Source organism: Streptomyces sp. NPDC046303, from assembly GCF_055588085.1.
In genome coordinates, this window is record NZ_JBVJFA010000007.1 from 173,014 (window position 1) to 263,050 (window position 90,037).

The 90,037-nt window shown below is 71.5% G+C and carries 72 protein-coding genes; 45 read left to right on the plus strand and 27 right to left on the minus strand.

Going from position 1 to position 90,037, the window contains the following annotated elements; all coding sequences use genetic code 11:
• Positions 1-57: 57 nt before the first annotated feature.
• Positions 58-4,038: a Pls/PosA family non-ribosomal peptide synthetase gene (locus tag ACZ6I1_RS09965; RefSeq protein WP_469285166.1), complete on the plus strand. Its 3,981-nt coding sequence runs from the start codon at positions 58-60 to the stop codon at positions 4,036-4,038.
• 22 nt (positions 4,039-4,060) lie between these two features.
• Positions 4,061-5,413, plus strand: coding sequence for a M1 family metallopeptidase (locus ACZ6I1_RS09970; protein ID WP_469285168.1), 1,353 nt, complete (start codon positions 4,061-4,063; stop codon positions 5,411-5,413).
• A 97-nt stretch (positions 5,414-5,510) separates the two neighbouring features.
• Here the strand turns inward: ACZ6I1_RS09970 and ACZ6I1_RS09975 are convergent, their stop codons facing one another.
• Together ACZ6I1_RS09975 and ACZ6I1_RS09980 are read right to left on the minus strand one after the other, a co-directional pair.
• Positions 5,511-6,323: a CbtA family protein gene (locus ACZ6I1_RS09975; protein ID WP_469285170.1), complete on the minus strand. Its 813-nt coding sequence runs from the start codon at positions 6,321-6,323 to the stop codon at positions 5,511-5,513.
• A 12-nt stretch (positions 6,324-6,335) separates the two neighbouring features.
• Positions 6,336-6,563: a CbtB domain-containing protein gene (locus ACZ6I1_RS09980; protein ID WP_469285172.1), complete on the minus strand. Its 228-nt coding sequence runs from the start codon at positions 6,561-6,563 to the stop codon at positions 6,336-6,338.
• 294 nt (positions 6,564-6,857) lie between these two features.
• On the opposite strand from ACZ6I1_RS09980, the gene ACZ6I1_RS09985 reads away from it, so the two are divergent.
• The 3 genes from ACZ6I1_RS09985 to ACZ6I1_RS09995 all read left to right on the plus strand — a co-directional run bounded on the left by ACZ6I1_RS09985 (position 6,858) and on the right by ACZ6I1_RS09995 (position 8,757).
• Positions 6,858-7,460: a histidine phosphatase family protein gene (locus tag ACZ6I1_RS09985; RefSeq protein WP_469285175.1), complete on the plus strand. Its 603-nt coding sequence runs from the start codon at positions 6,858-6,860 to the stop codon at positions 7,458-7,460.
• 88 nt (positions 7,461-7,548) lie between these two features.
• Positions 7,549-8,160, plus strand: a complete 612-nt coding sequence (locus ACZ6I1_RS09990) for a hypothetical protein (RefSeq protein WP_469285177.1) — start codon at positions 7,549-7,551, stop codon at positions 8,158-8,160.
• A 75-nt stretch (positions 8,161-8,235) separates the two neighbouring features.
• The gene (locus ACZ6I1_RS09995) at positions 8,236-8,757 is read left to right on the plus strand and encodes a hypothetical protein (RefSeq protein ID WP_469285179.1); all 522 of its coding nucleotides are present in this window, start codon (positions 8,236-8,238) and stop codon (positions 8,755-8,757) included.
• A gap of 71 nt (positions 8,758-8,828) precedes the next feature.
• Here ACZ6I1_RS09995 and ACZ6I1_RS10000 read toward each other — a convergent pair whose 3' ends face one another.
• Complete coding sequence (locus tag ACZ6I1_RS10000) at positions 8,829-10,268, minus strand: aminotransferase-like domain-containing protein (RefSeq protein ID WP_469285181.1); 1,440 nt, start codon at positions 10,266-10,268, stop codon at positions 8,829-8,831.
• Here ACZ6I1_RS10000 and ACZ6I1_RS10005 point away from each other — a divergent pair.
• Both ACZ6I1_RS10005 and ACZ6I1_RS10010 read left to right on the plus strand, forming a co-directional pair.
• Positions 10,267-11,505 (plus strand): aminotransferase class V-fold PLP-dependent enzyme, encoded by a 1,239-nt coding sequence (locus ACZ6I1_RS10005; protein WP_469285183.1) that lies wholly within the window; start codon positions 10,267-10,269, stop codon positions 11,503-11,505. The genes ACZ6I1_RS10000 and ACZ6I1_RS10005 overlap by 2 nt on opposite strands.
• A complete protein-coding gene (locus tag ACZ6I1_RS10010) occupies positions 11,502-12,818 on the plus strand; it encodes an MFS transporter (protein ID WP_469285185.1) in 1,317 nt (438 codons plus the stop codon). The genes ACZ6I1_RS10005 and ACZ6I1_RS10010 overlap by 4 nt, the downstream gene beginning before the upstream one ends.
• A gap of 100 nt (positions 12,819-12,918) precedes the next feature.
• Here the strand turns inward: ACZ6I1_RS10010 and ACZ6I1_RS10015 are convergent, their stop codons facing one another.
• Together ACZ6I1_RS10015 and ACZ6I1_RS10020 are read right to left on the minus strand one after the other, a co-directional pair.
• A complete protein-coding gene (locus ACZ6I1_RS10015; RefSeq protein ID WP_469285186.1) occupies positions 12,919-15,327 on the minus strand; it encodes a protein kinase domain-containing protein in 2,409 nt (802 codons plus the stop codon).
• A 228-nt stretch (positions 15,328-15,555) separates the two neighbouring features.
• Positions 15,556-16,029 (minus strand): hypothetical protein, encoded by a 474-nt coding sequence (locus ACZ6I1_RS10020; RefSeq protein ID WP_469285188.1) that lies wholly within the window; start codon positions 16,027-16,029, stop codon positions 15,556-15,558.
• Positions 16,030-16,356: 327 nt separating this feature from the next.
• Between ACZ6I1_RS10020 and ACZ6I1_RS10025 the strand changes: the two genes are divergently transcribed.
• Positions 16,357-24,888: a golvesin C-terminal-like domain-containing protein gene (locus ACZ6I1_RS10025; protein WP_469285311.1), complete on the plus strand. Its 8,532-nt coding sequence runs from the start codon at positions 16,357-16,359 to the stop codon at positions 24,886-24,888.
• Between the two features lie 181 nt (positions 24,889-25,069).
• Positions 25,070-25,567, plus strand: coding sequence for an RDD family protein (locus ACZ6I1_RS10030; protein WP_469285190.1), 498 nt, complete (start codon positions 25,070-25,072; stop codon positions 25,565-25,567).
• Positions 25,568-25,676: 109 nt separating this feature from the next.
• On the opposite strand, the gene ACZ6I1_RS10035 is transcribed toward ACZ6I1_RS10030, so the two are convergent.
• From ACZ6I1_RS10035 to ACZ6I1_RS10045, 3 genes are all read right to left on the minus strand, one after another.
• Positions 25,677-26,477, minus strand: a complete 801-nt coding sequence (locus ACZ6I1_RS10035) for a hypothetical protein (RefSeq protein ID WP_469285192.1) — start codon at positions 26,475-26,477, stop codon at positions 25,677-25,679.
• Positions 26,474-27,046 (minus strand): RNA polymerase sigma factor, encoded by a 573-nt coding sequence (locus tag ACZ6I1_RS10040; protein WP_469285194.1) that lies wholly within the window; start codon positions 27,044-27,046, stop codon positions 26,474-26,476. Before ACZ6I1_RS10040 ends, ACZ6I1_RS10035 begins: the two co-directional genes overlap by 4 nt.
• 75 nt (positions 27,047-27,121) lie before the next feature.
• Positions 27,122-27,613 (minus strand): hypothetical protein, encoded by a 492-nt coding sequence (locus ACZ6I1_RS10045; RefSeq protein ID WP_469285196.1) that lies wholly within the window; start codon positions 27,611-27,613, stop codon positions 27,122-27,124.
• A 199-nt stretch (positions 27,614-27,812) separates the two neighbouring features.
• On the opposite strand from ACZ6I1_RS10045, the gene ACZ6I1_RS10050 reads away from it, so the two are divergent.
• Entirely contained in the window at positions 27,813-28,664 is an 852-nt protein-coding gene (locus tag ACZ6I1_RS10050) for a hypothetical protein (RefSeq protein ID WP_469285198.1), read from the plus strand.
• Between the two features lie 208 nt (positions 28,665-28,872).
• On the opposite strand, the gene ACZ6I1_RS10055 is transcribed toward ACZ6I1_RS10050, so the two are convergent.
• The 3 genes from ACZ6I1_RS10055 to ACZ6I1_RS10065 all read right to left on the minus strand — a co-directional run bounded on the left by ACZ6I1_RS10055 (position 28,873) and on the right by ACZ6I1_RS10065 (position 33,618).
• Positions 28,873-30,156: an MDR family MFS transporter gene (locus ACZ6I1_RS10055; protein WP_469285201.1), complete on the minus strand. Its 1,284-nt coding sequence runs from the start codon at positions 30,154-30,156 to the stop codon at positions 28,873-28,875.
• Between the two features lie 10 nt (positions 30,157-30,166).
• Positions 30,167-31,999, minus strand: coding sequence for an ABC transporter permease subunit (locus tag ACZ6I1_RS10060; protein WP_469285313.1), 1,833 nt, complete (start codon positions 31,997-31,999; stop codon positions 30,167-30,169).
• A gap of 104 nt (positions 32,000-32,103) precedes the next feature.
• A complete protein-coding gene (locus ACZ6I1_RS10065; RefSeq protein ID WP_469285203.1) occupies positions 32,104-33,618 on the minus strand; it encodes an ABC transporter substrate-binding protein in 1,515 nt (504 codons plus the stop codon).
• A gap of 327 nt (positions 33,619-33,945) precedes the next feature.
• Here ACZ6I1_RS10065 and ACZ6I1_RS10070 point away from each other — a divergent pair, with 327 nt between their 5' ends.
• Positions 33,946-34,140 carry a DUF2795 domain-containing protein gene (locus ACZ6I1_RS10070; RefSeq protein WP_469285205.1) on the plus strand — a complete coding sequence of 65 codons (195 nt, stop codon included), beginning with the start codon at positions 33,946-33,948 and terminating at the stop codon, positions 34,138-34,140.
• Between the two features lie 105 nt (positions 34,141-34,245).
• On the plus strand, positions 34,246-35,103 hold the full coding sequence (locus ACZ6I1_RS10075) for a glycosyltransferase (protein WP_469285207.1): 858 nt from the start codon (positions 34,246-34,248) through the stop codon (positions 35,101-35,103).
• Positions 35,104-35,115: 12 nt separating this feature from the next.
• On the opposite strand, the gene ACZ6I1_RS10080 is transcribed toward ACZ6I1_RS10075, so the two are convergent.
• From ACZ6I1_RS10080 to ACZ6I1_RS10095, 4 genes are all read right to left on the minus strand, one after another.
• A complete protein-coding gene (locus ACZ6I1_RS10080) occupies positions 35,116-35,457 on the minus strand; it encodes a HopJ type III effector protein (RefSeq protein WP_469285209.1) in 342 nt (113 codons plus the stop codon).
• Positions 35,458-35,652: 195 nt separating this feature from the next.
• Complete coding sequence (locus ACZ6I1_RS10085) at positions 35,653-35,850, minus strand: DUF6243 family protein (protein ID WP_469285212.1); 198 nt, start codon at positions 35,848-35,850, stop codon at positions 35,653-35,655.
• Positions 35,851-36,052: 202 nt separating this feature from the next.
• Positions 36,053-36,535, minus strand: a complete 483-nt coding sequence (locus tag ACZ6I1_RS10090; RefSeq protein WP_469285315.1) for an SMI1/KNR4 family protein — start codon at positions 36,533-36,535, stop codon at positions 36,053-36,055.
• A gap of 171 nt (positions 36,536-36,706) precedes the next feature.
• Positions 36,707-37,876 (minus strand): magnesium and cobalt transport protein CorA, encoded by a 1,170-nt coding sequence (locus ACZ6I1_RS10095; protein ID WP_469285214.1) that lies wholly within the window; start codon positions 37,874-37,876, stop codon positions 36,707-36,709.
• 244 nt (positions 37,877-38,120) lie between these two features.
• On the opposite strand from ACZ6I1_RS10095, the gene ACZ6I1_RS10100 reads away from it, so the two are divergent.
• Both ACZ6I1_RS10100 and ACZ6I1_RS10105 read left to right on the plus strand, forming a co-directional pair.
• Entirely contained in the window at positions 38,121-39,296 is a 1,176-nt protein-coding gene (locus ACZ6I1_RS10100) for a winged helix DNA-binding domain-containing protein (protein WP_469285215.1), read from the plus strand.
• A gap of 202 nt (positions 39,297-39,498) precedes the next feature.
• A complete protein-coding gene (locus ACZ6I1_RS10105; RefSeq protein ID WP_469285217.1) occupies positions 39,499-41,040 on the plus strand; it encodes an AMP-binding protein in 1,542 nt (513 codons plus the stop codon).
• A 112-nt stretch (positions 41,041-41,152) separates the two neighbouring features.
• On the opposite strand, the gene ACZ6I1_RS10110 is transcribed toward ACZ6I1_RS10105, so the two are convergent.
• From ACZ6I1_RS10110 to ACZ6I1_RS10130, 5 genes are read right to left on the minus strand one after another with little or no spacing between them, the layout of a single operon-like run.
• Positions 41,153-42,361: an aminotransferase class I/II-fold pyridoxal phosphate-dependent enzyme gene (locus ACZ6I1_RS10110; protein WP_469285219.1), complete on the minus strand. Its 1,209-nt coding sequence runs from the start codon at positions 42,359-42,361 to the stop codon at positions 41,153-41,155.
• Entirely contained in the window at positions 42,351-43,088 is a 738-nt protein-coding gene (locus ACZ6I1_RS10115; RefSeq protein ID WP_469285220.1) for an alanine--tRNA ligase-related protein, read from the minus strand. Before ACZ6I1_RS10115 ends, ACZ6I1_RS10110 begins: the two co-directional genes overlap by 11 nt.
• 7 nt (positions 43,089-43,095) lie before the next feature.
• Positions 43,096-44,070: a pyridoxal-phosphate dependent enzyme gene (locus ACZ6I1_RS10120; protein ID WP_469285222.1), complete on the minus strand. Its 975-nt coding sequence runs from the start codon at positions 44,068-44,070 to the stop codon at positions 43,096-43,098.
• Complete coding sequence (locus tag ACZ6I1_RS10125) at positions 44,067-45,155, minus strand: DMT family transporter (protein ID WP_469285225.1); 1,089 nt, start codon at positions 45,153-45,155, stop codon at positions 44,067-44,069. Before ACZ6I1_RS10125 ends, ACZ6I1_RS10120 begins: the two co-directional genes overlap by 4 nt.
• A complete protein-coding gene (locus ACZ6I1_RS10130; RefSeq protein ID WP_469285227.1) occupies positions 45,152-46,054 on the minus strand; it encodes a GHMP family kinase ATP-binding protein in 903 nt (300 codons plus the stop codon). Before ACZ6I1_RS10130 ends, ACZ6I1_RS10125 begins: the two co-directional genes overlap by 4 nt.
• 331 nt (positions 46,055-46,385) lie before the next feature.
• Here ACZ6I1_RS10130 and ACZ6I1_RS10135 point away from each other — a divergent pair, with 331 nt between their 5' ends.
• Positions 46,386-47,333, plus strand: a complete 948-nt coding sequence (locus ACZ6I1_RS10135) for a LysR family transcriptional regulator (RefSeq protein WP_469285228.1) — start codon at positions 46,386-46,388, stop codon at positions 47,331-47,333.
• Positions 47,334-47,342: 9 nt separating this feature from the next.
• Entirely contained in the window at positions 47,343-48,287 is a 945-nt protein-coding gene (locus tag ACZ6I1_RS10140) for a DMT family transporter (protein ID WP_469285229.1), read from the plus strand.
• A 129-nt stretch (positions 48,288-48,416) separates the two neighbouring features.
• Here the strand turns inward: ACZ6I1_RS10140 and ACZ6I1_RS10145 are convergent, their stop codons facing one another.
• Positions 48,417-49,190, minus strand: coding sequence for a LuxR C-terminal-related transcriptional regulator (locus ACZ6I1_RS10145; RefSeq protein ID WP_469285231.1), 774 nt, complete (start codon positions 49,188-49,190; stop codon positions 48,417-48,419).
• A 292-nt stretch (positions 49,191-49,482) separates the two neighbouring features.
• Between ACZ6I1_RS10145 and ACZ6I1_RS10150 the strand changes: the two genes are divergently transcribed.
• The 21 genes from ACZ6I1_RS10150 (at position 49,483) to ACZ6I1_RS10250 (ending at position 75,565) form a co-directional block, all read left to right on the plus strand.
• Positions 49,483-49,689: a hypothetical protein gene (locus tag ACZ6I1_RS10150; RefSeq protein WP_469285232.1), complete on the plus strand. Its 207-nt coding sequence runs from the start codon at positions 49,483-49,485 to the stop codon at positions 49,687-49,689.
• A complete protein-coding gene (locus ACZ6I1_RS10155; RefSeq protein WP_469285233.1) occupies positions 49,686-50,495 on the plus strand; it encodes a thioesterase II family protein in 810 nt (269 codons plus the stop codon). The genes ACZ6I1_RS10150 and ACZ6I1_RS10155 overlap by 4 nt, the downstream gene beginning before the upstream one ends.
• Positions 50,496-50,541: 46 nt before the next feature.
• Positions 50,542-51,471, plus strand: coding sequence for an isocitrate lyase/PEP mutase family protein (locus ACZ6I1_RS10160; RefSeq protein ID WP_469285234.1), 930 nt, complete (start codon positions 50,542-50,544; stop codon positions 51,469-51,471).
• Positions 51,468-52,430, plus strand: a complete 963-nt coding sequence (locus tag ACZ6I1_RS10165) for a beta-ketoacyl-[acyl-carrier-protein] synthase family protein (protein WP_469285236.1) — start codon at positions 51,468-51,470, stop codon at positions 52,428-52,430. Before ACZ6I1_RS10160 ends, ACZ6I1_RS10165 begins: the two co-directional genes overlap by 4 nt.
• Complete coding sequence (locus ACZ6I1_RS10170; protein WP_469285238.1) at positions 52,430-54,652, plus strand: iron-containing redox enzyme family protein; 2,223 nt, start codon at positions 52,430-52,432, stop codon at positions 54,650-54,652. The genes ACZ6I1_RS10165 and ACZ6I1_RS10170 overlap by 1 nt, the downstream gene beginning before the upstream one ends.
• 80 nt (positions 54,653-54,732) lie before the next feature.
• The gene (locus ACZ6I1_RS10175; protein WP_469285240.1) at positions 54,733-55,938 is read left to right on the plus strand and encodes an acyl-CoA dehydrogenase family protein; all 1,206 of its coding nucleotides are present in this window, start codon (positions 54,733-54,735) and stop codon (positions 55,936-55,938) included.
• A 75-nt stretch (positions 55,939-56,013) separates the two neighbouring features.
• A complete protein-coding gene (locus ACZ6I1_RS10180) occupies positions 56,014-57,192 on the plus strand; it encodes a cytochrome P450 (protein WP_469285242.1) in 1,179 nt (392 codons plus the stop codon).
• 111 nt (positions 57,193-57,303) lie between these two features.
• Entirely contained in the window at positions 57,304-58,401 is a 1,098-nt protein-coding gene (locus tag ACZ6I1_RS10185) for a saccharopine dehydrogenase (protein ID WP_469285244.1), read from the plus strand.
• Positions 58,391-59,611, plus strand: coding sequence for a saccharopine dehydrogenase family protein (locus tag ACZ6I1_RS10190; RefSeq protein ID WP_469285246.1), 1,221 nt, complete (start codon positions 58,391-58,393; stop codon positions 59,609-59,611). The genes ACZ6I1_RS10185 and ACZ6I1_RS10190 overlap by 11 nt, the downstream gene beginning before the upstream one ends.
• Positions 59,608-60,987 (plus strand): ATP-grasp domain-containing protein, encoded by a 1,380-nt coding sequence (locus ACZ6I1_RS10195; RefSeq protein WP_469285248.1) that lies wholly within the window; start codon positions 59,608-59,610, stop codon positions 60,985-60,987. The genes ACZ6I1_RS10190 and ACZ6I1_RS10195 overlap by 4 nt, the downstream gene beginning before the upstream one ends.
• The gene (locus ACZ6I1_RS10200) at positions 60,977-62,341 is read left to right on the plus strand and encodes an MFS transporter (RefSeq protein WP_469285249.1); all 1,365 of its coding nucleotides are present in this window, start codon (positions 60,977-60,979) and stop codon (positions 62,339-62,341) included. The genes ACZ6I1_RS10195 and ACZ6I1_RS10200 overlap by 11 nt, the downstream gene beginning before the upstream one ends.
• Positions 62,342-62,432: 91 nt before the next feature.
• Positions 62,433-63,752, plus strand: a complete 1,320-nt coding sequence (locus ACZ6I1_RS10205; RefSeq protein ID WP_469285251.1) for a lysine N(6)-hydroxylase/L-ornithine N(5)-oxygenase family protein — start codon at positions 62,433-62,435, stop codon at positions 63,750-63,752.
• Positions 63,740-64,840: an NAD(P)/FAD-dependent oxidoreductase gene (locus tag ACZ6I1_RS10210; protein WP_469285254.1), complete on the plus strand. Its 1,101-nt coding sequence runs from the start codon at positions 63,740-63,742 to the stop codon at positions 64,838-64,840. Before ACZ6I1_RS10205 ends, ACZ6I1_RS10210 begins: the two co-directional genes overlap by 13 nt.
• Positions 64,837-67,158, plus strand: a complete 2,322-nt coding sequence (locus ACZ6I1_RS10215) for a class I tRNA ligase family protein (protein WP_469285256.1) — start codon at positions 64,837-64,839, stop codon at positions 67,156-67,158. The genes ACZ6I1_RS10210 and ACZ6I1_RS10215 overlap by 4 nt, the downstream gene beginning before the upstream one ends.
• Complete coding sequence (locus ACZ6I1_RS10220; RefSeq protein WP_469285258.1) at positions 67,155-70,502, plus strand: non-ribosomal peptide synthetase; 3,348 nt, start codon at positions 67,155-67,157, stop codon at positions 70,500-70,502. Before ACZ6I1_RS10215 ends, ACZ6I1_RS10220 begins: the two co-directional genes overlap by 4 nt.
• Positions 70,499-72,046 (plus strand): AMP-binding protein, encoded by a 1,548-nt coding sequence (locus tag ACZ6I1_RS10225; RefSeq protein ID WP_469285260.1) that lies wholly within the window; start codon positions 70,499-70,501, stop codon positions 72,044-72,046. The genes ACZ6I1_RS10220 and ACZ6I1_RS10225 overlap by 4 nt, the downstream gene beginning before the upstream one ends.
• Positions 72,036-72,332, plus strand: a complete 297-nt coding sequence (locus tag ACZ6I1_RS10230; protein WP_469285262.1) for an acyl carrier protein — start codon at positions 72,036-72,038, stop codon at positions 72,330-72,332. Before ACZ6I1_RS10225 ends, ACZ6I1_RS10230 begins: the two co-directional genes overlap by 11 nt.
• 3 nt (positions 72,333-72,335) lie before the next feature.
• Complete coding sequence (locus ACZ6I1_RS10235; RefSeq protein WP_469285265.1) at positions 72,336-72,974, plus strand: GNAT family N-acetyltransferase; 639 nt, start codon at positions 72,336-72,338, stop codon at positions 72,972-72,974.
• The gene (locus ACZ6I1_RS10240) at positions 72,971-74,020 is read left to right on the plus strand and encodes a C45 family autoproteolytic acyltransferase/hydolase (protein ID WP_469285266.1); all 1,050 of its coding nucleotides are present in this window, start codon (positions 72,971-72,973) and stop codon (positions 74,018-74,020) included. Before ACZ6I1_RS10235 ends, ACZ6I1_RS10240 begins: the two co-directional genes overlap by 4 nt.
• 40 nt (positions 74,021-74,060) lie before the next feature.
• On the plus strand, positions 74,061-74,819 hold the full coding sequence (locus ACZ6I1_RS10245; RefSeq protein ID WP_469285268.1) for a 4'-phosphopantetheinyl transferase family protein: 759 nt from the start codon (positions 74,061-74,063) through the stop codon (positions 74,817-74,819).
• Positions 74,820-74,845: 26 nt separating this feature from the next.
• The gene (locus ACZ6I1_RS10250) at positions 74,846-75,565 is read left to right on the plus strand and encodes a hypothetical protein (RefSeq protein WP_469285270.1); all 720 of its coding nucleotides are present in this window, start codon (positions 74,846-74,848) and stop codon (positions 75,563-75,565) included.
• 78 nt (positions 75,566-75,643) lie between these two features.
• Here the strand turns inward: ACZ6I1_RS10250 and ACZ6I1_RS10255 are convergent, their stop codons facing one another.
• Positions 75,644-76,132: a glutathione peroxidase gene (locus tag ACZ6I1_RS10255; protein WP_469285273.1), complete on the minus strand. Its 489-nt coding sequence runs from the start codon at positions 76,130-76,132 to the stop codon at positions 75,644-75,646.
• Between the two features lie 79 nt (positions 76,133-76,211).
• Entirely contained in the window at positions 76,212-77,093 is an 882-nt protein-coding gene (locus ACZ6I1_RS10260; RefSeq protein WP_469285276.1) for a hypothetical protein, read from the minus strand.
• Between the two features lie 235 nt (positions 77,094-77,328).
• Between ACZ6I1_RS10260 and gcl the strand changes: the two genes are divergently transcribed.
• The gene (gene gcl, locus ACZ6I1_RS10265; protein WP_469285279.1) at positions 77,329-79,116 is read left to right on the plus strand and encodes a glyoxylate carboligase; all 1,788 of its coding nucleotides are present in this window, start codon (positions 77,329-77,331) and stop codon (positions 79,114-79,116) included.
• A gap of 73 nt (positions 79,117-79,189) precedes the next feature.
• On the opposite strand, the gene ACZ6I1_RS10270 is transcribed toward gcl, so the two are convergent.
• The 4 genes from ACZ6I1_RS10270 to ACZ6I1_RS10285 all read right to left on the minus strand — a co-directional run bounded on the left by ACZ6I1_RS10270 (position 79,190) and on the right by ACZ6I1_RS10285 (position 83,767).
• A complete protein-coding gene (locus ACZ6I1_RS10270) occupies positions 79,190-79,780 on the minus strand; it encodes a TetR/AcrR family transcriptional regulator (RefSeq protein ID WP_469285281.1) in 591 nt (196 codons plus the stop codon).
• Positions 79,781-80,296: 516 nt separating this feature from the next.
• Entirely contained in the window at positions 80,297-81,754 is a 1,458-nt protein-coding gene (locus ACZ6I1_RS10275; protein ID WP_469285317.1) for a catalase, read from the minus strand.
• A gap of 213 nt (positions 81,755-81,967) precedes the next feature.
• Entirely contained in the window at positions 81,968-82,858 is an 891-nt protein-coding gene (locus ACZ6I1_RS10280; RefSeq protein WP_469285283.1) for a 2-hydroxy-3-oxopropionate reductase, read from the minus strand.
• Between the two features lie 75 nt (positions 82,859-82,933).
• Positions 82,934-83,767 carry a TIM barrel protein gene (locus tag ACZ6I1_RS10285; RefSeq protein ID WP_469285285.1) on the minus strand — a complete coding sequence of 278 codons (834 nt, stop codon included), beginning with the start codon at positions 83,765-83,767 and terminating at the stop codon, positions 82,934-82,936.
• A gap of 180 nt (positions 83,768-83,947) precedes the next feature.
• On the opposite strand from ACZ6I1_RS10285, the gene ACZ6I1_RS10290 reads away from it, so the two are divergent.
• The 7 genes from ACZ6I1_RS10290 to ACZ6I1_RS10320 all read left to right on the plus strand — a co-directional run bounded on the left by ACZ6I1_RS10290 (position 83,948) and on the right by ACZ6I1_RS10320 (position 89,925).
• The gene (locus tag ACZ6I1_RS10290) at positions 83,948-84,199 is read left to right on the plus strand and encodes a thiamine-binding protein (protein ID WP_469285287.1); all 252 of its coding nucleotides are present in this window, start codon (positions 83,948-83,950) and stop codon (positions 84,197-84,199) included.
• Positions 84,196-84,579 (plus strand): helix-turn-helix domain-containing protein, encoded by a 384-nt coding sequence (locus ACZ6I1_RS10295; RefSeq protein ID WP_469285289.1) that lies wholly within the window; start codon positions 84,196-84,198, stop codon positions 84,577-84,579. The genes ACZ6I1_RS10290 and ACZ6I1_RS10295 overlap by 4 nt, the downstream gene beginning before the upstream one ends.
• Positions 84,580-84,745: 166 nt before the next feature.
• A complete protein-coding gene (uraD, locus tag ACZ6I1_RS10300; protein WP_469285290.1) occupies positions 84,746-85,267 on the plus strand; it encodes a 2-oxo-4-hydroxy-4-carboxy-5-ureidoimidazoline decarboxylase in 522 nt (173 codons plus the stop codon).
• A 2-nt stretch (positions 85,268-85,269) separates the two neighbouring features.
• Positions 85,270-85,659: a hydroxyisourate hydrolase gene (gene uraH / locus ACZ6I1_RS10305; protein ID WP_469285292.1), complete on the plus strand. Its 390-nt coding sequence runs from the start codon at positions 85,270-85,272 to the stop codon at positions 85,657-85,659.
• A gap of 1 nt (position 85,660) precedes the next feature.
• On the plus strand, positions 85,661-86,584 hold the full coding sequence (pucL, locus tag ACZ6I1_RS10310) for a factor-independent urate hydroxylase (protein ID WP_469285294.1): 924 nt from the start codon (positions 85,661-85,663) through the stop codon (positions 86,582-86,584).
• Positions 86,585-86,773: 189 nt separating this feature from the next.
• Positions 86,774-88,177: an 8-oxoguanine deaminase gene (locus tag ACZ6I1_RS10315; RefSeq protein ID WP_469285297.1), complete on the plus strand. Its 1,404-nt coding sequence runs from the start codon at positions 86,774-86,776 to the stop codon at positions 88,175-88,177.
• A gap of 359 nt (positions 88,178-88,536) precedes the next feature.
• A complete protein-coding gene (locus tag ACZ6I1_RS10320; RefSeq protein ID WP_469285298.1) occupies positions 88,537-89,925 on the plus strand; it encodes a nucleobase:cation symporter-2 family protein in 1,389 nt (462 codons plus the stop codon).
• Positions 89,926-90,037 lie beyond the last annotated feature (112 nt).

The following is a 90,037-nucleotide window of genomic DNA, read 5'->3' on the forward strand; positions in this document are numbered from 1 at the left end:
CCCGGCCGGGCTCCGCCGGCGACCCGGGAGGAATCCGGGAACGAGACGCGAGGGCCGATGGCAGCCACACCAGAGCGCGGTGAACTCACTCTGCTCGACGACACGGCAGAGTCCGGCGACGCGGCAGAGTCCGGCGACGCGGCAGAGTCCGGCGACGTGGCGGTGTCCGGCGGAGGCGACCCGCAAGAGGCCGGAAAGTCCGCCCTGTTCACCGCCGGCCCCACCGCCCCGCCGCGCACCCTCGTCGACATCCTCGAGGCGTCCGTACGGGCGTACCCCGACGAACCCGCCCTGGACGACGGCACCACCCAGCTGACCTACCGCGCGCTGGCCGCCGAGGTCGACCGCGGGCGGCGCGCCCTCGCGGCCGCCGGCGTCGGGCTCGGCGACCGGGTCGGCGTCCGGGTGCCCTCCGGGACCAACGAGCTCTACGTCTCCGTCCTCGCCGTCCTCGCCGCGGGCGCCGCCTATGTGCCCGTCGACGCCGAGGACCCGGACGAGCGGGCCGAACTGGTCTTCGCCGAGGCCGGCGTGCGGGCCGTGCTGGGTGCGGGACGGCGCATCGACGCCACCGGACCCGCGAACGCCGCCGCCCCCGCCCCCGCCGCCCGGCCCGGCCCCGAGCACGACGCGTGGATCATCTTCACCTCCGGCTCCACCGGCAAGCCCAAGGGCGTCGCCGTCACCCACCGCAACGCCGCCGCCTTCGTGGACGCCGAGGCCGCGCTGTTCCTCGCCGAGGAGCCGATCGGGCCCGGCGACCGGGTCATGGCCGGACTCTCCGTCGCCTTCGACGCCTCCTGCGAGGAGATGTGGCTGGCCTGGCGCCACGGCGCCTGCCTCGTCCCCGTACCCCGCTCCCAGGTGCGCAGCGGCGCCGACCTCGGCCCCTGGCTGGTGGAACAGGAGATCACCGTGGTCTCCACGGTGCCGACGCTGGCCGCGCTCTGGGAGCCAGAAGACCTGGGCGAGGTCCGGCTGCTGATCTTCGGCGGCGAGGCCTGCCCGCCCGAGCTGACCCAGCGCCTGGTCACCGAGGGCCGCGAGGTCTGGAACACGTACGGCCCCACCGAGGCCACCGTCGTCGCCTGCGCCGCGCTGCTGACCGGCGAGGAGCCGATCCGGATCGGCCTGCCGCTGAACGGCTGGGAACTGGCCGTGGTCGACGAGTCCGGCGAGCCCGTGCCGATGGGCGGCAGCGGCCAGCTCGTGATCGGCGGCGCCGGCCTCGCCCGCTACCTCGACCCCGAGAAGGACGCCGAGAAGTACGCCCCGCTGGAATCCCTCGGCTGGCAGCGCGCCTACCGCAGCGGCGACCTCGTCCGCGCGGAACCGGAAGGACTGGTCTTCCTCGGCCGCGGCGACGAGCAGATCAAGCTCGGCGGCCGCCGCATCGAGCTCGGCGAGGTCGACGCCGCACTCCAGGCCCTGCCCTGCGTGGCCGGCGCGGCCGCCGCCGTACGCACCGCCCGCAGCGGCAACCAGCTGCTCGTCGGCTACCTGGTCACCCAGGACGGCTGGGACCACGCGGCGGCCGTCGAGCGGCTGCGCGCCGAACTGCCCGCAGCCCTCGTACCGCTGCTCGCACCGGTCGAGGAGCTGCCGACCCGCACCTCCGGCAAGGTCGACCGGGCCGCGCTGCCCTGGCCCCTGCCCGAACTGGAGACCACCGGCCCCGCCGAGCAGCTCTACGGCACCGAGGCCTGGCTCGCCGAGCAGTGGACCGAGACCCTCGGAATCGCCGTCACCGGCGCCGCCGACGACTTCTTCGCCATCGGCGGCAACAGCCTCGCCGCCGCCCAGCTCACCACCCGGCTGCGCACCCGCTACCCCGGCGCGGCCGTCCTCGACATCTACCAGCAGCCGACCCTGCGCAAGCTGGCCCGCCGGCTGGAGAAGTCCGTACAGGACGACGGCGCGGCCCGGACCATCGCGCCGGTCCCGCTCCGCGCCAAGGTGATCCAGTCGCTCCTGCTGCTCCCGCTGCTCACCCTGGTGGGCCTGCGCTGGACGGTGGCACTGCTGGCCCTGGGCAACGTGCTGCACCGGTTCGGGCCCTACCCGTGGGCGCCGACCGCCTCCTGGTGGCTCGTCGCCGCCGGTGCGGTGCTGCTCTTCAGCCCGCCCGGCCGCCTCGTGATCGCGGCCGGCGGCGCCCGCCTGCTGCTGCGCGGGGTGCGGCCGGGCCGCTACCCGCGCGGCGGAAGCGTGCACCTGAGGCTGTGGACCGCCGAGCGGCTGGCCGAATACGCCGGCGCGACGCAGCTCACCGGTTCCTGGCTGGAACGCTACGGCCGGGCCCTCGGCGCCAAGATCGGCCCCGAGGTGGACCTGCACTCCCTGCCGCCCGTCACCGGCATGCTCAAGCTTGGCCGCGGCTGCGCCGTGGAGTCCGAGGTCGACCTCTCCGGGCACTGGCTGGACGGGGACCGGCTCGAGATCGGCCCGGTCAAGGTCGGCGCGGGCGCGGTGGTCGGCACCCGCAGCATCCTCTTCCCCGGTGCGCGGGTCGGCAAGCGCGCCGAGGTGGCCCCCGGCTCCGCCGTGGTCGGGCAGGTCCCCACCGGCCAGCGCTGGGCCGGAGCCCCCGCCGGCAAACTCGGCAAGGCCAAGCGGAACTGGCCCAAGGAACGCCCGCCGCGCGCCACGCACTGGCGGGCCATGTACGGGGCGACCGGCTTCTGCCTCACCGCCCTGCCGGTCCTCGCCACCGTGCCCGCCCTGCTCGTGGTCAGCCTGTTCGTGCCCGCCGGCGCCGGGCTCGCCGCGGCCCTGCGCGGAGCGCTGCTCGCCGTGGTGCCCGGGGCCCTCGCCTTCGGATGCGCGTACGCCCTGCTCCTGCTGGTCTCCGTACGCCTGCTCAGCCTCGGACTGCACACGGGCAACCATCCGACGCACAGCAGGGTCGGCTGGCAGGCCTGGACGGTCACCCAGCTGATGGACCTGTCCCGGGAGACGCTCTTCCCGCTGTACGCCGGGCTCATCACCCCCGTGTGGCTGCGCCTGCTCGGCATGAAGATCGGCCGGGGCGCCGAGGTCTCCACCGTCCTGGCACTCCCCAGCCTCACCACCGTCGGAGAGGGCGCGTTCCTCGCCGACGACACCCTGACCGCCCCCTGCGAACTGGGCGGCGGCTGGGTCCGCATCGGACACTCCGAGATCGGCCGCCGGGCGTTCCTCGGCAACTCCGGAATGACCGCGCCGGGCCGTACCGTCCCCGACGACGGACTGGTGGGCGTCCTGTCCGCGACCCCGAAGAAGGCCAAGAAGGGCAGCTCCTACCTGGGCCTGCCGCCCGTCAGGCTGCCGCGGTCCGCCGCCGACGCCGACCAGAGCCGGACGTACGACCCGCCCGCACGCCTGCTGTGGGCCCGCGGCCTGGTGGAGCTGTGCCGGCTCCTCCCGGTCTTCTGCTCGTCCGCGCTGGCCGTGCTCACGGTGGCGGCGCTCTGCGCGCTGACCGCCGCGACCGGCCTGGGGATCTGGGGGACCGCCCTGCTGTCGGGCGCCGTCCTGCTCGCCGCCGGGCTGGCCGCGTGCCTGGTCTCGGTGGCCGCGAAGTGGCTGCTGGTGGGCCGCCACCGGACCGGCGAGCACCCGCTGTGGAGCGGCTTCGTGTGGCGCAACGAGCTGGCCGACACCTTCGTCGAGGTACTGGCCGTGCCGTGGCTGGCCGGATCGGTGCCCGGCACCCCGCTGATGGCCCTGTGGCTGCGCGCGCTGGGTGCCCGGATCGGTCGCGGAGTGTGGTGCGAGAGCTACTGGCTGCCCGAAACGGACCTGGTGGAGCTGGGCGACGCGGTCAGCGTGAACCGGGGATGCGTGTTGCAGACACACCTCTTCCACGACCGGATCTTGAGGACGGATACTGTGGTCCTCCGTGAGGGCGCCACCCTGGGCCCGGGCGGAATCGTCCTGCCCGGGAGCACGGTCGGGGCCCGCAGCACCCTGGGTCCCGCCTCCCTCGTGATGGCCGGGGAATCCGTGCCCGCCGACTCCCGCTGGCTGGGCAATCCGATCGAGGCGTGGCGGTCCTGACAGGGCCAGAACGGAAGCGGCAGTGAACGGCCAGCAGACAGCGGCGGCGGACCCGTACTTTCCGGCCAACGGCGACTCCCGCTACCGCGCGCACCGGTACGAACTCGCCCTGGAATACCGTCCCGGCCCCAACAGGCTGGCCGGCACGGCCCGGATCAGCGCGATCGCCGGGCGGGCGCCGCTCACCGAGTTCCACCTGAACCTGGCCGAGTACAAAATAGGCCGGGTCCTGGTCAACGGCCGGGCCCCGCACTACACGCACCGGGGCGGCAGGCTCCGCCTCCGGCCCGCCAAGCCGCTGCCGGCCGGCGCCGCCTTCACCGTCGAGGTGCACTGGGCGGGCAACCCCAAGCCGGTGCGCAGCCCCTGGGGCGGCCTCGGCTGGGAGGAGCTGACCGACGGCGCGCTCGTGGCCAGCCAGCCGGTCGGCGCGCCCTCCTGGTACCCGTGCAACGATCGGCCCGCCGACAAGGCCTCGTACCACATCTCCGTCAACACGCCCTCCGCCTACACGGTGGTCGCCGGCGGCCGCCTGCTCACCCGGACCACCAGGGCCAGCACCACCACCTGGGTGTACGAGCAGCCCGCGCCGACCTCCAGCTACCTGGTCGGCCTGTCCATCGGCATGTACCAGACGGTGCTCCTCGGCGACCCCGGGCTGGGCGGAGTCCCGCAGAGCGCCCACGTACCGGCGCACCTGCTGCCCCGCTTCTCCCGCGACTTCGCCCGGCAGCCCGCCATGATGCGGCTGTTCGAGGAACTCTTCGGGCCCTACCCCTTCGGCGAGTACACGGTGGTCGTCGCCGACGAGGAACTGGACGTCCCGGTGGAAGCCCAGGGCCTGTCCACGTTCGGCGCCAACCACGTGGACGGCGTCCGCGGTTCGGAGCGCCTCATCGCCCACGAACTGGCCCACCAGTGGTTCGGCAACAGCGTGACCATCGCCGACTGGCGGCACATCTGGCTGAACGAGGGCTTCGCCAAGTACGCCGAGTGGCTCTGGTCGGAACGCTCCGGCGGCCGCTCCGCGCACGAGCTGGCCGCTGCCGCGCACCGGCTGCTGTCCTCACAGCCGCAGGACCTGCTGCTGGCCGACCCGGGCCGCAAGCTGATGTTCGACGACCGCCTGTACCAGCGCGGCGGTCTCGCCGTGCACGCGGTGCGCTGCGCCCTGGGCGACGCCGCGTTCTTCCGCATGCTGCGCGAGTGGGCCACCGTGCACCGCCACGGCGTGGTGAGCACCGCCGCCTTCACCACCCACGCGGCCCGCCACGCGTCCGAGCCGCTGGACGACCTGCTCGCGGCGTGGCTGCACGGGACGCTGCTGCCGCCGCTCCCGCTGCCGCCGATGCCTGCACTACCGCCGCCGTCGTAGCCGCCGTTGCGGTGGAAGGTACGACGGCATGACACTGCCCCGCCCACCCTTCGCGGGCCCGGCGGGGCAGTGCCGTATCGGCGGTGCGGAACGCGCATCAGCCGAGGGCGGGCTCCCGTTGGGGCGCGGGCGCACCGGCGTCGGCCGTACGGGCGGCCAGGAGCCGCTGGGCCAGCACGCCGAACACGATCGCGAACACCGCCCAGAGGACGACCTGCACGGCCAGTGAGGCGACCCGGAACTCCCACAACAGGGCAGCGGGGAAACCGGGCTTGACCGCGTCGTCGTTGTCCGGCAGGAACGCGAACGCCAGGCCGACGGCGACGACGAAGCCGGCGCCGGCGGCCAGGGTGGCGTTCCAGTTGCCCAGGCGCGGCGCCAGCCGCCGGCCCGCTATGACCGCGCCGACGCCGAGGAGCACGCTGAGCAGGATCATCAGGAAGAACAGCGTGGTGCGCTGCCCGATCGTGTCCGGGTTCCCGACGGCCGGGGGAGTGGCCGGGTACTTCAGGAACGGCACCAGGTAGACGGTGGCGAAGGCCGCCGCCGCGGTGAGGGCCGCCGTCGCCCGCGGGCTGAACCCGCCCACGCGCCCCAGGGCGAAGGCGAACGCCAGGGAGGCGATGCCGCCGAGGGCGACTGCGTAGACGAGGACACCGGTGGCCAGCCCGAAGGTCGACTGCACCGGCCGACTGACCAGTTCCTCCTCTTCCTCCGCCGCCCCGGCTTCGGCGCCGTGCCCGCCGTGGGCGCCCGCCGCTTCCTGGGCGGCCTGGGCCTCCTCCACCGCGATCGAGCCGTTGACGGGCGGCTCACCCACCACATAGGCGACGGCGAAGGCGAACAGCCCGGCGATCAGGCCCGCGAGCATGCCGCGTACCAAAAGGCCTCTGACAGTTGAGGCGTGCATGTGCGTGGCCTCTCAGTGGCAGGGGAAGCCGAGCAGATGACGACCGTCGTGCACCCACTCGTGCACTCCGGCACCGGAGAACACGGACGTGGCGCCCTGTTCGGCGCCGACGAAGTACAGGGCGACGAGCATCAGAAGGCCAACGAACAGGGCCCAGGGGAGTACCGCGCGCACGGGCAGCGGAGCCGGCAGAGAGCCGGAAGGGGCGGGAATGGCAGGGGAGACGACAGCCTCGGCCATGGTGGAACCTCCTCGGGGAACACGCGTCCCATACGGTGGTGCAGGACGACGGTCCGCGGGTCTGACTCGCAGCGGCGCACCCCAGGGGGATGCCGGCGCAGCACACAGTGGCGCGACCATGCCGGATTCACACCGGACTTCCGCCTCGCCGTCGTCACCTTGTTGAAATGTCGGCCTGACCGTACCGCGCGCCGCACCCGTCGCCAAGGGCGTGAGGCCCGCATCACTTCCGTGCGCCCCCTGAGTAGAGTGCCCGCCTGTTGACCTCCGACGACCGCGACCGCGAAGGCCCCGATGACAGTCCGGCTGACCCTGATCTCCCCCGCGACGAGCACAGCACTGCGGGACTTCCGGTTCGACGACGACAGCCCCCTCGATCCGGCGGGACGCGCGCGGGCCGAGTCCGCCGCGGCCGCGACCGCCCAGCCCGCCCGCGCCTACACCTCCCCCTCCCTCCGCTGCCGCCAGACCGCCCGGGCCCTCGGCCTGCGGCCCGAGCCGCCGGCCGTGGCCGACCTGGCCGGCTGCGCCATGGGGCGCTGGCGCGGGCAGACCCTGGACGCCGTCGCGGCCGCCGAAGCGGAAGCCGTCGCCGCCTGGATGACGGACCCGACGGCAGCCCCGCACGGCGGGGAATCGCTGCGCGGCGTACGCCTGCGGGTGGGCGCCTGGCTCGACGCCCTGCCCGAGCTTTCCGGGACCGTCACGGCCGTCGCCGAACCGGACGTCATCCGCGCGGCGGTGGTCCACGCCCTCGCAGCACCCGACGAGACGTTCTGGCGCATCGACGTCCGCCCCCTCACCGCAACCCACTTCACCGGCCGCGCCCACCGCTGGAACCTGCGCATCGGAGGCACGCTGGAGCACACGGCCGGGCAGGCCGGCGGCACGGCGTGAGGCAATCCGGGTGACGGGGGACGGCCGATGGGAGCAGCGGGCCGGGTCACTCACGGGCGGCCCGGGGCGCGGTCAGCACAGTGGGACGGTGAACAGATCTCTGATGCCGCGCCCGGTCATGCTCCTCGGCCCCGCCGCGGCCGCCCTCTCCCTCGTCATGCTGGCCGCCGGTCCGGCGGCGGCGGCTCCCTCTCTCGCGCAGCGCGCGGGCTCCGAGGTCCACTGGTCCGCGCTGCCCGCGACCGCCAACGAGGTCTTCGTCGTCGAGAACTCCGGTGAGGTCTCGATCTTCGACGCGGCCGGGATCGTTCCCGGGTTCGGCTGCCGGAGCATCGCCACCAGCCAGGTCAACTGTGGTCCCATCGCCACGACGACGAGGCTCAGGATGTCAGCGGGCGACGGGGACGACTCCGTGACCCTCGGGTTCATCCTTCCGCTGCCGCTTCCGGCGGTCATCGACGGCGGATCCGGGCAGGACCGGATCCGTGGCGGTACCCGCGGTGACCAACTCTCCGACCCCGACGGCTGGCCCACCCCGCAGTCGGAGGACACCTTCGTGGGAGGCGACGGCAACGACAGGATCCTCAGCCGGAACCGCGGCTACGACCGGATCGACTGCGGGCCCGGCTTCGACACGGTCATCGCGGACCCGGCCGCCCGCGACGTGGTCGTGAACTGTGAGAGCGTGATCCGCTTCTAGCGCGTGCGTGACGCGGTGATCCGCCCCCGGGTTCAGGTGGTCGTTCACCAGGTGGCCGGAGTCGTTGGAGGGACTGTGGCAGAGATCGAGGTCCCGGGACCTGAGCCCGACTGGCAGCCGGCTGTACAACCGAGCTACTCCACCGGCAAGAACCCGGCCTGCCAGTACAGCGTCTGGGAGCACTGCGCCCCGCTGTTCCAGATGATCGGAGTGCTGGCGTTGCCGGTGCAGCCCGTGGCTCGGCGGCTGCGTCTGCACGTGGAGCGGTCGTGGGACGGGCTGGACGAACTCGACGTCGTTCTGTTCCGGCTGCAAGGCTTCAGCTTCGCGATCAGCAAGCACGACGGCAATCCGCTCGGAGTCTCGTATGTCTGGCTCACCCAGCCTCACGAGCAAGCCGACAAGGCCCTGGACACCCTCCTGGAGGTGGTCGGGATCGGGGAGGACGCCGTCGCGTTCCGCGGAGATCCTCAGGAGGACCCAGCACAGCGGTCCACCGCGGCACAGCATGCCGGCTCTCCTGATGAGGACTCCGGCACGACCTTGCCGACCTCCCCGTGGGCAAGGTTCCGGCGTGCCATCGGCATGACCCGGTAAGCGCCTCCGACGCTTGGCGAAGGTCATGGGGCATCAGTCACACTGCTTGATCATTTCACCGCATACAGGCCCTAGTCGGACTCCTTCGGGCCGAGGCCGGACAGGGCGGCGCCCAGGCGGCGGGCGGCTTCGGTCAGCTCGGCGTGGTCGGCGGTCGCGGCGAAGCCGAGGCGCAGGTGGGGGGCCGGCGGCTCGGTGGCGAAGTAGCGGCTGCCGGCGCTCACCGCGACGCCGTGCTGCCGTGCCGCGCCGGCCAGGACCGTGTCGTCCACGCCCGACGGCAGGCGGACCCACAGGTGGAGGCCGCCCGTGGGCAATCCGGCCAAGGCCGCACCGGGGACCTCCCGCGTGACCGCGGCGGCCAGCACCGCGCACCGCTCCCGCAGCGCCGTACCCAGGGAGCGGACGTGGCGGTCCCAGGAGGGGGAGCTGAGGACCTCCAGCGCGGCCTCCTGGAGGGGGCGGGTGACGAAGAAGTCGTCGACCAGGCGTACCGCGCGCATGCGCTCCATGACCGGACCGCGCGCCACAAGGACCCCGATCCGCAGGCTCGGTGCGGCGGGCTTGGTGAGCGAGGTGACGTGGACGACCGTGCCGTCGCGGTCGTCGGCGACCAGCGGCCGCGGCACCGCGCCGCCGTGTCCCAGGTGCCGTGCGAAGTCGTCCTCGAGGACGAACGCGCCCGAGGCGCGCGCCACATCGAGGATCTGACGGCGCCGTTCGGGTGCCAGCACGGTGCCGGTCGGGTTCTGGAAGGTCGGCTGGCAGTACAGCAGTCGCGCGCCGGTCATCGCGAACGCGTCGGCCAGCATGTCGGGCCGCAGGCCGTCCGCGTCGAGCGGTACCGGAACGGGCCGCAGCCCGGCGGCGCGGGCGGCGGCCAGGGCCCGGGGATAGGTGGGGGACTCCACCAGGACCGGGCTGCCGGGCCCGGCGATGGCCCGGAACGCGATCGACAGGGCGCTCTGCCCGCCCGCGGTGACCAGCACGTCCTCCGGGGCCACGCTGCCGCCGACGATCCTGGCGAACACGGTGCGCAGCGCCATCAGGCCGCCGGCCGGGGCGCGGTCCCAGGCGTCCGGACGGCGTGCCGCCCGCGCGAGCGCCGCGCTCAGGGCCCGGGTGGGCTGGAGCGAGCGGTGCACGTAGCCGCCGTCCAGCGTGATCGTCCCGGCCGGCGGCGGGCCGAGCGGGTCGGCGATCAGGTGGGTGTCGACGGCGCGGTCCGTGAGGGCGACCGTCTGCCAGTCGGTATCCGCGCCGCCGCCGCTCCCGCCCACGGCCGCGTCGCGCAGCCGGCCCCGCTGCGCCGCGAACGTCCCGCTGCCCGGACGGGTCACCACCGCGCCCTCGGCGGCCAGCGCGGCGATGGCCCGCGCCACGGTCGCCGGGCCGACCCGGTACTCCTTGATGAGCTCCCGGCTGCTCGGCAGCCGGTCGCCGGGCGACAGCCGGGAGACCAGCGCACGGAGGCTGTCGGCCAACTCACCAGAAGTGCTACCGTCATTCATGAGAGACAACAGTAGCGCTTTCGGTCCTGGTCGGGAAGCACTTCGGCTGGACGTGGCCGCCCTGCGGGCCGACACCCCCGGGTGCCGCGAGGTCATCCACTTCAACAACGCGGGCTGCGGCCTGCTGGCCGCGCCGGTACGGGACGTGATGGTCGGCCACCTCAACCTCGAGGCGCGGATAGGCGGTTACGAGGCGTCGGCGGCCCGGGCCGCCGAAGTCCGCGGGTTCTACACGGAGATCGCCGCCCTCATCAACACCACGCCCGACAACATCGCCTTCGCCGGCAGCGCCACCCACGCCTACGCCAACGCCCTGTCCTCGATCCCGTTCGAGGCCGACGACGTCATCCTCACCACCCGCGACGACTTCGTCTCCCACCAGATCGCCTTCCTCTCCCTGCGCAAGCGCTTCGGCGTGCGCATCGTCCACGCGCCCGACTCCCCGGAGGGCGGGGTGGACGTGGAGGCGATGGCCGCGCTGATGCGGACCCACCGCCCCCGCCTGGTGTCCGCCACCCACGTCCCCACCAACTCCGGCCTCGTCTCGCCCGTGGCCGACATCGGCCGCCACTGCCGCGAGCTGGACCTGCTCTACCTGGTCGACGCCTGCCAGTCGGTGGGCCAGCTCGTCATCGACGTGGAGAAGATCGGCTGCGACCTCCTCACCGCCACCTGCCGCAAGTTCCTGCGCGGTCCGCGCGGCTCCGGATTCCTGTACGTGTCCGACCGCGTCCTGCGCGCGGGCTTCGAACCGCTGTTCATCGACATGCACGGGGCCCGCTGGACCGAGCCCGGCCGCTACGAGCCCGTCGCGACGGCGGCCCGGTTCGAGGAGTGGGAGTTCCCGTACGCCACGGTGCTCGGCAGCGCAGCCGCGACGCGCTACGCCCGCACCGTCGGCATCGAGGCCATCGAGCAGCGCACCCCGGCGCTCGCGGCCCGGCTCCGCGACCGGCTCGCGCCGATCCCGGGGGTGCGGCTGCTCGACCGGGGCCCGCGCCTCGCCGCGCTCGTCACCTTCGGCGTGGCGGGATGCCAGCCGCAGCCGTTCAAGGCGGCCATGGACGCCCGCGGCATCAACTCTGCGCTCAGCTTCCGCGAGTTCGCCCAGTTCGACTTCGGGGACAAGGGGGTCGACTGGTGCCTGCGCCTGTCGCCGCACTACTACAACACCGAGGAGGAAGTGGACCACGTCGCGGACGCGGTCGCCGACCTCGCCGGCCAGGGACGGCGATGACCACCGCGCCGAAGGCCGCCGAAAAGTCCTCCGGCGAGAGCCTCTGGCGCAACGGCGACTTCCTCAGGTTCTGGCTGGGCGAGACGCTCTCGCTTCTCGGCACCCAGGTCACGAATCTCGCCCTGCCGCTGACCGCCATCACCGCCTTCCACGCCACGGACGAGCAGGTCGGCGTCCTGCGGTTCCTGCAACTCGTCCCGTACCTCGGGCTCGCCCTGGTCTTCGGGGTGTGGGCGGACCGGGTCCGGCGGCGGCGGATCATGCTCGGCGCCAACCTCGTCCGGATGGTCCTGCTGGCCCTCGTGCCGCTCCTGTACTGGACGGACGCGCTCGGCATGGCTTCGCTGCTGGCGATCGCCTGCGCCGTCGGCGTCGCCTCGGTGCTGTTCGACGTGAGCTGGATGTCGTACGTCCCCACGCTCGTGCGCGACCCGGAGCACTACGTGGAAGCCGGCGCCAAGATGGGCATGAGCTCATCGGCGGCCGACGTGGCAGGGCCCGGACTGGCGGGTGTCCTGGTCGGCGCCCTGACCGCGCCCGTGGCACTGATCGTCGACGCGTTCTCCTACCTCGTGTCCCTGATCTCGCTGCTGCTCATCCGCACCGCCGAGCCCCCGCCCCGACCGCCCGCGGCCCGCCGGCACCTGCCCACCGAACTCCGGGACGGACTGCGCCTGGTGCTGAAGAACCCGGTCCTGCGCTCCCTCGCCCTGATCGGTTTCTGCTGCAACTTCTCCATGATCACCGTGTGGACGATGTTCCTGCTGTACGGAACACGCGACCTGGACCTGGACCCGACGACCCTCGGCGGCATCTTCGCCACGGCCTCCGTGGGCGGTCTCATCGGCGCGGGGATCTCCCGCACGGTCATCCGGCGCTTCCGGCTCGGCCGCGTCTACCTCGTCGCCCAGTCGGCCCTCCTCACCGGCCCGGCGCTGATCGTCCTGGCCACCGGTCCCCGGCCGGTGATGGTGGGGATGTTCGTCCTGTCCTTCTTCACCACCTACCTCGGACTCGGTGTCGCCGGCGTCGTCATCGTCAGCCTGCGCCAAGCCAGTACCCCGCAGTCGATGATGGGCCGGATGACGGCGGTCTTCCGTACCCTGCTGTTCGGCGGCGGCGCACTCGGCGGCCTGTTCGCGGGCCTGCTGTCCGGCCGGATCGGCGCCCGGGCGGCCTTGACCGTGGCGGCGATCGGCTCCGCCGCCGTGCTGATCGCACTCGTCCTGTCCCCGGTGAGCCGACTGCGCGGCCTGCCGCCGCCACCGGAAGAACCCGTCACCGCCGCGGCGGACGGGCAGCTCGCCGGCTGAGCCGGCACGGAGCACGCCGGAGGAAGTGCCCCACCACCCCGTGCCGCGGGGCCCTTCCTCCGGCCAGGGTTCACCCCGCGGCCGCGGCCGCGGGCGTCCGTCAGACGGCGGACGGTTCGACGGCGGACCAGCCCTTGGCGGTCGGCGTGAAGACCACTCCGCCCGCCACCAGGAAGCCGGACGGGCCGTCCGGGCCGGGGCGGACGCCGCCCGGGACGGTGAACCGGCCGGTCTGCTTGCGGGAGGCGAGGTCGATGACCACCCCGGAGGTCCGGCACCGCACGTACGCCAGCCCGTCGGTCACCACCACCGCGTTCGACGTCTCCGGGCGCTCCGGGTCGGCGCACTCCTGCGCGAGCGGAATCCGCCACACGGCTCCGCCGGTCTGCTGGTCGAGCTCCATGAAGGCCGGCTCGCCCCCCGAGGCGGCCGCCATCAGGTACACCGTGCCCCCGGCCACGGCCGGTCCGGACAGCGTCGTGCCGGCGTACGGGATGTCCGTGGACCGACGCCTCGCCGGGTCACCGCGCAGCACCCCCGCCCCGTTCTCCTTGTTGCACAGGAAGACCGTCGCGTCGAACTCGTCCTGGGCCAGCGTCAGTCCGCGGGTCTCGCACGATCCGGGCATCGCGAACCGGGTGCCGTCCTGGGGGGTGCCGAACGGCAGCTTCTTGCCGGTGGCCCCGTCGAGGGCGGTGACGAAGCTCTGGAATCCCATGTCGGGGTTCTGGGTCCGTCCTTGTACGTACACCCGGTCCGCGGCCACCCGCAGCGCCGGGTAGCCGTCCTCGGAGCCCGACACCGCCTGCTGCCACAGGAGCTTGCCGTACCGGGTCTCCAGGGCGGTGACGGTCCCGGACGCGTTGACCGCGAAGACCCGGCTGCCGGCCGCGTCCAGCACCGGCCGCCGCAGCTTCTCCTTGGTGGGGAACTCCCACCGGGGGGTGCCGTCGGCGAGGTCCAGCGCGGTGAACCCCTTGCTGCCGGGCACGATCACCGTGTGGGATCCGGCGACCGCTCCCGGAGCCACCAACGGGCCCTGCCCGTCCACCACGTCCTCCAGGAGCTGCCCCCACAGGTGCTCGCCGGTCGCCGCGTCGAACCGGCTGAGCACATCGCCCGAACCGCCCTCGGGGCCGGGCGACGTACACACCAGCGAGGAGTCCGCGTACACGCAGGAGCCCATGTCCTTCCCGCCGTTCCAGGCCCGCCAGCCGGCGGGGCGCCGGGCGGGGGCGTCCGCGTAGGCACGGTTACCGGCCGGGCTGCCGCCGTCGGTGGCCACGTACGGGGCGAGGGTCCCGGTCACCGCCGGGCGGGCGGGCGTACGCGCGGCACCATCGGGGATCCCGGAGGGACCGGCGGAGGCGCCGGGGGTCTTCGCGTCGTCCCGCGAACCGTCCGCCGGGGAGAGCCGCAGGTAGATCCCGCCGCCGGCCAGCAGCGAAGCGGCGAGCGCCCCCGCGAGGACAGCGCGCCGCCGGAGCCGCCGGCGCCGCACGGCCGCCGCGTCCCCGACCGGCCCGGTCGGCGGCCCGGAGCGCCGGGTGAGCGGCCCGCCCGCGTCGGCGGCCGCCGGACCCGAGCCCTCGCGCAGGTCCGCGGCCCCATCCGCATCCGCATCCGCATCCGCAGCCGCGCCCTCGCCCGCGGCCTGCGCCCCGCCCTCGCCGCCGCCCTCGCGGAGCGGGTTCTCCCAGTCGGCCTCCGGGATCCGCGCCAGCGCGGCCAACAGCTCGTCCGGCCCCGGCCGGTCGGCCGCCTCCTTGGCCAGGCATGCTCCGACCACGGCCCGCAGCGGATCGGCCAGCGCCCCGATGTCCGGCGCCTCCGACACCACGCGGTAGGCCGTCATGTAGTGCGAGTCCGCGTCGAAGGGCCCCCGCCCGGTCGCCGCGAAGACCAGCACCGAGCCCAGCGAGAACACGTCCGACGACGCCCGCACCCGTGCCGGAGCCGACAGCTGCTCCGGCGACATGTACGGCGGAGTCCCCAGGATCTGCCCGGTCGAGGTCAGAGTCTGCTGCCCCGTCGCCCGCGAGATCCCGAAGTCGATGACGCGCGGCCCGTCGTCCGTCAGCAGGACGTTCTCCGGCTTCAGATCGCGGTGGACCACCCCGGTGGTGTGCAGCTCGCGCAGCGCCTCCACCAGTCCCAGCGCGAGCACCCGCAGCGCGCTCCCGCGCAGCGGCCCGTCCGCCTTCACCCGCGCGCCCAGCGTCCGCCCGGGCACCAGCTGGGTGGCCATCCAGGGCCGCTCCGCGTCGGGATCGGCGTCCACGACCGCAGCGGTGAAGGCCCCGCTCACCCGCCGGGCGGCCGCCACCTCCTGGCGGAACCGGATCCGGAACTCGGGGTCGTCGGCGAACTGCTGGTGCACCAGCTTCACCGCGACGAGCCGGCCCGAAGCGGCCCGCCCCGAGTACACCGTCCCCATCCCGCCGGACCCCAGCCGGGCGATCAGGACGTACCCGCCGATCGCCCGCGGATCCCCGTCCCGCAGTGTCATGTCCCGCCCCGCCCACCGTGTACTCCGTCGGCGGCACCCTATCCCGGACCTGGGAACCCGCACGCGGCGGCGCCGCCCGGCCGCGCCCGGCCGCCGCGCGCCCGAAGTCGCATTCCTGATATGGCGTCAAAGAGAAGAAGCCGCCTTGCGGGCCGTTCCCCGGTGCGGGGTTCGCGAGGCGGCTTCTCTGCGCGGTGTCAGTGCCTTTGGTGAAGGCACGTCATATGTTCATTCCGGAAGGCGTTCCGATCCCGTGCACGTGGCGCGGCCGTACGCCCCGGAAGTCGTGGCGCGTTGCACGTGCTTACCTTGAACGGCGAGCGTGCAACTGGCGTTGCCGCCTTTCTGGTCGAGCGTGATGTTCACGATCGGTGATTCGCCGGCGGGGACCCGAACGGTTTTCTTCCAGGGCAGCCGCACGTCCTTGGCCACCGTCGCCGTGCCGGATTCGCCGTGTCCGGCGTAGGTGATCTCGGCCGTGCCCGCGCCGGTGACCTCGTAGGTCACCGCGACCGAGGGGGTGGCGCCCGGCTCCGGGTCCTGCGGCGTGGACAGGATCCCGTATCCGACGAATCCGCAGGTCGCGAGCAGCAACACCGCGGCAATCGCGAGGACGTTCCGGTCAAGTCCCTTGGCGTCGCCCTGCTTTGACGGTGCGGCGCCCTGATTCTCCGTTACTTCTGCGGGTTTCGTCGAGGCCATGAGAAGTCCGCGCTTTCGGTCGAGTGTATTGCCGGATGGAAAGTCCCGGTGCGGAACCGGGACTTTATACACCACGCATCTGACGCGGAGCGAGCCGCCGGGACATTCAGACAAAGAGTGCAGCTATGGGGCGGCATGTCCGCATTTGCCTTTGGAATTGACATCGAATTGACGGGCTGACTAAACACGGCGAGCACCTCAGGGCGTCCTCCCACGCGCCGTGAATTGGCATGCCTGCAATCAGTGTGAAGATCGAAGGGCTCGGATGTGAAAATTCCCTACAGGAGATATCTCTCCTGTCTAGTGGTGTCGGCGGTGGCGGGTAGCATGCTGCCGCAGGTCGCCTACGCGGCGACCCCGGGCGGCACGCCCTCGGGCGACGGCAAGGGCATCGTGGACACCATCACCGGATGGTTCTCCGACGATGACGACCAGCCGAAACCCCCGGTCGGCGGGAAGCTGGCGATACCCAGCCGGGAGAAGCTCCCGAAGGGCGAGAAGCTCCCCGAGGCCCGGCGGGTCAAGGAGCTGACCGAGCGCCGCACCGCGCAGTCCCGCTTCTGGCAGTTGTCCGACGGCCGGATCGAGGCCGAGCTGACGGCCGTGCCGACCGCGTACCGGTCGGGGAACTCCTGGAAGCCGATCGACACCGCGGTCCGGGCGACCGAGGACAAGGGCTTCGACTTCTCCAACACCGCGAACACCGGCAAGAGCTGGTTCGGTTCCGACGCCCGCAAGCTGATGCGCTTCGAGGCGGAGGACGGCCGCGCGCTGACCCTCGGCCTCACCGGCGCCGGTGCCCTGAAGCCCGAGGCGAAGGGCGACCGGGTCGTCTACCGGAACGCGGTCGCGGGCGCGGACCTGTCGTACCGGGTCGGCCAGGGCGAGGTGAAGGAGGACATCGTCCTGAACGAGCGGCCCACCGCGCCGGTCTCGTTCACCTTCACCCTCAACGCCGAGGGACTGACGCCGCAGGAGCGCAAGGACGGATCGGTCGCCTTCTACGGCGAGGCGCCGAACACGCCGGTGATGGTGATCCCGGCCCCGTACATGACGGACGCCAAGAAGGATCCGCTGTCGCCGACCGGTGGGACGTACTCCACGAAGGTCACGCAGAAGCTCGTCCGGGACGGCGAGGGCTGGAAGCTCACCGTCACGCCGGACGCGCAGTGGCTCGCGGCCGAAGAGCGCCAGTACCCCGTCGTCATCGACCCGACGATCACCGTGACCCCCATCGCCTCGGCATCGCAGGACACCATGGTCCTGTCCGACCAGGCGGCGGTGAACTTCAACAACACCTGGAAGCTCTCGGCCGGCAAGACCGACACCGGGATCGCCCGCTCGCTGATCAAGTTCCCGCTCACCGAGATCCCGGCGAACGTCAAGATCGACGCCGCGGACCTGAGCCTGTACTACGACCAGTCGCACACCACCAACGGCAACGCCGTCACCATCGCGGCGCACCGGGCCACCGGTGCCTGGGACGAGACCACCGCGACCTGGAGCAACACCAGCGCCCTGGTCGGCGAGCTGTCCGGCACCACCGTCCAGCTCGACGAGGGCGACGCGGGCACCGCGGCCACCGGCGAGTGGCCCACCGGTTCCACCACGGGCGGCGCCGCGACCAACGACGACTACGCGTACAACAAGAACGCGCTCACGGGTGAGACGTACACCTGGCAGCCCAAGGTGCCCCGGACCGCGACCTACCGGGTGGACGTGCACTACCCGGCCGCCGCGGACGCCGCCACGGCCGCCCCGTACACGGTCACGCACAACGGCGGTACGAAGAACTACACCGTCAACCAGACCGGCAGCGGCGGTGTCTGGAAGACCCTGGACACCAACGAGCTGAGCTTCGCCAAGGGCAACGCCGGCAAGATCGTCCTCGGGGACACCGGCAGCTCCACCACGCGCACGCTCGCCGACTCGGTCCGCCTGGTCGACCCGGCGCAGATCACCAAGCCCGTCGGCGTCTACAACCAGTGGCACGACTTCCCGGTCACCGACACCGTCCAGAAGTGGATCTCCGGCACGGCCGCCAACCACGGCTTCGTCCTGAAGGCCACGGACGAGTCGGGCACCGCACTGACCGGCGGTCCGCGCTACGAGGCGGCCGACGGCAACACCTACGGCGGCGAGACCTCGACGTACCCGCGGCTGACCGTCACCTACGGCCAGGTCGGCACCTCGCTGAACTCGCCGACCGTCGTCCGCTCGACGGGCCCCGAGCTGTCCTGGCCGGCGTACTCCAACAGCACCGGCGACACGAACCTCGACATCGTCGAGTACCAGCTGCACCGCTCCACGCAGCAGGCCTTCACGCCCGCGGCCGCGACGCTGATCGCCCCGATCCCGCCCACGGCCACCACGTACACCGACACCACCGCGGTGCCGACCCCGGACTCCAGCCCCTCGGAGATCGGCAAGTCGTACTACTACCAGCTGGCGGTCAAGACCAAGGGCGGGCAGGTCCTCGGGTCCCCCACCCGGATCGTGGGCATCCCGAAGGCCGGCCGGACGATGAAGATCATCCAGGCGGGCCAGACGGACACCACGCTCTCCTCCCTCCAGCCGACCACCAACCACGACGGCCTGAAGTCCTACAACATCGGACAGACCTGGCTGAGCGTCGGCAACAACTCCGGCACCTACGGCAAGACCCGCGCCGCCATCAAGTTCCCCACCACCGACATCCCCACCACCGCCACGGTGCTGGAGAACAAGATGTACATGTGGGGCGCCGAGACGACCAGCACCTCCAACGGCGCGATCTACGAGCTCCACTCGCTGACCCGCGACTTCACCGAGACCACAGCCACGTGGAACAACGCGAACGCGACCACCGCCTGGACCACGCCCGGCGGCGACTTCTCGGCGACCGTCTCCGACACCGTTCCGCAGATCACCGACGAGGTCGGCCGGCACTGGTGGGACGCGACCGGCCTGATGCAGGGCTGGGTTAAGACCCCCACCACCAACAAGGGCGTCCTGGTCAAGCTCAAGGACGAGACGACCACCGGCCCGCAGGAGCGCACGCTGTTCCTGTCCTCGGAGGCCGCGGACGCCCAGCTCCGCCCGTACATGCAGGTCATCTACGTGGACTCGACCACCGAGGACACCTACTACGCGCCGACCACCCCGGCCCGGATGACCCCGAACTCCCAGTACACGGTGGCGTTCACGGTCACCAACACCACCAGCACCGCCTGGGCCGCCGGTGAGCGCGAGCTGACCTACACCTGGAAGCTTCCCGACGGCACGGACGTGACCACTGGCGCCAACCAGCTCAAGACGGCGATCCCGGCCCTGCTGCCGGGCAAGTCCGCCACCATCCAGGCGCAGGTCAAGACGCCGATCAACTCGGACGAGGGCAACAAGCGCCTCGACTACGTGCTCGGCTGGGACGTCCGCAAGATCGCCGACGGCAGCTGGCTCTCCGCCGGCGCCCCGGCCATCGCGCCGCTGAAGCAGAACGTCACCGTCGAGGACCCCACCTCCAACACCCTCGGCCTGGAGAAGTTCTACGCCTACACGGGCAAGAACACCGGCGCCGGCTCGACGGTCATGAACAACCTGGCCTCCGGCAACAGCGTGTGGTCCTACAACGCGTTCAACAACCCGGGCCGCGGCGTGAACACCTTCGCCCGGCTCTCGTACAACTCCCTCGACACCAGCGACAGCGTCCTGGGCGCCGGCTGGTCCGGCCAGCTCGCCGGCCCGCTGCGCCTGGGCGCCCCGCTGGAGTTCCACCCCAAGCCCAACCCGACGGAGATCCGGCTCCCGGACGGCGACGGCACCACGCACGTCTTCCGCTGGGACGCCGCCACCAGCGCGTGGAAGGCCCCGGCCGGTGTGCACTTCAAGCTGGCCCCCAAGGCCGGCCTGGACTGCCAGCCGACGAAGGACCCGGTCCCGGACGCCTGGACGCTCACGCGCCCCGACGGCACGCGGTTCCTGTTCGGCTGCGACGGCCACCTCACGTCGCTCGTCGAGAAGAACGGCAACACCCAGACGTACACCTACGAGGAGCACAAGAACGGCGGCAAGCCCGCCCGCTACCTCAAGTACATCACCGACCCGGCCGGCCGGCAGTCGCTCACCGTCGAGTACTACCTGAAGCAGGACGCGACCTACGAGTACATCGACGCGACCGGCACCAAGGTCACCGGGACGAACCTGACGAACTCCAAGATCTACGACCACGTGAAGTCCATCACGGACGTCTCGGGCCGCAAGATCTCGTTCTACTACACGACCGCCGGCCTGCTCGGCCGGTTCACCGACGGTGTCGGCTCGTCCCAGCCCAAGGACTTCACGTTCACCTACGACGCCACGCAGGGGAACAAGAACGTCAAGCTGGTCAGGGCCACCGACCCGCGCGGCAACAGCACGCAGCTCGCGTACTACGCCCCGCAGGCCGGTGACGACCCGAAGTACCACTGGTGGACCAAGACGATCACCGACCGCCTGCTGGGCACCACCGGCTTCGGCTACGCCGTGAACGCGGGCAACACCAAGTTCACCGACACCGCGGTCACCGACGCCGAGAACCGGGTCACGACCCAGGTCACGGACGACTTCTTCCGCCCGGTCCAGGCCACCAACGCCAAGTCCCAGACCACCAAGATGAGCTGGGACGCGGACAACAACGTCACCTACCTGGAGGAGCACAACGGCGCGAAGACGGCCTACTGCTACGACCAGAAGACCGGCTACCCGCTGTGGATGCGCGACGCGGAGAACAACAAGGCCGGCGTCCCGCCGTCGGGCGACTGCGCTCCGGGCACCTACCCGGCGAACTCGGTGAAGTACGAGTACCAGACCCGGCTGGACGGCTACTCCGCCGACCTGTTCGCCAAGACCTCCGCGGCGGGCCGCAAGTGGCAGTTCGGCTATGACGCCTTCGGCAACCTGAAGACGGTCACCGACCCCAAGGGCGTCGCGACCGCCACCGCCGGCGACTACACCACGGCGTACGAGTACAACTCCTACGGCCAGCTGACCAAGGCGACCGACGCCAACGGCAACCCGACGACGTACGGCGGCTTCGGCCCCGCCGGCTACCCGGCGACGATCACCGACGCCCTGACCAAGTCGACGTCGTACGTCTACGACGCGCGCGGCCGGGTCACCGAGGTCACGGACCCGCTGGGCAAGAAGACCACGCAGACGTACGACACGTTCGGCCGTCCGCTGGTCAACACCGTGCCGAAGGACCAGAACGCGGGCGTGCTGATCACGACGCCGGCCCCGGTCTACGACGCCAACGACAACGTCACCACCTCCACGTCGCCCGGCGGCGCGGTGTCCACGGCGGTGTACGACGCGGCGGACCAGGTCTCCTCGGCCACCGCCCCGAAGGACACCCCGACGTCCGGCGAGCGCAGGTCGAGCTACACCTACGACAAGGTCGGCAACCTCAGGACGACGACCGAGCCGAAGGGCACGCTCACCACGTCGGACGCGACCGACTACGTCACCACCCACACCTACGACGAGATCTACCAGCTCACGTCCGTGGTGAACGCGGTCGGCGAGAAGGTCTCGTACTCCTACGACGGCGTCGGCAACCTGGTCAAGACGGTCGATCCGAAGCAGAACGCCACCTCGTCCCCCGACGACTACCGGTCCCTGATCGACTACGACCTGAACCACCGGATCACGGTCGCCACGGACGCCGCGGGCAAGACGACCAAGAAGTCCTATGACAAGGACGGCCTGCTCGTCTCCGCCACGGACGCGGAGAACAACACCACGACCGTCGTCTACGACGAGCGCGGCAAGCAGATCGAGGTCAAGGTCCCGTACTCCGGTACGACGGTCCGCTCGACGAAGTACGAGTACGACCAGGCCGGCAACACCACCAAGGTGATCACCCCGCGCGGTACCGAGACGGCCACGGTGGACGACTTCGCCCACCGCACCGAGTACGACGCGCTGAACCGCCCGGTCAAGCAGTACCAGCCGTACGACCCCAACGACGCCCGCTTCAACAAGGCGGACGTGTACACCCGGACGGACTACGATGCGGCGGGCCGGGTCGTCAAGACCTCGCTGCCGCCGTCGACGGGCCAGACGGTCCGCAACGACACCACGTACACCTACTTCGACAACGGCTGGACCAAGTCCTCCACCGATCCCTGGTCCATCTCCGCCAGCTACGACTACAACGAGCTCGGCAAGCAGACGAACCGCACGCTGACCTCGGCCGGCGGGTCCTCGGACCGCAGCATGACGTGGTCGTACTTCCCCGACGGCAAGCTGAAGTCGAAGTCCGACGACGGTGTGCCGGTGGGCAAGTCCGTGGTGCTGGTCGACAATTCCGACATCCAGAACACCGCCTCGACGGGCACCTGGACGAAGGGTTCGCTGACCGATCAGCACGGCTACGACCACCAGGTCCACGCCGCGGGCACCGGCACCGACGCGTTCACCTGGACGCTGAACGTCCCGAAGGACGGCACGTACACCGCGTACGTGAAGTTCCCGCAGGTGACGGGCGCCGCCACCACGGCCAAGTACACCCTCACCCACGGCACCACCACCGAGCCCGCGGTGACCAAGAGCCAGGCCACCGGCGCCGGCACCTGGGTCAGCCTCGGCTCGTACAGCCTCAAGCAGAGCGAGGCGACCAAGCTGAAGCTGGACCAGAACAGCGGCGGCGCCGTGGTCGCCGACGGCGTGAAGCTGGTGCGGGACACCACCGGTGAGACCGACAGCGAGAAGAAGACCTTCACCTACGGGTACGACGTCAACGGCAACCTGACGTCGATCGCCGACGCCTCCTCCGGGGCGAAGATCGACGCGTACGCGATGACGTACACGGGTCTCAACCAGATCCAGAAGGTCTCCGAGTCGCTGGCCGGCCAGGAGAAGAAGGCCACCAGCTACACGTACGACGCCAACGGCCAGCCGGAGACGGTCACCCACCCCGACCAGTTCTCCCGGTACACCTACGACCTGCGGTCGCTGGTGCAGAGCGTGTCGGTCGGCAAGACGCCGAGCGACGCATCGCCCAAGGTCACCGCTTACACGTACACGGACCGCGGCCAGAAGCTGCGGGAGACCAAGGCCAACGGCAACACGGTCGACTACACCTACCACCTCAACGGCTCGCTGAAGTCGTCGACCGAGAAGAAGGGCTCGGGAACCCTCGTCTCCTCGCACACCTACGCCTATGACGCCAATGGCAACAAGGCGCAGGACGTCGGTCAGAAGATGAACGCCGACAACCACGCGGCGTACCTCTCTTCCACGACCAACTACAGCTACGACCCGGTGAACCGCCTCGCGCAGTCGGTGAAGACGGGTACGGGCGCGGGTACGGAGACGTACGTGCACGACGACAACGCCAATGTCGTCAGCCAGACGGTCAAGGGCACGTCGACGACGTTCACCTACGACCGCAACCGTCTGCTGAGCGCGTCGATCGGCGGGCAGGCCGCCCATTACGACTACGACCCGTTCGGCCGGCTGGATTCGGTGACGAGCGCCGGCCAGGTCATCCAGCGCAACGTCTACGACGGGTTCGACCATGTCGTGGACGCGCAGAAGATGGACGGCCAGGGCACGCTGAAGTCCACGAAGTACACGTACGACCCGATGGACCGCACCGTGTCCAAGACGGCGGACGGCAAGACGACGGACTTCGCCTACCTGGGCCTCTCCCAGGAGGTCCTGGACGAGAAGGTCGCCGGCGCGCTGACGAAGTCGTACCAGTACAGCCCGTGGGGCGAACGCCTCTCGCAGGTCAAGCACCACACCGACGGCACGTCCGAGAACGGCTACTACGGCTACAACAGCCACAAGGACGTCGAGACGGTCACCGACAACAACGGTGACACCAAGGCCACGTACGGCTACACGGCCTACGGAGCCGACGACACCTCGGAGTTCACCGGCATCGACAAGCCGGACGCGGCCGACCCCACCAAGGAGGCGTACAACCCCTACCGCTTCAACTCCAAGCGCTGGGACGCCGGGTCCGGCACGTACGACATGGGCTTCCGCGACTACAACCCGGGCCTGAACCGCTTCACCACCCGGGACATGTTCAACGGAGCGCTGGCGGACATGCGCCTGGGCACCGACCCGTACACGAACAACCGGTACGCCTTCACCGGCGGCAACCCGGTCAGCCGGATCGAGGCGGACGGACATCAGCTCGAGGAATGCGCGAGCGGAATGTACGAATGCACGAACATGGGCACGGAGGTCGTCGGATACGGCTATCGCTATGAGGCCGAAGTCAAGGAAAGCGGCGGTGTCTTCGCCGACTCCTACATCGAGACCCTCGGTGCCCGGGACGCCGCCCGTGCGGTGGCCTGGAATGCCGGTCTGCAGGACGTCAGCGCGACGATCGAGCAGCTGAACAAGTACGTCACGCCCACCATGGCCACCTTGGAGGTCTTCGCGGACGCGAGGAAGAGCTTCAAGGAAATGCAGAAGTCGGACGTCCCCATGCTGAAGAGGATGGGCGACCGCGGAACTGCGTTCCTGGAAAGCTCCAAGGCCGCGAAGTGGGTCTCGACCGCCGCCGACACCAAGTGGTTCAAGGCGACCGGAAAGGTGCACGGCGGACTGGAGACCGTGGGTTCCTTCATCGAGGAGCTCATGGAGGGCGAGGACCTGATCACCGCGGGCGGCAAGGCCCTGCTCAAGGGAGGCCTGACCTCAGGCGGTGCCGCCATCGGGGCCCAGGCGGGCCTCGCCTGCGGACCCCTGGCATGGGTCTGCGTGCCGGCGGGTGCCGCGGGTGGTGCCTGGATCGGCAACGAGCTGGGAACCCTCGCCGATGAGCAATTGGACGAATGGGGGTTCTGGGAATGGACGGACGGCCTGTCCAAGGAGGACTGATCAAGCCGTTCCTTCTCCCGCCCTTCCCGCTCTTGAAGAACTGATCAAGAAGAACCGATCGCAGAAATGATCACGCCGCCGTGGCCACCGCATTTCCCGCGTGGCCACGGCGGCCCCCGACGCAAAACCCTCCGTAAAAGCGGAATGTAGGATCCCCCCGATCCACGAAAGAAGGAACGACATGTTCGACTCCACGGCCTCCGGCGGAAACCTCGGCCGGTTCCAGGCGGCTTCGGGTGCCCGTCCCGGCTCTCCGGCGGGTCTCATGCCGCGCTGCGCCGCAACCGTCATCGACCTGGTCATCGCCGTCGCGGTCATTCTCGTTCCGCTGGTCGGCCTCGACCGGATCCTGGCGGCCGCCGGTGTCGCCGAGGCCGGCGTGATCTGGCTCACCGCCGCCGCCCTCTGGGTCGCTGCCTTCTTCCTGCTGTACTCCCCGCTGAGCGTGTCGCGCTGGGGTGCGACTCCGGGCAAGCGGGCCCTGCGCCTCGAAGTCGTGCACTTCGAGACCGGCGAGCGCATCGGCTACGGCTCGGCCGTCGCCCGGCACTTCATGAACCTCGTGGTGACCGGCATCCCGGTGCTGTGTGTGGCCAACGTCTCGTCGATCAACCTCAGCAAGGACCGGCGCGGCATGCACGACAAGGCTTCGCACAGCGCGGTGATCCACTGCCGGTGACGGACGGCACGGACGGCACGGCCGGGGCCTGCTCGAAGGCCCGGGCCGCGGACGCCTTGGGCCGTCTCTTCCGGACCTTGCCCGACCGGCAGGGTCCGGCAGAGACGGCCTAAGGGCGGTCCGGGTCGGGCTTGCCCACGGGGTGCGGGGACGGGCCGGTGGAGCGGTGGCTGCCGGGGTCGTCGTCCGTACCCGAGCCCTGGTGCCCGCCGTTTCCCGACGCGGGCTGTTCGCCGCAGTAGCCGGGCACTTCCTGCTCGCCTCCGGCGGCGGTCACCAGCCGCCGCCAGGCCGTCGACTCCGCCGCCTTGCCGTGCCCCGTGACCTTCTCGTACGCGCTGCAGAGCGCCTCGTGGTCCCGGGCGGCGGACGGCTTCGCGGAACGCGGAGCGGGCAGCGTCTCCTGATCGAGCGGGGGCGTGGCCGGTACCGGCGAGCCGGCCGGCTCGTGCGGTGGCCGCGGCTGCGGTACGGAGGCGCTGCGGCGCGGCTTCGGCTCGGGTGCCGGGGCCTCGCGGAAGGGGGCGGGCAGCGCCCCGGCGGCGATCGCCACCCCGCCCAGGGTCACGCTGGCGAGCAGCGAGGCCACGGCCGTCTTCACGGAACGCCCCATCCGCCGCTCGGCGGCCGGGCGCCAGTCGTCCCGGCGCCGGGTACGGGCGGAGGCGTGCAGGGCGGAGGCGTGCAGCCCCTCGTCACGCGCGGCCCGGAAGGCGGCGACCGCGTGCGCGGCGCCGTCCCGGTCCGGCGCGGGTTGGTCGCATTCCTGCGGGGCGGGGCCCGGCGGGGGCGCGGCGGCACGCAGGGCGACGCGCAGCGCGTCCTCGAGGCCGACCCCCTGCCGGTCGCCCGGCCCGTCACCGTGCCCGTCGCGCTGCCGGCCGTCCGTCATCCCGTTGCCTCCCCTCATGCCCGAATCTCCTTCGCCAGTCGCTTCAGTCCGCGGTGCGCGGCGGAACGTACCGCACCGGGGCGTTTGCCGAGCACCCGGGCCGCCGCGGGGCCGTCGAGGCCGACGACCACCCGCAGGAGTACGGCCTCGGCCTGGTCCTGCGGCAGGCCCGAGATCAGTGCCAGTGCCTGGGCGGTCGAGAGGGCCTCCAGGACCTCCCCGGCCGTGTCCTTGGCGGCGGGCAGTTCCAGAACGTCCTGTTCGATCAGGGCCGGGCGGGGGCGGGACCTCATCCGCCGCACGTGGTCGAGCGCGCGGTGCCGGGCGATCGTCGCGGTCCAGCCGCGGAAGCCCGCCCCGTCGCCCCGGAACCGGCCGAGGTCTCGGGCGATCTCCAGCCAGGCCTCGGAAGCCACGTCCTCGGCGTCCTCGCCGACGAGTCCCCGCAGGTATCCCAGCAGCCCGGGGTGCACGCTTCGGTACGCGTATGCGAAGGCCGCCTCGTCACCGCCCTGGGCCCGTTCCACGGCCCGCGCGAGCGCCACATCGTGTGCAGCGGTGGGCTCAGTGCCCGTCCCCTCGCCCACACGATCCTCTTCGCTGCCGCACGCACAGAAACACCGGTTCCCGTTCTGGAACCGGACGGCAATCATCCTCTCAGATCAGCGCACCCCGGCCGCCACCCCCGACGGCTGCGGGCGGGCGCGACGCGTGCGGCGCCCGTGCAGCGTGAGGTAGAAGGTTTGGAGGGATTCCTGCGGGCCGATCTCGAACCGGTTCACGGTCCGGCCCAGCGGGTTCCACACCCGCCCGTCGGGCATCCGTACGCCCACGGGGTGCGCGAAACCGGAGTACAGCCGGTGCTCGGGGGAGAGGTCCACCCAGACCGCGCCGGCCTCGCGGACCAGCACCTCGCCGACGTACGCGCCGAGCCCGAGCAGGGCGCCGGACACCCGTTCCCGCTCGGTGCCGCCCTGGCGCAGGCCGTCGATCAGCCGGTCGACGATCCGCAGGCTGGCCGCGGTGTAGTCGAGGGGCAGCCGGGCCCTGGCGGCCGTCCGCTCGACGAACACGGACGCGTGGCCGCGCATGTCGCAAGCGCTCATCTCCTGGGCGGTCCGCCGGCCCGGCGTTCCGCTCGCGGTGTCGCTCATGTGCTCCCCACCGGTTGGCTCCGAGAGCCGGTGCGGCTCTCCGGATGGTCAAGCGGATCCGGCGGCCGGTTCATCACGGGTCGGCGACGTGACCTGCGTCACAGTCTCTGCGATCGCGGCACGCGGGGCGTTCCACCATGTCGGCGTCCTGGTCGGGTCCTCCCCGATGGCGGGGGCCTCCGCGACTAGCCTCCCCACCATGCTGCGCATCGCCGACACCCGCACCGGCCGCTCCGTGGAGATTCCTTCCGCACACCGCCACCTGCTGCGCATCTGCGTCCACCTGCCGGTCATCGACACCGCTGTCGGCGCCGCGCACGTGCGGGTGGCCCTGGTCGGCGACGTGCTCGCGCGCACCGCGGAGCTGCACGGCCTGGGATCGCAGACGGTCCTCATCACGCCGCGGGCACTCCCGGACGGGCAGGTCCGGGCGCTGGACCGGGCCATGTCGGATCTCGGCATCCACCCGCCCGCCACCGTCGGTGGACCCGATGTGGCCGAGGCGCTCTGCTCCGCTGCCGATGTGCACCTGCTCGCTCGGGGCGCCGCAGGCGCAGGCGCCGACGGCGGGGTCTGGATCGAGGTGGGCGGGGTGGGCGGGGTGGGCGAGGCAGGCCAGCTGGGCCAGGTGGGTCCGGCACCATCGGACGGAGGCCTCCCCGCCCCGGATCGCCTGGACGCGTTCGCCCCGGAGGGGACCGATCCGCTGGCCGTGCGGCTGCTGTTGCTCGGCCACGCCCACAGCACACCGGTCACGGTCACCGGCGCCGCGCTCGACGAGGCCCGGCAGACGCTGGACCGCTGGCGCCGGCAGGTGGCCGACTGGGCGCAGGAGCCGTCCAGGCCGATCCCTGCCGACGTGCTGCGGCAGTGTCATGCCGCGCTCGCCGATGACCTCGGCGTCCCCGCCGTCCTGGACCTGCTGGCGGGCGTGGCGGCGCGCGCCGACGTGCCGGCCGGCGCCAAGTTCGAGACCTTCGCCTTCGTCGACCGCGTGCTCGGGCTGGACCTCGCGCGCGAGGTCGGCCACCCGTACCGGGCGACACCATGACGCCGGATGGCCGAGCGGCCGCAGCACCCGGCGGCGCCGGCAGGCCCCCAGGCTGTTTCCGGTCACCCGGGAGACCGCGATACCCGCACGGGCGGCCGTCCCGCCGGCCTTCGCGGCAGCGGCAGGCACCCGGTCATCTACCGACTACCGGTGGCTGGCGCCCTGTTCACAGCTGTGACCACCGGGGAACACTGCCTCACCGTGAAGATCAGTGACCGGCACCGTGTACGGGGTCGGGGCGGCGCGGCAGCAGACCGACCGCCAGCGCGGGTACGCCGGCCAGCGCCAGCCAGGGGACGGCGGGCGGGAGGCCCAGGTCGAGGAGTGAGCCTGCCGCCGAGCTGCCCGCGAGGACGATCAGGCCGGACACCGAGGACAACGCGCCGGTATAGAGGCCGAGCCGGCCGTCCTCGGCGAGGTCGGGCACCCAGGCGCGGGCGGCCGGGACGACCAGCATCTGGCCCAGGGTCAGCAGGACCACGTACCCGGCCGCGGGCAGCAGCGCGGCGGGTCCCGTCCACTCCGCCGGACGCGCGGCGGCCACGACCGTGAAACCGGCCGCGATCAGCAGCAGCCCCGCGGCCATGGAGCGCCGCAGGTCGAGTCGGCCCTCCGCCCAGCGGGTCACCGGGAGCTGGGCGCACACGACCAGCAGGGACGACAGGGCGAACAGCCAGGACAGGGCCGCCTGGGAGCCGGTCACCCGCTCCACCTCGTCCGGCAGTGCCAGGTAGAGCTGGTTGTAGCCGAGCAGGTAGGCGCCGTACGCGCAGCACAGGGCCAGGAAACGGCGGTTGGCCAGCAGCATGCGGAACCCGCCCCGCCGCCGGGTGCGGACCCGGCCGGGGATGTGCTGCGGCATCAGCCGCGCGTGCCCGGCGAGGACGAGGACGAAGACCCCGGCCCCGGCGAGGCACACGGTACGGAAGTCCACGGCCAGCAGGAGGCCGCCCAGCAGGGGCCCGACGAAGGCACCCGCCTGCCCGGCCGCGCTGAACAGGGCCAGCGTCCGGGTGCGCGGTCCGTGGCCCTCCTCCTCCCGGACCGCCGCCTGCCGGGCCACCTCGGACTCCACCGCCGGGGAGAACAGGGCGGCGGCGAAGCCGATCAGCAGCACCGCGCCGACCACGGCCCAGGTCGCCTCCGCGTACCCCAGCCAGGCGAACCCGGCGATCCGCAGCACGCAGCCGATCAGGACGACCGGACGCACGCCGTAGCGGTCCACGAGCCATCCGCCGACCACGAACAGGCCCTGCTGGCTGAAGGTCCGCAGGCCGAGGACGAAGCCGACCATCCAGCCGGCCATGCCGATCGCGGTGCCCAGGTGCTCGGCGAGGAACGGCAGCACGGCGAAGAAGCCGATGTTGAAGGCCAGTTGGGTCAGGATCAGCAGGCGCAGCAGCGGCGACAGCTGCTTCCAGATGCGCTCGCGCGGGGGTTGGGGAGCCCGGGCGGAGCGGCGGCGCAGGACGCGGGAGAAGGTGCCGGTCATCGTGATCCGTTCAGTCCGAGGGCGCCGTGAGGACGGAGGTACGCGCCGGCTCCGGCACGCTCTGCGCCGACTCGCCGGTGGCTACCGCAGGCGCCGCGGGGTGTCCCGACGAGTGCCGCCTCGGCCGGGGCACGCCGTCTCCCCCCACCGCCTTCGGCCGGGGTGCCCCCCGCCTCGCCGCGCTCGCCGCCGTCACCGCGAGCGCGCCCAGGAGCGCGAGGACGGCGGCCGGGGCGAGAACGGCCCAGGGCGCCCGTTCCACGTACGGCTGGTTCTCGGCGAGCAGCAGGCCCCACTCGGGGGACGGCGGCTGGGAGCCCAGGCCCAGGAAGCCGAGGGCGGCCAGCGACAGGGCGACGCCGGGAAGCCGGAGCAGGGCATGGCGGATGACGGGCGGCAGGACGGCCGGCAGCAGGACGCGGGTGAGGACGTACCGGCGGCCGGCACCCAGGGAGCGGGTGGCGGTCAGGTACGTGGCGGCGCGCTCCTGTTGCAGCAGGGCCGATGCGTGCGTGGCCAGCGGCGACCAGGCGACGGCGGCCACGGCCAGCGCGGGGGTCCACGGGCCGCTGCCGGCGATACCGGTGACGAGCAGGCCGGCCAGTACGGGCGGCACGGCGTTGACGGTGTCGACCACGGGCCCGGACAGCCGGGGGAGCAGCCCCAGCAGCACACCGGCCACGAGGGCGGCGGCGCTCACCGCGAGGGCGGCGCCCAGGGTCGTCAGGGCGCCGTGCGCGATACGGGCCAGGACGTCCCGGCCGAGCGCGTCGGTGCCGAAGGGGTGGGCCGGGGACGGGGCGTGGAGACGGGCGCCGGTGTTCAGGGCGAGCGGGTCCCGGGGCAGGCCGGCGCCGATGAGGAGGGCGAGCAGCGCCCCGTACAGCAGCGGCGGCGTCCGCCGTGCGGGCGGTGCGGGCCGGCGCAGGGAGAGCAGGGCGCCGTCGCGCAGCGCGGGTCCGGTCAGCCGCCGGGCGGAGAGCCGGGCCAGGGCGCCGGCGGCGGCCGCGAGCAGCACCAGGCCCAGCGTGCCGGTCTGCAGGACGGGCAGGTCCTGCGCGAGGGCGGCGCGCAGCGTGAGCCGGCCCAGGCCGGGGATGTCGAAGATCTGCTCGACGGCGACCGAGCCGCCGGTCAGGCCGACGACGAACAGCCCGAGGTTGGGCAGGAGTCCCGGCACGCAGCTGCGCAGGGCCTGCCGCGCCACGGAGCGCGGCGGGACGCCTCGTGCGGCGGCGGCCGGCACCCACGGCGCGGTGAACGTGCCGGGCAGCAGATCGTCCAGCATCCGCCCGAGGACCGCGCCGGCGGGCAGCCCGAGGGCGAGCGAGGGCAGCACCATCCACTGCGGGCCGTACCAGCCCAGGGCGGGAAGCCAGCCCCACTGCACACCGATCAGCGAGGCGAGTACGGCGGCGACGAGGAACTCCGGCAGCGCGGCCAGCACCGCCGTCGCCGTGCCGCCGGCGGTCCGCTCGCCGAGTCTGCGCCGTGAACCGAGCCACAGGGTGCGGGCGCACACCGCGGCGGCCGTGCCCACGGCGACCGCGAGGGAACCGGCCATCAGCAGGAGCGAGACGCCGAGGGCCTCCGCCACGGACGGCAGGACGTCGGTGCCGGAGATCCAGGACCGGCCCGCGTCCCCGTGCAGCAGCCCGCCGAGCCAGTGCGCGAGCAGGGCCGGCGGGCCCTCGTCCAGGCCGAGTTCCGCACGTACCGCGGCCAGTGCCTCGGGGGTGGGGTCGTGCTCCACGGAGCGCGCCTTGAGCACGGTCACCGCCGGGTCGGTGTGCGAGAGCCACGGCAGCAGACCGACCCCGCACACCAGGGCCGCCGCGAGCAGGGCCCGCCACAGCAGCGTGGGCCCGCCGCTGCCGGGTATTACGAGGGTGCGCAGTGCGGTGGTCAGGGTTGCCGTGCCGCCCCGCGGGCGGCGGGACACACCGTTCAACGCCGGGTTCCCGTTCCGATCAACTGCCGCTCGAACGGGTCGAGCAGCGTGCCCTGCACGGAGGCGGCGATGCCGGTGGCGACCTTCAGGTGTACGAGCGGAACCACCGCGTCGGTGCCGAGGACCGCGGCCTCCGCCTTCATGGCGGCGTCCTGCCGCCGCGCGGTGTCGGCCACGGCCTGGGCGTCCGCCACGGCCCTGTCGGTCCCCGCGTCGCACAGCAGCGACAGGTTGTAGATCCCCGCGCAGGTGAAGTCGCTGCCGAGGACGGTGACGGGGTCGCCGGTGTCGAGCACCATGCTGCGGGAGGCGACGGCGGCGTCGAACTTCCCCGCGAGCAGGTCGCTTTCGATCCGCGCGTAGTCGCGCACCTCCAGCTTCACCGTGAACCCGGCCTTCTCGAGCTGCTGTTGCAGCACCTGGGCGGTCTCGGCGAGTTCGGACCGGCCGGTGTAGGTGGCGATGGTGATGCTCTTCCCGCCGGGTTCGGTGGCCCCGGCCCGCCCGGCGGGCTCGATCCGCTTGCCCGCAGCCCAGTTCAGGGCGGGGCCGTAGATGCCCCGGGCGGCCTCGGCGTTGCCCTCGTAGACGTCCTTGGCGATGACGGAGGTGTCGATCGCCTCGCGCGCGGCGGCGCGTAGCCCCGCGTCCGCGAAGGCGCCGGACTTGGTGTTGAGGTAGAGGCTGGTGTTGCGGGCGGTGTTCGTCTCGTGGACGGTGCCCTTGTCCAGGGAGGCGATCTGGGCCATGGGGAGGGCGTCGGCGATGTCGGTCTGGCCGGTGCGCAGGGCGTTGGCGCGGGCCGTGCCGTCCGCGACGAAGGCGGCGTCGATGCCCCGGGCCTGGGCGCGGCCGCCCCAGTAGCCGTCGAAGCGGTCCAGGGTGGCCGCCGTGTTGCCGGTGATCTTCGTGAGCGTGAAGGGGCCGGTGGCGGTGCCGACCGGGTTCACGGCGTGCTTGTCCCCGTACGCCTTCGGGGAGAACACCGCCAGGTTCGGGTTGGACATGCGCAGGGGCAGCACCGGGTCGGCCGCGTCGGTCCCGATCCGCACCTGGTCCTCACCCACCGCCTCGGCGGTCAGCTTGACGCCGGAAAGGGCAGTCGGGGCGGGCTGGGCTGCGGCGGCGTGAGTGAGGGCGGAGGCGACGGCCTGCGCGGTGACCTCGGTGCCGTCCTGGAACGTCGCGTCCCGCAGCGTGAACAGCCAGCTGCGGCCGCCCTGTTCGCCGGTCCACGACTCGGCGAGCGCGGGAACCGGGGTGCCGTTGGCGTCCAGCCTGGTCAGGCCCTCGGACACGCCCAGCCGGGACAGGAGGAAGGCGTCTTGGCCGTACGGGGAGAAGTTCCGGGTGGGCGGGAAGGCGAGCGCCACCCGCAGCCGGCTGCCGTCCGCGGAGCCGGAGGAGCCGGAGGACGCGCTGCCGCCGGAGGCGAAACATCCGGTGAGGAGCGGGGTGAGGAGCGGGGTGAGGAGCAGACCGGCTATCAGCCGACGACGGGGTGTACGCATGGTTCGCTCGTGCCTTCCGGGCCGATCAAGGGGAACGACACCGGAGAGTACATGATAATCATTTCCGTTTAAACTAACGGGACGGGACCTGAACCGCGAGACGGGGGCCGGCGCACCTACGGACCAGCTGGCGGTGCGCACGTCGGACGCGGAGGCGGCCACGACCCACTCAAGAGCCGCTGAGGCGAACCGGCCCGTGACGGGATCCCGTGACGGGATCCCGGGAGATGGCACCCGTTCGCCGGGGGAAAGTCCGGGAACGCCGATTGGGCCGGAATGTATCGGGGTACCCCTTTCCAGGTTTTTACCCCAACCGGGAGGTACGGAATGCCCAGCGTCAACCCCATCGAGGTACAGAAGGCCCTCAAGGGCGCGGAATACCCGGCGAAGCGCGACGACCTCGTGCAGCTGGCGAAGAAGAACGGTGCCGGGGAGAACATCACCCAGGAACTCGCCTCCTCGTCCAAGGAGCGGTTCAACGGTCCCGACGACGTTCAGAAGTCCGTGTTCGGCAGGGGCTAGCCAGCACCAGGGACCACATGCCTGTTCCGGCCGGGCGGCGGCGTTCACACGCCGCCGCCCCGTCGTACGCCCGTGTCCGTCCGACGACGTGGAGGCTGCCGCACCGTGACCGATGCCGATACCCGTACGACGGTCGTCGTGATCACGCGGAACCGCCGCGACCAGGTGCTCCACACGCTGGATCGCCTCGCCCGGCTTCCCGAGCGGCCGCCGGTGATCGTCACCGACAACGCGTCGCAGGACGGCACCGCCGAGGCGATCGCCCGTCTGCACCCGGACGTGACCGTGCTGCGGGCGGACCGCAACCTGGGTGCGGTGGGGCGCAACCTGGGCGTGCGCCGCGCCCGGACGCCGTACGTGGCGTTCAGCGACGACGACTCCTGGTGGGAACCCGGCGCGCTGGCCACGGCCGAGCGGCTGCTGGACGCCCATCCCCGGCTCGGACTGCTCGCGGCGCGCATCGCCGCGGGGCCGGGCGGCGTACCCGATCCGCTGAACACCATGCTGGCCGGCTCGCCGCTGGGGCAGAGCACCGACCTCCCCGGGCCGCGGGTCCTGGGGTTCCTGGCCTGCGCCGCCGTCGCCCGGCGCCAGGCGTACCTCGACGCGGGCGGCTACCACCCCGTGGTGTTCTTCGGCGGGGAGGAGACGCTCCTCGCCTACGACCTCGCGGCGCGCGGGTGGGGGGTGTGCCACTCTCCCGACGTGGTGGCGGTGCACCGGCCCACGGGCGCCCGGCCCGGACGCCCCGCCGTCCAACTGCGCAACGCCGCGCTGACCGCCTGGATGCGCCGCCCGCCGGCCGTCGCCCTGCGGCACAGCCTCGTACTGGCCGCCGCGGCCGGCCACGACCCGCAGGCGCGGCACGAGCTGCGCGAACTGCTCGCGCGACTCCCCGCGGCACTGCGCTGCCGCCGCCCGCTCCCCCCGGCCGTCGAGGCCGCCGCCCGCCGCCTCGACTGACTCCGCCCCGATTCAGCTCTTGCGGGCCAACGGCTGCCCCGCGAAGCTCACCCCTGCCAGGCCGTGGGCCATGAGGTTGCGGATGTTGCCGTGATCAGTGCCGTCCGGCGTCGCGAGCACACTGCGATAGTGCTCACCGAATGCCAGCAGCGCTTCCTGGTCGCTCAGCCCTTCCAGCAGGGCCAGTCCCAGGGTCTTGCAGGAACCTTCGTTCTCGCCGGCGGCATTTTCCCATTCCCCGTTACGGAACGCCTGCGGCTGATACGCGTAATGCGCGGCGACAAAGGCCAGGGTGTCGGCGAACTCGTGCTCACCTGACGCAAGGCTTGCCCGCAGCGAGTTCAGGTCGCTCATGTCATTTCCCTCGGGGTTGAACAGACGACCCTATTGCCGTCCGTGACCGGACGACAATACCCCCCTGGGAGTGCATAACCCGATCCCAGAACTGTCCCGAGCCGCCCCTCCCCGCAGTTCTGCCCGGTGCGGTGCGGTGCGGTGCGGTGCGGCGCGGGGCGGGGCGACGCGGGGCCGGCCTGCAGCGGCAGTGCGTCAGCTCTCGTCTGTCGTGTCGTCGCGCGCGGCTGCCTTCTCGCGCATCTTGCGCACCAGCTCCGCCTTCTGCTCGGCGGCACCCTGACGGTCGAGGTTGCGGTGCGGACCGTTGTTCTGCCGTTCGGCGCGGGACAGCTTCTTGCGCTGGCCGCCGCCCTGGCCCACGGGGTTGTTGATGTTCTTGCTGTCGGTCACGGGTTCTCCCGGTGCTGATGTGAAGTGATCTACGGATTCATCGGTGGGGGACGGGCGCGGCGACGTCGAACGACGTCAGCAGGGGCCCGTCACGCGCTCACTCGTAAATCGACGTCTGGAAGAACATGACAAAGACGTTACCCCGTCCCGGCAGCCCCGCCCGCCAATCTCTCCACCGCCCCGGCCCCGGCAGGGCGCGGGGTCAACGGCACAGTTCCATGATCGTGTCGTCGAAGTCCGGGAACTCCTGGGCCGCCAGCTCGATCACGGCGGCGGCTGACCGCCGCTGCTGCGGTGCGAATCCCTCGGCGATGGCCGCCAACTCCAAGTCGGGGCGCGCCTTCCAGTCGGGCTCGTACGAGGTGGCGGCTTCCCAGGGGCCGAAGCCGTCGGCCAAGAGCCACAGGAAGTCGCCCAGGTCGCGGGCGACGACACCGGTCTCTCCCTCGGACCCGAGGAAAACCACCGGCTGCTCGGCCAGCGGCCGGCCCGGGCGAACGAGCCAGAACGCCGCGTACCCACCCGTGCCGTCCTGTCCGAACACGCGGAAGTCGCGGCCGTCCAGTTCACTGTTCCCGGTCCATGCCTGGAACCAGTCGGTGGTCTCGTCAGCGGACAGGAAGGCCGCGAAGGGCTCGAAGTCGACCCCGGTCTTCCCGTCGGCGTAGTCGAATGGCACGGCCATCGCGGCGGCCAGCGCGGCGGGGAACTGTCGGTCATCGTGGGTGGGCGTCACGGGGACAGGCTAGCCAGGGGGTCTGACATCGACGCTCTACGGGCCGGGGTTGTCGGACCCCTGCCGGTCACTTTCAGGCGTTCGCGAGGACTGAGCTGATCAACGGTGCTGATGTGCGGACTACAGCCAGTCGCGCTTCTTGAAGATGACGTAGAGGCTCACGCAGACCACCGCCATCAGCAGGATCGCGAAGGGGTAGCCGACGGCCCACTTCAGTTCGGGCATGGTCTCGAAGTTCATGCCGTAGATCGTGCCGACCAGGGTGGGGGCGAAGAGGATGGCGGCCCACGAGGAGATCTTCTTGATCTCCTCGTTCTGTTCGAAGCCGGCCTCGGCCAGGGCTCGCATTTCGGCGTTCTGCTGTTGGGAGACCAGGGTGGCGTTGACCGTCAGGATTTCCGTGAGGGCCTGGCGGAAGCCGTCGACGCGTTCGCTGGTGTGGGTGACGTGGTCGGCCACGTCGCGGAGGTAGCGCTGGAGTTCCTCGTCCGTGCCGTACTTGGCGAAGCCCGCCATCAGGCCGTGGAGCATGCCGACCAGGGGGCGCGTGGCGCGCTGGAACTCGACCATTTCGCGGGAGAGTTCGTAGATGCGGCGGGAGACCGCCGGGTCGCCGCGGAAGACCTCGGTCTCGATCTCGTCGATGTCCGTCTGCACGCCCTCGACGACCGGGGCGTAGCCGTCGACCACCGCGTCGAGGATGGCGTACAGGGCGGCCTCGGGGCCGAGGGAGAGGAGGTCCGGGGTCTGCTCCATGCGGTGGCGGACCGTGGAGAGGTCGGGGGCGCCGCCGTGCCGGACCGTGATCAGGAAGTCCGGGCCGACGAAGACGTGGAGTTCGCCGAATTCCACCTCCTCCTGGGCGTCGAGGTAGCGGGCCGCGCGCAGGACGACGAAGAGGGTGTCGCCGTAGCGCTCCAGCTTGGGGCGCTGGTGGGCCTCGAGCGCGTCCTCGACGGCGAGTTCGTGGAGGTTGAACTCGGCGGCGAGGGAGTGGAGTTCGGGCTCCGTAGGGCGGTGCAGGCCGATCCAGGCCATCCCGTCGGGTTCTTCGCGCAGTTGCCGGAAGGTGTCCGCCAGGGTGGCGGGGGAGGCGACGCGGCGGCCGTCGCGGTAGACCGCCGAGTCGATCACGCTGCGGTGGTTCGGGGGCGTGGCGGCCGCCGGTGCCGGCGGCGGGGTGGCCGGGGGTCCCGACGGGGGAGTGGCGGGCGGGGAAGCGGGGCGACGCCATCCCGCGCGTTTTCCGGCGGGCGGAGGCGAGGGGCGGCGGTCTGGGCGCTCCGACATCGCAGGTCAGCTCCGGTCGAACGGCTGTTTACGGGCAAGGTGCAGGATATACGGGCGTTCCGGGGGAGGGCCGGGCCGCGGCGTTTCCCAGGGGACGGGGCGGCGACCAGCCCATGGAGCAGCTCGGGAAGCGGTCTGCGGGGATGGTTCGCCGGCTGCCGGCTGCCGGCTGCCGGCTGCGGGCTGCCGGGGCACGTCCGGAATAAGGACAGTGGGTGTCCGCAAGGGTGGATAGCTTGCTGTCATGGCCTCCAGGACATCGCACGCCGTACTCGACAACCGCTCGCTCAACCGTGCCACGCTCGCCCGCCAGCTCCTGCTGAGCCGCGCCGAGATGTCCGCGCGGGACGCCGTCGGGCACCTCCTCGGACTTCAGGCGCAGAACGTGAAACCGCCCTACTTCCAGCTGCACGCCCGCCTCGCCGGTTTCCGCCCCGCCGAGCTGGCCGGGCTCATGGAGTCCCGGGAGGTGGTCCGGATGGTTACCATGCGGTCGACGATCCACACGCACACCGCGGACGACGCTCTGACCCTGCGGCCCCTGGTCCAGCCCGCCCGCGACCGCGAGGTGAACTACTTCCGCAAGGGACTCGTCGGCGTGGACCTGGACCGGCTCGCCGAGCTCGCCCGTGTCTTCGTCGACGCCGAACCGCGCACCATGGCCGAGCTCCGCGAGGAGCTGCTCGGGGAATGGCCCGACGCCGACCCGCAGTCCCTCTCCGTCGCCGCCCGCTGCCGGCTGCCGCTGGTCCAGGTCACTCCCCGTGGCGTGTGGGGGCGCAGCGGACAGGTCCGGCTCACCACCGTGGAGAACTGGCTCGGGCGGCCCGCCGGCTCCCCGCAGCCCGTGGACGAGGTCGTCCTGCGCTACCTCGCCGCGTTCGGTCCCGCCTCCGTGAAGGACATGCAGGTGTGGGCCGGCCTGACCCGGCTGCGCGAGGTGTTCGAACGGCTGCGCCCCGCTCTGGCCGTCTTCCGGGACGAGAACGGCGTGGAGCTCTTCGACCTGCCCGACGCGCCCCGGCCCGACGCGGACACTCCGGCGCCGCCCCGTTTCCTTCCCGAGTTCGACAACCTCCTCCTCTCGCATGCCGACCGCACCCGCGTGGTCCCGCCCGAGATCAAGGGCCGCACCTGGACGGGGAACCAGGCCCACCGCACCCTGCTCGTCGACGGCTTCCTCGCAGGTCTCTGGAGGCAGGACGGAGAAACGCTCACCATCCAGCTGTTCCGCGACACCTCCGCGGCGCGGAAGGAGGAGATCGCCGCCGAGGGGGAAGAGATGGTGAGGGTGATGGGCGACCGCCTCGAAGGCCCGGAGGGCCCGGGCGAGGGCCCCGAGGACCCGGGGACGAACCCCGGAAGGAACACCGGGGAGCCGGGCAAGGTCTCCGTACGCTTCGGGTCAATCCACGGCTGACGCGGCGCTGGTGGTACGTACGCCCCACGGGGCACGATGCCCGGCATGACATGACGACCGCATGGCCGACCAGCCGACCAGCCGACCAGCCGACCAGCCGACCAGCCGACCAGCCCACCAGTCGCCCAGCCGACCGCCTGACCGCCGCCGGTCCCGACGCCGGCGCCCCTCCATGCAGTTGCCCCGATACCAGGAGAGAGCAATGCGGATTCCGATGACCGTCGCGGACTTCCTCGACCGGGCCGAGCTGGGGTTCGCCCACAGCCCCGGCGTGGTCGACGAGCCGGACCAGCCTGCCGCGCCCGTGCCCGTATCGACGTACGGGCGGCTGGGCGAGCGGGTTCGGGCCTGGCAGGCCGGGTTCGACCGGCTCGGTGTCGGCGAGGGCGAGCGGGTGGCGGTGGTCAGCCACAACTCCGCGCGGATGCTGGAGCTGTTGTTCGCGGTGCCGATGAGCGGTCGCATCTGCGTGCCGGTCAACTTCCGCCTCAAGCCCGAGGAGGTCGACTACGTGGTGCGGCAGAGCGGGGCCTCGGTCCTGCTCGTCGACCCGGAGCTGGACGACGCGCTCGCCGGCGTCACGGCCCGCCACCGGTTCGTTCTCGGAGCACAGACGGAGAGCGAGCTGATGCGCTTCGGCGTCGCGCCGCGCCCCTGGTCGCACCCGGACGAGGACGCCACCGCGACGATCAACTACACGTCGGGCACCACCGCCCGTCCCAAAGGCGTACGCCTGACCCACCGCAACATCTGGGTCAACGGCCTGACCTTCGGGCTGCACACCCGGGTGTGGGAGCGCGACGTCTACATGCACACGCTGCCGATGTTCCACTGCAACGGCTGGGGAATGCCGTACGTGATGGCCGGACTCGGCGTCAAGCAGGTGGTGCTGCGCAAGGTCGACGGCGCCGAGATCCTGCGCCGGGTCGACGAACACGGCGTCACCCTCATGTGCGGCGCGCCCGCGGTGTGGAACGCGGTCCTGGACGCGGCGGCGTCCTGGGAGGGCGAGATCCCAGGCCGTGACCGCGTACGGATCGTCTGCGCGGGGGCTCCTCCGCCGAGCAAGACGATCCAGCGGGTCGGGGAGGAGCTGGGCTGGGAATTCACGCAGATCTACGGCCTGACCGAGACCTCGCCGCTGCTCACCTTCAACCGGGCGAGGCCCGCCGACGCGGACCTGCCGGCCGAGGAGCGGGCGCGCAAGCTGTCCCGTGCGGGGCTGCCCGCTCTCGGCGTGAAGCTGAAGGTCTCCGAGTCCGGTGAGGTCCTGGCCCGGTCGAACGTCGTGCTCGACGGGTACTGGGACAAGCCCGAGGAGACTGCGGACGCCCTCGAGGGAGGCTGGTTCCACACCGGTGACGGCGGCACGATCGACGACGCGGACGGGCACCTGACGATCTCCGACCGGAAGAAGGACGTGATCATCACCGGCGGCGAGAACGTCTCGTCGATCGAGGTGGAGGATACGATCTTCAGCCATCCGGCGGTCGCCGAGGTCGCCGTCATCGGTGTGCCGCACGAGAAGTGGGGCGAGACGATCAAGGCGCTCGTGGTCCTCGCCGAGGGGGCCACCGCGCAGGAGTCCGACATCATCGCCCACTGCAAGCAGCGGATGGCCGGCTACAAGGCGCCGACGACGGTCGAGTTCCGCGACGCCATCCCCCGGACGGCCACCGGAAAGATCCAGAAGTTCAAGCTCCGCCAGCCGTACTGGTCCGGCCTGGAGCGAGAGGTCAACTGAGCGGCGGCGGTGACGAACCTGTACGGTGGGAATCCGCGCGGACCGGACCGGCAGCGGATTCCAACCGGCCACAGGTTCCTTCCTCAGATCTCCCCGGGCACCCCGCCGCCGTTCACAGCGCCGCCCCGATCCGGTCGAAGGCCTCGCCCAGCACCGCCGGATGGCCGGCGGCGTTGATCCGGAAGTACCCGGCGTACGCATCGCCCCCGAAAGCGGCCCCCGGGAGGGTGTGGACCCGGGCGTCGGCGAGGGCGCGGGCGAAGCGCCGCGCCTCGTCCGGCGCGGGGAATCCGGCCCACACCAGATAGGTGGCCTCGGGTGCGACGACGTCCACCCGCAGGGGGAGGCGGGAGAGTTCCGCCCGGACCAGTTCCACGCGCTCGGCGAGCTGGGAGCGCAGCGCGGCCAGCCATCCGGTCCCCTGCTCGTAGCAGGCGACCGTGGCGATGGCGCCGAGGCTTCCCGGGCGCCCGAGCAGACCCTGCGGCAGCCCGGCGAGCGCCCCGGCCGTGCGGTCCGAGGCGTAGACCGTGGCGCTCTTGAGACCGGCGATGTTGAACGCCTTGGACGCCGAGGTGAGCCCGAAGACCCGGGCCCGGTGCACGGCGGGGTCGGCGAACACGGACCGCGGCTGCCCCGCGAGCCCGAGCGGCATGTGCACTTCGTTCGCGAGCAGCAGCAGGTCGTGCTCCACGGTGAGGGAGAGCGCCGCGGCGATCTCCTCGCTGTTCCAGGCCCGGCCCACCGGGTTGTGCGGCTGGCACAGGATCCAGGCCGCGGCACCGGCCGCGGCGGCGGCGCCGAGCGCGGCGAAGTCGTTCCGGTAGCCGGCCGCGTCCCGCAGCAGGGGCACGGCCACCGGGCGCATGCCCGCCTCTTCGACCACAGTGAACAGGTCGCCGTACACCGGTGTCTCCACGATGACGGAGCTGCCGGGCGGCAGTTGGTCGCGCAGGAGCGTGCGCAGCCCGGCCAGGATGTCGGTGGTGCAGCGCAGTCCTGCGGGGGAGGCGTGGTGCTCACGGGCCAGATGGCGTGCGCAGGCCTGTTCCTGCTCGCCGGTGAGGCCGTATCCCGTCTCGCCCTCCCGTACGGCGCGTTCGAGTGCGCGGCGCAGGAACTCCGGTGTCTCCAGGTCCATTTCGGCGACGCCGAGGCAGATCCGGTCCGGTTCCAGCGCGCCTGCCCGCCACTTCAGGGTGCGCCGGGCGCGCAGGACGTCCATGTCCGCGATGAATCGCGGGGGCGGGACCTGCGCGTCCGGCCCGGCGGCCGCTGGGACCGGGGTGTCCTCGTGCGGGGGGCGGTTGTCAGCCGGCATCGCGGTCCAGCTCGACGTAGAGGCGGGTGCCGCCCTTCCCCTTGGTGCGCCGGCGCACGGTGATGCCGCCGCGGATCTCCTTCGGGTGCCGCACGTGGGTGCCGCCGCAGGGGATCTCGATCTCTCCCGAACGCCAGACGAAGACGTCGTCGGCCCCCGGCAGCGGGGTCACGACCGCGTCACCGGCGGATGCGAGAAGGGCGAGGACACGGTCCTGGATCTCCGGCACCGCCTCGCTGGGGATCGCACAGCCGAAGTCGAAGCGTGCGGCGCTGTCGCTGATGTGACAGCCGCGGGTCGAGCGCATCTGGCCGTGCGCGGTGAGGTATTCGCCGGTGGCGTGGAACAGGAAGTGCGCCAGGGTGTGCATCTGCATGTTGCGGAAGCGGCGTTCCCAGTCGATCTCCATGGTGACCTCCGCTCCCACCTCGAGCGCACAGGGTTCCTCGAACACGTGGTAGAACACCGCGTCGATGGTGGCGACTTCACCGTTGGGGAGCTGGTAGGGTCGGCCGCCCGCCTTCTGTACGTCCACCACCCGCTGTCCGTCGACGGTTCCCTGGTCGGCGACCTGCCCACCGGACTCGGCGTAGAACAGGGAGCGGTCGAAGATCGCGTGGTGCCCCTCGACCGCCAGGACGACGGCCGTCGCGCTGGTCGCGTACGGGTCGTGGTGGAAGAGCTGGGCCGTGGCGGGAGCCTTGCTCCACAGTGCGGGGTTGATCATCGGTCCGTCATCCGTTCAGCAGTGTCGTTCCGTACAGTTCGCCGCGGTCGGCGAAGAAGGTGAGTATCTCGCCGTCGGCCAACGGTCCGAGGTCCGCGGCGAGTTGGCGGGCGCCCATGTAGCAGACGCCGGACGATCCGCCCACGCTGAGCCCTCGGGCGGCCAAGTCCCGCACGCCGGCGCAGGCCTGGGCGTCGGAGACCCGGTAGACGCCCGCGACCCGGCTCCGAGCTGTGTCGATCACTGCGGGGATCCGGTTCTGGTTGCCGGTGCCGCGCAGGATGCTCCGGGCCGGTGAGCCGCCGAAGGTGATCGAACCCTCGCGGTCCGCCACGTAGGAGGGGATGCCCTTGGCCTCCAGCATCGCGGAGAGGGCGGCGAAGTGTCCGCCGCTGCCGACGCAGAAGATTCCGGCGGTGATCCGCGAGAAGTCGAGGGTGCCCATCAGGTGCGGTACCACCCAGCGGGTGTAGACCTGCGGGTTGAGCGGGCTGTCGTTCTGGTTGGTCCAGTAGTGGTCGGGGTTCGCGGCCAGCAGGGACTGCAGCAGGTCGTCGCGGGCCTGCTGGCTGCCGAGGACCGGATGCGGGGTCTCGGCTATGTGGAGGGTGCCGCCGACCAGTTCGATCTTGCGTCGGGTGATGTCCGGGATGCCGGGGTCGGTCACCAGGTGGACGGGGTGCCCGAGCAGGCGGCCGGCCACCGCCAGGCCGAGGCCCAGGGAGCCCGACGTGGACTCGATGACGGTCTGGCCCTCGGCGAGCAGTCCCTGCTCACGGGCCAGGAGGAGCAGGCCGAGGCCGAGGATCGACTTGAAGCTGGTCTCGGTGGCCGGGCTGCCGTGGATGGCGCGCAGCCGCAGGGCGGAGGCCTCGAAGCCGCCGCAGTCCACGGTGCTCAGCCGGCTGAGCTCTTCGATGAGTTCGTACGGATCGGGGCTGCGGTGGTGCGGCGCCGTCCGATGGTCCAGGGTCAGGCTCACTTCTTGCCCTCCAGGAGGTTCTTGGCCCAGAAGATCGAAACGAGGAGCACGCCGATGCCCGCCATCTGCACCAGGCTCAGGCGCTGGTCGAACAGGACCAGGCCGTAGACGGCGGCCGCGACCGGCTGCAGCAGCACGAACAGTGCGGCGAGCTGGAGCGGCAGGAACTTCACGGCGTGTGCCATCAGGGTCTGGCCGAGCAGCTGCGAGGTCACCGCGAGGGCGATCAGTACGAGCCAGCCCTTCGCGCTGGTGGGCCACAGGCTCTCGCCGAGCAGGGCCGCCACGGCGAAGCAGGCGATCCCGCAGACCAGGCTGAGGGTGGCCATGATGCGGGTGGCTTCGTGGCGCTCGCGCAGGCCCTTGGCCACGACGAGGAACAGCGCGTAGAACACCGCGGTCGCCAGGGCGAGGAGGTCGCCCCGCAGGTGCTGGGGGTCGAGGCCGGTTCCGAGGATGACCAGGATGTACAGGCCGGCCAGCGCGAGCAGGGCGGGCATCGCGAGGCGCCACGGCAGCCGGTCGCCGAAGAGCAGGAAGCAGAGCGGGGCGATGATGAACGGCACCAGATTGGCCAGCAGGTTCGCCTCGGCCAGCGAGGTGTAGAGGAACGAGATGTTCCACAGGCACAGGTCGGCGGCGAGGAACAGCCCGCCCAGGACGATCAGGAGCTGGTCCCGCCGTCCGATCCGGGTGGCGGTGGCGGGCCGGTCGGCGCCGGCGGCCGTGGCGGCGGCGGCGTTCAGGCGCGTGCGGCGTGCGGCGGCCATCGCCATGCCGAGCAGCATGGGTGCGGCGAGCAGCGAACGGTATCCGCCGGTGGCCACCGGGCCCACCTCGCTGATCCGGACGAAGACTCCGCCGAGGGCCAGGCAGCAGACCGCGAGGAGCACCATGAGCTGCGCACGGACACGGCTGGCCGGCTTTTCCTCCGGGGCGGGCTGCGGCTCGTCCGCGACCGAGGCGGGGAGGACCCCGTGTCCCGCTTCCGTCGCCGAGCCCACCGAGCCCACCGAGCCCACCGAGCCCACTGAGCCCACCGAGTCCCTCGAGTCCGTCGAGTCCGTCGTGACTGCGCGGCTCATGAGCGCCCCGACTCCTTCAGTGTGTAGAGGTCGCTGTCGTAGCCGAGAGAATGCAGTGCTCTCCGGGATTCAGCGACACGAAGATCGTGGTCCGTCTGGTGTTTCGAGAAGATGAGCCCGGCCACCGTTCCGCTGTGTGCCACGCACACGCCGAGGGCGCCCCACTCCTTCTTTACCGCCATGAGGTCTCCCAGGGACTTCTTGGGGAGCCGGTCATTGTGCAGTTCGCTGCTGAGGGTCGCTATTTCCGCGGCCGCATCGCCGTCGTTCGCGAGGAGCGCCGCATCGAGTTCGGCGAAGAGCCGCTCGTAGATTCTTGCCTTTCCCGGGTCCTCCGGGACTTCCCGGTGGAACTCCTCCGTGCGCACCCAGCCGCCCTCGTCGACTCCGACGATGCTCCAGCGCAGATCCGTATCGTATTTCGCGATCAGGGTCTGCGACCGCTGGGCACAGGAGGCGATTCCGGGATGCAGCAGATAATCGCCGTATTCGAGCTTTCGTGCCACGGAGAGCGCGAGCGCGTGCGCCACCGGCGCGGGAGTCGCCGGGTGGGATTCCCGGATGCAGAGCAGGGCGACGGCCAGGATGTCGGCGGTCGAGCTCGCGTGTCCTTTGGCCACCGGGATGTTCGACGTGATGTCGATGGTGAGACCGGCGTGTGAGGACCCCAGCTCCGCGCTCAGGGCCTCGAAGGCGGCGAGCGCCTTGGTGCGGTCGGCCGGGCTGATCGTGAGTCCCTGCGTACCGGGGCCCTCGGCCCGGCGCAGCCGCGCCGCGCAGGTCAGCTCCTCGACGGGCGCCGTGAAGAGGAAGTGCTCGTAGCCGCGCTCGCCGACGGTGTAGCCCTGCAATATTTCTCCGAATGCGCCGTGGACGGTGCTGGCGATCTTGTCGTGCATGGGGTCGTTGTACGTCGCGGCGAGCGCGTCCGGCAACCAAAGGAAACCTGCTGGCTGCCATAAGCAGGGGCATCGCGGAGGCGATCGCGAACCGCACAACGCGCCCGGTTCGCTCCGATTGTCCCGATAGGCGACCCGTTCAAGATCATCCTGCTTATCGGTGGCGAAAGGACTTCTTATGCAAACCCCCCGCTCGCGGTTGATGTTCAAGACTCGGTAAAACTGCACGTGTATCACTCTGTGGACCGGCCGATGCGTCCATAACGCCCAATACCGCCGTGGCCAAAAGCGGAGTTGCTCGATTCCATTTCTCCTGCTTACGTTTCGCCCCATGATCGAGACGCGTCATCTCCGCACGCTGCGCGCCGTTGCGCAAACGGGCTCTTTCGCTGCCGCGGCACGGCAGCTGAGCTGTACCCAGCCGGCCGTGAGCCAGCAGATGAAAGCCCTCGAAATGGCGATGGGCACTCCGCTTTTGATCCGTACCAGCCGCGAAGTACGGGTGACTGAGGCCGGTGCGGCCCTGGTGCGGCATTCGGCCGGAGTGCTCGCCGGACTCCACGCGGCCGAGGAGGAGATGGCCGCATTCGCGGGGCTGCGCACCGGACGGGTGCGGCTCACCTCCTTCCTCAGCGGCACGTCGGCACTCATCCCGTCCGCCATCGCCGCGATGCGCGCCGCCCATCCGGACGTCGAGGTCTCCCTGGCGGAGGCGCCTCCGCCGCGCTCCATCGACCTGCTCCGCAATGCCGACTGCGACATCTCCCTGGCCTTCCGCTACCCGGAGATCCCCGGCGCGGGCGCGAACACGCAGGAGGAGTGGAAGGACCTCGCGGTCCGCCCGCTGCTCACCGACCCTCTGGTCGTGCTGGTTCCGGAAGGGCACCGCCTCGCCGAGGCGGGACAAGTGGAACTCGCCGAACTGGCGGGGGAATCCTGGATCATGGGCTGCCACCGCTGTCGCCGCCATCTTGTGCAACTGTGCGAGCACGCCGGCTTCGAGCCGCGCGCCGAGTACCGGACGGACGACTATCCGACCGTGATCGGGCTGGTCGCGGCAGGCCTGGGCGTCGCCGTGCTGCCCGAACTGGCCCTGGGCGGGCCGCCGTCGGCGCCGATTCGGCTGCTCCGCCTGGAGCCCACGGTGCACCGGGAGGTGGTGGCCCTGTCCATGTCGACGTCCCCCTCCGTCCCGGCGGTCGGGCTCATGCTCCGCGAACTGGAACGATCCGCCGCCCGCTTGCCGGGGACGTCACCGGTTCACCGCGGCCCAGGCTAGGTTGCTCATATGAACTCATCATCTGGACGTTCCGGAATGGATCGAGGGGCGCTGTTAGCCGCATCGGTCACCGTGGTGCTGTGGGCCTCCGCGTTCGTGTCCATTCGCGCCTCAGCCGACTATTTCGAACCCGGGGCGCTGGCGCTGGGACGACTCCTGACCGGCTCGCTGGCACTGCTCTGCCTGCTGCTGGCGAAGGGCGGCGGAGTGCCGCCGCGCCAGGCGTGGCCCGGCATCGTGGGATCGGGGGTGCTGTGGTTCGGGGTCTACATGGTCGTACTGAACTGGGGAGAGCAACTGGTCGACGCGGGAACGGCATCCATGGTCGTCAACGTCGGGCCGATGGTGGTCGCGCTGCTCGGCGGCTGGTTCCTGAAGGAGGGGTTCCCGCCGCTGCTGCTGGCCGGCATGGCCGTCTCGTTCGTCGGCGCGGTCGTCGTCGGCTTCTCGTCCTCCGGCGGCGGATCGTCCTCGGTCCTGGGCCTCGGGCTCTGCCTGCTGGCCGCCGTGGCGTACGGGGCCGGCGTGGTGCTGCAGAAGCCCGCACTGCGGCACGCGACCCCGATGCAGGTGACGACGTACGGCTGTCTGATCGGCACCGTCGCATGTCTGCCGTTCAGCGGGCAGCTGGTGTCGAACCTGTCCGCGGCGCCCGTGTCGGCCACGCTCAATGTGGTCTACCTGGGGCTCTTCCCCACGGCCCTCGCCTTCACCACCTGGGCGTACGCGCTGTCGCGGACCACCGCGGGGAAGATGGGAGCCACCACCTACGCGGTGCCCGCCGTGGTCGTCCTCATTTCCTGGCTCGCGCTGGACGAGGTGCCGGGCTGGGTCACCCTGCTCGGCGGTGCCATCTGCCTGGGCGGCGTGGCCGTATCCCGGATGCCCGGATTCCGCAGGCGCGGACCCGAGGAGGCCACCGCGCCGGCGGCCGGTGTGGAGACAGCGCGCTGAGGTGACCCGCCGGGGCGGCGAAGCCGGAGGCGACACGGACAGGGGCGGGGACATCATGTCCCCGCCCCTGTCCGTGTCCCCGCCCCCTCTTTTCGTGCCGCCCCTCTTTTCGTGCCCCGCCCTCGGGCCTCACACGATGAGCGTGGTCTCGTTCCTGCCCAGTTCGTAGCCGAACTGAATTCGGGTGTGTGCGCCCAGTTCCTGTTTCATCGCCGCGATATGCCCTTGCAGTGATCTCTCGCTGATACCGAGCCGCCGGGCGATCTGCTTGTCGGGATAGCCCGACACCAGTAATTTGCTGATGGAGTTCCGAAGTGAGGGAATGACCTGCTCGGCCGCCCTCGTGGCATGTGTCGAAACGAAGGGGAAAGGCCCCGCGCGATCCCAGGAGCGCTCGAACATGTCCGTGAGGAAGCGCACGATGGCGGGCTCCCTGATGGCCAGGGCGTTCGTACGGTCTTCGTTCGCGGAGATGAACGCGACGTTTTCATCGATGATGATCATCCGGTCGAAGAACTCGGCCAGTGTGCGGACCTGGACTCCGTAGTCGGAGACGGTTCGCACGTAGTTCTTCGTCGCTTCGTCGAATCGCGTGGTGTGCTGATACAGGGTGCGCATGGCGACGCCCCCCGCGATCTGGCGGCGTACGGATTCGAGTGCGTCGTCCAGCGTCGGCCCCGGGCGCGGCCCGTCGGGCTGGGCGGTCAGGATCTCCTTGCGCGCATCGGCGAGAGCCTCGTCGATGGCCGCCGCAATGGCCTGGAGCCCGAAGTGGTAGCCGATCCGGGTGTCGGGGGGAGCCGTCGCGGCCGAGGGTGCGGCCGGCGCTGCGGGCGCGTCGGCCAGGCCGCCCGCGACGAGCCGGGAGAGCGCCTGCAAATGCTCGGACATGAGCTGCTGCACACCGCTCGGCCCATCCGGAATTCCGTGTTCCATTACTTTCCCCCACTCGTCCGTCCTGCCGGTTTCCGGGTGCCCAAAAGGTCTTGTAGGGCCGACCGAATGTCCCTTATTTCCTGGTGTGCGGCTTTTAGGATCCATCGGATTTTAGCAGTGCGGGAATATGAGACATCTCGAAGCTTGAGCGAAAGTCGATCCGGGCTCGAGAGTGATCAAGGCGGGTCGCAGCGACCGCCCACCACTCCACTCAACGGTCCGGCGGCGCATGCCCCGCCCTTTCGGGAGGCTTGACGAAATGTTGGAAACCTTTTCCCGCCCCAGTACGCCGCTCCGCTCGCGCCTGACGATCCGCATCGCCGCGGCGGGCATTACCGCCACGCTGGCCGGTGGCTTGTTCGCGGTGTCCGCCGCGCACACGGACACCGCCCACCAGGCATCGGACGACGTAAAGATCCTCGCCGATGTTGGCTGGAATTCACCCACGCCCAAGGCGACTCCATGAGCGCGGTCGTTCCCGTGAGCTCTTCCCCCTGGTTCATGTGCGACGGAACGGAATCCGAGCCGGGACCCGCCGCACGCGTCTACTGCTTCCCGCACGCCGGCGGCAACCCGCGCTCCTTCCTCGGCTGGCAGCCGGACCTGGCGGGCGTGGCCGAGATCGCCGGGCTCTGCCCGCCGGGACGCGGCCGCCGCTACCGGGAGCCCGCCCTCACCGATGTAGCGGAACTCGCCGACGCCGTGGCCCACGAGATCTCCACCACCGCGGACCGCCCCTTCGTCCTTTTCGGCCACAGCTTCGGCGCGGTGCTGGCCTTCGAGGTCGCACGGCGCATCGGCCACCTGCCGGACTTCCGCCACCTGGTCGCCTCCGGCTGCTCGGCCCCCTCGCTCCTGCCCACCCGGCGGGTGGTGGAGGCCGCCCGGCTGGAAGGCCGGGAGTTCACGCAGGCCGTGGGCTTCTTCGGCGGACTGCCGCCGGAGGTCATGGCCGACGAGGCCCTGCAGGAGCTGCTCCTGCCGAACCTCCGCGCCGACTTCCGCATGGTCGCCGGGTACACGTACCGGCCGGCCGCACCCCTGTCCGTACCGGTGACCTTGATCAACGGTCTGGACGATCCGCACATCGGCGAGGCCGGGCTGCAGCCCTGGGACCGGGAATGCCTCCGGCCGCCGGCCCGGCACTGGTCCGAGGGCGGCCACTTCTACTTCGACGGCCGCTCGCGGTCCGTCACCGACATCCTCCGGTCGCTCCTGTCCGGAGCGCCCGGTGTCGGGCAGCCTGGCGACTGGCACGTCGAACTCATCTGACCGTGCCGGACCCGTACGACACCAGCGCCACAGAGGAACTCCTGCCGTGAACCTGCCTGTTACCCCCTCCGAAGACCCCGAATACCCCGGCTACCCCGCATGCCCCGTCGACCCCGCCGACCAGCATGCCCGCGCCCTGGCCTTCCGCCGGCTCCACCAGGGCACCGAGCCCTTCGTGATCCCCAACCCGTGGGACGCGGGAACGGCGCGGCTGCTGACCGGCCTCGGATTCGCGGCCCTCGCCACCACCGGTGCGGGGCTGGCCTATAGCCTCGGCCGGCCCGACGGAACCCATCAGGTGGGCAGGCGGGACATCCTCGCGAACGCCGCGGAGATCGTGGCGGCGACGCACCTGCCGGTCTCCGCCGACCTCGAGAGCGGTTTCGGCGACACGCCGAAGGACGTGGCCGAGACCATTCGGCTCGCCGCCGCAGCCGGTCTGGTCGGCGGCTCGATCGAGGACTCCACCGGCCGGGCCGACGACCCCGTACGCCCCCTGGGCGAGGCCGTGGAGCGCGTGGCCGCGGCCGTGGCCGCCGCCCGGGAGCTCGACTTCCCCTTCACCGTGACGGCCCGCGCCGAGAACTTCTTCCAGGGCCGATCCGACCTGGCGGACACCATCCGCCGGCTCCAGGCGTACGAGGCCGCGGGCGCCGACGTCCTCTACGCGCCGGGCCTCCCGGACGCCGAGGCGGTGCGCGCCGTGTGTGCCGCGGTCCGGCGCCCGGTCAACGTCCTGATGGGTTCGCCCGCCCTGCCGCTGTCCGTGGCCGAGCTCGGCGAACTCGGCGTACGACGGATCAGCGTCGGCTCGGCGCTGGCCCGGGCGGCGCTCGGTTCGGTCGTCCGGGCCGCCGAGGAGATCCGTACCCACGGGACCTTCGGCTTCGGAGCGGACGCCCTTCCCTATCCCGCAGCCAACGCGATGATGACACCGGCCCCGCCGGCCGGTCAGGAAAGCGACTCCCCACGGTGAACGCCACCTCCGTCCATCTGTCCGCCCCGCGCTACGTCCTCGGCGAGAACCCGGCCGACCACACGACCATGACGAACCTGACCGCACGCGCCGCCGAGCTGCGCATGCCGGCCAAGGCCTCGCTGTGGGGCTGGGGAACGATCCACCGCACCGGAAAGAACCTGGAGACCCTGGCCGTGGAGAGCGGCCGGGCGACGCTCGCCGCGGCCGGGGCGGGACCCGACCAGGTCGACGCCCTCATCCTCTGCTCGACCCGGTTCCCCGGCGGACCCCGGACGCACGGGGGCTTCGTCCAGGCGGTCATGACCGGACTGGGGCTGACCGACGCCGCCTTCACCGGCGTCACCCTGAACCGCTGCACCAATCTGCTCGTCGGAGTGCGCCTCGCGCAGGCGCTGGTGGCCTCCGGGCAGCACCGCACCGTGCTGGTCGTCACCACCGACCGGATATCCGACGAGGCGACACGCATGGAGAACTTCGCCCTGTTCAGCGACGGTTCGGCCGCCTGCCTGGTCAGCGCCCGGCCGTACGGCGAGGACGCGTACGAGATCCTCGGCGGCGCCTCCGCGCAGGACCTGCCTTCGCTCGGCTGGTCCAACGAGATCAGCTCGGACCTGGCCCGAGTGGTCAACGACCGCATCCTCACCCCCCTCGAGCTGACCCTCAAGGACGTGGACGGCCTGCTCCACCCGAACCTCTTCAAGCCGATCGCCGTCCTGAAGGAACGTCAGGCCGGGTTCAGCGCCGACCAGTTGTTCCTGGACAACATCGCCCGCGTCGGGCACTGCTTCGCCGCCGACCCCCTGATCAACCTCGTGGACCGCGCCGGGGCGGGAGCGCTGCGCGACGGCGGTCTCTACCTCCTGGCGTCGAGCGTGCCGGGCGTACGCGTCGGCGTACTCCTGCGCAAGCTGTCCGCCGCCCAGCAGCCGACGAGCGACGAAACCTCGGAGTTCTGATGAACGCGCACACCGGATTCCCCCTCCCGGACCGGACCACCTCCCTGCCCCGCGGCCCCTTCCGGTTCAGCCCGAAGGCCGCCGAGGACGCCACCGCGGTCCTCGACGCCGGACCGGCCGGCATCTTCCGGCAACTCCTCGACGACCAGGAGAGCGAGACGACCCTGCTCGTCGCCCGCCGGGCCCTGCACGCCTTCCTGCCCACGGCCGGGGACGAGGCCCCCGCGGACGCCGACGCGATCGCCGCCCGCGTCCGGCAGGCCCGCACCGCCCTGGAACCGGACCTGGCCGGCCTGCGCGAGCGCGGCTCGCAGACGTACCGCCTCGTCCTGCGCCAGCGCGCACCCCTCATGCTGCTCGCCGGCTGCTGGCTGGACAACGTCTCGCAGACCGCCACCCAGCCGTCGGTCATCGTCAACCGGCTCTTCGGCCAGTACTTCCACCTCCAGGGTGAGGGCACCCCCGAGCGCGGGTTGCTCGCCACACGGCGGCGGGCGCTGGCCGAGCTCGAGGTGCACCTGCCCGAGATCGAGACCGTGGACTTCCTGAAGGAGACCGAGGCGCGACCGCTGACCGCGCTGCACGCCTCGTTCTACCTCGCGCTCTCCCGGCTGCCCGCCTCCTTCCTGCCCGAAGTGGTCGGCGTGCACTACGCCGTGGCCGCCCTGGGCATCGACGACCTGCTGCTGGGTACGGCCACTCCCTTCCTGGACGAGGCCCAGGCCCGTACGGTCCTCGCCGAGTACCTCACGCTGACGGAGAGCTCGCCGACCGGCGCGCAGGACCGGCAGCGGACGACCCGCGCGATCGAGCTGGTGCTGCGCCTGGAGCGGGAGCACACCGCGCTCCTCGGCGAACTGGCCGACTGGCACGACGGACTGTCCCTGGACGCCAAGGTCGGACGGATCGTGGCCCGGCACGCGCCGTACGCGGGCCGCCAGCACCGCAGCGTGCGCCTCGGCGACCGGCGGCTGTCGGAGTGGCTCGACGACGAGAACATGGATCTGGCGGCCTTCGTCGGCCAGTTCCGCGAGGCCCGGCAGATGAAGCCCGCCCGCGAGGGCGTGTGCCGGTTCCTGCGGTCCATCAAGTTCGGCGGGCCGATGTTCGGCATCTTCGACGAGCACGAGGCGGCCGTGTTCACCGCGTGGGCGCAGGCCATCGCGGCGGGTGAGCCGGCGGACCTCGACTTCCGGCCGAACACCGCCGGCGACGCACAGGCCCTGGCCTGGTCCGAGGCGCTGCGCGGCAGCGACCCGGCCGATACGGTCCTGGTCGAGGCCCCCTCCGGCCTCGACGACCGGCAGCTGTTCCACCGCGTGGTCAACATCGAGCAGTTCCCCCACATCCTGGGGACCGCCCGCGACCGGGCCGAAGCCAACCTCGCCGACGCGGAAGTGCTGTTCACGCACGGAGCCGGCGGCATCCTCACCGACGCGGAGTACTTCGACTACACGCCCGAGGCGCTGATGGCGCGCGTCGAGGCGATCTACTGGGACAAGCTGGTGAACCCGTACCAGCCCCTCACGGAGATCCCCGACCGCGACACCGTGATCTTCGAGCAGAGCACCTTCGCCCTCGGCAGCCTGATCGACGGCACCTGGGCGCAGCGCATCGGCAACCTCGGCCGGAACCACCGGCAGAGCGACCACATGCTGTTCTCCATCTACGCCGACGAGATGGGCCGCGGCGACCTCGACAAGAACCACATCACGCTCATCCACCAGGTGCTGGCCAGTATGGACATCCACCTGCCGCACATCCGCCAGGACGAGTTCCTGGAGCAGGGCGATCTGCCGGACGGGCTCTACGGGTTCTCCATCCACCAGGTGTGCCTGGCGCTGTTCCCCGACACCCTTTACAACGAGATCCTCGGCTACAACCTGGGCATCGAGATGTTCGGGCTCGGAGCGATGCGGCTGCACGAGATACAGAAGCTGCGCAGCCACAACCTCGATGCGGGCTACGAGCAGGCGCACCTGTCGATCGACAACTTCTCCGCCGGGCACGCCCGGCAGTCGGCCGACATCATCGTCTCCTACCTCGACGGCGTCCGGCGTACCTCCGGCGAGGAAGCCGTGCAACGGGAGTGGCGCCGCATCTGGCGCGGTTACGCCTCCTTCGCCTACTTCGTCGAGCACAAGCTGGTCGGGCAGGTCCGTGCCGCGTCGCCATCGGCCGCCGCTCACGCCGACGAGGACGATGCCGGCCTGCTCATCTGACGATCGTCCGGGCCGCCCTCGACGCCCTGACGCCTGACGCCGTACCCGCCGACGCCCGCCCCCTCGCACGGAGAACTGTCTTGGAACTCACCAGCGCCTTCGATCAGGACATCCTGGCCCTCCCCTTCTACGACGACCGGCACCGCGGCCTGGCGAACGCCATCGGCACCTGGTGCGACGGCCGGGCCCCCCTGTGGAACGAGGTCCGCCGACAGGGCCCGGAGAAGGCCGGACGGCAACTGGTCCGCACGCTCGGCGAGGACGGCTGGCTCGCCTTCCTGGACCCGCGGACCGCGCCCGACGCCCTGCCCGGTGACTTCCGCAGCATCTGCCTGACGCGTGAGGCGCTCGCCTACGCCGAGGACCTGGCCGACTTCGCCTTCTCCATCCAGGCCCTCGCCGCCACGCCGGTCATCCGGTACGGCAGCGAGGAGCAGAAGGAGCGCTACCTGCCGCGGATGGCCCGGGGTTCGCTCATCGGCGCGTTCGCGGTCTCCGAGCACGAGGCGGGTTCGGACATCGCCTCGGTCGGGCTGCGGGCCGAGCGCGACGAGGACGGCGGATACGTCCTGAACGGTCAGAAGGCGTGGATCGCCAACGCCGGGATCGCGGACGTGTACGTCGTCATCGCCCGCACCGGCGAGGGCCCCGGCCCGCTGGGGCTGAGCGCCTTCCTCGTCCCGGCCGACTCCCGCGGCCTGCGGGTCCACGGCCTGGACGCGGTCGCTCCGCGCGCCTTCGGCCACCTCTCCTTCGAGGACTGCCGGCTGCCCCGGGAAGCCGTGCTGGGCAAGCCGGGCAAGGGCTTCGTCATCGCCATGGACCTGCTGGAGCGGTTCCGGATGACGGTCGGTGCGGCGGCGCTCGGGTTCGCCCGCCGGGCCGCCGACACGGCACTGGCCCACGCCCGCACCCGGCGAATCGGCAACGACAAGCTGATCGACCTCCAGCTGACCAAGGCGACGCTGGCCGACATGGACGTGCGGCTCAACGCGGCCGCGCTGCTGGTGGCGCGGGCGGGCTGGGAGGCCGACCAGGGCAGCAGGCGCTTCGCCCGGCATTCGAGCATCGCCAAGCTGTACGCGACCGAGGAGGCCCAGCACGTCGTCGACTCCGCCGTGCAGGTGCTCGGCGCGGCGGGCGTGGTCGCCGACAGCGTCACCGAGCGCCTGTACCGGCAGATCCGTTCCCTGCGGATATACGAGGGCACCTCGGAGGTCATGCGGCTGACGATCGCGGGCACCCTCGACGCCCGGCGCGCCGCGCTTCCCGCCCGCTATCTCTGACGCACGCTTCCCCCAACGACGCCCCCGCCCGGCCCCGGGCACCGACATGCCGAGCACCCAGCAAGGAGCATCCAGATGACCCACCCGATCGAAGCGGTCAGGCTGGCGGACCCGTACCCCGGCTACGCGGCCCTGGTGGCCGAGCGTCCCTTCGCCTACGACCCGGCCGTGAACGCCTGGGTCGCGGCGGACGCGGCGGCGGTGCGCGCCGTGCTGGGCTCCGCCGCCCTGCGGGTCCGCCCGGTGGCCGAGCCGGTGCCCGCCGGAATCGCCGGCACGGCCGCGGGGGAGGTGTTCGGGGATCTGGTGCGGATGACCGACGGCGACCTGCAGCACCGCCTCAAGGGCGTGGTCGCCCAGGCGCTGGGGACCGCCGATCCCGCGCACGCCGCGCGGCTGGCCGCCGAGCAGACCCGGGCGGCCCTCGCGACGGGCGGCGAAGTCCCCTTCGAGGAGCTGATGTTCGCCGTTCCCGCCCGGGTCGTGGCCGGCCTGTGCGGGCTGGACGCGGACGGATCGGCGCACGCCGCACGGCTGATCGGCGAGTTCGTCCAGTGCATCCCCGCCCTGGCCACCCCGGAGCAGCAGCGGGCGGCGGCGCTCGCCGCGGCCGGGCTGCGGGAGTTGCTCGGCCCCGGCATCGAGGCCGCAGGGGCCGCAGGGGCCGCCAGGGCCGCAGAGGAGGCCGGGGCCGGGCTGCTCGCCGCGCTCGTACGGGCGGCGCGCGAGGCCTCCTGGACCCGGACGGCCCCGCTGCTGGCCAACGCGGTCGGGTTCCTGTCCCAGACGTACGACGCCACGGCCGGCCTGATCGGGAACACGCTGCTGGCGCTGACCAGGGAGGAGACTCCCAAGTCCCCGGCCGAGCGGGAGGCGTTCGTCCGCGAGGTGGTCCGGCACGACGCGCCGATCCAGAACACCCGCCGTTTCGCCGCCGAGCCGTTCCGGCACGGCGCCGCACAGGTCGCGCCGGGCGAGCAGGTGCTGGTGCTGCTCGCCGCCGCCAACCGGGACCCGGCGGTCAACCCCGAACCGCACGCCTTCCGGCCCGGCCGCGAGGCGCCGGCGGTCTTCACCTTCGGCGCCGCCGCCCACCGGTGTCCCGGAGAGAACCTGGCGGTGGCGATGGCCGGCGCGGTCGTCGGGACGCTGCTGGACTCCGGGTTCGACCCGGCACACCTGCCCTCCGGGCCGTTCGGGCCCGCCGAAGTGACGTACCGGCCGCTGGCCAACGCGCGGATCCCGGTGCTGTAGCGGCGCGATCCGCCTCCGCAGTGAGCACACCCAAGGCTACCGCCTGCCCATTTTTTTTCAGACTTATAGCAATAAGTCAGCGCTTTTCCTCATGAGGGAGAAACGAACCACATGTCAGACAATCCACATCTTTGGATGCGGGCCGAATCCCGGCCGAGCGAGCGCCGCGCGCCCCTCGTCCCCGAGGACGCCGCCCGCCTGGTGGGCCGGGGCGTCGAGATCACCGTCGAGGAATCGGCGCAGCGCGTCTTCCCCCTCGAGGAGTACCTCGCCGCGGGCTGCCGCCCCGCCGAGACGGGCAGCTGGACCGATGCGCCCGGCAGCACCCACGTCCTGGGCCTGAAGGAGCTCCCCGAGAGCCCCGAGGAGCTGATCCACCGCCACATCTACTTCGGCCACGCCTACAAGGGCCAGACCGGGGCGAGCGAGCTGCTCGCCCGGTTCACGGCGGGCGGCGGCGCACTCCTCGACCTGGAGTACCTGACCAGCGCCGACGGCCGGCGGCTGGCGGCCTTCGGCTACTGGGCCGGCTACGTCGGCGCGGCGCTGGCCGTCCTGCACCGGCGCGGGCGGCTGCGGACCCCGCTCGTCCCGACCGGCCTGGAGGCGCTGGACGCCCTGCTGAAGGAGCCCGGCGAGAACGGGAGCGCGCTGGTGATCGGCGCCCTCGGGCGCAGCGGCCGCGGTGCGTGCGACGCCCTGGCCACGGCGGGCCTCACCCCCACCCGGTGGGACGTCCAGGAGACGGCCGCGCTGGACCGCGCGGCCCTGCTGGACCACGACATCCTCGTCAACACCGTCCTGATGAACCGGCCCACGCCCCCGTTCCTGACCCACGCGGACCTCGACGGCCCCCGGCGCCTCTCCGTGGTCTCGGACGTCACCTGTGACGTGACCTCGGCCTGCAACGTCCTGCCGGTCTACACCGAACTCACCGACTGGGACCGGCCGGTACGCCGCCTGCGCGACGGCGACCGGCCGGCCGACCTCATCGCCATCGACAACCTGCCCTCGCTGCTCCCGGTGGAGGCCAGCCGGGCCTTCTCGGCGGAGCTGTGGCCCGTCCTGGCGGACCTCGGCGGGGCCGATCCGGTCTGGGCGCGCTGCCTGGGCGTATTCGAGACCGCCGTCGCCGGGACCGGGAACGGCGAAGCCGCCGGGCACCGCGCGGACGACGACGAGCGCAAGGAGTACGCAGATGCCCGCTGACCGGATAGCGCCCGCCCCGGTGCCCGCCCCGGTGCCCGCCCCGGTGCCCGCCGGCGGCACCGTCCACTGGATAGGCACCGGCCTCTCGACCGGCCGCAGCGGCCTCGGGCTGCTGTGCGCGCAGGCCGGCCACGTCGTGCTGTGGGACCGCACGGCCGAGCGCGCCGCCGACCGGCTCGCCGCCCTGGGCCTGACCGGCCACGCCGAGGTACGGGCCCTGACGGACGGGGCCCTGGAGGCCGAGGTGGGCGCCGGGGACGTGATCGTGTCCATGCTGCCCGCCGCCGAACACCCCCGGCTGCTGCGCCTCGCCATCGACCGCCGGGCGCACTTCGCCTGCACCAGCTACGTCTCCGAGGAGATCGCCGGGCTCCAGGAGCGCGCCGCCGAGGCGGGCATCGTGGTCCTGACCGAGGCCGGACTCGACCCCGGCATCGACCACCTGATGGCGCACCTGCTGGTCGCACGAGCCCGTGAGGCCATCGGGGACACCGCCGAGTCGGTCGACTTCACCTCCTACTGCGGCGGCATCCCCGCCGTGCCCAACGCGTTCCGCTACCGCTTCAGCTGGGCGCCGTACGGCGTGCTCGCCGCTCTCGGCTCCGCCGCGCGCCACATCGCCGACGGCGTCGAGAGCACCGCCGCACGCCCGTGGGAGGCCACCACCGTCCACCGCCTGGCCGGCGAGGACTTCGAGGTCTACCCCAACCGGGACAGCGTCCCCTTCGTCTCCCAGTACGGCATCCCCGAGGGCTGGCACCTGCGCACCTTCGTCCGCGGCACCCTGCGCAACGCCGGCTGGCGCGCCGCCTGGGAACCGGTCTTCCAGGTCGTGGCCTCCGGTGACGAGGCACAGGTCCGCCGGCTCGCCAAGGAGCTGGCCGAACGGCACCCGACCACCGAGGCCGACCGCGACCGCGTGGTGCTCTCCGTGGCGCTGGACGTACGCGCCGCCGACGGGAAGCGCTGGCAGGGCTCCTACCTGATGGACCTGACCGGCGAGGAGTCGGAGAGCGCGATGGCCCGCGCCGTATCGCTGCCGATCGCCTACGGCGTCACCCGCCTGCTGGCCGGGGCGCTGCCCCCCGGTCTGCACCGCGCCGGCCAGTCCGAGGAGGAGGCCGGCCACTGGATGGCCTTCCTGGACTCCAACGGCCTGGGCAGCACGTTCACCGACACCGTCCCCGCCCCCCGAGGAGCCGACGCATGACCACCGCATCAGAACCCGAAGCCGCTGTGGAGGCCGGTTCCGAGACCGCGCCCGAGACCGCGCCCGAGGCCTTCGTCCTCACCGGTGCCTTCTGGGTCGTCTGCCGCAACCCCCGCTACCTGGCGGAGCTCGCCGCCCGCGGCCTGAAGGTCCTGCTCATCACACCGGCGGGCTACCGCGATGCCGCGGAAGCCGCCCGCAAGGACCCGGAGCACCCGGCGTTCCTGCTCGACGACATCGCCTTCGTGGACGGCTCCCTCGACCAGGAGGGATCGTTCCTGCCGGGGTTCATCGCCCGCGCCCGCGCCTGGCGGCACAGGTACACGATCGTCGGCGCGTACGCGGTGGGCGAGACGCTGGTGGAGCCGACCGGCCTGCTGGGCGACGCGCTCGGCCTGCCGGGCCCGGGGCTGCGGGCGACCCGCGCCTGCCGCAGCAAGTACCTGCAGCGCTGGTACCTGGACGAGTTCAGCCCCGCCTCCCTGGTGATCCCGCCGGGGGAGCGGGAGGACACCGCCCTGGACGGGCTGCCGTACCCGGTGGTGGCCAAGCCCGCCACCCGCCATTCCAGTTCGGGCGTGGTGACGGTCGCGGACGCGGCCGGGCTGCGGGCCGAGCTGGCCGGCTACCCCGAGTACGAGACCCTGCTGGTCGAGCAGAAGGTCGAGGGCCACGAGTACTCGGTCGAGAGCCTGGTGCAGGGCGGCGAGATCGTCTTCACCTCGGTCACGAGCAAGGAGACCACCGAGTCGGACGCCCGCTCGTTCGTGGAGCTGTCCCACTCGGTGCCCAGCGCCCGCCCCGGGGTGGACGGCCGACTGCTGGACGCCAACCGCCGGCTGCTGCGGACCCTCGGCTTCCGCGACGGCATCGCCCACGCCGAGTGGCGCACGGGTGCGGACGGGCGGGCCTACCTGATGGAGGTCGCCGCCCGGACGCCGGGCGACGGTCTGCTCGCGCTGTACCACCTGGCCACCGGCCGGCCCCTGGAGCCCGAGATCGTCAAGATCGCGCTGGGCGAGCCCGCCGACTACCCGGCGCCGCGCCGCTGGACCCGCCAGGTCTACCTGGACCACACCCCCGGCACCCTGGAGAACGTCTCCGTCGACTGGCCGGGGATCACCCCCGTCTGGGTCGGCGAGGGCGGCATCTGGCCGGAGATCACCCCGGGCGAGGCCGACGACCCGGCCGCGCTGCGGGCGGTCCTGGTGCTCAAGGAGAAGGGCGCCCGGCTGTCGCCGCTGGCCAGCTCCGACGACCGGGCGGTCACCTTCCTCATCGACGCACCCTCCGCGCAGGAACTGGACGAGCTGGAGCGCCGGGTCCGCGCCGCCGTGACGCTGACCGTGGGGAGGGCGGAAGGACATGGCCTCTGACACCACCACCGAGGCCGCGGACGCCGGCACCGCCGCCACCGCCGCCGCCACCGCGGAGAAGGAGCAACGCGCCACCGTCTGGGGCACCTTCCGCGAGGCCCCGCTCGCGGTGAAGACCGTGCTCGCCGGGGTCCTGGTCAACCGCCTCAGCGGTTTCCTCCAGATCTTCCTCGTCCTGTTCCTCACCGCCAAGGGCTACTCCGACGGACACACCGTCCTGGCCCTGGGCGTCTACGGGGCGGGAGCCGTCGTCGGCTCGCTGATCGGCGGCACCCTGGCGGACCGGATGGGCGTGCGCAACGCCACGGTCGTCTCGATGGGCAGCACGAGCGTGCTCACCGCCGCCCTGCTCTACGTGCCGAGCTTCCCGGCGCTGCTCGCCGCGATCGCCCTGGTGAGCCTCGGCTCGCAGCTGTTCCGGCCGGCGTCGGCAACACTGCTGGCCGAACTGACCGCCGAGAACCGGCAGGTCATGATCTTCGCGATGTACCGTTTCGGGCTCAACCTGGGCGCGACGGCCGCGCCGCTGGTCGGGTTCGCCCTCTACAACGCGGGCGGCCACGGGTACACCCTGCTGTTCTGGGGCGAGGCCGTGATCGCCCTGGCCTACGCCGTGTTCGCCTGGGCGACCCTGCCCGCCCGGGTCGGTCCCGCCCCGGCCGGCGCCACGACGGACGCGGACGCGGACGCGGCGCCCGGCGGGTACGCGGCGGTGCTCCGGGACCGCCGGTACCTCCTGTACCTGATCGCGGCCCTGTGCCACGCGGCCGTGTACATGCAGTACCTGTCCACGCTGCCGCTCTACATGAAGGACGAGGGGCTGGCGCTCTTCTGGTACACCCTCGCCGTCTCCCTCAACGGGTTCATCGTCATCGCCTTCGAGCTGCTGCTCACCAAGCTCTCGCAGGAGTGGCCGCTGAAGGTGACGATCGGTCTGGGATTCGCGCTGGTCGGCGCCGGTGTGGCCTTCTACGGCCTGCCCATCGGACCCGCGGCCGTGATCGTCGGCACGCTCATCTGGTCGATCGGCGAGATCATCGGCGGCCCCGCGGTGTTCGCCTACCCCGCGACCGCCGGACCGGCGAGGCTGCGCTCCCGGTACATCGGCAGCTTCCAGTTCGTGTTCGGTCTGGGCACCGCCGTGGGTCCGATGATCGGCAGCTGGCTCTACCTGCGGCTGGACGGTCTCGTGTGGCCCGTGGTGGCCATGGGGTCGCTGCTCGCGACGGTCTTCGGGCTCATCGCCGTACGCCGTCCCGCACCCGGACCGCCCGCACCCGCGCCTGCACCCGCGCCTGCGCCCGAACCCGTGCCCGAATCCGTGCCCGTGCCCGAACCCGCGTCCGCCAAGTGACCCGCATCCCCGCACGTACCGCCGCACGTACCGCCGTCATCAGCACGACTCGGCCGGTCAGCCGCCGGCACGCCTCGAAGGAGACGACCGCATGAGCACCAACCCCGTCCGCCCCGGGTCCGACCACTACCGCTGCATCGGCATCGGAGTGGGCCCCGCGAACCTCAGCCTGGCCTCACTGCTCCACGGTCGTCCGGAGGTGGACAACCTCTTCATCGACCGGAAGGAAGCCTTCGGCTGGCACGACAACCAGCAGATACCCGGCGCCACCCTGCAGGTCTCGATGTTCAAGGACCTCGTCAGCCTCGCCGACCCGCAGAGTCCCTTCTCCTTCCTGTCCTACCTGCACGACCAGGGCCGGGTGTACCACTTCCTCAACGCCCAGTTCGCCGACGTACCGCGCCTGGAGTTCCGCAACTACCTGGCCTGGGCGGCCCGGCGCAACCCGAACGTCGTCTTCGGCGAGACCGTGGAGGAGGTCGGCTTCGACGAGGTCTTCACCCTGCGCACCGACCGCCGCACGGTCACGGCCGAGAACATCGTCGTCGGCGTGGGCAACCAGCCCTGGGTCCCGCCGCAGGGCACGCTCGGCCCCACCCAGTTCCACGTCAACGACTACGTCGAGGCGGCCCGGAACCTGGGCGGCAAGCGCGTCGTCGTGGTCGGCGGCGGCCAGTCCGGCGCCGAGGCCTTCCTGGACCTGATCTCCCGGCCCGCCGGCGAACGGCCGCGCCGCGTCTCGTGGATCTCGCGCCGCCGCAACTACTTCCCGATCGACGACTCGCCCTTCACCAACGACTACTACATGCCGTCCCACTCGGACTACTTCTACGGCCTGCGCCCCGAGGCACGCGCCAGCTTCAACGCCCAGCACGTCCTCAGCAGCGACGGCATCTCCGAGTCCACGCTGCGCGACGTCTACCAGGCCGTCTACGTCCACCGCTTCGTGGAGGGCAACAGCGACCTCGTCGGGCTGCACCCCAACCGGGACGTCGTCGCGGTCGAGGAGAACCCCGTCGGGGGCTGGGACCTGACCGTCCGGCACAACGACGAGCCCGGCGCCCCCGCGGAGCACTTCGACGCGGACGTCGTCGTCTGGGCCACCGGCTTCCGGCCGGCCCGGATGGACTTCCTCGCCCCGATCGCCGACCGGCTGGAACGCGACGGCGACGAACTGCGCATCGACGAGGACTTCGCGGTGCGCTGGGACGGCCCGGCCGACCGCAGCATCTTCGTCCAGAACGCCGCGCGCGGGCAGCGCGGCCTCGCCGACCCCAACCTCAGCCTGAACGCCTGGCGCAGCCAGCGCATCGCGGACCGGCTGTGCGGGGTGCGCAGTGACGAGCAGCTGGCGTCCTTCATCGAGTGGTCCGCCAAGTCCCCCGAGGCGAGCGCCGCATGGACCGCGTGATGACCCCGCCGCCGCGGGAACCGGAGGCGTACGACATCGCGGTGGTCGGAGGCGGCGTCCTCGGCCTCAGCATCGCCCAGGAGATCCTCACCCGGCAGCCGCGGGCCCGTCTGGTGGTCGTGGAGCGGGACGCGGTCGGCAGCGGCGCCACCCGCCGCTCGGCGGGTCTGCACTTCCCCCGCGGCTCCTCGGAGCGGATCCGGGCCATGGCCGCCCACAGCCAGGAACGCTACGCGGCGCTCAAGGCGGCCCGCCCCGAACTGCCCATCCACAGCCTGGACATGACGGTGGTGGCACCCGCTTCGGCGCAGGATCGGCTGCAGGAGGTCTACCTGCCGCAGGCGCGGCTGCGGCCCGTCCGCGAGGTGGCCGGCGCGACCGCCCTGCTGCCGGAGGGCACCGCCGCCTGGGAGGGCGACGGCTGCCAGTACGCGGACGTCCACGCCCTCACCCAGCTGCTGGCGCGCGATCTGCGCCGCACCGCGGAGTTCCGCGAGGGCGTCGAGGTCACCGCGGTGACGCCCGGCGCCGACTCGGTGGAGCTCTCGCTGGGCACGGGCGGCACGCTCCGTGCCGGACGGGTGGTCCTGGCCCCCGGCCCCTGGCTCGCGGCCCCCGCCTGGAAGGACCTCGTCGCACCGCTCGGGGCCCGCGTGAAGAAGATCGTGGCCCTGCACATCGAGGTCCCGCCCGCCGCCGGCGACCGGGCGGTGGTCTTCCAGGACGAGGACGCCTTCCTGCTGCCCTACCACGAGCGCGGGCACTGGCTGTTCAGCTACACCTGCCAGGAATGGGACGTCGACCCGGACACCGTCGCGTCGAGCCTGACCCCCGCCGACCGGGACGCGGCCCTCGCCGTCCTGGCCCGCTACGCACCCCACCTGATCGAGCACTGCGTCTCCGGACGCGTCTTCTGCGACGCGTACGGCCCCGGCTTCGAACCACTCGTCCGCCCGCTCACGGCCGACGGCCGCGTGGTGTTCGCGGGAGCCGCCAGCGGCTCCGGGTACCGGCTGGCCCCCGCCATCGCGGCACAGACCGCGCACCTGCTCCTCGCTCCGTCCCCCGGAAAGGACGACGTTTCGTGATCATCAACACCTATGACGCCACCGTACTCAGCGAGGCCTTCGGCATCGACATGAGCGACATCCACGGTCTCGGCGTCGGCGCCGGCTGGGGCCGGGTCGCGCCCGGCACCAGCTCCGACAGCCACCAGCACGACGAGACCGAGTTCTTCGTCATCGTCAGCGGCCGCGGCGAGTTCCTCGTCGACGGCGAGCGCCACCCCGCCGCCCCGGGCACGGTCGTCCTCTTCGAGCCGTTCGAGTCCCACGTCCTGGAGAACACCGGGGACACCGACCTGGTCTTCCTCACCCAGTACTGGCGCGACGCCGGGCGCGCGCTCACCTCGGCGCTCAGCGCCGAGCGCAAGGACTTCGGCGACCGCCCCGTCTTCGTCTTCTCCACCCCGCCCACCCCCAACGGCGACCTGCACCTCGGCCACCTGTCGGGCCCCTACCTCGGCGCCGACGTCTTCGTCCGCCACCAGCGGCTGAACGGCACCAAGGCCTGGCACCTCACCGGCAGCGACGACTACCAGAGCTATGTGGTCGCCGCGGCCGCCGCCGACGGCGTCGAACCGGCCGAAGCCGCCGCCCACTACAGCGCCGAGATAGCCAAGACGCTCGAGCTGATGGACATCTCGCTCGACCAGTACACCGTCACCGACACCGCACCGGAGTACCGGGCCGGTCTGCGGGACTTCTTCTCCCGTACGGTCTCCTCGGGCCGGGTCACGGTCACCGAGGCGGACGCCCTGTTCGACGCCGAGACCGGCCGGTACCTCTACGAGGTGGACGTCAAGGGCGACTGCCCCGGCTGCGGTTCGGGCGCCGGCGGCAACATCTGCGAGCAGTGCGGCGAGCCCAACGTCGTCACCGACCTGACCGGCCCGGTCTCCGCCCTCTCCCCGGCACCTCCGCGCCGCGGCCCGGTCTCCCGCTGGTCGCTTCCGCTGCACGAGTTCCGCGAGGACCTCGACGCCCACCACCGCCTGGGCCGGGTCCCGGCCAGGCTCCGCGAGCTCACCGACCGCCTCTTCCGCCGCCCCAGCCTCGACATCCCCGTCAGCCATCCCTCCTCCTGGGGCGTTCCCCCGGCCGAGACGGACCTGGACGGGCAGGTCATCTGGGTGTGGCCCGAGATGTCCTACGGCTTCCTGTACGGCATCCAGGCCCTCGGCGCCCGGCTCGGAGAGAACTGGAAGGCCGCCGAACCGCAGCAGGACTGGAAGATCGTCCACTTCTTCGGCTACGACAACAGCTTCTACCACTCGGTGCTCTACCCGGCCCTGTACAAGCTGGCCTTCCCGGGCTGGACGCCGGACATCGACTACCACGTCAACGAGTTCTACCTGCTGGAGGGCCAGAAGTTCTCCACCAGCCGCCGCCACGCCATCTGGGGCAAGGAGATCCTCGGCCCCGACTCGGTCGACGCCGTCCGCTACTTCCTCTCCCGCACCCGCCCCGAGGCCGAGCGCACCAACTTCCGGCGCGCCGCGTACGAGGCCACCCTCGAAGACACCCTGATCGGCACCTGGCAGGCCTGGCTGAACGACCTCGGATCCCGGGTCGCCAAGCACTACGGCGGCGCGGCCCCCGACGCCGGTACCTGGACGCCGGAGCACTCCGCCTTCCTCGGCCGCCTCGGCAACCGCCTCGCCGCCATCTCCGCCAGCCTCGGCTCCGAGGGCTTCTCCCTCAACGAGGCCGCCGCCGAACTCGACGGCATCGTCCACGACACCGTGCGCTTCTCCCGCAAGGAGGGCCTGCTCGCCGAGACCGCCGGCTGGGAGAGCGAGGCGCGCACCGCCATCGCCCTCGAACTCGCCGCGGCCCGGCTGCTCGCCCACGTCGCCGCCCCGGTCATGCCCCGCTTCGCCGCCCGCGTGGCCGAGGCGATCTCGCTGCCCGCACCCACCGCGTGGCCGCGTACCGTGGAACTCCTCGCCCCCGGCAGCGAGATCCGCCTGGCCGAGGCCGTCTTCTTCGTCCGGACCGACCGGCCGGCCGCCGGCGCCACCACTGCCACCGTTGCGGGCGCCGCCCCCACCGCCCCTCCCGCTCCCACCGCCGGCCCGCGCCTCGTCGACTGGCTGAGCGGGCTCGTACGGACCCTGCTGCAGCTGCCCGCCGACGACGTGGTCGCCGCACGCGGCCTGAGCGCCCTCGGCACCAGCTCACTGCAAGCCGTCACGCTGCAGTACCAGATCCTCGAAGCCCTCGACGTGGACGTCACCCTCGACGAGCTGAGCGACGCCGAGGACATCTCCGCGCTCGCCGCCCTCGTGGAGGAGCGCGCCGGGGACACCGCCGTCACCGAGCTGGTCGGGGCGGATGCCCGATGAGCGTCCGCGAGGTACTGCGCGAGATCGAGGACCGCGGCCTGTTCGTGGAACTCTCCGGCACCGACCTGCGCCTGCGGGGCGGCCGGCAGAACATGGAACCGGAGTTCATCGCGCGGATCAAGGCCGTGAAGGAAGACCTGATCGCCCACCTCCTCGAAGAGGAGAAGAACGGCCCCAGCTTCCCCCTCACCACCCTGCAGCGCGCCTACCTGCTGGGCCGCAGCGGCATCTTCGAAATCGGCGACGTGGCCAGCCACGTCTACCACGAGATCGAGGGCTCCTGGGACGTGGACCGCCTGGAGGAGGCGCTGGCGGCCGTCGTCGACGCCCACAGCGCCCTGCGTTCGCGCTTCTCCGCCGACGACCGGCAGGTCACCGAGAGCCGCCGCACCCCTGTGCGGATCCCCCGCCTCGACCTGCGGTCCAAGAGCCCCGAGGAGCAGGACCGGATCCGCGGCGAACTGCGCGAGGAGCGCTCGCACCGGGTTCTGCCCGCCGACCGGGCGCCGCTGCTCGCCGTCGAGGTGACCGTCCTCGCCGACGACAGGATGGTGCTGCACGTCAGCCACGACGGGCTGGTCATGGACGGGATCAGCATGTTCCTGTTCTTCCGCGCCTGGTGGCGGGAGTACCAGGGCGCCGGCCCCGGCGCGCCGGAGGAGCTGCTGTACGAGGACTACGTCACGGCCCTGGAGGCCGGGCGGGACCGCGCCCCGGCCCGCCGCTCGCGCGAGTACTGGCTCGCCCGCGTCGACGAGCTCGCCCCGCACCCCGACCTGCCGTTGCGCACGAGCCCCTCGGCGCTGTCCTCGTCCCGGTTCTCCCAGCGCCGCGTCCACCTCGGCCAGGAGGCGTGGGAGACCCTCAAGGAGCGGGCCGCCGACGCCGGCCTGACCCCGTCGGCGGCGCTGCTCGCGGCGTACGCGGAGACCCTGGCCACCTGGGGCGCCGGAGCCCGGTTCACGATCAACACCACGGTCGCCAACCGTCCGCCCCTCCACCCCCGCGTGTTCGAGGCCATCGGCAACTTCTCGGACACCCTGCTCGTCGAGGCGGAGGTGGACCGCAGCCTCACCTTCGCGGAGCGGGCCCGCGCCCTGCAGACCCGGCTGCGCAAGGACCTCGACCACCGGCACTTCTCCGGCGGCCAGGTCATGCAGGAACTGGCGCGCCGCCGCGGCGGCGTGGCGGGCGCCCGGATGCCCTTCACCTTCAACAGCGCGATCGGCCACGGCAACGCCGAGGCCGACGGCTCGGCCCTGGAACTGTTCGGCCCGGAGGTCTTCACCGTCTCCCAGACCCCGCAGATCTGGCTCAACGCCTTCGCGATGGAGCAGCACGGCGGTCTCGTCGTCCAGCTCGACGGCATCGACGAACTGTTCCCGGAGGGGCTGCTGGACGCCTTCACCCACGGCTACCAGACCCTGCTCGAGGAACTGACCGCCCTGCCGTCCTGGCAGCGCACCTCCTTCGACCTGCTGCCCGAGGCGCAGCGCAGGCGGCGCCGCGAGGCCAATGACACGCAGGTCCCGCTGCCGCCGACCATGCTCGGCGACGCGTTCGTCGAGCAGGCCCTGCGGACCCCGGACGCGGCCGCGATCCTCACCTCGGACCGCGAGGTCGGCTACGGCGAGCTGCTGCACCGGGCCGCCGCCGCGGCGCGCTGGCTGCGCGAGGGCGGCGTCGGCCGCGACGAGCTGGTCGGCCTGGTGATGCACCGCGGCCCCGAGCAGATCGTCGGCATCCTCGCCACCGTGCTGGCCGGAGCGGCCTACCTGCCCGTGGACGCCGGCCTGCCCGCCGAGCGGCAGGACTACATGCTGCGCGACGGCCGGGTGCGCCGCGTCCTCACCAACGCCGACTGGCAGGACACCGGCGGCGAGCGGCAGGTCATGCGGCTCGACATCACCGACCACGGCGCCGGCAGCGGCACCCACCGCGCGGACGGCCCGCCCGAGGTACCCGCCCGCCTGCCCGGCTCGGACCCCGACGACCTCGCCTACGTGCTCTACACCTCCGGCACCACGGGCGCGCCCAAGGGCGTCATGGTCACCCACCGCAACGTCGCCAATGTGGTCGCCGACTGCCACGAGCGTTTCGGCATCGCCCCCACCGACCGGTTCTTCGCCATCAGCGCCTTCAACTTCGACCTGTCCGTGTGGGACGTCTTCGGCGCCCTGTCGGCGGGCGCGGCCCTGGTCATGCCCGACCGGGACAAGGCCGTGGACCCGGCCCACTGGCTGGACCTGTGCGAGAGCGCGGGGGTGACGGTGTGGAACTCCGTACCCGCGATCGTCAACCTCCTGCACGACCAGGCGGTCGCGGACGCGGTGGTCCCGCCCGCGCTGCGCCTCGTGATGATGAGCGGCGACCGCGTCCCGCCGGCCCTGCCGGCCGCGCTGCGCACGCTCAAGGCCGACCTCGACGTGATCTCCCTGGGCGGCCCCACCGAGACGACGATCTGGAACATCCTGCACCCGGTCGGCCCGGACGAGGACGGCAGCGAGTCCATCCCGTACGGCCGCCCGAACGCCAACAACCGGGCCTACGTCCTGGACCGGGACGGACTCGACGCCCCCGACTGGGTGACCGGCGAGATCTGCGCGGCGGGCACCGGCCTGGCCCGCGGGTACTGGGGCGACGAGGAACGCACCGCCGAACGGTTCTTCCACGATCCCGTGCGCGGCGAACGGATGTACCGCACCGGGGACCTGGGCCGGATGCTGCCCGACGGCAACATCTCGATCCTGGGCCGCAGCGACTTCCAGATCAAGGTCAACGGCTACCGCATCGAGGCCGGCGAGGTCGAGACCCGCCTGGTCGCCGTCCCCGGCGTCGCCAAGGCCGTGGTCGCGGGCCAGGCCGGCGCCCAGGGCGCCCGCCTGGTGGCCCACCTGGTGGCGGCCGGCGAGAACCGCCCCACCGACGCCGAGCTGCGCGACGCGCTGCGCCGTGATCTGCCCGACTACATGGTGCCCACCGCGATCGTCTGGCACGCGGAGCTGCCGCTGACCAAGAACGGCAAGGTGGACCGCGGCAAGCTGGCCACGGCGGCCGTCGCGGCGGCGGCCCCCGCACCGCAGACCCGCAGCGGCGGCGAGCCCACCACGGAGACCGAGAGGACCCTCGTCTCGATGTGGACGAAGGTGCTGCCCGGCAAGCAGGTCGGCATCCACGACAGCCTGGGCTCGCTGGGCGGCGACTCCATCGCCGCCGCACGGATCCTGACCGCCGTGCGCAAGCAGTTCGGGATCTCCGTCCCCCTCGACGCGTTCACCGAGATGGACTGCGTCCACGCACTGGGCCGGGCGCTCGACGCGCAGCGGGCGGAGGCGTCCCGATGACCGTCACCGCCACCGTCACCTCGGTGATCAACCGGATCGTCACCACCGCTCCCTCCGGCGGCAGGATCTCCTTCGCCCGGCTCGACGGTACGCAGAGCATGCGCCTGCCGGAGCTGTACGAGCGGGCCGGCCGGCTCGCCGGGCACCTGCGGGACCGGGGCGTCGGGCCGGGCGACCGGATCGGCATCCTGGCCGCGAACAGCCTGGAGTGGGTGCTGCTGGATCTGGCGGCGCTGCGCCTGAAGGCGCAGACCGCGGGGTTCGAGCCCGGCAAGTTCGACCCGGCGGACGACCTGACCGGACGCTACGGCCTGACCCTGCTCTTCACCGACCGGCCCACCGACACCACCCGGTCCGTCGTGCCGATGAGCGAGGTACGCGCACTCTCGGAGCCGGCGGCGCAGCCCGGCGAGGCGCCGGCCCCGGAGCCCGTCACATGGGGCCCGCGCGAGGTGACCACCATCAAGTTCACCTCCGGCAGTACCGGCACCCCCAAGGGGCTCGGTGCGACGGCCGGCAGCATCGACAGCTCGCTCGCGGCGGTGCAGGAGATCTTCCACCACGCGCCGGGCGACGACCTGTTCGTCTTCCTGCCGCTGTCGCTGCTCCAGCAGCGCTACTGGATCTACTCGGCGCTCGCCCACGGGCACGACGTCACGATCAGCACGTACGAGGCGGCCTTCGCGGCGATGCGCCGGGTCAAGCCGACCGTGGTCATGGGCGTGCCGGCCTTCTACGAGACCGCCAAGCGCCAAGTCGAGTCCCGCATGCGGCGCTCGGGCGGCACGGCGACCGCCGCCGAGGCGGCCCGCCACCTGTTCGGCGACCGGATCCGCTACCTGTGGACCGGTTCGGCACCGGCCGACGCGGCCATGCTGCGCTTCTTCACGGACGCCGGACTGCCCATCTACGAGGGCTACGGCCTCAACGAGACCTGCATCGTCGCGAAGAACCACCCCGGCGCGACCCGCGAGGGCAGCGTGGGGCGCGTCCTGCCGGGCAAGGAGGTGCTGTTCGACGAGGACGGGGTGGTCAGCGTCCGCAGCGACCATCCGGTGGGCTACGGCTACACGTACGCCAAACCGGGGGACTCCGAGCGCGTCTTCGCCGCGGACGGCACGGTGCGCACCGGCGACCTCGGCTACATCGACGAGGACGGGTTCCTCTTCATCAGGGGCCGGGCCGATGACGTCATCGTCCTGGACAACGGCAAGAAGGTCATCGTCCGGCCGCTCGAAGAGCACATGCGCACCAGTCCGGCCATCGCCGAATGCGTCCTGTTCTGCCCCACGCAAACGGACCTGGTGGCGGTCGTCTCACCGGCGGCCCTGCCCGCCGACCCGGACGCGGTCCTCGCCCAACTCGCCCTGACCAACGCGACCTTCGGCAAGGACGAGCGGATCAGCCGCGTCGTCATCGCCGACGAGCCGTTCAGCATCGAGAACGACCTGCTCACCTCGCAGTACAAGCCCAAACGACCCCGGATCCTGGCCGCCTACCGGACCAGCCTCCACGACAGCAAGGCAGGAATCCATGCACCCTGAGACCGTCACCGACACCGTCACCGACACCGTCATCGAGAACGCGGCCCGCGAGGCCCTCTCCGCCGTCCTCGACCCGGAGGTCCCCCCGCAGGAGCTCGAGCTCGACGCGGACATGGCCGGCTCCTACAGCCTGACCTCCCTCAACAAGGTCCTCTTCCTGACCGAGGTGTGCGAGGCGACCGACGTCGACCTCGCCAACTTCACCGAGCACGACCTCGCCGACATGCTCACCCTGCGCAACGTCATCGAGTCCCTCACCCGGCACAGCAACAACAAGGCGGTCTGAATCATGTCCTGGTCCCAGAATGCTGCGGCGGTCCTGGAGAACGAGCACGTCCTGCTGCGGCCGGTCGCCGAAGCCGACCGCGAGGCCGTCCGCGCCGTCGCCATGGACCCCGACATCTGGCGCTACTTCGTCTCCGCGGTCACCGACGACGCCGACTACGCCACCTTCTTCGACGCCTGCCTCGCCGACCACGCGGCCGGCCGGCGCGCGGTCTACGTCATCGTCGACAAGGCCTCGGGCCGCGTCGCGGGCAGCATGAGCTTCGGCAACATGGCCGAGGCCGACAAGCGCCTGGAGATCGGCTGGTCCTGGCTGGGCCGCGACTTCCGCGGCAAGGGCATCAACCGCTGGGCCAAGTACCTGCTGCTGCGCCACGCCTTCGACGTCCTCGGGGCCGAACGCGTCGAGTTCAAGACGGACATCCTCAACATCCAGGCCCGCCGCGGACTGCGCAACATCGGCGCCGTCGAGGAAGGCACCCTGCGCAGCTTCAACTTCATGCCGGGCGGACGCCGCCGTGACGCCATCTTCTACAGCGTCCTGCGCGCCGAATGGCCCCGCGTGGAGGCCGAGCTCGCCACGAAGCCGAAGGTCACCCCGCAGGAGCCGCAGGACGCCGCGGTGCTGAGCGCCGCCCGATGACCGGCGGCGGGGAGATACCCCTCATCCACGCGTCCGGCGACCCGTTCGCCGTGGGGCGCGCCCACGGGGAGGCCCTGGCCGGTCCCCTGCGCGCCTTCCTCGACGACTCGCTCTGCCGCCTGAACAAGGTCATGCAGGAGCCCGTCTCGCCGGCCGGACTGCTGCCGTCGATCGCCGCCTACCGGGCGGCGGTCACGGCGGCCGTCCCCGCCCTCGCCGAGGAGGTCGCCGGCCTCGCGGCCGGGGCCGGCCTCGAGGAGCACGAGGCCTGGCTGCTGCAGTTGCGCCGGGAGATCATGGGCTACCGCAAGGTGCCCACCATGGGCGACTGCACGACGTACGCCCGCACCGGCGCCGGCGTCCCGGTCCTCGCCCAGACCATCGACCTCAACGGTGATCTGGACGACTACCTGAGCGTGCTGGAGGTGGAGCGGTCCGACCGGCCCGGGCGGCGCTCGCTCGTCCTGAGCTTCGGCGGGCTGCTCGGCTACCTCGGCCTCAACAGCGACGGCCTCGCGATCGGCCTCAACCTGGTGCTGGGCGGCGAGTGGCGCCCCGGCGTGCCGCCGTACCTCGCCATCCGGCACCTGCTGGACTCGGCGGGCAGCGTCACCGAAGCTCTGGAGATCCTGCGCGGGCTGCCGCTGGCCAGCTCCCGCACGCTCGTCCTGTGCGACCGCGGGCGCGCCGTCTACGTCGAAGTCCTCGGCGACGAACTGCGCGTCGTGGAGGGCCCGGAGGCCGTCCACGCCAACCACTTCCTGCACCCCGACTTCGTCGCGGGCGACGAGATCAACGTCTTCGCCCGCAACTCCTCGGTCCGCCGGCTGAAGGCGGCCGGTGCCGGACTCGCCGATCTGCCCCCGGACGCGGACGCCGAGGCCCATTTCGGACTGCTGTCGGTACCGCCCCTCTGCGTACCGGACCGCGGCGACATCCGCGCCGAGCGGACCGTCGCGGCCGTGGTGATGCTGCCGGACCGGGGCGAGCTGCACGTACGGCCCGGCGATCCGTCACTCAGCGCCACCCAGGTCTTCCGCCTGTAGCGGCCGCCCGGCCCCTGCACCACCGAAAGGAGGAGAACACATGGACGTATGGCTGGTGGATCTGGACGAGCACGCGTGGTCACCGGCACGGTACGCGGACACCGGCACCCGCCCGGGCGGCAGGGCCCGTGCGACACCGGAAGAGGACAGGCGCGCCGCGGAGTTCACCCACGCGACCACCACCCGCCGCTTCCTGCGGGCCCGGCTGGCGGTGCGCGAGCTGCTGGGGGAGCGGCTCGCCGTTCCCCCGGCGGAGCTGCGCGTCGCTCATGCGCCGCATGGAAAGCCGTACCTGCCGGACCATCCGCACCTGCACATCAGCTGGTCGCGCTCGGAACGGCTGCTGCTCCTCGCGGCGGCCGACACCGGCCCGATCGGCGTGGACATCGAATGGCTGCGGCCGATGCCCGCGGCGCTGGACGCGCTCGCCACGGTCTACCCCGCCCTGCCGGTCACCGCCGAACCCGAGGTCTTCCTTCCGGCCTGGACCCTGCTGGAGGCCGCGGTCAAGGCGACCGGCCTCGGGCTGGCCCGGGGGGCGAAGGACGTCGATCTCGCACTCGGCCCGGGCGGCACCGTATCGCTGCGCGGCATCGCCGGCCACGGCCCCCCGGACGCCTGGTACGGCCGTACGGAACCCCTCGCGGCACGCGGCGCGCTCCCGGCGGCCGTGGCCGCGGTGGTCACCCGGGACCGGCCCCCGATGTCGCTGAACCAGCTACTCGGGCGCGACCGGCCGGCGCCGGCGCCGGCCCCTTCTTCGCAAGGCAGTGCGGACTCCTTCGTCCTGACCCTGTGACCGTCACCCACGCATCGAGGAACCCCATGACGACCCGACCCGCCGCCGCCCTGCTCAGGCTGCACGCCGTCGCCCCCGGGCTCGGCACGGCCGACCTGGCACGCGCCGTCTCCCTCACGCTGACGGGCGAGGTCTCCCCGCCCGGGGGCTGGCGCGCGGGGCGGCGGGGCCGGGTCCTGCAGTACGAGGGGGCCGTCGCCGAGGTGACCGGCGGGTGGGACGGGCCCGAGCTGCGGCTGCGGTACCGGGGCGAGCCGGCCGCGGCGGCCCGGGCCGCCGGACTGCTGGAGGCGATCGCCGCGGTGGCGGCCGGGGCGGACCCGGCCACCGCCCACCCCGCCGCCCGGCCCGCGGACCGGGACCAGGCACCGGCTGCGGACCAGCCCGCCTACCTGGCCTGGCGGGCGCTGATGGCGCGCTGGCAGGTCGCCGATCGCGACCTTGCGGAGATCACCGCCCCGGGCGTGCTCACGGCAGCGGGCCCGCTCGCCGCTGTCGCCCGCACGGCCGGCCCGTACCGCCCCGGGGAGCCCGTCTTCGTCTTCGACCACGCCGGCCCCCCGACGCCGCCGCCCGGCTGGCTGCTGCGTGCCTGGTTCGCCCCCGACGCGGGCGTCTACCACTGCTCGGTCGCGTCCGGCTCCCGGCTGTCCGTCCGCTCGCCCGACCCGGCCGCCGCCGGCCGCCGCGCGGAGCTGCTGGCCGCCTGGCAGGCCCTGACCGCCCGCTACGAGGCGGAGGTCTGACCGACGGGGGGTGCGACGCCTGATGCCCGGGCCGCAGACGGCCCGGGCATCAGCGTGCCCTCCCGCGCGTGACGGGCCTCAGGCGGGCAGGTGCGCCTCGATGGCGGCGATGACCTCGGGGGACTCGGGCTCGGTGCGCGGGCGGAAGCGCGCCACGACCTCACCGGCGGGGGAGATCAGGAACTTCTCGAAGTTCCACTGGATGTCCCCCGCCTCGCCCTCGGCGTCCGGGGTCTTCACCAGCTCCTGGTAGAGGGGGTGCCGGTTTTCGCCGTTGACCTCGGACTTCTCCAGGATCGGGAAGGTGACGCCGAAACCGGCCGCGCAGAAGGTCTGGATGTCCTCGGCGTTGCCGGGCTCCTGCTCGCCGAACTGGTTGCAGGGCACGCCGATGACGGTGAAGCCCTTCTCCTCGTACTTGAACTGCAGCCGGGCCAGGCCCGAGTACTGCGGGGTGAGCCCGCACTGCGAAGCGGTGTTCACCAGCAGGATCGCCTTGCCCTTGTGGGCCCCGAGGCTGGTCGGCTCGTCGGACAGGGTGGTCAGCGGGATGTCGTACAGGCTCATCGGGCTCTCCTGGCAGGAAGCGGATAACGCCTCCGAGCGTAGGTGATGCCCGGCGGGCCTGGCCGGGCCGGTGGCCCCGCTAGGCGCCCGTGCCGACCAGCTCGTCCGCCGGGTCGTTGACGGGCTGCGGCATGCCCGTGAGGTCCATGACGAACAGCGGTATCCCGAGATCGTCCGCGCGGGTGCGGGCGTCCTCCGTGTATCCGGCGAGGGAGAAGTAGACGCTGGTCGCGGAAGCTGTGAGTCCGTTCAGCCAGACGCACTCCACCGCCCGCAGCCCGGCCGGCGCGGTCGTCGGGTCCACCTGCGCCACCAGCCCCGGAGCACGCAGGTCCACGGCCGCCGAGGGGATCGGGCGCCCGTCGGGCTGCCGTACGTCCTGGAAGCCGAGCCAGCGCAGGTAGAGCGCGGCGGTGGCCACCGCGTCGCGGGCCGTGCGGATGGTCACCGGCCGGAACGCGGGCCGCGGCACCGGCGTGGCCGACGGCGGTGACGCTTGCGCCGAGGACCGGTCGCGCGGAGCGCCGCCGCGGCCTCCGGAGCGCGTCCCGGACGCCGGACCCGACCGCGCGGCCTCCGGACCGGCCTGCGGATCGCCCTGAGCGCCGGACGGCGGCGTCCGGGTGGCGGCTGGGTCCGCCCCCGGGCCGTCTCCGCCCCCGGCCGCTTTCGCCGCCGGTTCCGGGTGTACGGGATGCACGGGATGCACCGCGATCCGCACCACCGTGCCGCACGACGCGCACCCCACCTCGGGATGCGGCCACTCGCTCTCCCGCCCGCAGGGCTCGCAGCGCACCGTCACCCAGGCGTCGGACCAGGTCCGGTGGGTCAGCGGCTCGGGCGGCGCGGACAGGTCCAGCGGCGGGTGGACCGGGCTCCCGCAGGCACAGGGATAGACCGGGGCGGTGTAGCCGTTCTCGCGCAGGCACGCCGGGCAGCGCACCGGTACCGCTTCTGCCATGAGACCTGGACCCCCTTCGTCGCTGTGCGTAGGTACATGCTCCACCACGCGCGACCGCCGGGGCGACCACACCCGCCATTTGTGCAAGTCGCCGAGCGAGACGCGGCTTTTGGTGCCATCCGGGGTCCCCTACCGCCTTGACGTCGGGAAGGCCGCCGCTTAGCTTGTTCCGTATAGCAGAACAAAACTTCCGGATTACGGAAAAGCCTGACCGTCGGACCCGCAGGAGAACTCGATGCCCCGTATGACAGCCGCCGCCGCTGCAGTGGAGATCCTCAAGCTCGAGGGCGTTTCGCAAGCCTTCGGCGTGCCCGGCGCTGCGATCAACCCGTTCTACCGCGAGCTCAAGAACGTGGGCGGCATCAACCACACGCTGGCCCGCCACGTCGAGGGCGCCTCGCACATGGCGGAGGGATACACGCGTGCCAAGGCGGGCAACATCGGTGTCTGCATCGGTACGTCCGGCCCCGCCGGCACCGACATGATCACCGGGCTGTACTCGGCGATCGCCGACTCGATCCCGATCCTGTGCATCACCGGTCAGGCTCCGGTCTCGAAGCTCCACAAGGAGGACTTCCAGGCCGTCGACATCGCCTCGATCGCCAAGCCGGTCACCAAGAAGGCCACGACCGTCCTGGAGGCCGCGCAGGTCCCCGGCGTGTTCCAGGAGGCCTTCCACCTGATGCGCTCCGGCCGTCCGGGCCCGGTCCTGATCGACCTCCCGATCGACGTCCAGCTGACGGAGATCGAGTTCGACCCGGAGACCTACCAGCCGCTGCCGGTCTACAAGCCGCAGGCGTCCCGCGCCCAGGCCGTCAAGGCCCTGCAGTTCCTGCTGGAGTCCGAGCGGCCGCTGATCGTCGCCGGCGGCGGCATCATCAACGCCGACGCCTCGGACCTGCTGGTCGAGTTCGCCGAGCTGACCGGCGTCCCGGTCATCTCCACCCTGATGGGCTGGGGCGTCATCCCCGACGACCACGAGCTGAGCGCGGGCATGGTCGGCGTCCAGACCTCGCACCGCTACGGCAACGCGACCTTCCTGGAGTCGGACTTCGTCCTCGGCATCGGCAACCGCTGGGCCAACCGCCACACCGGCTACAACCTCGACGCGTACCTCGGCGACCGCAAGTTCGTCCACGTCGACATCGAGCCCACCCAGATCGGCAAGATCTTCGCGCCGGACTTCGGCATCGCCTCCGACGCCAAGGCCGCCCTGGAGCTCTTCATCGAGGTGGCCAAGGAGCTCAAGGCCGAGGGCAAGCTGCCGGACTTCTCCGCCTGGGCCGCCTCGGGCCAGGAGCGCAAGGCCACCCTCCAGCGCCGTACGCACTTCGACAACATCCCGATGAAGCCGCAGCGCGTCTACGAGGAGATGAACAAGGCCTTCGGCCCGGAGACGCGTTACGTCACCACCATCGGCCTCTCCCAGATCGCCGGCGCGCAGATGCTGCACGTCTTCAAGCCGCGCCACTGGATCAACTGCGGTCAGGCCGGCCCGCTCGGCTGGACCATCCCGGCCGCGATCGGTGCCGCCACCGCCGACCCCGAGACCCCGATCGTCGCCCTCTCCGGCGACTACGACTTCCAGTTCATGATCGAGGAACTCGCGGTCGCCGCGCAGCACAAGGTCCCCTACGTCCACGTCCTCGTGAACAACGCCTACCTGGGCCTGATCCGTCAGGCGCAGGGCGGCCTCGGCATCAACTTCGAGGTCAACCTCGAGTTCGAGAACATCAACACCCCGGAGCTGGGCGTCTACGGCGTCGACCACGTCAAGGTCGCCGAGGGCCTGGGCGTCAAGGCCATCCGCGTCACCGACCCGAACGAGCTGGGCGCCGCCTTCGAGCAGGCCAAGAAGCTGGCCCAGGAGTTCCAGGTCCCGGTCGTCGTCGAGGCCATCCTGGAGCGCGTCACCAACATCTCGATGAGCAAGACGGTCGACATGAGCGACGTCACCGAGTTCGAGGAGCTCGCGACGGAGCCGGGCCACGCCCCGACCGCGATCAAGTCCCTCAAGGTCTGATCGGCACGTCAGCTGTACGCGACGACCCCCGTCCCTCCACCAGGAGGGGCGGGGGTCGTTCCGCGTTTGGGGTCTACGGCCGGGGGCCGAGCTCCGCGTCCACCGCGCCGGTCAGCAGCTCGCGGGCGCGCTCCAGGGTCAGGGAGCCGCTCAGCCAGCGCTCGCTGAGCCCCTCCACGAGGGCGGTGAGCCGCTCGGCGGCGTCCAGCGGCTCCACGTGCAGGTCCGCGAGTCCGGCCGCCTGCGCGTCGGAGACGGCGTCCGCGGTGTCCTGCGTCCAGGAGCGGGTGGATTCGGCCAGGGTCTCGCGCAGGTCGCTGTCGAAGACCGCGCTGGCCCGCAACTCGCCCCAGGCGATGCTGTTCTCGCGGATGCGGGGGATGTCCTGGAGCTCGCCCAGCAGCAGCTGGAGCAGCGTGTCGCGGGCGTCGTCGGCGCCCTTCAGGGCCTCGTCGGTGTAGCCGGTGGCGCGGTCGCTGACGAAGGCCAGGGTACGCCGCACCAGGCCGGCGCGGTCCTTGAAGTGGTAGTAGATGAGCGCGGTGGACACCCCGGCCTCGGCCGCGAGTTCCTCGACGCGCAGCCCTCTGACGCCGCTGCGGGCGATGACCCGCACGGCTGCCTCCACAATCAACGACTGCCGGTCGGCCACGCTCGCTCGCACCCTTCGGTCAGGACTCCTTGACTGAGCTTTCAGTCAGCCCTCACGATAGCCGTCCCCCGCACGGACGTCCCGGGATGCGGTGCGGCGGCCCGGCAGGCGGGGCGGGAACGACAAAGCGCCGAGTCACGGGACCGTCCGTGACTCGGCGCTCTGGTTGTTACCGCCCGACGGAGCGAGGCTGGCGCGACAGGACGTTCGCACCGCCGGGCGGAGTAGGAGGGCTCCTCGGTTCCGTGCAGGGGGCTCTGTGCGCAGCCCCTGTACGGGAGAGAAGCGGCTGGGACCGTGGCGGGCGGGCGACGAGAACTCCGGCGCCGTCTCCCTCAGGTCAAGAGACGGGCCTCGGAACCCATTACCACCGCACTGGCTCGCACGCTCGCCACGGTCCTCACGCGGCGCCAACCACACGGGCCGGCGCAGTCTGCCCTCACCGCCTACCACCCCTCATCCGGGTATGCGGCTCGGGCCGGCACCCGGGGCCTGACCTCCCGTCAGGCCCCCGGTACAGCTGTCGGCTCAGGCGTCGCGCAGGGCGCGGACGGCCTCCTCGACGCGCTTGCCGTAGTCGGCGTCGGCGGCGTGGAAGTGAGCCAGGTTCTTCTCGATGACGTCTTCCAGGGTGACCTGAGACAGACCGCCGGCGATGTTCGCCACCAGACGCTGCTTCTCGGCCTCCGACATCAGGCGGTAGAGCTCACCGGCCTGGAAGAAGTCGTCGTCCTTGGTGTGGGCCGGAGCCTCGTGGGTACCCGTGTAGCCGGAGACGGCCTTCGGGGCGCCCAGCGCCAGACCGGTCTCGGCCGGACCCTGGTACGAGTTGGGCTCGTAGTTCTTGTCGTGGCGCGAGCCGTTGCGCAGCGCCATGACGCCGTCGCGGCCGTAGTTGTCGGCCTTCGTCGCCTTCGGGGCGTTGACCGGCAGCTGGGTGTGGTTCACACCGAGGCGGTAGCGCTGGGCGTCGGCGTACGCGAACAGGCGGCCCTGGAGCATCTTGTCCGGCGAGGCGGTGATGCCCGGGACGAAGTTGTTCGGGGAGAACGCGGACTGCTCGACCTCGGCGAAGACGTTGTCCGGGTTGCGGTCGAGGACCAGACGGCCCACGCGCTGCAGCGGGTAGTCGGCGTGCGGCCACACCTTGGTGAGGTCGAACGGGTTGAAGCGGTAGTCCGCGGCCTCGGCGGCGGGCATGATCTGGACGTAGAGGGTCCAGCTCGGGTTCACGCCGCGCTCGATCGCCTGGAGCAGGTCGGTCTGGTGCGAGTTCGCGTCCTGGCCGACGAGCTCGGCGGCCTGCTCGGCCGACAGGCAGCGGATGCCCTGGTTCGTCTTGAAGTGGTACTTGACGAAGAAGGCCTCGCCCTGCGCGTTGGTCCACTGGTACGTGTGGGAGCCGTAGCCGTTCATGTGGCGGTACGACGCCGGGATGCCGCGGTCACCCATGAGCCAGGTGATCTGGTGCGTCGCCTCGGGGGCGTGCGCCCAGAAGTCCCAGACGTTGTCCGGCTCCTGCTTGCCCGTGAAGGGGTCGCGCTTCTGGGAGTGGATGAAGTCGGGGAACTTGATCGGGTCCTTGATGAAGAACACCGGGGTGTTGTTGCCGACGAGGTCGTAGTTGCCCTCTTCGGTGTAGAACTTCAGCGCGAAGCCGCGCGGGTCGCGGACCGCGTCCGCGCCACCCAGCGAGTCGGCCACGGTGGAGAACCGCAGGAAGGTCTCGGTCTTCTTGCCGACCGTGTTCAGGAACGCGGCGCTGGTGTACGCGGTGACGTCGTCGGTCACCTCGAAGTAGCCGTACGCGCCCGAGCCGCGGGCGTGCACCACGCGCTCCGGGATGCGCTCACGGTTGAAGCGGGCAAGCTTCTCGAGCAGCTGCTGGTCCTGGACCAGGAGCGGGCCACCGACGCCGGCGGTGGCGGAGTTCTGATTGTCGGCGACCGGGGCGCCGGACTCGGTCGTCAGCGTGCGCTTCGACATGGTGACCTTCCGTACGGGTAACTGCTGACGGAAAGCGTCTTCCGTCATGCGGAACAGCCTAATTTCGGCGAGAACTAAACGTCAACAGTTTGTTGAACGAAGTTGAAGAGAGGTAATCCGGACGGCGCCGGCGCTTGGGCGCGACAGGACAGGTGTCAGCACCGGCGCCATCCGGAAACTCAGGTCCCCCTACGGGGAGGGCCGCTCGGTCGGTCAGACCTGCGCGCCGGAGAGGCGCTCGACGGCGCGGAGCAGGGCCGAGTGGTCCAGGCCGCCGTCACCCTGGGCGCGCAGCGAGGCGACCAGCTGGGCGACGACCGCGCCGACCGGGAGGGCCGCACCGACGTTGCGGGCGGCGTCGGTGACGATGCCCATGTCCTTGTGGTGCAGGTCGATCCGGAAACCGGGCTTGAAGTCGCGGTTCAGGAAGTTGTCCTTCTTGCGGGTCAGGACCGTGGAGCCGGCCAGACCGCCGTTGAGGACGTCCAGGGCGGCCTGGAGGTTCACGCCGGACTTCTCGAGGAAGACGACGGCCTCGGCGCACGCCTGGATGTTCACCGCGACGATGAGCTGGTTGGCTGCCTTGACCGTCTGGCCGGAGCCGTGCGGGCCGCAGAGCACGATGGTCTTGCCGAGGGCCTGGAGGACCGGCAGGGCCTCGTCGAAGTCGGCCTGCTCGCCACCCACCATGATCGACAGGACGGCCTCGATGGCGCCGGCCTCGCCGCCGGACACCGGGGCGTCCAGGACGCGGATGCCCTTCGCCGCGGCGTTCTTCGCCAGGTCGATCGAGGTCTGCGGGGTGATCGAGGACATGTCCACGATCAGCGCGCCGGACTTGGCGTTCTCGAGGATGCCGTTCTCGCCGTAGGAGATGGCCTCGACCTGCGGGGAGGCGGGCACCATCGTGATGATGACGTCGGCGTCCTTGACGGCCTCGGCGATCGAGCCGGCCGCGGTACCGCCGGCGGCGGCCAGGCGGTCCAGCTTGTCCTGCTCCAGGGTGAAGCCGGTGACCGAGTAGCCGGCCTTCAGGAGGTTCTCGGCCATGGGGGAGCCCATGATTCCGAGGCCGATCCAGGCAATCTTGGGGAGGTTGCTCATGACGAGGATCCTTCTCTTAATGCTTTGTACGAAAAGTGCGTGTGGTGCCTGGCTGATCGCCTGGACTTTGTCCGCCTACTTCGCGGCGCGTGCCTCGGCGGGCAGCCACGCGAAGGAAGCGGCAGCGTCGGCGGCCTTGTACTCCAGGCCTACGTAGCCCTCGTATCCGGCCTTCTTCAGCTGGTCGAGCAGCTCCTCGAGGGGCAGCTCACCGGTGCCGGGGGCGCCTCGGCCGGGCTTGTCGGCGATCTGGACGTGCCCGGTCTTGGCGGCGTACTTTTCGATGACCTCGGAGAGGTCCTCGTCGTTCATCGCCAGGTGGTACAGGTCGAGCAGGAACTTGGCGTTCCCGAGGCCGGTGGCCTCGTTCACCTTGTCCACTACCTCGATGGCGGCCGGGGCGCTCACCAGCGGGTAGAGCGGCGACTCGGGCTTGTTGAGGGTCTCGATCAGGAGGATCGCGCCGACGCGGTCGGCGGCCCGGGCCGCCACGACCAGGTTCTCGAGCGCGAGCTCGTCCTGGACCGCGGGGTCCACGCCTTCGACGCGGTTGCCGTACAGGGCGTTCAGCGCCTTGCAGCCGACCGAGGCCGCGAAGTCGGCGGCCACGTTGATGTTGGCCTTGAAGCGCTCCGACTCCTCACCGGGTACCGACACCGCACCGCGGTCCGGCCCCGGCAGCTGGCCGGCGTAGAAGTTCAGGCCCACCAGCTGGGTGCCGGCGTCCTCGAGAGCCTTCTTGAGGGCGTCGAGCTCGGCCTGTGCGGGGGTGGGGGTCTCGATCCAGGGCCACCACAGCTCGACCGCGGTGAAGCCCGCCGCGGCGGCAGCCGCGGGACGCTCCAGGAGCGGGAGTTCCGTGAAGAGGATCGAAAGGTTCACATCGAAGCGCTGGTCCGTGTATCCCATGAGCGGTGTGCGCTCCTTCCGTATTGCGGAAGTTAGTTTCTGCTTGATGGAAGACTGCATGGAGGTTCGCGCGGCTGTCAAGTGCGGACTCCCGAAAAGTCCTGCCCGCCCGTCGCCCGGCCGCCACCCCTCAAGGAGGCGCTGTCGCGCCGCTCCTTCCCGCCCGGTAGCTTGGCGAGCGTGCGATTGAGAGTGGAGTTCACGACCGAGCCCTTCGACCTCGAAGAGGCCCCTGCCCACGCCGTGGCCGCTCGCGAGGTCATCCAGAAAGCCGAACTGGACGCGGTGGACGTCGGCCCGTTCGGCAATACCGCGGAGGGCGAGGCCGACCGGGTGCTGGCCGCGGTGGGCGCGCTGCTGCGCGATTCCCTGGAGGCCGGGGCCACCCGCGTCTCGCTCCAGGTCAATGTGCTCGGGGAGGACACGCCATGACCGAGCCCCGCGACCACCCGTTCGTCACCGCGGTCAAACCGCTGGTGGACGCCATGGGCGGCGAGCTGCTGGACCCGGCCCTCGCCCAGCCCGACGACGTCGTGCTCAGCTGGGAGGGCCAGGACCTGCTGGCCGTGCGCCTGCCCCAGCTCTCGGACTCGCTGGACCACATCCTGGCCGCGCTGGAGCGCCGGCACGGCGTACCGTTGTCCCAGCTCGACCGGAAGACCAAGCAGGACATCGTCCGGATACTGGAGGCGCGAGGCGCCTTCTCCGTGCGGCACGGCGTGGAAACGGTCGCGGGCGCCCTGGGCGTAAGCCGCTTCACGGTGTACAACTACCTGAACCGGGAAAACCCCAACAAGACCGCCCAAAAATGAAGCCAAGCGTGAACGCGGCCTGACCCACAGTGACGAGCCGCCGCCCAATTCATCCGGGCGGCGGCTTTTGTGTACGGGAAGTTTCAACAAAGTGTTGACGCGGTGTTGTCGAGGGCGTTAGCTATGCGCAGCCCGTCAAAGCAACAACAGGCCACGGAGGCCTACCGTGACTTCGAGTCCGACACCGGGTCTCACCCGGTTCAACGCCTTGGACGACAGCGCGGCCACGGCCGAGCTGCACGAGGTGTGCGCCAGTTCGGCGTGGGGGAGCAAGCTGCTCGCCCAGCGCCCCTTCGCCACCGCTGCATCCCTGTTCGCCGCGAACGAGGCCGCCATGGCGGAGCTCACCGCGGAGGACCTGGCCGAAGCGATGGCAGGCCACGCGCCGATCGGCCGGCCGAAGCCGGGAGACCCGACCTCCGCCCGCGAGCAGCGTGGCATGGCCGGCGCCTCGGAGGAGCTCAAGAACGAGCTCCTCGAACTCAACCTGGCGTACCAGGAGAAGTTCGGCCACGTCTTCCTCATCTGCGCCACCGGTGCGACCGGTGAGTTCATGCGGGACGCGGTCAAGGTCCGGATCGACAACTCGCCGGAGCAGGAGCGAGAGATCGCCCGCGGTGAGCTCGTCAAGATCAACAAGATCCGCCTGACCCGCCTCGTCGAGCACGCAGAAGAAGAAGGAGAGTGAGCATGAGCACCGCGACCACCGCATCGGTGTCCACGCACATCCTGGACACCAGCATCGGCAAGCCCGCCGAGGGCGTCGCCATCTCCCTGTCGGCCCGCACCGGGCTCGACGGCGAGTGGGCGGCCCTGGGCGGTTCCGCCACCGACGCCGACGGGCGTTGCAAGGACCTGCCGGCGCTGCCGGAGGGCACCACCCACGTGCGTCTCGACTTCGAGACCGAGACGTACTTCTCCAAGAAGCAAGCCGAGGCGCAGCAGGACGCCCCCCGCGTAAGGGACAGCGCTACGTTCTTCCCCGAGGTCACCATCACCTTCGCGGTGAGCCCGGGCGAGCACTACCACGTACCGCTGCTGCTCAACCCGTTCGGCTACTCCGTTTACCGAGGGAGCTAGCATGGCCACGATTCTGGGCCAGAACCAGTACGGCAAGGCAGAGAACCGCGTCGTCAAGATCACGCGGGACGGCGACACCCACCACATCAAGGACCTGAACGTCTCGGTCGCCCTCTCCGGCGACATGGACGACGTCCACTACTCCGGCTCGAACGCCAACGTCCTGCCGACGGACACCACCAAGAACACGGTGTACGCGTTCGCCAAGGAGTACGGCATCGAGTCCGCCGAGCAGTTCGGCATCCACCTGGCGCGCTGGTTTGTCAACAGCCAGGAGCCGATCCAGAAGGCGCGCATCCGGATCGAGGAGTACGCCTGGGACCGGATCGCCACCTCCGACGCCAACTCCAAGTTCATCGGCGCCGACGAGGTCAACCACTCCTTCGTCCGCAAGGGCATGGAGACCCGCGTCACCCAGATCACGTACGACGGCACGAACTGGGAGGTCATCTCCGGCCTCAAGGACCTCGTCGTCATGAACTCCACGAACTCCGAGTTCTGGGGTTACGTGAAGGACAAGTACACGACGCTGAAGGAGGCCTACGACCGGATCCTGGCCACCCAGGTGTCGGCTCGCTGGCGCTTCAACTGGTCGGACGACGAGCAGCGGATGCCCAACTGGGAGAAGTCCTACGCCGAGACCAAGAAGCACATGCTCCAGGCCTTCGCGGAGACCTACTCCCTCTCGCTGCAGCAGACCCTGTACCAGATGGGTTCGCGCATCATCAACCACCGTTCGGAGATCGACGAGGTCCGCTTCTCGCTCCCGAACAAGCACCACTTCCTCGTCGACCTTGAGCCGTTCGGCCTCAAGAACGACAACGAGGTCTACTTCGCCGCGGACCGTCCGTACGGTCTGATCGAGGCCACTGTTCTCCGGGACGGCGTTGACGCCCGTATCCCCGTGGACATGACCAACCTCTGATGCGGCACGCGCGTCCCGGGGCTCCGCAGTGGCCCCGGGACCGCGCGACACCTTTGAGCTTCCTGATTCGGCACCCGGACGCATCCCCAGGGGCGGCAGTACTGTCAGCTGTCAAGGCCCCGGCTCCGGCACTCAAATCTCCTGGGCCTTGCCGTGCCCGCACCGCCACTGAAAGCACGAGGAAGTCCCATGGCAGCATCGGCAGCCCTTGACAGCGCGGTCGAGCGCATCGTCATCGAGAACTGTGCGATTGCGACCGTCGACGCGAACGACACCGAGTACGCCTCGGGCTACGTGGTCGTCGCCGGCAACAAGATCGAGTCGATCGGTGCGGGCAAAGCCCCCGAGAACCTCGAGAACGTGGTCCGCCGCATCGACGGCACGGGTCACCTCGTCACCCCCGGCCTGGTCAACACCCACCACCACTTCTACCAGTGGATCACGCGTGGCCTGGCCACCGACCACAACCTCTTCAACTGGCTCGTCGCGCTGTACCCCACCTGGGCGCGCATCGACGAGCAGATGACCTACACGGCCGCGCAGGGCTCCCTCGCCGCGATGGCCAAGGGCGGCGTCACCACCGCCATGGACCACCACTACGTCTTCCCCAAGGGCTCCGGCGACCTCTCGGGCTCGATCATCCGCGCCGCGTCCGAGATGGGCGTCCGCTTCACCCTCGCCCGCGGCTCGATGGACCGCAGCGAGAAGGACGGCGGCCTGCCGCCGGACCACGCGGTCGAGACCCTCGAGGGTGCGCTCGCCGACACCGAGGCGACCGTGAAGAAGTACCACGACGCCTCCTTCGACGCGATGACCCAGGTCGCGGTCGCCCCCTGCTCCCCCTTCTCGGTCTCCACCGAGCTGCTCAAGCAGGGCGCCGAGCTGGCCCGCCGCCTGGGTGTGCGCATGCACACGCACGGCTCGGAGACCGTCGAGGAGGAGAAGTTCTGCCACGAGCTCTTCGGCATGGGCCCGACCGACTACTTCGAGTCGACCGGCTGGCTCGGCGAGGACGTGTGGATGGCGCACAGCGTCCACATGAACGACTCCGACATCGCCGCGTTCGCCCGTACCAAGACCGGTGTCGCGCACTGCCCGTCCTCCAACGCCCGTCTGGCCGCCGGCATCGCCCGCGTCCCGGACATGCTGGCCGCCGGCGTACCGGTCGGCCTCGGCGTGGACGGCACCGCCTCCAACGAGTCCGGTGAGCTGCACACCGAGCTGCGCAACGCGCTCCTGATCAACCGCCTGAACCCGGTCCACCGCGAGCGCGCCCTGAACGCGCGCCAGGCGCTGCGCCTGGGGACGTACGGCGGCGCCCAGGTCCTCGGCCGCGCCGACAGCATCGGCTCGCTCGAGGTCGGCAAGTGCGCCGACCTGGTGATGTGGAACCTGAGCACGTTCCTGCACTCCTCGATCGCCGACCCGGTCACCGCGCTGGTCTTCGGTGCGGCCGCCCCGGTGACCGCGTCGTTCGTCAACGGCAAGCAGATCGTCGAGAACAACCGGCTGCTCTTCGCCGACGAGGACGCCATCGCGGTGTCCACGCGGGAAGAGGCCCAGCGCCTCGCGCGGATCTCCGCGCAGGCCTGATCCTCCGCCCGGCGCTGCCGGGCGGACCTTCAGAGTCCGGCCGGGGGGGACGGCCCCCGGCCGGCGGCCGCGGACCCGAGCGGGGTCCGCGGCAGCCGTTCCCGGGTGGCGCCCGAGGTGATCCGAGGGCGCGCCCCGGGAGCGGTGACTCGTGCCACTGGCTCCCTCACGCAGCCGCATCGCGCGGCCGCATCACGCAGCCGCATCGCGCGGGACGGTTTTGGGCGAATCGTTTCTGCACCCCTTGGGACAAGCATCCGCACCATCCACAACTGAACACAGGCTCGACTCGCAACGCCTTCGCACCACCTCCATGACACCCACGTCCCTGCCGACGTGTTACCCGACCGGAGGAAGCCGTGGCCGCAACGCCCAGGTTTCGCAAAGACGCAGTCGCAGTACCGGAGGAGAAGCACCCGGTCGACGAGACCCTGCCTCCGCTGAAAATGTTCACCAGCGGTCTCCAGCACGTCGCCGCCATGTACGCGGGTGTCGTCGCCCCGCCCATGATCGTCGGCCCGGCCGTGGGCCTCTCCGCCACCGAGACCGCCTTCCTGATGGGCGCCTCGCTCTTCACGGCGGGACTCGCCACCCTCCTCCAGACCCTCGGGTTCTGGAAGATCGGCGCGAGGCTCCCCTTCGTCAACGGCGTGTCCTTCGCCGGTGTGACACCGATGATCGCGATCGGCAAGGGGGAGGGGGACGACGCCATCCCCATCATCTTCGGCGCGATCATCGTCGCCGGAGTCCTCGGCTTCTTCGCCGCCCCCTACTTCGGCAAACTCGTCCGCTTCTTCCCGCCGGTCGTCACGGGTACGGTCATCACCCTGATCGGCGTATCGCTGCTGCCCGTCGCCTTCAACTGGTCGCAGGGCGGCAACAGCTCCGCCGGCGACTACGGCTCGATGCGGAACATCGGCATGGCGGCCCTCACCCTGGTCATCGTCCTGCTGATGCGCAAGTTCCTGCGCGGGTTCCTCCAGCAGATCTCCATCCTGCTGGGCCTGGTCGCGGGCACCCTGATAGCCCTGCCGCTCGGCATGACCAGCTTCGACGCCGTCAAGAACGCCTCGGTGGTCGGCTTCCCGACCCCGTTCCACTTCGGCGCCCCGCAGTTCCAGGTCGCCGCGATCATCTCGATGTGCATCGTCATGCTCGTCTGCATGACCGAGTCCACCGCCGACATCCTGGCGCTCGGCAAGATCGTCGGCCGCCCGGCGGACGCGAAGACCATCGAGGGCGGTCTGCGCGCCGACACCCTCGGCAGCGCGATCAGCCCGCTGTTCAACGGCTTCATGTGCAGCGCCTTCGCGCAGAACATCGGGCTGGTCGCGATGACCAAGGTGCGCAGCCGGTTCGTGGTCGCCGCCGGCGGCGGCATCCTGATCCTGCTCGGCCTGTGCCCGATGGCCGCCTCCGTCATCGGGGTCGTCCCGCTGCCGGTCCTCGGCGGCGCCGGGATCGTGCTCTTCGGCTCGGTCGCGGCCAGCGGCATCCAGACCCTGGCCGGTGCGGCCATGGAGAAGGGCGAGAACGCCCTGATCGTCGCCGCCTCGGTGGGCATCGGCCTGATCCCGATCGCCGCGCCGGAGTTCTACCACGCCTTCCCCAAGGACCTCCTGGTCGTCCTGGACTCGGGCATCAGCACCGGCTGCGTCGTGGCGATCCTGCTCAACCTCGCCTTCAACCACCTCGGCGCCAAGAAGGGCACGGCCGCGGCAGCCCCGGAACCGGTGCCGGTGCACTGACACCCGGCCCGGCCCGTCCGGCCCGCCCGGACGCGGCGCCGGACCCCCGGGGGGGGGGGGGGAGAGGAGAAAGGCCGGAGGGGGGTGGTGGGAAGAAAGGGAGAATGGGGAG

Coding starts and splice junctions, on each gene's coding strand:
- ACZ6I1_RS09965 (WP_469285166.1), top strand. CDS start 58: ATGGCAGCCACACCAGAGCGCGGTGAACTCACTCTGCTCGACGACACG.
- ACZ6I1_RS09975 (WP_469285170.1), bottom strand. CDS start 6,323: ATGCACGCCTCAACTGTCAGAGGCCTTTTGGTACGCGGCATGCTCGCG.
- ACZ6I1_RS09980 (WP_469285172.1), bottom strand. CDS start 6,563: ATGGCCGAGGCTGTCGTCTCCCCTGCCATTCCCGCCCCTTCCGGCTCT.
- ACZ6I1_RS09985 (WP_469285175.1), top strand. CDS start 6,858: ATGACAGTCCGGCTGACCCTGATCTCCCCCGCGACGAGCACAGCACTG.
- ACZ6I1_RS10005 (WP_469285183.1), top strand. CDS start 10,267: ATGAGAGACAACAGTAGCGCTTTCGGTCCTGGTCGGGAAGCACTTCGG.
- ACZ6I1_RS10000 (WP_469285181.1), bottom strand. CDS start 10,268: ATGAATGACGGTAGCACTTCTGGTGAGTTGGCCGACAGCCTCCGTGCG.
- ACZ6I1_RS10010 (WP_469285185.1), top strand. CDS start 11,502: ATGACCACCGCGCCGAAGGCCGCCGAAAAGTCCTCCGGCGAGAGCCTC.
- ACZ6I1_RS10015 (WP_469285186.1), bottom strand. CDS start 15,327: ATGACACTGCGGGACGGGGATCCGCGGGCGATCGGCGGGTACGTCCTG.
- ACZ6I1_RS10020 (WP_469285188.1), bottom strand. CDS start 16,029: ATGGCCTCGACGAAACCCGCAGAAGTAACGGAGAATCAGGGCGCCGCA.
- ACZ6I1_RS10025 (WP_469285311.1), top strand. CDS start 16,357: ATGCTGCCGCAGGTCGCCTACGCGGCGACCCCGGGCGGCACGCCCTCG.
- ACZ6I1_RS10030 (WP_469285190.1), top strand. CDS start 25,070: ATGTTCGACTCCACGGCCTCCGGCGGAAACCTCGGCCGGTTCCAGGCG.
- ACZ6I1_RS10035 (WP_469285192.1), bottom strand. CDS start 26,477: ATGAGGGGAGGCAACGGGATGACGGACGGCCGGCAGCGCGACGGGCAC.
- ACZ6I1_RS10045 (WP_469285196.1), bottom strand. CDS start 27,613: ATGAGCGACACCGCGAGCGGAACGCCGGGCCGGCGGACCGCCCAGGAG.
- ACZ6I1_RS10050 (WP_469285198.1), top strand. CDS start 27,813: ATGCTGCGCATCGCCGACACCCGCACCGGCCGCTCCGTGGAGATTCCT.
- ACZ6I1_RS10055 (WP_469285201.1), bottom strand. CDS start 30,156: ATGACCGGCACCTTCTCCCGCGTCCTGCGCCGCCGCTCCGCCCGGGCT.
- ACZ6I1_RS10065 (WP_469285203.1), bottom strand. CDS start 33,618: ATGCGTACACCCCGTCGTCGGCTGATAGCCGGTCTGCTCCTCACCCCG.
- ACZ6I1_RS10070 (WP_469285205.1), top strand. CDS start 33,946: ATGCCCAGCGTCAACCCCATCGAGGTACAGAAGGCCCTCAAGGGCGCG.
- ACZ6I1_RS10080 (WP_469285209.1), bottom strand. CDS start 35,457: ATGAGCGACCTGAACTCGCTGCGGGCAAGCCTTGCGTCAGGTGAGCAC.
- ACZ6I1_RS10090 (WP_469285315.1), bottom strand. CDS start 36,535: ATGGCCGTGCCATTCGACTACGCCGACGGGAAGACCGGGGTCGACTTC.
- ACZ6I1_RS10095 (WP_469285214.1), bottom strand. CDS start 37,876: ATGTCGGAGCGCCCAGACCGCCGCCCCTCGCCTCCGCCCGCCGGAAAA.
- ACZ6I1_RS10100 (WP_469285215.1), top strand. CDS start 38,121: ATGGCCTCCAGGACATCGCACGCCGTACTCGACAACCGCTCGCTCAAC.
- ACZ6I1_RS10105 (WP_469285217.1), top strand. CDS start 39,499: ATGCGGATTCCGATGACCGTCGCGGACTTCCTCGACCGGGCCGAGCTG.
- ACZ6I1_RS10110 (WP_469285219.1), bottom strand. CDS start 42,361: ATGCCGGCTGACAACCGCCCCCCGCACGAGGACACCCCGGTCCCAGCG.
- ACZ6I1_RS10115 (WP_469285220.1), bottom strand. CDS start 43,088: ATGATCAACCCCGCACTGTGGAGCAAGGCTCCCGCCACGGCCCAGCTC.
- ACZ6I1_RS10125 (WP_469285225.1), bottom strand. CDS start 45,155: ATGAGCCGCGCAGTCACGACGGACTCGACGGACTCGAGGGACTCGGTG.
- ACZ6I1_RS10130 (WP_469285227.1), bottom strand. CDS start 46,054: ATGCACGACAAGATCGCCAGCACCGTCCACGGCGCATTCGGAGAAATA.
- ACZ6I1_RS10135 (WP_469285228.1), top strand. CDS start 46,386: ATGATCGAGACGCGTCATCTCCGCACGCTGCGCGCCGTTGCGCAAACG.
- ACZ6I1_RS10140 (WP_469285229.1), top strand. CDS start 47,343: ATGAACTCATCATCTGGACGTTCCGGAATGGATCGAGGGGCGCTGTTA.
- ACZ6I1_RS10150 (WP_469285232.1), top strand. CDS start 49,483: ATGTTGGAAACCTTTTCCCGCCCCAGTACGCCGCTCCGCTCGCGCCTG.
- ACZ6I1_RS10155 (WP_469285233.1), top strand. CDS start 49,686: ATGAGCGCGGTCGTTCCCGTGAGCTCTTCCCCCTGGTTCATGTGCGAC.
- ACZ6I1_RS10170 (WP_469285238.1), top strand. CDS start 52,430: ATGAACGCGCACACCGGATTCCCCCTCCCGGACCGGACCACCTCCCTG.
- ACZ6I1_RS10180 (WP_469285242.1), top strand. CDS start 56,014: ATGACCCACCCGATCGAAGCGGTCAGGCTGGCGGACCCGTACCCCGGC.
- ACZ6I1_RS10185 (WP_469285244.1), top strand. CDS start 57,304: ATGTCAGACAATCCACATCTTTGGATGCGGGCCGAATCCCGGCCGAGC.
- ACZ6I1_RS10190 (WP_469285246.1), top strand. CDS start 58,391: ATGCCCGCTGACCGGATAGCGCCCGCCCCGGTGCCCGCCCCGGTGCCC.
- ACZ6I1_RS10195 (WP_469285248.1), top strand. CDS start 59,608: ATGACCACCGCATCAGAACCCGAAGCCGCTGTGGAGGCCGGTTCCGAG.
- ACZ6I1_RS10200 (WP_469285249.1), top strand. CDS start 60,977: ATGGCCTCTGACACCACCACCGAGGCCGCGGACGCCGGCACCGCCGCC.
- ACZ6I1_RS10205 (WP_469285251.1), top strand. CDS start 62,433: ATGAGCACCAACCCCGTCCGCCCCGGGTCCGACCACTACCGCTGCATC.
- ACZ6I1_RS10210 (WP_469285254.1), top strand. CDS start 63,740: ATGGACCGCGTGATGACCCCGCCGCCGCGGGAACCGGAGGCGTACGAC.
- ACZ6I1_RS10220 (WP_469285258.1), top strand. CDS start 67,155: ATGAGCGTCCGCGAGGTACTGCGCGAGATCGAGGACCGCGGCCTGTTC.
- ACZ6I1_RS10225 (WP_469285260.1), top strand. CDS start 70,499: ATGACCGTCACCGCCACCGTCACCTCGGTGATCAACCGGATCGTCACC.
- ACZ6I1_RS10230 (WP_469285262.1), top strand. CDS start 72,036: ATGCACCCTGAGACCGTCACCGACACCGTCACCGACACCGTCATCGAG.
- ACZ6I1_RS10235 (WP_469285265.1), top strand. CDS start 72,336: ATGTCCTGGTCCCAGAATGCTGCGGCGGTCCTGGAGAACGAGCACGTC.
- ACZ6I1_RS10240 (WP_469285266.1), top strand. CDS start 72,971: ATGACCGGCGGCGGGGAGATACCCCTCATCCACGCGTCCGGCGACCCG.
- ACZ6I1_RS10245 (WP_469285268.1), top strand. CDS start 74,061: ATGGACGTATGGCTGGTGGATCTGGACGAGCACGCGTGGTCACCGGCA.
- ACZ6I1_RS10250 (WP_469285270.1), top strand. CDS start 74,846: ATGACGACCCGACCCGCCGCCGCCCTGCTCAGGCTGCACGCCGTCGCC.
- ACZ6I1_RS10255 (WP_469285273.1), bottom strand. CDS start 76,132: ATGAGCCTGTACGACATCCCGCTGACCACCCTGTCCGACGAGCCGACC.
- ACZ6I1_RS10260 (WP_469285276.1), bottom strand. CDS start 77,093: ATGGCAGAAGCGGTACCGGTGCGCTGCCCGGCGTGCCTGCGCGAGAAC.
- gcl (WP_469285279.1), top strand. CDS start 77,329: ATGCCCCGTATGACAGCCGCCGCCGCTGCAGTGGAGATCCTCAAGCTC.
- ACZ6I1_RS10275 (WP_469285317.1), bottom strand. CDS start 81,754: ATGTCGAAGCGCACGCTGACGACCGAGTCCGGCGCCCCGGTCGCCGAC.
- ACZ6I1_RS10280 (WP_469285283.1), bottom strand. CDS start 82,858: ATGAGCAACCTCCCCAAGATTGCCTGGATCGGCCTCGGAATCATGGGC.
- ACZ6I1_RS10285 (WP_469285285.1), bottom strand. CDS start 83,767: ATGGGATACACGGACCAGCGCTTCGATGTGAACCTTTCGATCCTCTTC.
- ACZ6I1_RS10295 (WP_469285289.1), top strand. CDS start 84,196: ATGACCGAGCCCCGCGACCACCCGTTCGTCACCGCGGTCAAACCGCTG.
- uraH (WP_469285292.1), top strand. CDS start 85,270: ATGAGCACCGCGACCACCGCATCGGTGTCCACGCACATCCTGGACACC.
- pucL (WP_469285294.1), top strand. CDS start 85,661: ATGGCCACGATTCTGGGCCAGAACCAGTACGGCAAGGCAGAGAACCGC.
- ACZ6I1_RS10315 (WP_469285297.1), top strand. CDS start 86,774: ATGGCAGCATCGGCAGCCCTTGACAGCGCGGTCGAGCGCATCGTCATC.